Genomic DNA, 112,206 nt, shown 5'->3' with positions numbered 1-112,206 from the left:
CTCCAACAGGGCGTTCGCGGTGGATAGTTCGGCCTCCCGTCCGACGAAGCCCGTGACGTCGGCGGGCAGCCTCCCTCCGGGTGGCCGGGCGGAGCCGAACGCCATGTGCATCACCGTCCAAGCGAGGAGGCCCAAGGTAGCGGCGACGTCGCGGCAGGCGCCGGGGTGCCGCGACGGGGTCGCGAACCGCCGGGTGCTGGCGGAAGGCGATCGCGGCGTATCCGTAATGTGCCCAGGTCCGACCGGTCCGGACCGGTCGGGATGTCGTGTGGTGGGGGGTGTGGTGGCGGGGGTGGTGTGGTGGCGGGGGGTGTGATGGTGCGGTGGTGGGTCAGGTGGCGTGCGAGGCGGACGTGCCGCCCGGCCCTTCCGCTGCCTCTTCCGCTGTCCCTTCCGCTGTCCCTTCCGCCGCCGCCCCCGAGTGACTGGACGCCCGTACCCGCAGGGACCAGTCGTGATGGCGTACGGTCCGCGGCCCGGCGCGGCCGGCCAGGATGTCGCAGAGCAGGGCGGCACAGGCCCGCCCGTACGCGTCCGGGCGCAGATCGATCGCCGTTACGGGCGGTGCGCAGGCGCGCAGGGCCGGGCCGTCCACGCAGGAGGCGACGAGCAGGTCCCGCCCGGGGGTACGGCCGAGTCCGGAGGCGGCGCGCAGGACTCCGGCGGCGGCTCCGTCGGGCGCGCAGACCACCGCGTCGACGGCGGGAGTGGCCGCGAGCAGGTCCACGGTGGCCTGCGCGGCCTCGTCGGGGGTGGCGGCGAACGGCACGGTCCGTGCGGTGACGGGAAGTCCGTGCGTACGGCTCCAGGCGTCCGCCGTGTCGCGCAGCGCGGTGGCCCACGCGGAGGTGCCGGCGGGCGCGAGCAGCGCCGGGCGGCGGGCGCCTGACGCGCGCACATGGTTCAGCAGCGCGGTCAGTGAGGCGGCGTTGTCGCAGACCACGGCACCGGCGGGGGCGGCGCCCGTACCGAGGTACCGCTCACCCGTGACGACGGGTACGCCCGCGTCGAGCAATCCGGGCACGTCGGTGTCGGTGGCCTCCGGGTCGATCACGAGCAGGCCGTCCACCCGGGAGGCGAGCCGCCCTGCCGCCTCGCCGCCCGGGGCCAGCAGCACCACGTCCAGGCCGTCCTCCTGGGCGCGGGTCACCGCCCCGAAGGCGAGGGTCATGTAGTAGTCCAGCCGGGTCGCGGTGCGGGGCAGGTGCAGGCCGATCGCCCCGGTGCTGGCCCGGCGCAGCCGCTGCGCGGCGCTGTTGGGCCGGTAGCCCAGGCGGTCGGCGGTGTCCCTGACCCGGCGGCGGGTCTCCTCGGCCACCCGGCCGGACCCCTGAAGCGCGTCGGAAACGGTGCTCTTGGAGACCCCGGCGGCCCGCGCCACATCGAGCAGGGTCACGGTGCGGCGGCTGGTCACGGGGCGCAAGTCTAGACGTATGGGGACGGGCGGCCGGGGCCCGTAGCGACGGGGTGCGGCCGTCGCGATGAGTCGATGGCGTAGCGACGGATCGATGCCGCAACGACGGGTCGGTGGCGTAGCGACGGATCGATGCCGTAGCGATGGGTCGGTGACGTAGCGACGCGTCGTTGTCGTAGCGACGGGTCGGCCCCGTAGCGGCGTACCGGCCCTGTATCGACGTGCCACTACCGTGACGACGCGACGCGCCCGTATCGACGAACTGCGGACGTATCGACGTGGCGTCCGCGTAGCGACGAGCGAGGGTCGTATCGACGAGCCTAGGCCGTATCGACGAGCCGGGGCCGTAGCGACGCGACGCACCCGTAGCAGCGAGCCGCCACCGTGACGACGCTCCGCCTCCGTATCAACGAACCGCCACCGTGTCGCGCTTCGCCTCCGTATCAACGAACCGCCTCCGTAACGACGCTTCGCCCCCGTATCAACGAACCGCCTCCGTTACGACGCTTCGCTCCCGTATCAACGAACCGCCACCGTTACGACGCGCCTGCCCCGTCCTGTCGCCCCACGGCCCGCCCCGTACGTCGGCCAGCCCCTTGCCGGAACGTTCCGGCACTCGTACATTGCTCTCTGCCGGAACGTTCCGACAGGCGCCAACACCAGCCTCCGCGGCCCGCTACATCCGTCCCACATCCGTCCCACACCCGTCCCCGCATCCGTCCCGCCTCTGACCCCCACCCGCATCCGCATCCGCCTCGCATCCGTCCCCCCACCCACCTACGCCCCCGTGACCTCCCGCGCCCCAGGAGCCCCCATGCGTGTGATCACAGCCCTCACTCCGCCCGCCTCGCCGGCCCGTACCCGGTCGGCCGACCGTGCCCCGCTGCGCGTCGCGCTCGTCCAGGAGCGCTGGCACCGCGACCCCGGCGAGCACCGCGCCGCCCTGGACGAGGGCATCCGGCTGGCCGCGGCGGAAGGCGCGCGCGTCGTCTGCCTCCAGGAACTGACGCTCTCGCCGTACTTCGCGGTGGTCCGCAAGGCCGACCATCCCGAGCCCGCCGAGCCGGAGGACCTGCGCACGGGGCCCACGGTCACCTTCGCCGCCGAGGCCGCCCGTGCGCACGGCGTCTACGTGCACGCCTCGCTGTACGAGCGGGCCGACCCCGAACCGGGCCCGGACGGCACGGTGACGCCCGACGGCCTCGGTTACAACACCGCCGTCCTGGTCGCCCCGGACGGCACCCTTGTGGCCCGTACGCGCAAGACCCACATTCCCGTCACCGAGGGCTACTACGAGCACCACTGGTTCCGCCCGGGCCCGGCGGGTCCCGACGCCTTTCCGACCTACGCCGTGGAGAACGCCGTACTCGGCCTGCCCACCTGCTGGGACCAGTGGTTCCCCGAGCTGGCCCGCGCCTACTCGCTGGCCGGCGCCGACGTGCTGGTCTACCCGACGGCCATCGGCTCCGAGCCGGGCCACCCCGGCTTCGACACCCAGCCGCTGTGGCAGAAGGTGATCACCGGCAACGCCGTCGCCAACGCCACCTTCATGATCGTGCCGAACCGTATCGGCACCGAGGGCCCGCTGACGTTCTACGGCAGTTCTTTCATCGTCGATCCGTACGGCCGCGTCCTGGCCCAGGCGCCCCGCGACGAACCCGCCGTCCTGGTGGCCGACCTCGACCTGGACGCCCGCCGCGACTGGCTGGAGCTGTTCCCGTTCCTCGCCACCCGCCGCCCGGACGCCTACGGGCCGCTGACGGAGATGGGCTGACCGGCGCGCCCCAAAAAGCAGCGGCGGGCGGCCCCCACCCAGGAGCCACCCGCCGCATCACCTCTCGCCTACTCCTGACTCCTGCTCCTGACTCCTGCTCTTGACTGCTACTCCTGCTCCCCGAGCAGCCCCGCCAACGCACCCAGCGTCTGCGGCAGCTGGTCGGCTGCCAGGCCGCCACCCTGGGCGAGTTCGGGGGAGCCGCCGCCCCGCCCGTTCAGCAGCCGCTTGACCAGATCGGAGGCGGAGCTGCCCGCCGCGCGACCGGCCTTGTTCAGGGCGACCACCAGCGCAGCCTTCCCGTCCGTGGCCGAACCGACGGCCACGGCGGCGGGCTGCCCCGCCGGCATCCGGTCCCGTACGGCCATGGCCAGCGCGCGGGCCTCGTCGGCGCCGCCGTCCGCGGTGGCGGTGACCACCAGGAAACCGGCGGCCTGTACGGCGGAGCCGGCCAGCTCGGCCGCGCGCGCCACGGTGGCCTGCTGCCGCAGCCGCTGGTTCTCCCGGTCGCTAGCCTTCAGGCGCTCCAGCAGTCCGGCCACCCGGTCCGACAGTTCGGCGCGCGGCGCCTGGATCTGCTCGGCGATCTGGCCGACCAGGTCGCGTTCGCGGGCGAGGTAGCCGAAGCCCTCGATGCCGACGGACGCCTCCAGGCGGCGCATGCCGGCGCCGACGGACGATTCCGCGGTCAGGGCGACGACCCCGACCTGCGAGGCGTGCGAGACGTGCGTACCGCCGCACAGCTCGCGCGACCAGGCGCCGCCGATCTCGACGACCCGTACCTTCTCGCCGTAGGTCTCGTCGAAGAGCGCGAGCGCGCCCAGCTCCTTGGCCTCCGGCAGGGTCATCCACTTCACGCCCACCGGCAGGTCGCGGCGGAGCGCCCGGTTGGCGGCCTCCTCGACCTCGCTGCGGGTGGTGGCGGAGAGGCCGCCGCGCCACGGGAAGTCCAGGCGCAGGTAGCCGGGGCGGTTGTAGGAGCCGGACTGGAGGGCCGTCGGGCCGAGGATCTCGCGCAGCGCGGCGTGCAGGACGTGCGTACCGGAGTGGGCCTGGCGGGCGCCGAGCCGCCACTCGGGGTCGACGGCCGCGTGCAGCGCGTCGCCCGGGGCGAGTTCGCCGGCGGTGATCCGGACCTGGTGGGCGACCAGGCCGGGCACCGGCCGCTGCACGTCCAGCACCTCGGCCTCGACGGAGGTGCCGGACAGCCGGCCTGCGTCGCTGTCCTGGCCGCCGGACTCGGCGTAGAACGGGGTGCGGTCGAGGACGACCGTGACGATCTCGCCCTCGCGGGCCACCGGCACCGGGCCCTGGGCGCCGAGCAGGGCCAGCACCTTGGAGTCGGTCTCCAGGGTGTCCCAGGCGCGCCAGTCGGTGGGCCCGTGCTCGTCCAGGACCGTGCGCAGCGCGGAGGTGTCGACCGCGCCGCCGGACTTGCGGGCGCGGGCGTCGGCGCGGGCCCGTTCGCGCTGCTCGCGCATGAGGGCGGCGAAGCCCTCGCGGTCCACCTCGACGCCCTGCTCGGCGGCCATCTCCAGGGTGAGGTCGATGGGGAAGCCGTAGGTGTCGTGGAGGAGGAAGGCCTGCTTGCCCGGGAGTGAACGGCCGCCCTCGGCCTTGACCTTGGTGACGGCGGTGTCCAGGACGGCGGTGCCCTGGCGCAGCGTCGCGCGGAAGGCGTCCTCCTCGCCGGCCGCCTGGCCGGCGATCCGCTCGTAGGCCTCGGCGACCTCCGGGTAGCTGGGCGCCATGCAGTCGCGGGCGACCGGCAGGAGTTCGGGCAGGGCCCGGTCCTCGTAGCCGAGCTGGCGCATCGAGCGGACGGCGCGGCGCAGGATGCGGCGCAGCACGTAACCGCGGCCCTCGTTGCCGGGGGTGGTGCCGTCGGCGAGCAGCATCAGGGCCGTCCGGACGTGGTCGGCGACCACGCGCAGCCGTACGTCGTGCTGCTCGTCGTCGCCGTAGCGGACCCCGGCGAGGGCGGCGGCGCGGTCCAGGATGGGGCGGGTCTCGTCGATCTCGTACAGGTTGTCGACGCCCTGGAGGAGGGTGGCCATCCGCTCCAGGCCCATGCCGGTGTCGATGTTCTGGCGGGGGAGTTCGCCGAGGATCGGGTAGCCGGACTTGCCGGTGCCCTCGCCGCGCTCGTACTGCATGAAGACGAGGTTCCAGAACTCCATGTACCGGTCCTCGTCGACCTCCGGGCCGCCCGCCCGGCCGAACTTGGGCCCCCGGTCGTAGTACAGCTCCGAGCAGGGCCCGCACGGTCCCGGCACGCCCATCGACCAGAAGTTGTCCTCGTCGCCACGCGAGACGATGCGCTCCTCCGGAAGCCCGGAGATCTCCCGCCAGAGGGTGCGCGCCTCGTCGTCGGAGTGGTGCACGGTGACCCAGATCTTCTCGGGGTCCAGGCCGTACCCGCCGTCGGCGACGGACTTGGTGGACAGCTCCCAGGCGAACCGGATGGCGTCTTCCTTGAAGTAGTCGCCGAGCGAGAAGTTGCCGTTCATCTGGAAGAACGAGCCGTGCCGGGTGGTCTTGCCGACCTCTTCGATGTCCAGGGTCCGCACGCATTTCTGCACGCTGGTCGCCCGCGGCCAGGGCGCCGCGACCTCACCGGTCAGGTACGGCTTGAAGGGCACCATGCCCGCGTTGACGAACAGCAGGGTCGGGTCCGGCGTCGGCAGCGGCGCGCTGGGGACGACGGTGTGGCCGCGCTCGGCGAAGAAGTCGAGGAAGCGGGCGCGGATCTCGGCGGTACGCAAAGGGGGCTCCGGGGCGGTCGGTGGCGGAAGGGGCGGGGCGGTCGGCCGGCGGGCCGTCAGGCTGCGGTCGCCGCCGCGGCCCGCGCCGCCCTGGCGACGGGGTGCAGGGCCGCGTACTCCAGCGGCGCCGACGGGTCGATCGAGAGGTCCAGCGGAGCCGGTGCGGCGCCCGCCCTTACGAGCAGGTCGCCGACAGCGGCGATCATCGCGCCGTTGTCCGTGCACAGCCGCAGGGGCGGTACGCGCAGCGTGATGCCCGCCTTCTGGCAGCGCTCCTCGGCGAGGGACCGGACGCGCGAGTTGGCGGCGACGCCGCCCACCACCACCAGGGTGCCCACGCCGTGCTCCTTGCAGGCCGCGACGGCCTTGCGGGTCAGGACATCGGCGACCGCCTCCTGGAGGGAGGCCGCGCCGTCCGCGACGGGCAGTTCGCCGTCGGTGTGCCGTTCGGCCCAGCGCGCTGCGGCCGTCTTGAGGCCCGAGAAGGAGAAGCCGTACGGATCGTCCCGCGGCCCGGTCAGCGGCCGCGGGAACGCGACGGCCTTCGGGTCGCCCTCGCGCGCGGCGCGGTCGATCGCGGGGCCGCCCGGGTACGGCAGGCCGAAGACCCGCGCGACCTTGTCGAAGCACTCCCCGGCGGCGTCGTCGAGGGTGTCGCCGAGGTGCACGATCGGGTCGCGCGCCAGGTCCCGTACGAGGAGGAGGGAGGTGTGCCCGCCGGAGACGATCAGCACCATGCAGGGATTCGGCAGCGGGCCGTGCTCCAGGGTGTCGGCGGCGACGTGCCCGGCGAGGTGGTGCACCCCGTACAGCGGCACTCCCAGCCCGTACGCCAGGCCCTTGGCGCCGGCCAGGCCGACCTGGAGGGCGCCCGACAGGCCGGGACCGGTGGTCACGGCCACCGCGCCGATGTCGGCCATGGCCAGGCCCGCCTCGTCGAGAGCGCGGTGCACGACGGGGGTGAGGGAGTGCACGTGCGCGCGGGCCGCGATCTCCGGCACGACACCGCCGTAGCGCGCGTGCTCGTCCATGCTGGACGCCACCGCGTGCCCGAGCAGCTTCCCGTCGCGGACCAGGCCGGCCCCGGTCTCGTCGCAGGAGGACTCGATCCCCAGCACCACTGGAGAGCCTGGAGATGCCACCGCACCGCTCCTTCGTACCCGTTCCGTACCCGGCCTCGTCGCCGCCTTGCCGCACGTGAGGCGCCTTGCCGCACGTGAGCCGCCTTGTTGCAAGCGATGTGCAACAACCCGTCTCCGACCAGGATACGGCGGCCCGCACAGGCCGGGGTGGGGGCCGCGGGCGGTCCGGGCGGGACTGCGGGCGGTCCGGTTGGGGTTGCGGGCGGACCGCGTGGGGTTGCGGGCGGTCCGGTTGGGGTTGCGGGCGGACCGCGTGGGGTTGTGGGCGGTCCGGTTGGGGTTGCGGGCGGACCGCGTGGGGTTGCGGGCGGTCCGGCGGGGGTGCGGGCGGTCCGGCGGGGGTGCGGGCGGTCTGGGCGGGGCTGCGGACGGACCGGACGGGGTTGCGGGCGGACCGAGCGGGGCTGCTGGCGGTCCGGTCGGGGGGCACCGCGCGACCCGGTTGGGGGCCGAGGCCGCTCCGGGCGGGAGCCGAGGCCGCTCCGGACCGCGCCGAGGCCGCTCCGGACCACCCACACCGAGGCGGCTTCAGGCGGGGTCCGAGGCCGCTTCAGGCGGGGGTCCGAGGCCGCTCGGGTGCCGCCCGGGAAGCGCCACAGGACCCCGTCCGCGCAGACGGTCACGGCGTCCCAGGAGCCGCCGGCCCGCCGAGTTCCCCCGCCACCCGGGCGTTCCACCGGCCGTCCCGCCCGCTCAGCGCCGTCACGGTCAGCGGCGGTACGTCCACCCGCCAGAAGGACGAAGGCGGGGCCCCCAGCGCGCACACCACGCACGCACGTACGACGTCCGGTTCCACTACGGCCACGATCCGGCCGCCCTCCGCCGCGAGGCCCGCCAGCCAGTCCGCCACCCGGCCGAGGAACTGCGCCAGCGTCTCGCCGCCGTGCGGCGCGCTGTCCGCGTCGGACAGCCAGGCCGAGACTGCCGCGGGCTCGGTGGCCAGCACATCCTCCAGGGCCAGCCCCCGCCAGCGGCCCATCGCGCGGCCCGCCGCCCCCGGAGCCGGTTCCGCGCTCAGGCCGAGCGCCTCGGCCGTCTCCTGGCAGCGCGCGGAAGGGGAGGCCAGAGCCTGGTCGGCGGGCAGCGCGGCGGCAGCGGGGCGGGCGGCGCGGGCCCGGCGCAGGCCGTCCGGTGTCAGGGATTCGTCGGCCGGGAAGCGCACCGCGCCCAGGGCGTCGTCGAAGGACGGTGAGACCAACATCACCCGGGTTGTCATGTGCACCTCTTGCGACGCGGAAAACTGCGGGCGCACCAGGGGAACAGCCCGGCGTACGCCCGCCGCCGTGCGCCCCCGGCGCCGTCCGCGGGGCCTTGGCCCGGCCGCCGCCACGCGGTACGTTCCCGATGCTATTGACGATGACATGACGGAAGCCGGTGGAATTCCGGCGCGGTCGCGCCACTGTGAACCCGCACCGGTCCCGTACGGGGCCGACGGGCGAGCCAGACCCGTCCTGTCGTCACGACTCCCCGACCGGGACGCGAGTTCCCCAGGAGGTTCCCGACATGGCCCACTCCGTCGCACCGCCGGCCACCGGCCACGCCGCGCCCGCTCCCCTTCCCGTCCGGACGGTCCTGCCGTGGGCGGTCCTCGGCGGCATCCTCATGCTCGTCCTGCTCTACTTCGTCGGCGCCGAACAGGGCGCCACCGCGCTGCTCTCCGGCACCGGCGTGCACGAGTGGGTCCACGACGGACGCCACCTGCTCGGCTTCCCCTGCCACTGACCGGGGAGCCCGCACATGAACTCCGCCACCGTCAGATCCCTCCTGGTGCGCGGCATGCTGGCCGGCCTCGCCGCCGGCCTGCTCGCCCTGCTCGTCGCCTACCTGCTCGGCGAACCGCAGGTCGACGCCGCCATCGCCTTCGAGGACGCGCACGCCCACGAACACGAGGCCGAGGTCGTCAGCCGCGCGGTGCAGTCCACCGCGGGCCTGGCCACCGGCGTCCTGGTCTACGGCGTCGCACTGGGCGGGATCGCCGCCCTGGCCTACTGCTTCGCCCTCGGGCGCGCCGGCCGCTTCGGCCCCCGCGCCACCGCCCTGCTGCTCGCCGGCGCCGCATTCGGCGCGGTCTACCTCGTACCGTTCCTGAAGTACCCGGCCAACCCGCCGTCCGTCGGCGACCCCGACTCCATCGGCACCCGTACCGCGCTGTACTTCCTGATGATCGCCCTCAGTGTGCTGCTGGCCGTCGCCGCCGCCCTCCTCGGCAAGCGGCTCGCACCCCGCCTGGGCACCTGGTACGCGACGGTCGCCGCCTTGGCCGCCTTCACCGCGGCCGTCGGCCTCGCCTACGCGTTCCTCCCGGCCGTCAACGAACTGCCCGCCGACTTCCCGGCCCTGCTGCTCTGGAAGTTCCGCCTCTCCGCACTCGGCGTGCAGCTCACCCTGTGGACCGTCTTCGGCCTGCTCTTCGGAGAACTGGCCGAACGGGCCGTGGGAGTACGGGCAGGTGCTGCTCCGCGAGGGGCGGACGGGGGTGCTGTGCCGTCGGCACGGTGAGCCGGGTGCTGTCGCGGTACAGCTCCGGAGCCCATTGTTTCGCCAGGTGCCAGGTGCCAGGTGCCAGGTGCCAGGTGCCAGGTGCCGGGTAGCGGGTTGCGGGTTGCGGATGTCAGGCAGCGGGTGCCGGGTTGCGGGTTGCGCGCGCCGGGTAGCGGGTGCCGCGTGCCGGGGCCTTCACGCAGGGCGGGCCAGCAGCAGCGTCCACCACGGGCCGCGGTCGTCCGTACCGCTGTTGATCCCCACCCCCGCGTGCCGGAACGCGCAGTCGGCCAGCACCACCCGGTGCTCCGGACTGTGCGCCCACGCCCGCACCACCTCCGCGGCATCACGCTGACCGCGCGCGATGTTCTCGCCCGCACGGCGCCAGTCGTACCCGACGGCCGAGAGCCGGCTGCCGGGCCCCGAGCCACCGCGCTCCCGGTGCGAGAGCGAGTCCTCGCGGGCCATGTGGTCACTGTGCCGCTGAGCGGCCTTGGTGACCGTACGGTGCGCCCGTACGGAACGGCAGCCGGCCTTCGCCCGCTCCCGGTTGACCAGTTGAATGACGGCCGTCCTGGTCACCGAGGCGTTACGGGGGACGTGCGCGGAGCCCGGCGCCCGGAGAGTCTGCGCGGCCGGGGCGGCGTAGGGGGGCCGGGCCGGGTGCGCCAGAAGCGCCCAGTGTGACAACAGCGCCCCGTGCGACTCCAAGGCCACCTGTGGCTCCAGGACCCCCTGTGGCTCCGGTACCCCCTGGTGCTCCAGGGCCCCCTGTGGCTCCAGCATCCCGTGTGACGACAGAGCGGCGTACGCGGCGTCCGGCAGCCCCGGGCGCGGGCCCCCGTCCGGAGGCGTCGCGACGGCGGACCCGCCCACCGTCAGCCCCGCCAGGACCAGCACCGCCACCACCGCCCGTAGCGCGTACCACCCGGTCCGCCGACCCGCTCCGCGTCCCCGGCACCCGCGCGCTCCCGTCACCGCGCCCCGGCCCACGATCACGTCCGTACTCCCGCCCGTACTCCCGCCCGTGCTCATGCCCTGCCGCCCACCGGTGCTCCCACCCGTACTCCTGCCCGTACTCCCGCCCATGCGGCCCCTGTTCCTCGACTGTCATCGGCGGTGGCGACCGGTCGTCCCCCGGTCGTCCCCCGGCCGTCACCCGGTCGGCGCCGTACCTGGCAGCCGGCCCGGTGACAGTCTTGCCGTCCCCGCCCCCGCGTCTGTCGTCCGCGGCCGATACCCGACCCGTTCGGCTGTACGGGCCGGCCGCCCCGCTGACGCACGCCAGATCCACCCCCGCCCGAAAGCGGGTACCCGCCGCCCATGACCACCAGCACGCCCACCCCAGCCTCCGCCCCGGCCCCGACCCCCACTCGCACCCTTCCCTCCGCCGTCCGCGGCCCCCTCGTCCGCTTCCGTGCCGACCCCTTCCGCACCGGCACCGCGGAAGCCCTCGTCCACGACCCCGACGGGCTGCTGATCTGCGAGGCGGGCCGCATCACCGCCGCAGGCCCGTACGCCGCCCTCCGCGACCGGCTGCCGCCCGGCACCGAACCCGTCCACTACCCCGGCCACCTCATCACCGCCGGCTTCGTCGACGCCCACACGCACTACGTGCAGCTGGAGGCCGTCGCCCGCTTCGGCGCCCAGCTGCCCGACTGGCTCGCCCACACCTACGACACCGAGGAACGGTTCGCCGACGGCACCCACGCCCGCCGCATCGCCTCCGCCTTCTGCGACGAACTGCTGCGCAACGGCACCACCACCGCCCTGGCCTTCGCCTCCGTCCACCCCGACTCGGCCGACGCCCTGTTCGAAGAGGCCACCCGGCGCGACCTGCGCATCGCCGCCGGCAAGGTCCTGATGGACCGCAACGCCCCCGACAGCCTGCTCGACACCGCCCAGCGCGCCTACGACGAATCCCTCGACCTGATCCAGCGCTGGCACGGCAAGGGCCGCAACCTCTACGCCGTCACTCCCCGCTTCGCCCCCACCAGCACCCCCGCCCAGCTCGAAGCCGCCCGCGACCTACGCGCGGCCTGTCCCGACACCCTCCTGCACACCCACATCTCCGAACACCGCGACGAAATCCCCTGGGTCCGCTCCCTCTTCCCCGACCGCGACGGCTATCTGGACGTCTACGACCACTACGGCCTGCTCGGCCCCCGCACCGTCCTCGCCCACGGCATCCACCTCACCCCCTCCGAACGCGACCACTGCGCCCGCACCGGCACCGCCGTGGCCCACTGCCCGTCCTCGAACCTCTTCCTCGGCAGCGGTCTCTTCCCCCTCCGCGAAGCCAAGGGAAGCGACCACCCACTCACCGTAGCCCTCGGCACTGACATCGGCGCCGGCACCAGCTTCTCCCTGCTCCAGACCATGCGCGACGCCCACCAGGTCGCCAAGCTGCGCGGCCACGCCCTCGACGCCGTACGGGCGTTCTACCTCGCCACCCGCGGCGGCGCGGAGGCCCTGGGCCTGGCCGACACGATCGGCTCCCTGACACCGGGCCAGGAAGCCGACTTCACCGTGCTCGACCCGCGCGCCACCCCTCTCCTGGCCGACCGCACCGCCCGCGCCGAATCCATCGAGGACCTTCTCTTCACCCTCGCCGTCCTCGGCGACGACCGGGCCGTACGGGCCACCTACACAGGGGGCCGGCCGGCGTACGAGCGGGACGCGGTGGAGTAGGCGAAGCAGGCGGCTGGGCTCGGGCCCTTCACGCTTGCCCCCGGGTCACAGCTGAGGAACCTTCCGCGCGTCGCAGCTCTCGACCGAACCGAAGTACCGGCCCAGCCAGGCACGCCGCCGCTCGTCGGCCATGGACGCGAGGTGCCGCAGGGCCCGGTCGCCGGCCTTGGCGGCGGCGACGGCCTCCTCGTCCCCCCGCCACCTCACCACTCACTCCCTCCCGGCAGCGGCCCACTTCTTGAGCGCGTCACGGTTCTCGAACTTCGCGACGTTCTTGTCCAGCGGCCGGTCGGTGTGCTGATGGAAGAGCCACTTCCCTTTGATCCGCGGCTTGCCGGGGCTGACGTAATCGGCGATCCACAGCCCGTCCGCGGCGTACGAAGAGGTGTCGTGCCCCTTCCAGAAGGACACGTTGGTGTACAGCAGTACGCGATGTCCCGGGGCCAATTTCTTCACTTCGCGCAGGAACTGGTCCTTCTGCGCCCCACTTGCGTGCGAACCGGAGCTTGTCGTCTCCCAGTCCGCAGCGAGCAAGTCGCCGTCCTTTGCTCCGCATTTCTCGACGAAGTACTTGGCCTGGGCGGCGATGTTTCCGGGCCAGAGGAAGTGGTAGAAGCCGACCACACACCCCGCTTTCCGGGCCTTGGTCGCTTGATCAGCCCGATGCGGACTGGCATAGGAACGGCCCTCGGTCGCCTTGATGAACACGAAGTCCAGGCCGGCCGCGTTGTAAGAGGTCTGGTGGGCGGAGATGTCGACGCCGTGCAGCATGAAATGCCTCTCGGTAGTGGGAAGGGCGAGGGGAAGTGATGACGATGATTCCTGCGTGCGAGGGCTCCGGCACTCGAATACTCCAGCACTCGAATACTCCGGCACACGAGTGCTCCGACACACGAGGACTCCGGCACACGTGACAGGGATTCAGGGCCTCATCGGCCTCACCCCGAACCCAAGGCGTCACAGAACGTGAACCGGGAAGCCTCTCGCCCCACCCTCTCTTCACGTCCTCCTCAGCACGCCTCCCTCATACATTCCCCATAATTCCCTCGTGCCACCCCCAACCGCCCCGAGCCACCGTGGCACTCACGTGCGCCCCCACCCTGACTTCACCCCTCAACCTCACCTCCTCCACCCTCCACCTCGACCCTTCACCCTCCGCACCTCACCTCACCTCACCTCACCTCACTTCACTTCACTTCACTTCACCCCCCCCCGCCCGTCACCCGTTACCTCACACCCCGGACGAATCGAGCAACCTCCGCATCGACTCCGCGGCCCGTACGGCCGCGTCCGCACAGCAGTTGTTGAACAGCACGTGCACCACGTCGGCCCGCTCCGCCATCCCGCGAAGACGCGGCACCCACTCCGCCAACTCCGCCTCCGTATACGTGTAACGGAACCGTTCCTCCTTGCTGCCGGTTCCCCAGGCGGCGTTACGCCCGTGAAAGCGCACCACTGCCAGCCGGCCGTCCGTGACCGGAGTGACCGGAGATATCGACACCGGCAACGTCTGCACCATGTCCACCGCGACGGCCGCCATGCCCAGCTCCGTCAACAAGGCTGCCGTGGACGCCTGCCGCTTTCCGTCCCGCCACCATTCGGGATGCCGGAACTCCACCGCGACCGGCCACCCTTCGGCCCGCTCCCGGCAGCGCCGGAGAGACGCCTCCGCCCGCGCGCCCGGCGCGAACCGCGGCGGAAACTGAAACAGCAACGTACCGAGCCGTCCGGCCTCCCGCAGCGGCTCCACCGATCCGCTGAACCGCCGCCACACCTCGTCCAGCAGCCCACCGTCCTCCGAGCCGGCGCTCTCCCCGCGGCGCACGAAAGCGGACCGCAGATCCAGGGGCAACGCGGCCGGCCGCGTCGGATGCCCGGTGAGCAACGAAAACGCCTTCACATCAAACCGGAAACCGTCCGGCGTCCGCTCGGCCCACAGACGGCTGTTGCGCTCACTCGGCAGCGCGTAATACGTCGCGTCGACCTCCACCACCGGAAACCGCCCGGCGTAATGCCGCAACCGCCCCTCCGGATCCCGCCGCCCCGCCGGATACCACCCGCTCGAAACCAACGCCCGATCCGTCCACGAACACGTCCCGACCAAGATCTCACCCATGGCACCCGGCTACCCCGTCCCGCCGCCCCCACCAGAGCGGAAACGAGCCCCGCCCTCCCGCCGACTCCGAACTCCGCCCCGGCTCCCGCCCCGGCTCCCGCACCGACTTCTAAGATCGCGCCATGACCGTCACCTATGAATGGCGGGGCGACTTCGACAACGCGGCCGTCAACGCGCTGCACGCCGAAGGATTCGACCATCCGCCCCTGAAGATCGACTGGCTGTCGCAGCTGCGCCGGCACAGCCTCGGATGGGTCTGCGCCCGGGAGGACGGACGGCTCGTCGGCTTCGTCAACGTGGCGTGGGACGGAGGCGTCCACGCGTTCATCCTGGACACCGTCGTGGACGGGAGGCACCGGAGGAGCGGAATCGGTACGGGGCTCGTGGCCCGGGCCGTACAGGAGGCACGCGCCGCACAGTGCGAGTGGCTGCACGTCGACTTCGACGACGACCTGAAGCGCTTCTACTTCGACGCCTGCGGCTTCACACCGACGGACGCCGGTCTGGTCCAGCTGTGAAGCGCCCACGCTCATGGCGGCCACCCCGAGACGCCCGGCCGCGAACGCCCTGCCCGTGCTCTACGGGGGCATGACGCCGTGAATCCGGGAGAGAGTGAAGACGCGCTCGGCGTTCCGCAAGTGGCACCAGGCTTCGAGAAACGGCGGATCGAGGTCGAGTTGGCTGAGGGTGCGTACGGTACGGATCCCGGAGGCGGCGACGTAGTCAATCGTGATGGCCGTACCGCTGTTCAGGGCATGGGCGAGCTGGCGGACGTCGCTGTACGACAACCGCTTCGCGTATCCGGCCACGATCTCCTCGGTGTCGGTCGCGTAAGGGATGTGACTGCCGAACGGGTCGGGAAGCGGAGCGTCGGCCGGGGCGGCCAGCAGCCGGTCGGCCAAGGCGCGTAGCCCGACAGCGGGCGGATCCTGCGCCGCACCGACGGCCCTGTCACGGAGGCCCGATCCGCCGTCTGAACTGCGCGGAACCGGAACCGGAACCGGAACCGGGGCCGGAACCGGAGCCGCGACCGGAACGGGGACCGCGACCGGAGCCGCGGCCCGCTGAGGCCGAACCTTCTCGATGCGTACCGTTCCATCGACGGTCTCGGCGACGGGGGCGTAGCCCTCGGCGCGGAGCGCGCCGAGCGTCACGTACAGCGGGCTGCGGCTGAGCAGCACCGTCGGGGCGAGCAGCCGCAGGCCGAGCTTGGAGAGCGCGCGGTGGGCGGCGAGTTCGGCCAGGAGAGCGGGCTCCGTGCCGTGGATGACGCAGGCGGCAGGAGCGATGCGTACGCGGCCGTGACCCCGCGCGGTGTCGGCGATGAGATAGGCCAGGGGCTGGGGCAGGCGCCCGGCGGTGACCTCGGTGACCTCGTCGAGGTCGGCTGTGATCGATTCCGGGGTGTGGCCTGCGTCCAAGGCCCGGCGGACGCTGGCGGCGCTGAACCGCCACACCGAGGCCGTGCCGCTGGTCTCCCGGTCGGCGACGGCGTCCAGGAGCGCGGTGAGCCGAGCCGTCGGGGTGCCGGTGACGACGGCGGTGAGGTCGGTGCCGAGCCGGGCCGTCGCGGTGGCTTCGGGCAGCAGCCGCCGGCATGCGACGGCCAGCTCTTCCGTATCGCCGGCCAGCAGCGCGGCACCGACGCGGGACAGCGCCCCACGGGCGAGGACTCCCAGCAGCTCCGCCTCTCGCACCACGGCCGAGAACGGCATCTCGTCCTGCGGCGCCGGGTCGGCGAGCGGGGGCCCGCCCGGCGAACCCGGGTCGGCGAGCGGGCGGTACCAGGCCACGAGCTGTCCCAGATCCGTGGCGGCCCGGGCCCCCTGCCCCGCCGGGAGCCGTGCCGCCGCGGCGAGCAGCCCGTGCCGGGCCTGCAGACAGCCGTCGCAGGGCGGCGCTCCGGCGAGCGCGGGGAGCACCTTGCCGTCCTCGTCGCGTGCGGCGGAAGGGGCGAGCGACAGGCTCCACCACGCGCGGCTCAGCTCGGTGAACTGTTCCGGAGGTTCCTTCTCCGCCCAGACGTCATACGCCTCGGTGGGGGCGACGCGGTCGCCGTCGTACCCGATGAGGCCCGCTGCGTACGCCGCCTCCAAGGTGATCCGCACCACGGCGTCACCGGCCTGCGCAACCTTGCTGAGCCGGGCCAGCTCACGCGCGCCGACCGCGCCGGACTTCAGCCGGGCCGGCGGAGACGCCGAGCACGCCGACAGGACGGTGGCAGCCTGGGCCGCGAACGCCGTGGCCGCTGCCTCCGCCTCCCGGTCGACCTCCGTCTCGGCCACGGGCACCAGCTGCACGGAGGGCGGGACGGCATCGAAAGGGGCGTTCCAGTTGGGCCCGCGCAGCGCGAGCGCCACCTCGACGGGCATGCGAACCGTGCCGTAGCGGTCCCGGTCCTGGATGAGGAGTCCGCGGTCCAGCGCCCACCGCGCGTCGGGTTCAAGTTCGGCTCCGGGGCCCCCGAGCATGATGAAGTCCCGCTCGCGCGGGGCAGGCGAAGCCGTTCGGGCGCGACGCACCAGCAGCTCACGGGCTGCCGCAGGAGCCTTCGCGACCAGCGAGGCGATCAGAACCGGATCGCCGTGGTGTTCCACCAGAGAGGCCAGCCGCTGCTGCTTGCTCCCGGGCGGCCTGATGCCCAGCGCCACCAACATGCCGCGAAGCTCATCGGAGGTGGCACCCGTCAACAGCTCCTCCAGTGGCCCGTCCAGCCCCAGTGGAGAGTCCCACGCCTGCCGAAACGCCTCGGCCATGCGAAGCGTCCCCCGCCCACTCCCGCTGCCGTCCGTGCTCCCGTCCGTCCAGACGAGCGCGTGCTCCGCCAGGACGTCCAGCGTCGCGTCCAGTGCGCGGTCCGCGCCGGGGCCTTCCACACCCAACAGCTTCGCCAGCGCATCCCGCGTCGCGCATCCCCCCAGGGCCGCCAGCGCTTCGGCAGCCTGCAAGCACGGCAACGAGAGCCGCAGCAGGGCGAGCCCCACCGACCCCGGGCGCTGAAGACGGTCCGCCAACTCCCCCGCCGACCGCGGCTCCGGAGGGGCCACCACGTCCTCGCGCACCGCGAGCACACGCGCCAGGCGCGGCCCGTCGAGGCTGTGCAGCCACGCCGTCAGCGTCGCCCCGGTCGTCATGAGAAACACCCCGCCAGATCAGAGAAGTGCGCCGGTGCCGGACCCCGGCGGATTCCACCCGGCTCCAAGGCTGCCGCATCCCGGGGCCCGTAGGGGTGACACGGCAGAACGTTCCTACGTACGAGTCTCCGGAACGCGTCGAAGGCCTCCACCGCGAACTGGCGGAAGCCTTTCGATGCCGTGCTGCCGTGCTGCCGTGCCCGGAGCAGTCCGCTGCCGGCCAGCGATCAGTTGGCGATGCCGACCGGGTGGACCTTGATCTTCTCGTCGTACGGCCCGGCCAGCTTCGGCGCACCGGCGGGCCACTTCAGAGACACGCTGTGGGTCTCGTTCGGCGGCGTCACGATGAGGTGGGTCGGGGTGGCGAGGTTGCCACCACTGGAGTCGACCGAGTACGAGATGCTGAAGGTGGCGGTGTCACCGGGCCGCAGGTCGGTGATGCGGGGCTGCTCCCCGCCACGGTGGACCGGGGCGGAAGTGCCGTCGGCGTCCTTCAGGTCGACACCCGCGAAGCCCGTCACCGAGCAGCTCCGCCCACCCTTGTTCGTCATCTGAACGGTGACATCGCCCGTCTCCTGGTCGGGCGAGCTGTCCGTAGCCCCCATCATCAGCTCACTCGTGCGGCAGAACTTGCCCTTGCCCCCGCCCTTCGCCGCTCCGCCACCTGAGCCGGCACGGGACGGGGCGCCGCCACCGGAACCGGCACGGGGCGCGGTGCCCTCGCCCGAACCCGGCTTGGCACTGTCCGGCTGAGCATCGCTGCCCTGCGCTGCTCCGCCATCCGACCCCGCCCCACCGGACCCGGCGGAACCCGCCCCACCGGCCTCGGCGGCAGCGCCCGAGCCCGACTGGCCCCCGGCCTTGGAGGCGGCGGCGTCCGACCCGGAGCAGGCGGTCAGGGAGAGCGCGGCGGCCGCGGTCAGGGCAGCGGCTGCGACGCGCAGGGTGCGGCGACGAGTGGTGCGGTCGAAGATGCTGGCGCTCATTTCGGGTCCCCCCGGAAGTCGGTGTCGGGCTGTCCTCCGTACGACAACCACTCTGCTCGGGACCACTACCGTCGCACTGGCGCCTCGCTAACTCCCGGCTAATACGGGGCTGAGCAGGGAAAAGACAGCACCTCACCCCGGAAGACAGCGCCTGCGCCCCGACCCGCAGCTACCGGGACCGATCCGCCGACCGACCGAGACGCCAACCGGGCCGGAACGCGACGAAGACCCCCACCGCGGACGGTAGGGGCCTTCGACGTAGTGCCCGGTGAGGCACTGGCGGAGGATACGAGATTCGAACTCGTGAGGGGTTGCCCCCAACACGCTTTCCAACTGTCCGCGCCGCTGTACGGGAGCGTTCGTGAAGGTTCGCGGGACAGGTCAGAGGGGGTGAGCGAGCGACGGCGAATGGTGGCGACCGTCGGCGCACTGGACAAAGACCAGGACAACGCGCGGGCTGGACGGAACGAGGGAGACACAGGGTGAACCCTGGCCGTTACGCTGGTACGCACCACCTCAAGAGGGAGGGTGCGCCCCGGATGGGACCGAAGACGACCAAGGTCTACGAGACGATTCACGAGTGGCTTGCGGCTGGCAAGCTTGCTCCTGGTGACAAGCTGCCGTCCGAGCGTGCTCTCGTGGAGCAGCTTGGCATCGGCCGTACTGCGCTCCGGCAAGTGCTGGCCCGGTTGGTTTCTGAGGGTGCCCTCGAAGTGCGCGGCCGGAGTTCGTACCGCGTGCCCGGTGGAGTGAGCGTAGAGACGCCGGAAGGGTTGGAGCCCTGGCGCGTTCACGGAGAACGGACCATCTATGACAACCGCTGGGTGAAACTCGATCTCTGGGACGTTGAGCCGCCCGGCGTAAAGCGCTTCGAGCACCATGTCGTGAGGCTGCACCACGTGGCCATTGTTGCTGCGCTGGACGACCAGGACCGCGTGCTCATGATGTGGCGGTACCGCTTCGTACCCAAGCGGTTCGGATGGGAACTCCCTGGCGGGATCGTAGACGAGGGGGAGAGCCCGGCCGATACGGCGATTCGGGAAATCGAAGAGGAAACGGGCTGGCGCCCGAAGTCTGTGGAGCACGTCGTCACCTACCAACCCATGGTGGGTATGGTCGACTCACCACACGACATCTTCGTAGCGCGTGGGGCGGAGCATGTCGGCTCGCCCACGGACCTCGAAGAGGCTGGCCACATCGAATGGGTGCCATTGGCAGATATCCCCGCATTGATGGCTCGCGGCGACCTGATGGGCTCCGGCACGCTCGTGGCCCTGCTCCACATTTTGGCGAGCCGTCGAAAGCAAAGCCCTACAGCCTCGAACTGAGGAGATCGATGCGCCGGCGTTGTCGCACGGACCCTGTGCGGCTCGCCAGTAGGCGCGCCTGCCGCAGGTGCGTCTGTGCGTCGTCGTACTCGGCACGGGCCAGGTGCGCTTGCACTAGATCGCAGTGCACTCCTGCTTTTGCGCGCACGAACGTCGGGTCTGCGGTGTCGAGGGCTTGGTACAGGCTGCCGACCGCCCCGTCGTCGCCCAGCATGGCCAGGACGTTCCCGCGCCACCGCGTGAGGTGGGCGCCGTTCAAGAAGATGCTCAGCATGTCCGGGTCACGGTCCTCCTCCCCGGCCGGGATCGTTGCGTCTGCCGCATCAAGCGCGCGGCGGGCATCGTCGGGCATCTCGGCGCGAGCACAAAGCTCGGCTTCTGCGGCATGTAGCCACGCCCGGATTCGCGGTGAACCGACTCCTCCGAGGGTGTTCTGTGCATCGCGAACGAGGGAGACGCCGAGTGCTGACCGCCCGGCCTCACTCAACACGTACGCCTGTTCTGCCATTGCGTGGGCGAGGTACATCGGAGCGTCGGCGTCTCGCGCGGCCCTTTTGGCGAGTTCGTAGTTTCTCCATGCGCGTTCAACGGCCCCTGAGTCGAGCGCCTGCCATGCTGCGAGCGTGGACGCGCCGGCCAGAGCGAGGGCTACGGGTTGGCGAGTGCTCGGCAACACCGCGAAATTCAGGGCCTCTTCGAGGGAGCGCAGGTGTTCCGCCATCTGGTCGATAAGGCGACTGGCTCCCTTCTCGCGATCCATCGTTCGGAATAACTCAGTCTGGTCATAGAACGCCTTGACCATGGACGGGCTGACGCTGGTCGCAGAGTCGATGCGGAGCAAAAGTTCGTCGTACCCGTCGGCCACGGTCGGCGCTGCCGGGGCCGGTGTATCTCTCAACTCCGCGTCCGTGGTTCCGAAAAGTGGCCGGAGGATGGCCGCATAGCGATCGGAGATGGCGCGCTTGCCGTTCTCCCACTCGGAGACGTAGACCCGCAGACTCGCCGTCGACGCGACATCAAGGACGTGCTCTCGGGCGTACAGCTCGATCTCGCGGATTAGGCGTTCCTGAGACCAACCTCGGGCAGATCGCGCGCTTCGAAGTCCTGTGCTCACTGCTCACCGTCCGACGTGGGCGAGTTGCTGACCTTCACAGAATGCCGCATAACTCCGCAGGTCAACAGGGGTTAACAGTGCCCGGGTTAAGTCCTGTTGGCTACCGGATCGCCCCTCTGAGCCGGTCTTCTGGAAGTGCACCACCAAGGGCGGCCACCAATCGATCTGACGGATGCCCTTGACTCTGGTGCGCACCAGATGCGACTCTTCTGGTGCGCACCAGATGGCGGGGTCGCTCCCGCTGGCGGTGCACAAGCGCACGACCAGGAGCCCCGCGGTGGACGGGGGGAGGCGCCCGGGGCCTTGTCATCCGGAGGGCTTAGACCGAAAGGTCACGTCTCCGTACGCCTACAACGGAGGACGGCAGCGCTACCTGATACGGGCGCTGCGCTCCCAAGGAGACACCCTGCAACTGGCTGCCCGACCTGGGAGTTTCCGATGCAACGACCGCTTGGGGCGCCGCCCGTGCTGGACCGGCACGGCGCCGGCTACGCCCACCGCGTCACCACCGCGCACCCCAACTTTCCGCGCGGTTGAGCACCAGTGCTCACGGTCCCCGCTGTCCGGCCGCCACGCAGGCGATGTCGGGCGGCGGGGGCCGTGATCGCTCGTACTCCGCTGACCTGGACTTTGTGAGGGACCTGATGGAATCCACGATCACCAGCGTTATCGCTGTGCTGGGCACCCTGGGCGGTGCCCTGGTCGCTGGCGTGCTGCACAGCCGCAGCGCCGCCCGCAGCGAGCAGGTCGCGCTGCGGGAGCGGTTGCGTCGGGAGCAGCAGGACGCCGCACTCGCGCTGATCAAGGCCGTGAAGGCGCACCGTCGTAACTGCTTCACCCGCTGGAAGCTGCGGACGCTGCGCGCTTCGTGCGAGGCGCAGGAAGCGGCCCGCTTCGAGAGCTGGGATACCCGCTCCGATGTGACCGACGCGCAGGACGCGCTGCACCTGATCACCGACAACGCTGAGCTTCTGCGCCGCGCCGATGCGGTGGTGGGCGCGTCGCTGGCGCTGAGCGAGGTGGACGACACCACCACGCAGGCCGACATGGACACCCGCGGCGATGCCGCCCGCGCCGCGCACGCCGCGTTCGTGGCCGCCGCGGCGCGGTGCATCAACGGCGTCTGACCGGCCCGCCCGCCGTGCTCCGCACCTTCGCCGGGTGCGGGGTGCGGTGGCCGGACCGTCCGGCCGGAGAGGAGCAGGTCATGGCTTGGGACCACTACCGCAACGAGCCGGTCAGCGAAGAGAACACCACCGAAGAGCTGACCGGCCTCACCGCGGCGGCGCGCGCCGCGGAACAGGCTGGTGACACCGGGTGGGCCAATGTCCTGCACAACGAGATCAATGACGAACTCGACGTCCTGGAGGAGCTGCGCGGGAACCGCTGACCGCTGCTGCCCGACCCGCCCGTCTCGCACGGGCGGTGAGGGGAGCCGGGACAGCCCCGCTCCGGAAGGAGACCCGCCATGGCGAAGAACCGCAACGAGGCCGCCGGTGTTGAGGCCGACACGCTGACGCAGGTCGGGACCGTCACCGGTGCGACGCACCTCGGTGACGGCGGCCGGGCCACGAGCACCGAGGTGCACGGCGACGGCACCACCGTCATCAACGGCGACGGCACGCACACCAACGTCAGCCACACCTTCAACCGCTAGACCGGACCTGACGCTGACCGGCTGCCCGATCCGCCCGTCCCGTACGGGCGGTGAGGGGAGCTTTCCGCGCTCCGCCAGATCAGGACTCTCGACAGGAGACAGTAATGGCGATCAACTTCCGCCCCGGCCAGGTGTTCGGCATCTCCGACGGTGAGATCTCGACGCCCGAACCCGACGACGACCAGGTGAAGGTCACCACCACGACCACCACGCAGGACGGCGTGACGGTCACGACCACCACGTACGGGGACCGGGACGACGACAGCCGTCGCTGACCAGTCCCCGCTCTTCACCAGCAACCGCGGCCCCGGGCGTCCCCGGGGCCGTCGGCTGCCCGATCCGCCGGTCGCTGACCGGCGGTGAGGGGAGCCGGGATCCGCCCGGTTTCGGGAGGAGTCGTCATGACCGAGACGATCCATTACACCGCTGACGTGGTGGTCCTGGCGCCGGACAGCCGCGTTCTGCTGATCGAGCGCAGGTGGGCGCCGTTCGAGGGTCGGTGGGCCCTGCCCGGCGGCCACGTCGATGCGGGGGAGTACAGCCGCGAGGCCGCCGCGCGGGAGCTGGTCGAGGAGACCGGCGTCCGCGTGGCCTCCGGGGACTTGAGCCCGGTGGGAACGTGGGCCGGGCGGGACCGGGACCCGCGCGGCTGGTACGCCACCGACGTGTACCTGGCCCGGGTGCCCGCAGGGGTGCCCGTCACGGCCGGGGACGACGCCCGCGACGCGCGGTGGTGGCCGCTCGACGGTCTGCCGCCGCTGGCGTTCGACCACGCCGACATCATCGCGGTCGCCCGCCTGGCCCCTTCCGGCACCGGCCGCCCGGCTGCTGCCGCCGGCTGGCCCGAGGGTGTCTTCGCCCGCTACCTCACCGTCGCCGGGGCCACCGTGGACCTGATCAAGCGGTATGACGCCTGGTCCGTCCCTGACCCGGTCGGTGTTCTCAGCCGTTGCTCGGGCTGCTGGCGGGACGAGATCCACGCCACCGACCCCACGGACGATTTCGAGCGGGAGTCCCGCACGTGGGCCCAGCAGCACGCCGAGCAGTGCCGGGCCCTGCCCCGGCCGGCGCAGTCCTGACCGGCTGCTCTTGTCCCGCACCGGCGCCGGCCGTCCGGCCGCGCCCTTCACGAACGGCTGCGGCTCCGGGGATGCACCCCCGGAGCCGCTTGGGCCGTTCCGCCTGAGAGGACACACGACCCGTGACCACTGTACGAACGCTGGCCGCCGTCGGGGACCCGATGCAGGGACCGACGGCGGCGGACCTGGACGCGACCGAACGCGAGATGCCCGTCATCCTCGCCGAACGGGACCTGCTGGACGCGGAGATCGCCGTCCTGGACCGTGCACCGACCGAGGTGGACGAACAGCGCCTGCGCCGCGCCCGGCGCCGGCTGCTGGCCGCCCGCCGGGACCTGGCCAACCGCACCACCGAGGCCGTGCCGGAGGTGGGGGCATGACCGCCCTGCCTGAGGCACTGAGCGCCGCGCACGCCGACGTAAAGGCGGAGATCGCGCGCACCGACACCAAGGTTGCCTTGCTGATCGCCTTTGAGGGTGCGGTCCTGGCCGGCACGGCTACGGCCGCGACGGCCCTGCGGGTGCCGCTGGCGGCGCGTCTGATCGCCGCACTGGGCATCGCGGCCCTGCTGGCCGCCGTCGCCCTGCTGCTGATGACGGCCCGCCCCAACCTCGGCGGCGCCCGCCCGTGCGGCTTTCCGCGCTGGGCCACGCTCACCGAGGAGCAGATCCGCACCGAGCTGGAAGCCGACGACCGGGCCCGGCACATCCGGGTCCTGTCGCGCATCGCGGTCGCCAAGTACGGCCGCTTGAGGCGGGCCATCGACCTGACCCTGGTGGGCGGTCTGCTGCTGGTCGTGGCCGCCGCCCTCACCGCGGGGGGTGTGTCATGAAGCGCCGTCCGCACGCCCGGCTGCGGCACCGCCTCTACCGCCGTCTGCACCCGCGCGCCTACCGTGCCGGACAGCTTGCCGAGCAGCGGCACCAGTTCGGCGACGGCCCGCTGGACTACACCCGCACCGGCACCGCCGGGGGCGCGTCATGAGCGCCTGCGACGACCTGCGAGAGATGATTGCGGATCTGTGCCCTGCTCACCGGCGGATCGCCATGGACTGGCGCGCCAACGACTACGACGTCCGCAACCCAGGTGAGTGGCCCGCCGGCCGGTCGGTCGGCTCCGGGGCCCGCACGCTGCTGATGGACTCGCGCACCTCCCACGATGAGCGGGAAGCGGAGTTCGCCCGCAAGAACGCCGCGCAGATCGAGCTGACCATCCGTATCTGCCGCTCGGGTCGGTCACCGCAGTGCACCCCGGGACATCACCAGCCCGCCGTCCGTGCGGAGGTGCTGGACGAGGCGGCCAGCACTGACCTGGTCGCCGCGAAGGAGCGTCTGGGTATTCCGCCGGTTGTCGTGCTCTGCGGCAGTACCCGCTTCTGGGAGCGGATGGCCGACGCCGCGTGGTCGGAGACTCTGCGCGGCCGGATCGTCGTGCGCCCGGATGTGGACATGAAGCGTCCGCGTCAGGGCTACGCAGACGCCGTCGCGGTCAAGACCGACCTGGACGCGCTGCACCGCGCGAAGATCCGCCTTGCGGATGAGGTGCTGGTGGTCGGCGACTACATCGGCGACAGCACCCGCGCCGAAATTGCCTATGCCCGTGAGCTGGGCGTCCCGGTCCGTTTCACTCATCCCGAGGTGGACGCCCCGGCGCCCGCCTCAGCCCTGGAAGGGGCCGCATCATGATCCGTATCGTGGGGGCGGCCCGTCTCGCCGCGCTGCATACCGACCTCGACGCCGCTCGCAACCGCGTCCAGGAGTTGCTGGAAGCGCTGGACGTGCAGTGGGCCGACCATATCCAGTGCGTGCTGGAGATGGCCGAACAGCGCGAGGGCGCCGAACGGGCTGCGCTCGCGGCCACCGAGGAGACCGAGCGACTGAGGCGGGCGGCGGTGGCCGCGCTGCTGGTCATCGCCCGTCAGCAGCAGCGCATCGGTGAGCTGGAAGAGGAGGCCGGCCGCCTGGCACAGGACCGGCACCGGTGGATGCACCGGTACCACAAGGAGGCACGCACCTACTGGGACGGGGAGCCTCCCGCCGGGGAGTGCTGCGCCGACTGCGACCGGCCGGCGGACGACGGCCCCTGTCCGGAGCACCATCCGGGCACGGTCGCCGGGCGTCTGCGGGCCTGTGTCGCCGAGCTGGAACAGCGGCTCACCGCCGCCCGCCCGGCGCCGGCGTGGCTGTACCTGCTGCGCCACTTCGGGGAGCCGCACAGCTTGCACCCCACGCAGGAAGCGGCCAAGGAGTACACGGTCGTCTGCGGTGCGGCGCGTACCGGCTGGGGTCCCTCGGGCGGCCTGTCGCCGACTGAGATCGCCTGGCGGGTGGAGGCCGTGGCCGTAGTGCCGGAGCAGGAGCAGGGCGCGGCGCGCCGTGATGCCGCGTGACCGGCGACCTGTTCACGTCCTGGCCGGGCCTGACCGGAGGTTCCCCGTGGCTACTGCTACCGCTGGCCGTGACGGCGCTCGCCGCGGTCGCGCTGGTGGTGTGGCGGCTGCGCCGGTCGGTGTGGCTGGCCGGCATCGGCCCTCAGGCCGTCGTGGCCCTGGGGGGCGTTGCGGTGAGCGTGTATGGCCTGTGGGGGTTCGCCACGGAGACCGTGCACCTGCCGGAGCCGCTGGCGGTGGCGTTCATCTGCGTCTTCGACGCGGCGGAGATGGTGCTGCTGGTGATGCTCTACCGCGCCGCCGACCCGGATGTCGGGTGGACGCGGGAGCTGCGGCTGATGCACCGCACCGCCTGGACCTTGGTGGCCTTCTCCGGCGCCATGAACGCCGTACACGCGCCGAACTGGTGGGCGCGCCCGGTGCTGGCGGCGGTCCCGGCCCTGGCCGCGTGGCTGATCGAACTGCAACTGCGCAGCAAGCTGCACGCGGTGCGGACGGATGAGGACGACGATGCGCGGCCGGGTCCGGCCCGGCTGCTGGCCCTGCTGTGGCAGCACGCCTGGGCAGCTGTCTTCGCCCTGCTCGGACTGGACGCCCGTTCGTCGTCGTCGGCCATCACCCGTGCCGCGCAGGCGCAGCGGGCCGCACAGCGCGTCTACCGTCTGCGCCTGGCCCTGGAGAACCCGGCGCCGGCGGTGACCAGCAGTCCGCGGGCACTGCGGCGGTCCGGCCGGCGTACCGAGCGGCTGCGCCGCCGGGCCCAGACCGCGCTGGATAGGGCGGACGTGGGCACCGACACCCGTCAGAGCCTGGCCCTGGCCCAGCGAATGACCACCTTGACCCGCGCGGCGGAGGTGGCGCTGCTCGACTACACCGACACCCCGAAGGTGGTGGCGACGTTCGAGGGCCTGGCCGTCACACCGGCCGCCGACCGCATCACCGCATCGGCGGCCGCGCGGGAAGCCGAGGACGCGCGGCAGCGCGCGGATGCCGCGCGGGTGCGCGCGGAAAGCGAGCGGCAGGAGGCCGACGCCGCGCGGCAGCGCGCGGAAGAGGAACTGTCCGCCGCGCGCCAGGAGCTGGCGCGCGTGGAAGACGCGCGGCGCACGCTGCTGAAGGAACAGGAGGACATCAGCGAGCAGACCGAGGACGCGCGGCAGCGCGCGGCAGACGCGCGGCAGGACATCGACGCCGCGAGGCAGCGCGCGGCGGCCCTCGTGGACGCCGCGCGCACGGAGGCCGACCGCACCCGCCGCGACGCCGACCAGGCGCTGGCGGAGGTCCGGGCGGCAGCCGGTGAGCAGCAGCGCGCCCTGGACGAACTGACCGGCCGCACCGACAAGGAGCGCGGCCGGCTTCAGCAGTACGAGGGGGCGTTGCAGCAGCTCAAGGCGCAAGTGCAGGAGGCCACGCTGGTGCGTGACCGGCTGCGCGGCGACCTGGCCGCGCTCGCCCCGCAGGCACCTGATGCGGCCCTGTCCGGCGACGGGCCGGTGTTCCGCTCGGAGGCCAAAGAGGCGGGCTGGCACTACTACCTGCATGCCCTGGAGGCCTCCCAGGGCCAGCAGGAGCCAGGCGCGGCTGACTTGGCGGAGCGGTTCGGGGTGGACGCCGGAAACGCGCGGAACTGGCTGCGCGACTTCCGCGCCGCGCGCGCCGCGCAGCTTGCCGCGCGCCCGCCGCGCGCCGCCGCGCACACCGACCACCAGCGACCCGAGGACACAAGGCGGGCAGCAGCATGACGCCGCCGGCTTTGCGTGTCCTGTCCCTGGGGGCCGGGGTGCAGTCCACCACCCTGCTGCTGCTGTCCGTCCAGGGACGCTTGCCGCGCCTGGACGCGGCGGTGTTCGCCGATACTCGCTGGGAGCCGGCTGCGGTCTATGCCCATCTCGATCGGCTGGAGCGCGAGGTGGCCGCCCCGGCGGGCATCCCGATCCTGCGGACCGGCGGTGGCAGCATTCGCGCCGACGCGCTCGATCCGGCGCACCGGTTCGCCTCCATGCCGCTGTTCGTCCGTAACCCGGACGGCACGGTCGGCATGATCCGTCGCCAGTGCACCGACGAGTACAAACTCAAAAGAATCAAGAAGAAGGTCCGGGACCTGCTTGGCTGTCCCGGCCGGCAGCGCGTGCCGGCCGGGGTCTTCGCCGAGCAGTGGATCGGCATCAGTCGTGATGAGTTCACCCGGGCCAAGGATTCGGGTATCCGCTATGCCGTCAACCGGCATCCGCTGCTCGAACTCGACTGGACACGGGCCGACTGCCTGCGCTTTCTGGCCCGCCACGGCTGGACGCACACCCCGAAGTCGGCGTGCATCGGGTGTCCGTTCCACTCCGATGCCCAGTGGCGCCACATGCGCGACCACCAGCCGGAGGAGTGGGCGGACGCGGTCGCCTTCGACCACGCCATCCGCCAGGGCAACCGGCGCGGCACCGCGGCCGGCTCCCCACTGCTCGGTCAGGCGTATCTGCACCGCTCGTGCCTGCCGCTGGACCGCGCGCCGATCGACCGGGTCAGCGCGCACGAGTGGAAGCAGCGCCAGGGCTCGCTGCTGGATCTGCTCGCCGACCAGGCCGACGAAGACGGGCCAACGGGGTGTTCGCCGTGGACCTGCCGCAGCGAAGACCCCGATGCCCTGGCGGGGGTGGCGGTGTGAGTGAGCCGATCGTCTACGCCGCGCTGTGGCGCCCGGCCATGGAAGCGGCGGGTTTTCGCTGCCAGTGCACCGGCCAGTGCGGTAGTCGGCACGTCAAGGCCGGGGGCCGCTGCCCGCGCGAGCACGACCAGTACGCCAGCAAGCACCGCGGGCCCGTCCACCTGCTGGCCGTGCCCGCCGACCTGACCGCCAGCGACACCCTCGCATGCCGGGCCGCGGTCACGGAGCTGCGGGCCTGGTGCCCCGACTGCTACACCGCCGCCCGCGCCGCGGCCCGCAAGGCCGCCCGCACGGCCGCCGCCGCGCAGGACGGGCTGTTCGACCTGTAACCGGCCGGGCGGTGCGCCGCCCGGCCGACGGGTCTTCCCCCTCCCCCTTGTTGTAAGGAGCCTCATGTCTCCGCCTCGCCGTTACCAGTTCGACAATCAGCTGCCCGTGCCCCGGGCCGGGCACGGGGAGGTCGTCTACCGGCCCGAACCCCTGCCGACCGCCGATACGGGCGGGCCCCGGGTCATCGTCCAGCACATCCATCAGGCGCCGCCGGACCGCACTGTTCAGCGCGTCGCGCTCGGTGCGGGGGCCGGGGCCGGGGCGGTGGCCGCGGGGGTGTGCTTCGGGCCGCTGCTGGCCACCGCCGCCGTCTCGGTCGCCACGATCCTCGTCATCGGCGGGCTGATCGTCGCGGTCGGCGTGTGGGGCGTGGTCAGCGTCGTGCGCGCCGTCTCCCCGCCCGCTCCGGGCGGCAAGCCCGCAGCCCGCCGCTGAGGCGGGACGGCTGCCCGCGTCGCCCCGGCACCGGCCGGGGCGGCAAGGGGAGCCGGGACCGCCCCGGCCCGCATGCCGAGAGGAATCACCATGGGCTGGTTCAGCCGCGACACCGACGACAGCCCCGAGGGCCAGGAGCTGGCGGCCGCCCGCGAGGCGCTCGCCAGCGACCCGGGCAGCCGCAGGCGCTTGCGCTGCATCGACATCGACTCACCCGAAGCCCAGGCCAACCTCGCCGCGCAGGTCCGCGAGGCCCGCGCCGAACAGGCGTACCGCAACCGCCGCGGCTGACCGGCTGCCCCCGATCCGTCCGTCTCGCACGGGCGGTGAGGGGGACGCCGGGCAGTCCGTCCGGCGCCGACTCGAAGGAGCGGCCGACCATGCGCGTCAACAAATACGCGGTGACCCTGGACAACGGCGACGTGATCCGCACCTCCGGCACCCGCAACGAGGCACACGCACGCCAGATCATCGAGCAGCACATCAAGGACGGCACCAGCGCGCAGAGCGCCGGGCGGCCGTCCGCGGACAGCACCGACGAGAGGTGCGCCGGCCGGACGATCGACAGCATCCAGCTCGTAGAGCGCGGCCGGTGGGGATGAGCAGCGCCGTGCCGAACACCCACTTCCAAGCCGCAGTGACCCTGGAGACGGCCAACGGAGAGCCCGTCACGTACTACGGCGTCGGCTACGGCCCGGACGACGAGAGCGGCCAGCAGGTGCTGGACGGTGCCGAGCGGGCCGCGCTCGCCCAGGAGCCCAGCGGTACCCGCGTCACCAGTTCCCGGGTCTGGCGCGCGTGAGCGCCACCCCGCCGCTGACCGCCCGTGAGGCGGCCCAGTTGGCCTGGCTGGGCGCCCGAATGTGCAAGCGGGAGCTGGCCGGACCGGATGTGGACCAGGCCGACTTGCAGCGCAAGTTCGACCGCGTCCTCGACGGCGCCCGCAAGCGCGCCGCACAGAACACCCGAACCAAGTAGCTGCGCCCCGGGGCGGCCGACGTGCTTGCCGGCCGGACGGCCGCCCCGGGCCCCGTTCCCTGATGAGAGAAGGGACTCTCAGTGAAGCACCCCGACGACGACTCCGAGCTGTTCCACCGGCTCGAAGCCGAAATGAACGCCGAATCGGGCGCCGACGTGGTCGACCTGGACAAGGCACGATCGGCCCGCACCGCCCCCGAACCGCCCGCCCCCGAACCGGCGCCCGCACCGGACACGGCGGAGGACCCGACCGCGCCCGTGCCGGTGGACCAGCCGGCCCCGGCCGCCGCGGGCCCCGGCTACCTGGGCCGGCTGGCCGGGGCCCGGCGCCGTGACGTGATCCCGCTGTGGCTGCGGTCGGCGGCGGAGTTGAAGACCGCCGTCGGATGGGTGGCCCGGCACTACGCGCACGCCACCGGCTACCACGCCTTGCGCGCCCCCGTCTACGCCGCCCGCCTCGCGTTGCAGGCGCCGACCGGCGCCGCGCGCTTCGTCGGCGGCGTCCTGCGGTGGATGGCCGACCGCGAGGGGGAGCCGGTGCGGCTGGCGGCGGTGCGCCGCGAGGACGCCGCCGAATACCTCAAGCTCTCCCGTCAGCGCGACGGCCGGGTGCGGCTGCGCACCCTGGCCGCCGTCCTGGGGATGTTCACCGGGGTGGGGGCGGCCCTGGCCCTGTACGTGCTCGCCCCGGGCTGGCTGCTGGCCCTGACGGTCGGCGCGGTGACGATGGCGCTGGGGGCGGCCGGCGGCCGGGCCGACGATCCGGTCGTCCATCGGGCGGTGGAGCTGCCGAAAGCCACCAAGCTCACGTCCGACATCGTGCTGCGGGCACTGGGGGCGTTGGGCATTCCCGCCATCAGCCAGGCGCAGGCCAAGGGCCGCGACGGGTTCGAGTTCACTGCCCCGATCACCAGGGACGGGCCCGGCTGGCGCGCAGAGGGCAATCTCCCGTACGGCGTGACCGTGACCGACGTGATCGAGCGTCGTGACCGGCTTGCGTCCGGTCTGCGCCGGCCGCTGGGCTGCGTGTGGCCGGAGGCCGTCTCTGAGGAGCACACCGGGCGGCTGGTGCTATGGGTCGGTGACCAGGATCTGAAGTCGGCCCGCAAACCGGCCTGGCCGCTGGCCAAGTCCGGGGCGGTGGACCTGTTCAGGCCCGTCCCCTACGGCTCCGACCAGCGCGGACGCTGGGTCGATGTCACCCTGATGTTCATCGCCGGGGTCATCGGCGCCATCCCGCGCATGGGCAAGACGTTCCTGCTGCGTCTGCTGCTGCTGATCGCGGCCCTCGACCCGCGGGCGGAGCTGCACACCTACGACATGAAGGGCACCGGCGACCTGGACCCGGTCGGGGAGAAGGTCTCGCACCGGCACGGCGTCGGCGAGGAAGACGAGACGATCCAGTACGCGCTGGCGGACTTCCGCGCGCTGCGCGAGGAGCTGCGCCGGCGCACCAAGGTGATCCGCTCGCTGCCGCGGGACATCTGCCCGGAGTCCAAGGTGACCAGCGAACTTGCCGACAAACGGTCCCTCGGGCTGCACCCGATCGTGATCGGCGTAGACGAGTGCCAGGTTCTGTTCGAGCACTCCGAGCACGGCAAGGAGTTCGAGGAGATCGCCACCGACCTGGTCAAGCGCGGGCCCGCCACCGGCATCGTGCTGCTGCTGGCCACCCAGCGCCCCGACGCCAAGTCCCTGCCCACCGGCATCAGCGCGAACGCCGGAGCCCGCTGGTGCCTGAAGGTCATGGGCCAGACCGAGAACGACATGGTCCTGGGCACCAGCTCCTACAAGCGCGGCGTGCGGGCCACGATGTTCGCCTGGGGTGACAAGGGCCTGCACTACTTCGTCGGCGAGGGGGCTGACGCCCGGATCGTCTCCGCCGCCTTCGTGGACGCCCCCGGCGCCGACGCCATCGCCGCCCGCGCCCGCACCGCGCGCGAAAAGGCCGGACGGCTGTCCGGCTACGCACTGGGCCAGGCCTCCGAGGAGGCCACCGGCCCGGCCTACGACCTGCTGGCCGACATCCTGGCCGTGGTCCCGGCCAAGGAGGCCAAGGTGTGGTCGGAGACGGTCACCGAACGGCTGGCTGAGCTGCGGCCCGAGGTATACGCCGGATGGGAGCCCGACGCTCTGGCAGCCGCTCTCAAGCCGCACGGCATCACCACCGGACAGGTGGGGCGCCGGGTGAACGGCAAGTTCGTCAACCGCCGCGGCATCGAGCGCGCCCATGTCACCGCAGCCGTCGCGCAGCGTGACGGAAAGCGGGACGCAGGCTGAGTCCCGGATACCGCTATCGATAGCGGCGACCCCTGCTATCGATAGCGGCACCGCTAGCACCCCAAACCCGACCTGATCAGGCTGCTAGCGGATAGCGGCCCACCTGCAAAAACCCCGGAATCCTGCCTGGAAGGGCCCGTGATGCCCCCTACCCTGCTCGCTATCGCTCTCTGGCTCGTCATCACGCTCAGTTACGCCGCTCTGTGTGCGGGCAGCCCGTTCGGCCGCTGCCGACGTTGCTCCGGTCTCGGCTTCCAGCTCAAGACCGACCGCAAGGGTCGGCCCCGGCGCGGCAAGCACTGCCGGCACTGTGACGGCAACGGCATACGCATCCGCACCGGGCGCCGCCTGTACAACCTGGCCGCGCGCATCCACCGCGACGGCACCCGCTGACCAACCCCGACCCGCGAAGGAGGTACCGCCGTGGCGGTCACCGTCTCGTTCATCTTCCTGTTCGGCCTGGTCCTGTTCTTCCTGCTGCGCTCCAAGTCCCTGAGCTGGGGCGCCGCCTTCATCGCCGTGATGTTCGGCTTCTACCTCGCCTCCACCGGCGCCTCCAGGCCCGTGACCCAGCTCAGCGAAGCCGTGGTCAACGCCATCGGCAACCTCTAAGGAGCACCGCCGTGTTCGAGATCCGCGTCATCTGCGACGCCGACGACACCGGCCCGGTCACCGCCGCGCTCGAAGCCGCCTTCCGTACCGGCGCCGTACGCCGCTACCCCTCGCGCACCCCGGGCCAGGCCCGGCTGTACGTCACCGCCGACCACCAGCCCGACCCCGCCAGGCCCCCGGCCCGCACGTGGCCGTCGCCGGACGCCGCCTACGTCGGCGCGCCGGTCCTGACCGACGAACTGACCTGGGTCGCCGAAACCGTTGCGGCCGGGGCGGGCCGCGGCGGCCCGGCCGACCGTACGTTCTGCCTGCGCCGGGCCGCCGCCCTGGACCGCATCGCGCTCCTGGACGACACCCTCCATGTCTCCAGCGACACCCCCGAGGTGGCCACCGAAGCCGCCCGGCACCTGCTCGCCCTGGACCGCAACGCCGGCGGCGACAGCCGCAGCGCCGGCACCGTTCCGCCGCATGCCCTGGACGCCGCCCGCGACCCGCGCGGCTACGTCCGCCAGGAGTACGCCGTCTGGCACCGCCGGAACCTCGTCGGCGCCGACCGGTCCGCGCCGGAGGCGCCGTGAACAGGATTCTCCGTGGCCCGGACGGCCGTCACTGGGACGAAGAGGAATACGACCACTTCGACCAGGAGGCCAGACAGTGGGTGGCCAAGCTGACGGCGGCGGTGCAGGACCCGGACACCGGACGCTGGACGGCCGACCCCCACGGTGAGCGCATCCTGGTGACGGGAGTCCCGGACCGCTTCGGGTACACCGAGGTCTCCGCCGACCCGCTCCACGAACCGCGCATCGCGCACCTGCACCGGCTCGTGAACGAGCTGACGGCCGACTTCGAGCGACAGACCGGCACCCCGCACCCGCGCGCCACCGACCTGGCCCACGCCCTGGAAGACGTGGCCATGCGCGCGGAGCAGTTGCGCCACCGTCGCCCGCATCCGCCGCCATCCCGCCGCGGCCGTCGCTGACCACGGCGCCGCGCAAACCCAGACCCTTCGCACACACGAGGGCGGCCCCCATCTCGCCAAAGCCCGGGGCCGCCCTATCAGTTACACCGACGCAGCAGAAAGCGGAAAACCTTCAAAGGTGTCCCCGGCCTGCACGACCAGGTAAATACCCTCCGCAACCAGCAGGTCTTGCACATCATCGCTGGGGTAAGACGGCAACAGGACGACCAACCGCAGGCCAGAGGGTGCGCCGATATGGCGCCGGTAGTCGAGCAACTGGCCGATGGCCATGCGTACGTCTTCCCGCCGGCTCTTACCCTTGGCCTCGTACAGCGCGTTGTCGGTCGCGTCGTACAGGTCCGGTACGAGCGTGCCGCGCTCACCCTTCACCGTGATCTGGAAGCTCTTGACCATGTGCCCCAATGACTTCAGGTGAGCCTCGAAGGCGGTCACGAGCTGTCCCTCGCGCCGGATGACTTCCCGCTTCCCGCCGGTCACGTTCGCCGTGGTCTGCGCGGTCGCGTGCTGCTCGGTCTGCTTGTCCTTCGCCTGCGTCTGCTGCGGCACCTTCGCAGCCTTCACCGGCTCCGACGCCTTGGGCGGCTCCGGCAACTCAATGAGCGTGTCCTGCGTGGCCGGCTCGATCGGGTTCGCCTCGTCCAGCGTCGAACCCGGCGCCGGACGCAGTCGGAAAACCAGAACGCGCCGCAGCACGCCGTCGGCCCCCGGCGCCCACCGCTGCTCGTACGGCTGGATGGGGTCCAGCACCATCTGGCCGACATAGCGCTGCTGCATCGCCCCGCTGCCGGGCACCTTGCCATGCGCAATGAACAGATGCAGCTCACGCTCCTTTTCGGCATGCGTGATCAGTGAACTGTTCCGCCCCGAGGGTTTCTGATCCCCCTTAGCGCCGGCACCGGTGTACAGGTACAGCGGCCCAAACTCATCATCTTCAGCGCGGCCGTCGAAGGTGTAGCCGTACTCCGCGCCCGCGGACGGGTCGGAGTACACGAACACCATGCCGGCCTCATCCGCCGGCTCGATCCCCTGGAACGTCCCGCAGCCGTAGGCCGCTGCAATCGCCTCGCGCGTCGTCACCAGGCCCGGCACCAGTTCAAGCGTCGTCATACGGCGAATCTATCCGTCCCCACTGACAATCCCTCGTGTCCGGCTACGGGCACAGCAAGGGCGGCCCCCTCTCACGCCAATGAAGTCGGGGCCGCCCTCTCCTCCCAGCGCAACTCAACAGAGCGTCAATCGCACCGGAGGTCTCCAGCATGACGCAACCTGCCCCCGCCCCGCGAGTGTTCCTCAAGCCGGCCGCGCTTCGACTGCTGCGCGAGATTGCCCGACGCGACGCCGGCGACGGCGTGGTCTTCGTGTCCACGCCGTGCGGCCGGTGGCGCCTGAACGGCACCCCCTACGTGGTGGCCGACCGCACCTTTCACCTGCTCGACACCGCCGGCTATGTCGACGTAGGCAACGGCCACACCGACCCCGTGCGCGTCACCCGCCCCGGCCGCGCTTACCTGGCCACGATGGACGGGAGGGGCGCGGCATGAGCGAACGCCTTGATGTCCGCCGCATGCTGCTCGCCCGCGGCTGGACGGAGAAGCGCTCCGGCCTGCTGATGAAGGGCGGCGCCTGCTGGGCCGTCACGAACGACTGCGGCGATTCCTCCCTGTCCGGCCCACGACGGGGCCGCTGCGACGGCCAGTTCACGTTCGACTTCCCCGGCGACGTTCCGGCCCGCGTGATCGTGTCCGCCGCCGAAGCCGCAGCGGAGGTGAGGGCCGAATGAGCGCGCCCCTGACCGTTGATCTCCCGCAGGTGGCTCTGCTCGCCGCGGCGTTGGCCGCCGCCGACCGCGGCTGGCACGTCCACCCGCTGCGGCCCGGTGACAAGCGTCCGGCGCTGCACGGCGAAGCGCAGTGCCCCCGCACCGGCGAGTGCGCCGGCGGGCACCGCAAGTGGGAGCAGCGCGCCACCACCGACCCCGAGCGCATCGAACGCGCGTGGGCCCACGCCCCGTACAACGTCGGCGTGGCCACCGGCCCGTCCGGCCTGGTCGTCGTGGATTTCGACATGCCCAAGAACAAGGACAAGGGTATGAGGGACGCGCCTGACGGCGCGACGGTCTTTGCGGCGCTCTGCGAGCGCGCCGGACGGCCCGTCCCCGGCACCTACCGGGTGCGGACTGCGAGCGGCGGCACGCACCTGTACTTCGCCGCGCCGGACGGCGTTCGGCTGGGCAACACAGCGGGCACCCTCGCCCCGCTGGTCGACACCCGCGCGTGGGGCGGCTACGTCGTCGGCGCCGGCAGCACCACGGCGGCGGGCGCCTACGAAGTCCTGGACGATGCGCCGGTGGCGCCGCTGCCCGGCTGGCTCCTGGACGCGCTCACCCCCCGGCAGCAGACCGTACGGCCGCCCGTGCCGGTCGTCGTGCCGCGCGGCGGGGCCCGCCGCGCACAGGTCGCCCTGGAACGTGAGACCGCCGTCGTGGCGGCGGCGCAGGAAGGCGGCCGGGAAGCGGCCCTGTTCACCAGCGCCCGCAAGCTGGGCCGTTTCGTGGCATGGGGCGACATCCCCCGGCACGTGGTCGAAGAGGCATTTCAGACGGCGGCGGAGTCCACCGGCCTGCCGCCGCACCAGTGCCGCTCAACCCTGCGCAGCGCCCTGGACTGGTCCATCCGCACCGCCCGCCCCCGGGAGACGGCATGACCACCGCCCCCCTCCCTCCATCTGAAATGCCCACTCAGGCCACCGCCGGCCCCGGCTTCGCCAGGACGACCCCGGCCCCCACCGGCCGTGGCGCGCCGAAGGGCGCCGCCCGCCAGGGCGTCGACTCAGCTTGTCGCCCTGGCCCGCACCCGACCGACCCGAGCGGCCCGCAGGCTCCCCCGCCCCGCAGGCCGCGCCTCATCAGGAGAGAAGCCGCATGAGCGCTTCCGAAGACCTGTGGGCAGGCTTCGGAGCGGTCGAAGCCGAGGACATCGCCGGACCCATCTGGGACGAACCCGTGCCCCTGGCCGCCCGCCGCGACCTGCCCCCCTTCCCCGTCGACGCCCTGCCCGACTGGCTGGCCGCCATGGTGGCCGCCGTCGCCGAAGAAACCCAGACCCCCCTGGACCTGGCCGGCTGCTTGGCCCTGGCCGTCATCGCCACCGCCGCCGGCGGACGCGTCACCGTATGCGTACGCGGCCACTGGCGCGAACCCCTCAACATCTACACGGCGGTGGCCCTGGACCCCGGCAACCGCAAGTCCGCCGTGTTCGCGCTGATGACCGCCCCGCTGCTCGCCGCGGAACGCGAACTGGTCGAACTCTCCGGCCCCGTACGGGCGGAAGCCGAAACCACCGCCCGACTCGCCAAGGCCGCAGCCGACAAGGCCATGGCCAAAGCCGCGTCCGCCGACCCGGAGCAGCGCGCCAAGCTGACAGCCGAAGCCATCGAACTGGCCCAGGCCGCCGACGAAGTCCACGCATCCGTCAAGCCGCAGCTTGTCGCGGACGACGTGACGCCGGAGAGCGCGGCCACGCTCCTGGCGGAGCAGGGCGGACGCATCTCGGTCCTGTCCCCGGAGGGCGGCATCTTCGACATCATCGCCGGCCGCTACTCCGGCACCCCCAACATGGAAATCTTCCTCAAGGGCCACGCCGGGGACATGGTGCGCGTCAACCGCCAGGGCCGCGACGCGCAGCACATCGAACACCCCGCCGTGACCATGGGCCTGGCCGTCCAGCCCGAAGTACTCGAATCGATCGGCACCATCAAGGGCGCCGACGGCCGCGGCCTGCTGGCCCGCTACCTGTACGCCAAACCCGAATCCCTGGTCGGCCGCCGCAACCTGACCCCCGACCTCATCCCCGAGGAGACCGCTGCCGCATACGCCCGGCACGTGGCCGGCCTGACCCTGGCCCTGGCCGACTGGACCGACCCAGCCGTCCTGACCCTCACCGAGGAGGCGGATGCGGTAATGCTGGCCTACCAGCGCGTCACCGAGTCCCGTCTCGGCAAGGGCGGCAGCCTGGCGCCCATTGTCAAATGGGCGTCCAAGCGCGACGGGGCGGTGGCCCGCATCGCCGGACTGCTGCACTTGGCCACGCATCCCGAAGACGGATGGCGCCGCCCCGTCGGCGCCCCCGCCCTGGCCGCCGCCACCCAGCTCGGGGACTACTTCACCGCGCACGCCCTGGACGTGTTCGACGCCATGGGTGCCAGCCCGGACCGGGACGCCGCCCACACCGTCCTGGCCCACCTGCGTGACGCCCGGCTGACCGGCTTCACCCGGCGTGAGCTGTTCCGCGGCCTGCCCAAAGGCACCTTCCGGGCCATCGCCGACCTTGACCCCGCCCTGGACCTCCTGGAGGAACACGGCTGGGTGCGCCGGCAGGCCCCGCCGCCGCGCTCCGGCCGCGGCGGCCGGCCGCCTTCCCCCCGCTACGACACTCACCCCTGCCTCACCCCGCCCCCGGCCGCCTGACGAGAACCCCCGACCCGGTGACAGAACCCCGAAAACCCCCGCCGCAAGTCGCCGACCTGCATAAACGGCCTTGATCGCGCTGGCGACAAAACCTCCGGAAACTTCGACAGAACCCCCGCGCCCCGCGGCGGGCCCCGTCGGCACCCGGTGACAGAACCCCCGCCCTTGAGGTTCTGTCACAGTTTTTTGAGGTTTTGTCACCGGAGATCAAACCCGCGAACGCGCAGGTCAGCGGGCCGCACGGGAGGTTTCTGGAGTTCTGTCACCGCAACCGGGGTTTCCGGCACCCGAAGGAGACCTCAGTGACCATCTCGAAAGTGCACGAGCTTCCGCGCGCCACGAACCCGGACGCCACGCTGGTCTTGTTGACCGTCGAGGAGGCGGCCCGCCGCCTGAGTATCGGCCGCACCACGTGCTACGGGCTCATCCGTTCCGGCGAACTGGAGTCCGTCGGCATCGGCCGACTCCGCCGCGTCCCCGCCGACGCTCTTGCCGAGTACCTGGCGCGCCGACGGACTGGGCGGCGAGCCGCTTGATTGCCCTCCTGGGAGCGCCGTCTCGCCGCATCGGGGCGGCGCTCCGTGTTCCACCTCAACCCCGAAGGAGTCCGCCTGTGGCGGAGGAGAAGAAGCGCACCCGCCGGGCCAACGGTGAGTCCGCCATCTACCTGGGCAAAGACGGGCGTTGGCACGCCCGTGTGCCCATGGGCTACAAGGACGACGGGACGGCGTACCGCAGGCACCTGACACGCAAGACTCGTAAGGATCTGGTGGACGAGGTGCGGCGTCTGGAGAAGCAGCGTGACGAGGGTTCGGCGCGGCAGCCCGGGAAACCGTGGCTGGTTGGGAAGTGGCTTCAGCACTGGGTCGAGAACATCGCTAAGCCGGTGGTCAGCGAGAACACGTACGCCGGCTACGAGGTGGCGGTTCGAGTTCACCTCGTCCCGGGCGTCGGTAAGCACCGCATCGACCGCCTAGAGCCGGAACACCTGGAAGCCCTCTATCGCCGGATGCAGAGCGGTGGGAGTAAGCCGGGTACCGCCCATCAGGCCCACCGAACAGCCCGTACTGCTCTTGGCGAGGCGGTACGGCGCGGCCACGCAGCGAAGAACGCCGCAGCACTGGCAAAGCCGCCCCGGATGGAAGAAGGCGAGACGGAGATTGAGCCCTACTCCGTGGACGAGGTGCAGCGCCTCCTGCTCGAAGTCAACAAGCGGCGGAACAGTGCCCGCTGGATGCTGGCCCTCGCGCTCGGGCTGCGCCAAGGCGAGACTCTGGGCCTGCGCTGGTCGGATGTCGACCTGGGCAACGAGTACCTGAAGCTGCGCCGGAACCGGCTGCGCCCGAAGTACGAGCACGGATGTTCGGAGGCCGCGCCGTGCGGCCGGAAGGCTGGTTACTGCCCGGAGCGGGTACAGGTGCGGCGCGAGACCAAGAACACCAAGTCGCGCGCCGGGCGCCGCGTGGTCCCCTTGCCGGGCCCGCTGGTCGTGATGCTCCGCTCGCACAAGGACGCTCAGGCCCGGGAGCGCAAGACCGCCGGCAACCTGTGGGCCGATTCGGAGTACGTGTTCACCAAGCCGTTGGGCGGGCCTCTGAGCCCGAATACGGATTACCACGACTGGAAGCGGCTACTGGATGACGCCGGAGTCCGCGACGCCCGCCTACACGACGCCCGCCACACCGCCGGGACCGTGCTGATGCTGCTCGGAGTCCCGGACCGAGTCATTGACCAGATCATGGGCTGGGAGCCGGGCGGTGCGGCGCGGATGCGGGCGCGGTACCTGCACGTGACCGACCCGATGCTCAAGGAGGCGGCCCGGAAGATCGAGAAAGCCATCTGGGGGACGCCGGCCACACCCCTTGTGGACAAAAACCAGGACAACGAGGGGTGAGGATGCGACGAAGGCCCCCACCGCGAACGGTAGGGGCCTTCGACGTAGTGCCCGGTGAGGCACTGGCGGAGGATACGAGATTCGAACTCGTGAGGGGTTGCCCCCAACACGCTTTCCAAGCGTGCGCCCTAGGCCACTAGGCGAATCCTCCGCCGCAAACAATACAAGACGTTGAGGGGTGCTCGCGAACATGATCCGCCGGAGGGGGTCGGGAGTGATCGCGAAGGGGGGTGGGAGTGATCTTGGGGCGGGGTGGGGTCGTGCGTGGGGCGGGGGATCCGCTAGGGTTGGGCGCAGCCCCTCACGTGGCGCTATCTCACCGAACTCCCCCAGGGCCGGAAGGCAGCAAGGGTAAGTGAGCTCTGGCGGGTGCGTGGGGGGCGTTTGCGTTCTCGGGATCGGGGGCGGACCGGTTGTCAGTGCGGGCCGATATCGTCGTATGCGTGTCGTCCCTTGCGCTGTACCGCCGCTACCGTCCCGAGACCTTCGCTCAGGTCATCGGGCAAGAGCACGTGACCGATCCGCTCCAGCAGGCCCTGCGGAACAACAGGGTCAACCACGCGTATCTGTTCAGCGGGCCGCGTGGGTGCGGCAAGACGACCAGTGCGCGCATCCTGGCGCGCTGTCTGAACTGTGAGAAGGGTCCCACTCCCGATCCGTGCGGGGAGTGCCAGTCGTGTGTGGATCTCGCTCGTAACGGGCGGGGGAGCATCGACGTCATCGAGATCGACGCGGCGTCGCACGGTGGCGTGGACGACGCCCGTGAGCTGCGGGAGAAGGCGTTCTTCGGGCCGGCCGGCAGCCGGTACAAGATCTACATCATCGACGAGGCCCACATGGTCACGTCGGCGGGCTTCAACGCGCTGCTCAAGGTGGTGGAGGAGCCGCCGGAGCATCTGAAGTTCATTTTTGCGACCACTGAGCCCGAGAAGGTTATCGGGACGATTCGGTCGCGTACGCATCACTACCCGTTCCGGCTGGTGCCGCCGGGGACCCTGCGCGACTACCTGGGCGAGGTGTGCGGGCAGGAGGACATCCCGGTCGAGGAGGGTGTGCTGCCGCTCGTGGTGCGGGCCGGCGCCGGGTCCGTGCGTGACTCCATGTCGGTGATGGATCAGCTGCTCGCCGGGGCGGGTGATGCCGGTGTGACGTATGCCATGGCCACGTCCCTGCTCGGGTACACCGACGGGTCGCTGCTGGACTCGATCGTGGAAGCGTTCGCCGCGGGTGACGGGGCGGCCGCCTTCGAGGTCGTGGACCGGGTCATCGAGGGCGGCAACGACCCGCGGCGGTTCGTGGCCGACCTGCTGGAGCGGCTGCGTGACCTGGTGATCCTGGCGGCGGTGCCGGACGCGGCGGAGAAGGGACTGATCGACTCGCCCGCTGATGTCGTCGAGCGGATGCAGGCTCAGGCGTCGGTGTTCGGGGGGCGGAGCTGGCGCGCGCGGCCGATCTGGTCAATGCCGGGTTGACGGAGATGCGGGGGGCCACCTCGCCCCGGCTGCAGCTGGAGCTGATCTGTGCGCGGGTGCTGCTGCCCGCGGCGTACGACGACGAGCGCTCGGTGCAGGCGCGCCTCGACCGCCTGGAGCGCGGGGCGAGCACGGCCGGGCTGAGCGTCGGCGGGCCGGTGACGACGGGGGTCGGCGGGCCCGAGGTCGAGTACATGCCGGGGCCGGGCGGCCATGCGGGGATGCCGTCGGCCGGGGCGGCCGGGGCGGTTGGAACGGCTGTCGGGGTGCCTGCTGGGCCGGCGGGTCCGGCTGCCGCGCGTGCTGCGGTGCGGGGGATGAATGGTGGGGGTGCCGGGGTCGGTGCCGGCGCCGGGACTGGTGCTGGTGCTGGGGCGGATGTGTCCGGTGCGCCCGCCGGGGGAGTGTCGTCCGGTGGGGGACAGGTGGAGTCTGCGGGGGCGGAGGCAGCGGCTGCCGCGGCGCCGGGGGCTTGGCCCGGGGCCGGGAGTCCGAATGCCGGGGCCGGGGCCGGAGCTGGAGCCGGAGCAGGTGCTGGCGCGGGTGCCGGTACTGGGGCCGGTACGGGTGGTGAGCCGTCGGCGCAGCCTGGGGCGTGGCCCGGTCAGGGTGGCGGCCAGGGAGCTGGACAGCGGCAGCCCGGTGCGTGGCCGGGGCAGCAGGCGGCCGGGGGCTCGGCCGGACAGCGGCAGCCCGGTGGGTGGCCCACGGCGACGGCACCTGGGCAGGGTGGCGGCCCGGGAGGCGCTGGGGGTGCCGGTGGCTCTGCCGGTGGCCCTGGTGGCGGTGTGCAGGCCGGTGCGGGGCCGTCCGGGCAGCCCGGCCAGTCCGTACCCGTACAGCACGGGCAGCAGCCTCAGCAGCCTCAGCAGGCCGCTCAGGGCGGCGGGAGCATGGCGCAGGGCGCCGCGCAGGTGCGGCAGCTGTGGCCGGAGATCCTGGAGGCGGTGAAGGGCCGACGGCGCTTCACCTGGATCCTGCTCAGCCAGAACGCGCAGGTCGCCGGTTTCGACGGTACGACGCTGCAGATCGGCTTCCCGAACGCCGGAGCCCGGGACAGCTTCGCCAACGGCGGCAGCGAGGACGTGCTGCGCCAGGCGCTGGCCGACAAGTTCAACGTGCAGTGGAAGGTCGAGGCGATCGTCGACCCGTCCGGGGGCACCAATCCGCCCGGCGGGCCCGGTGGGGGCGCGCCGCAGGGCGGCGGCTTCGGCGGCGGCGGTTTCGGCGGTGGCGGCGGCTTCGGCGGCCCCTCCGGCGCTCCGGCGCAGGGAGGCGGCCAGGGTGGTCCGTCCGGTGGCGCGCAGGGCGGCTCCGGGTACGACGCCGGCGGCGGTGCGCAGGGCGGCGGCCAGGGTGCGCAGATGGCGCGGCAGGCGGTGGCTCCGACGGGTGCCGCGCCGGGTGGCGGTGGCGGTGGCTACGGGGCCGGCGGCGACGGCGGCAATAGCGGTTCCAGCGGTTCCTACGGGGGCGCGGCCGGAGCCGGTGCTTCCGGGCCTGCCGGTGGTGGTGGCGCTGCCGAGCCCGCGTACCGCGAGCCGGAGCCCGCGCCGGTATCGATCGAGGACGACATGCCCGCCGAGGACGACCCCGACCTCGTCGACTCCGCGCTGAGCGGACACGATCTGATCGTCCGCGAGCTGGGGGCGACGGTGGTCGAGGAGTTCAACAACGAGTACTGAGCGGCCATGGGTGCTGAGCGGTGCGGAGCTTGGGGCGGTAGGGAGTACGGGGCGGTACGAGGGTGCTGAGCGGCGGGGCGGTACGAGGGTGCTGAGCGGCGTGGCGGTTGTGCGGCGTGGCTGTGCTGAGCGCCCGTACCGGGCTCGCTGATCGGGTACCGGCGGCTGCCGCCCGGCTGTCGGCCAGGCGTACGGCCGTGCTCCTCCGTACGGCGTAGGGCGTCACGCCGTTCGAGCACGTAGGCTCGGGCTACCGCACCAATCGTTGTCGTACGGCAGGAGTCACGTAGTGATCCCCGGTGGTCAGCCCAACATGCAGCAGCTGCTCCAGCAGGCCCAGAAGATGCAGCAGGATCTCGCGGCGGCCCAGCAGGAGCTGGCCGAGACGCCCGTGGAGGGCTCGGCGGGAGGCGGCCTGGTCAAGGCGACCGTGAACGGCTCCGGTGAGCTCCAGGGCCTGGTCATCGACCCCAAGGCGGTGGACCCGGAGGCGGGCACCGCCGAGGAGAACGCCGAGACGCTCGCGGACCTCGTCCTGGCCGCCGTACGGGACGCCAACGCCAGCGCCCAGCAGCTCCAGCAGCAGAAGCTCGGCCCGCTCGCCCAGGGGCTGGGCGGCGGCATCCCTGGCCTCCCCTTCTGAGCCGTCGGCCGACGGCCATGGGCTGTCGGTCACCGGCCGTCGGTCACCGGCCGCCGACCGGGAAGAAGCAGGAGAACGACGCAGACTCCGGCTCCGGCTCCGGAACCGCCGTTCCGGACTCCCGGGGCCGAAGTCGTCGGAAGATGGGTCTCCCTTTCCGGGGAGGAGACAACTAGCGTACGCAGCACGGCAGAAGAGAGAGAAGACATTCCGTGTATGAAGGCGTGGTCCAGGATCTGATCGACGAGCTGGGCAGACTGCCCGGCGTCGGTCCCAAGAGCGCGCAGCGGATCGCCTTCCACATTCTTCAGGCCGAGCCGACCGACGTCCGCCGGCTCGCGAACGCGCTGATGGAGGTCAAGGCGAAGGTCCGGTTCTGCAGCGTGTGCGGCAACGTCGCACAGGACGAGCAGTGCCGGGTCTGCCTGGACCCGCGCCGCGATCCGGCGGTCATCTGTGTCGTGGAGGAGCCCAAGGACGTCGTGGCGATCGAGCGGACGCGGGAGTTCCGCGGCCGCTACCACGTGCTCGGCGGGGCGATCAGCCCGATCGAGGGCGTGGGCCCCGACGATCTGCGGATACGGGAACTCCTGGCCAGGCTCGCGGACGGCACGATCACCGAGCTGATCCTGGCCACCGACCCGAACCTGGAGGGCGAGGCCACGGCCACGTACCTCGCGCGCATGGTCAAGCCGATGGGCCTGCGGGTGACGCGGCTGGCCAGCGGACTGCCCGTCGGGGGCGATCTGGAGTATGCCGACGAGGTCACGCTCGGGCGGGCCTTCGAAGGGAGGAGACTTCTCGATGTCTGATGCCACGCTGCACGACGCCACGCGGAATCCGGACGATTTCGCCGTACAGATCTCCGACTCGATCGAGAGCTTCATCGTCGCGGTCACCGAGGTGGCCAAGGGCGACGAGCCGGACAGCGCCGTGCCGTTCCTGCTGCTGGAGGTCTCCCAGCTGCTGCTGACCGGCGGCCGTCTGGGGGCGCACGAGGACATCGTGCCGGACGAGCGGTACGAGCCCGATGTGGGCCCGGAACCGGACGTCGACGAGCTGCGGGAGCGCTTCGCGCGGCTGCTGGACCCGGTGGACGTGTACTCCGAGGTCTTCGACCCGTACGTACCGCGCAGCGCGCCCGTCGCCTGCCGGATCTCCGACGACCTCGCGGACCTCATCACGGACCTGCGGCACGGCCTGGCGCACTACCGGGCGGGCCGGGTCAGCGAGGCGCTGTGGTGGTGGCAGTTCTCGTACCTGTCGAACTGGGGGCCGACGGCGAGCGCGGCGCTGCGCGCGCTGCAGTCGCTGGTCGCCCACGTACGGCTGGACCAGCCGCTGGACGAGCTGGACGGCCTGGACACCGACAGCGACGCGGCGGACGGCGACGAGGAGCGGCTCGCCGAGGAGGCCGGCAAGGTCATGGCGGCGGAGATCGCCGGGCCGCTGGGGCTGCGCGGGGTGTGAGACGGCCGGGCGGCGGGGTACGCGCCTGAGGGCGGCCCCGGCCGGGTACGGGCCCCAAGGCAGCGTCGGCTGGGTACGCGCCCTAAGGCGGCCCCGGGCGGCACGCGTCCCCCGAGGCGGCCCCGGCCGGTCTCGCGCCCCACGGCGCCCGGAACGGCCACCGAGCCCGGTGTGACCTGGCTTACCTTTCCGTGTGCCCTTGTGAGAAGCGGGCATGTGCTGGCCGAGCGGGCGCAACGGCGCGCCCACGCCGGTCCACGGACGTTCGCGACGTGAGCGCTGTGTCTCACCATGTGGTATTGGCGAGGCGGATTCCGCCTGCTCGTTAGACTGAGCCGACCGCAGTACCCCCATTTCCGGGGGTCCGGGAGGAAACTCCCGAAGAGACAGTTGCGAGGAGCGCACGTGGGCCTTGTCGTGCAGAAGTACGGCGGCTCATCCGTTGCGGATGCCGAGGGCATCAAGCGCGTTGCCAAGCGAATCGTCGAGGCCAAGAAGAACGGCAACCAGGTGGTTGTGGTGGTCTCCGCGATGGGCGACACGACGGACGAGCTGATCGATCTCGCGCAGGAAGTGTCCCCGATCCCGTCGGGGCGCGAGTTCGACATGCTGCTGACCGCCGGAGAGCGGATCTCCATGGCCTTGCTGGCGATGGCGATCAAAAACCTCGGTCACGAGGCGCAGTCCTTCACCGGGAGCCAGGCCGGTGTCATCACCGACTCCGTGCACAACAAGGCGCGGATCATCGATGTCACGCCGGGCCGCATCAAGACGTCCGTGGACGAGGGCAACATCGCCATCGTCGCCGGCTTCCAGGGTGTGTCCCAGGACAAGAAGGACATCACCACGCTGGGGCGGGGCGGCTCGGACACCACCGCCGTCGCGCTGGCCGCGGCGCTGGACGCGGACGTCTGTGAGATCTACACCGACGTGGACGGCGTCTTCACCGCCGACCCCCGGGTCGTGAAGAAGGCCCGGAAGATCGACTGGATCTCGTTCGAGGACATGCTGGAGCTGGCCAGCTCCGGTTCCAAGGTGCTGCTGCACCGCTGCGTCGAGTACGCCCGCCGTTACAACATCCCGATCCACGTCCGCTCGTCCTTCTCCGGACTGCGCGGCACCTGGGTCAGCAACGAACCGCAAGGGGACCAGCCCATGGAGCAGGCGATCATCTCGGGCGTCGCGCACGACACCTCCGAGGCGAAGGTCACGGTCGTCGGCGTCCCGGACAAGCCGGGCGAGGCCGCGACGATCTTCCGCGCCATCGCGGACTCCGAGGTCAACATCGACATGGTCGTGCAGAACGTGTCGGCCGCCTCGACGGGTCTGACCGACATCTCCTTCACGCTGCCGAAGGACGAGGGCCGCAAGGCCGTCACGGCGCTGGAGAAGACCAAGGCGTCGGTCGGCTTCGACTCGCTCCGCTACGACGACCAGATCGCCAAGATCTCGCTGGTCGGCGCCGGTATGAAGACCAACCCCGGGGTGACCGCGACCTTCTTCGAGGCGCTGTCCAACGCGGGTGTGAACATCGAGCTGATCTCGACCTCCGAGATCCGTATCTCGGTCGTCACCCGCGCGGACGACGTCAAGGAGGCCGTGCAGGCCGTGCACAGCGCCTTCGGTCTCGACAGCGAGAGCGACGAGGCCGTGGTGTACGGCGGCACCGGTCGATGACGACCTCCTTCTCGGGTACGGCTACGGGCCGCGTGGGTGACCGCGCGGCCCGTAAGCCGCATCTGGCCGTCGTCGGCGCCACCGGCGCCGTCGGCTCGGTGCTGCTCGGCATCCTCTCCGAGCGGGCCGACATCTGGGGCGAGATCCGGCTGGTGGCCTCCGCCCGCTCGGCCGGCCGCAAGCTGACCGTACGGGGCGAGGAGGTCGAGGTCCTCGCGCTGAGCGAGGAGGTCTTCGACGGCATCGACGTCGCGATGTTCGACGTACCGGACGAGGTCTCCGCGCAGTGGGCGCCGATCGCCGCGGCCAAGGGCGCGGTGGTCGTGGACAACTCCGCGGCGTTCCGGCTGGACCCGGACGTGCCGCTGGTGGTCCCCGAGGTCAACGCGCACGCGGCGCGGGTACGCCCGCGCGGCATCGTCGCCAACCCGAACTGCACCACCCTGTCGATGATCGTCGCGCTGGGCGCCCTGCACGCCGAGTACGGGCTGAGCGAGCTGATCGTCTCCTCCTACCAGGCCGTCTCCGGCGCGGGCAAGGACGGCGTGGACACCCTGCGCTCCCAGCTCGCCGCCGTCTCCGGTACGGAGCTGGGCACCACCCCCGGCGACGTACGGCGGGCCATGGGCGACACGCTCGGCCCGTTCCCGGCGCCGGTCGCGCTCAACGTCGTGCCCTGGGCCGGGTCGCTGCGGGAGGACGGCTGGTCCTCGGAGGAACTCAAGGTCCGTGACGAGTCGCGGAAGATCCTGGGTCTGCCCGGCCTGCGGGTCACCGCGACCTGCGTACGGGTCCCGGTGATCACCACGCACTCGCTGACCGTGCACGCGCGCTTCGAGAACGAGGTCACGGTCGCCGGGGCGCACGAGATCCTGGCGTCCGCACCGGGCGTCGTGGTCTGCGACGACCCGGAGGCCGGCGAGTTCCCCACGCCCGCCGACGTGGTCGGCACGGACCCGACCTGGGTCGGCCGGGTACGGCGGTCGCTGGACGATCCGCGGGCGCTGGAGCTCTTCGTGTGCGGGGACAATCTGCGCAAGGGCGCGGCGCTGAACACCGCGCAGATCGCCGAGGTGGTCGCGGGGGAGATGACGGCGTAGGCCGGAGGGCGGGGAGCGGGGAGCGGGGAGCGGGGAGCGGGGAGCGGGGAGCGGGGAGGCGGGCAGCGGGCAGCGGGGAGCGGGGCCGGTCGCGGTCCCGGCCGGTCCCAGCGGGTTCGTGTGGTGGTCCCGGAGCGCGTGGTCCGATGGCCGGCCGTGCGCCGTCGGGCCCCGGCGCACGGCCGCCGCGCCCGGTGTGCGACGCTCGTTGGCCGGGAAACGTCGACCGTGGCCGAGGAGTGCCTTTTTGGAGCAGCTACTGACCCGATTGGTGCTGTCGCTGATCCGCTCAGGAGATACCTTGTGAGTTGTGTGAAGGTCCCGTGAGCGACTCGTTGGTCCAAACCACTTGAACTGGCCCGACGCCGTGTTCGACTATTCGCTCCCCCTTACTGCAACCGGTAGTTGGGCGGGGAGCGTCTTTGTGGCCGCCCCTCAAGGGTGTCCATGGACCTGTGGGACAAATGGGGTATTGGGGAAGAGCTGGTACGCATGAGGGCATTTGACCCGCCGTCAAAGACGGTGTCGTGCGCGTACAACCCTGATGGGGGGAAACGTGTCCAACAGGCGTGGCAGAGGTATTCGGCATCGCGATCGCCCCAGGGGGCTCCGGCGGCACAGCAGTGCGGCCGTTGCGGCCCCGCATGCCCGGGGGCATGCCGGTGATCGCCCCGTGGCCTGCCGCGCAGCCTGCGCAGATCTCCCCTCAGCGTGGGGACACTGACGACGCGATGGCTGCGGGCACGACTGTCGACCATCTCACCGAGACCTACCGCGCGCACTACCGATCACTGCTGGGCCTGGCCGCGCTGCTGCTGGACGACACCGCCTCCTGCGAGGACGTCGTCCAGGAAGCCTTCATCCGGGTGCACTCCGCCCGGGGCCGGGTGCGCGATCCCGAGAAGACCCTCGCCTACCTGCGCCAGACAGTCGTCAATCTCTCCCGTTCGGCGCTGCGCCGCCGCATCCTCGGGCTGAAGCTGCTCTCCAAGCCGATGCCCGACATGGCGAGCGCCGAGGAAGGCGCGTACGACCTCCTGGAGCGCGACCAATTGATCAAGGCGATGCGGGGGTTGCAGCGCCGCCAGCGCGAGGTCCTGGTCCTGCGGTACTTCGCGGACATGACCGAGGCCCAGGTCGCCGAGACGTTGGGGATATCGCTCGGTTCGGTGAAGGCGTACGGCTCACGGGGTATCGCGGCGCTGCGCGTCGCCATGGAGGCTCCCGCATGAGTGGCAAGCAGTTCGGCCCGTACGACCCGCAGGACCGGCAAGGCCCGTGGAACTCCCGTAACCAGGGGGAGCCGCGGCATCCGCACCACCAGCAGGACCAGCACGGCACACAGGACCAGCACGACGCACGGGACCCACAGGGCTCGCAGGACCCGCGGAGCTCAGAGGCCTCAGAGAACTCCGAGACCTCACAGACGCCGAAGGATTCGCCGGACCCGAAGGACGAGCCGCAGGATCCCCAGGACACCGGCCGAGGCGTCGGTGAGGACGAGCTGCGGCGGTTGCTGCACTCCGCCGTCGGCGACCTGGAGCCCGCCCCCGACTCGCTCGAACAGCTGCGCCGCGCGGTCCCGGCCCGGCGCCGGCGCCGTCGCCACGCCGTGGTCGGCGCCGCCGCGGCCATCCTGCTCGGCGGCACGTCCATCCCCGCGATGGTGCACGTGGCCGACTTCGCCGACGGTCCCGAGGACCGCCCCGCCAACGCCGCCAGTACGCAGCGCACCCCGGGCGGCACCAAAGGCACGCACGGCGAGGGCACCGAGCACAGCGGCAAGCCGCCGGCCGCGCACGGCGGGAAGAAGACCGACCCGGGCAAGCCCGCCGAACCCGGCAAGAGCCCGGACGCGGCGGACGAGCAGCCCAGCGCCGGCACCGGCACGCCGTACCCGTCCGGGACGATGGACGTCACCTCGCCCGCCTGTTCGCGCGCGCAGCTCGGCAACGGTGTCAGCTCGGTCGGCCCCGCCGACGCCAGTGGCCGCGTCTACGGCTCGTTCCGGGTGGTGAACACCTCCGACACCGCGTGCTCGGTCGAGGGCGGCGGCGAGATCGGTGTGCTCCCGCAGGGCGGTACGGACAGCTCGCGCGTCAGCGTCGTCGACCACACCGCGGGCGACGCGGCCCCCGCCCTGCCCGACCCGATCACCACCCCGGACCAGCTGGTGCTCAAGCCGGGCCAGGCGTACGAGGTCAAGTTCGCATGGGTCCCGGCGGAGGGCGGCGGCACGACCGGCTGCTCCGCGCCGCCCCCGTCGCCGACCCCGGTGCCGTCCAAGGCGCCCGGTGAGAAGGCGCCGGACTCCTCCTCGTCGGTGTCCGGCGAGGGCGCCGGAAGCACCACGGGCGGCAGCCAGGCCGGCGGCAGCGAGGGCACCCCGGGCGGCGGCTCCAACCCGCCGGGCGGCATCGTGCTCAACCACACGCCGGAGGCCGGGGAGCCGGCCGCGGCGGACGTCAAGCTCCCGGACGCCTGTGCCGGGACGGTGTACCGCACCGAACCCCTGCCGGCGCAGTAGCGGCCCCGGGCCCGCCTGCCCGCGTACGAGTCCCTGCCCGGGCCGTGCGCGGCGGCGCCGGTACGGCCCCGCCGTCCGGTCCGGGGGGCGCTCCCCGTACCGTTGGCCTTGTGTACCGGTTCCTGCTGACCCCGCGGTGGTGGGGAATCAACGTCTTCGCCGTACTGGCGATCCCTTTCTGCATCTTCATGGGCAGCTGGCAGCTGAGCCGCTTCGAGGACCGCGTCGACACGCACCACCAGCAGGAGGACCGGTCCGCCGAGGCGAAGACCGCGGCCGCCCGGCCGCTGGACGAGCTGCTGCCGGTGGACAAGGTCACCTCGGGCCGCCAGGCCACCGCCACCGGCCGCTACGACACCGGGCACCAGCTGCTCGTCCCGGACCGCCGACTCGACGAGCGGAACGGCTTCTACGTACTGACGCTGCTGCGGACGGACGGCGGCAAGGCGCTCCCGGTCGTACGGGGCTGGCTGCCCGGCGATGTGAACACGCCGGCGGCCAGGGCGAAGGTGCCCGCGCCGCCGAGCGGCGCGGTGACGGTCACCGGGGCCCTGCAGGCGTCCGAGAACCAGGGCACCGACGGGGTGCACGCGGGCGGCGGGCTGCCGGCCGGACAGCTCGGCATGATCAGCGCGGCGTCGCTGGTCAACATCGTCCCGTACGACGTGTACGACGCCTGGATCACCGTGACCGAGGCCGACGCGCCGCTGGTCGCCGTGCCGCCGACGGCGGCGGAGGGCAGCGGGCTGGACCTGAAGGCGTTCCAGAACCTGGGGTACACCGGGGAATGGTTCGTGTTCGCCGGATTCGTGATCTTCATGTGGTTCCGGCTCTTCCGCCGGGAGGCGGAGGCGGCCAGGGACGTGGCGCTGGGACTGGTCCCGGCGGAGGAGGGGGCGGCGGCCGAGGCCTCGGGGAGCGACGGGCCCTCCGGAGGCGACGCGCACGGTACGGCCGGCGCGAACGGTGCTCCCTCCGCGACGCGGTCCTGAGCCGCCCCCTTACCGCCAGTGCGCCGGGCGGCTGAGCGCCTCGGGCAGCTTGGCCGAGGCGTCGCCCTTGGCCGCGTTGAGCTGGGCCTGGGTGAGGAAGATGCTGCCGGTCAGGTCGGCACCGCTCAGATTCGCGTCCCGGAAGTCCACGCCGATCAGGTCGGCGGTCCGCAGGTCCGCGCCCTTGAGGTCGGCGGCGATGAGGTAGGCGCCCCGCAGGTTGGCGCCCCGCAGGTCGGCCCCCCTGAGCCGGGCGCCGATCAGGTCGGCTCCCCGGTGGTTCTTCTTACGGCCGGGGACGGTGGCCCGCACCAGTTCGCTGGTGCGCAGCAGCAGGGCGTTGACGTCCTGCCGTACGGCCGCGACATCCACCTCGGCGAGCGCGTCGGCGCTGCCGCGGGTGAGCCGGTCGGTCTCGTCCAGAGCGCGGCGGAGGTCCTTGTGCACGGGCCGGGCGGCCGGCAGCTCCAGCGCCTCGGCCAGGTACCAGAGCAGCTCGTGGAGCTGGCGCATGACGGGGAACACGTCGAACATCTGCCGCGCGGTGCCCGGCGCGCTGCGCCAGTCCGTACCGCCGAAGGTGACCTGGGAGACCTTCTGGCCCGCGCCGAAGCAGTCGAAGACCGTACAGCCGGAGAAGCCCTTGTCGCGGAGGCGGGCGTGAATGCCGCAGCTGAAGTCTGCCTGAAGGTTCGTGCACGGTTTGCCGGCGGGCTTGTCGACCGCGAAGTCGGCGGAGGCGGCGAAGGGCAGCGCGACGCAGCACAGCCCGAAGCAGCTGCCGCAGTCGGCCTGCAGGTCGAGACGGTCACCGCCGGCCGAGCGGGCTTCATGCTTCTGGGACACCGTCAGTGCTCTCCTGCCACAAGACGAGCGGGAGGGCGCCCCCGCTCCGTTCCACGTACGAACCTCCATTCTCCCGGACGGGGGAGCGGGGTGGGGGACATGGGGCGGGATCGTGGGGAGGCGGGGCGGGGAGCGGGGGTGTGAGCGGGGGCCGGGGCTGGGGCCGGGGGGAAGGAGGTCTGGGGGAAAGGGGGCCTGGGGGCCGGGGCGAGGCCCACACGGCGCTCTGGGGGCCTCCCCCCCCGCCCCCGCCCCTCCCACCCCCCCACCCCGCTCTCGATGGTTACTGCTTCAGCTCACCGCTGCCCTCCACCCCCTGACCCTGACCCTGGCCCTGACCCTGACCCTGGCCTTGGCCCTGCCCCCGGCCCCGGTCCTGGCTCTGGCCCGTCCCCAGGTACCGCCGCGTGAAGTCCAGCTCCAGGCGGACCTGCTTGATGCGCTCCTCCACGACCAGGGAGCCGTGGCCGGCGTCGTAGCGGTACACCTCGTGCGGGTGGCCGCGGTCCTTCAGGCGGTCGACGTAGTTCTCCACCTGGCGGATGGGGCAGCGCGGGTCGTTGACCCCGGCGGAGATGTAGACCGGCGCGCGCACCGCGTCCACGTACGTCAGCGGCGACGACGCCTCGAAGCGCTCCGGCACCTCCTCCGGCGTGCCGCCCAGCAGCGTGCGGTCCATCGCCTTCAGGGCCTCCATCTCGTCGTGGTACGCCGTGACGTAGTCCGCCACCGGGACCGCCGCCAGGCCCAGCGCCCACGCCTCCGGCTGGGTGCCGAGGCCGAGCAGCGTCAGGTAGCCGCCCCACGAGCCGCCGGACAGCACCAGCCGCTCCGGGTCGGCCAGCCCGGAGGAGACGGCCCACTCCCGCACCGCCGCGATGTCCTCCAGCTCGATCAGCCCGACGCGGTGCTTGAGGGCGTCCGTCCACTCCCGGCCGTAACCCGTCGAGCCGCGGTAGTTCACCCGCACCACGGCGAAGCCGTGGTCCACCCACGCCGCGGGCGCGGACGCGAATGCGTCGCTGTCGTGCCACGTCGGGCCGCCGTGGATCTCGAAGACCGTCGGGAACGGGCCATCGCCGGCCGGCTGCTGCACCAGCGCGTGGACCGTGCCGCCCGGGCCCTCCACCCACGCGTCGGTCACCGGCACCGAGCCCGGCGCCTTCGCCCCGGGCGGGTCCAGGACGACCCGTCCGGCCGTCGAGCGCACCTCCGGCGGCTGCGCGGCCGACGACCAGAGGTACTCCACCGAGCCGTCCGGCCGCGCCGTCGCCCCGGCGACCGTCCCGGCGGGCGTCTCGACGCGGGTCAGCTGCCGGGTCAGCGGCTCGTAGCGCCACAGTTCGGCGCGCGCCCGGAACTCGTGCTCCACCAGCAGGGCCGCACCGTCCGGGTACCAGTCGGCGGCCACGTCGCCCGGCAGGTCGATGGCCAGGGCGCTCTCCTCGCCCGACAGCGGGTCCCAGATCATCGGCTCCCAGCGGCCGCGCCGCTGGTGCCCGACGAGCAGCCGGGAGTCGCCGTCCACCGGCGCGAAGCCCATCACCGACAGGCCCAGCTCCTCGGTGCCGCCCTTGGTGTCGTCCAGCTCGGCGACGGTCGAGCCGTCCGGCCGCACCACCCGGATCGCGGAGTGCATCGCGTCACCGTGCTCGGTGTGCTCGATCGCGATCAGCGAACCGTCGTGCGACAGGGCGCCCACGCCCGCCGACTCGCGGTGCCGGTAGATCTCCACGGGCGCTTCTCCGGGCCGTACGACGTGCAGGGTGGTGCCGTCCTCGTCCGTGGAGCGGCCGATCACCGCCGTGCCGTCCCGGCCGAGCGCCAGGCCCGCCGGGTACGAGGGCTCCAGGCCGGGCGCGGCCGGCTCGTCCGCGCCGCCGCCGAACGGCTGCCGCTTCCAGATGCCGAACTCGTCCCCGTCGGTGTCCGAGAACCACCAGATCCACTCGCCGTCGGGCGTCAGCGTGCCGTCCGTCGTGCCGTTCGGCCGGTCGGTGGCCTGCCGCTGCGCGCCGCTCGCCCGGTCCCAGGCGTACAGCTCGAAGGTGCCGGTGGCGTTGGAGACGAACAGCGAGCGGTCCGGGGCGTCCTCGGCCCACTCGGGCAGTCCGACCCGCGGGGCCCGGAAGCGCTTCTCCCAGTCCGGCGCGGCCGCGGGGGAGCCGGCCGTCCCCGGGGCGCCCGCCCCGGAAGTGCCGGTGTTGGCGTTGGTGGTCTCGTCAGTCATGGCCCCATTCTGCGCAGGCCCGGGAAAATTCCGCTGACACGGCCACCGGCCTGTGGATAACTTCGCCGCATGCTGACTCACACGGGACCTGAGGACTGGCGTGCGGCCAACCGAGCCATGTGGGACGAGCGGGTTCCCCTCCACCTCGCGAGCGACTACTACGACCAGGACGGATTCCGCCGGGACCGGGACGTCATCCGTGACTTCGAGGCGGCGGAGGTCGGTGACGTCACCGGCAGGTCGCTGCTGCACCTCCAGTGCCACATCGGCCAGGACACCCTGTCCTGGGCCCACCGCGGCGCCGCCCGCGTCGTCGGCCTGGACTTCTCCGAGCCCGCGATCGAGGCCGCCCGCGAACTGGCCGCCGAGGTCGGCATCGGCCCCGAGCGTGCCACCTTCCTCACTGCCGACGTGTACGACGCCGCCGAGGCCGTCGCCGCGTCCGCGGAGACCTCCGCGACTCCCGTGGCGTACGACATCGTCTACACCGGCCTCGGGGCGCTCTGCTGGCTGCCGGACATCCGCCGCTGGGCCGAGACGGCCGCCTCCCTCGTCGCTCCCGGAGGCTTCCTCTACCTCGCGGAGTTCCACCCGCTCACCGACGTCCTGGACGACGAGAGCGCCTCGCGTGTCGCGTACGACTACTTCAGCCGGGACGCGTGGGTGGACGAGAGCCCGGGGACGTACACGGACTTCTCGGCCCCCACGGTCCACAACCGCCGCGTCGAGTGGCAGCACACCCTCGGCGACGTCGTCTCGGCGCTGGCCGCGGCCGGTCTGCGCCTGGAGTTCCTGCACGAGCACGACATGACGATGTTCCAGCGCTTCGGCTCGCTGGCACGCGGGGACGACGGCTACTTCCGGCTGCCCGCCGACCGCCCCCGCGTCCCGCTCATGTACTCGCTCAAGGCGACGCGCCCGTAAGGCTCAAGCGGACGCGGGACTCGCACTCACACGAAGGGGCCCGGACGGAAGCGGGGCTCACACGAACTTCTGCGGCCGGTGCCACAGCGCCTCGTCGGTGCCGCGGAAGAACAGCTCCAGGCGTCCGTCCCGGTTGGTGCCGACCACCGGGTCGCCGCCGACGTTGCGTACGACCTCGAAGTGGCCGCTCCAGTCCACGCCGTTGATCTTCGATTCCTCGGCCACGTACATGTGGCCGTTGGTGCTGTGGTGGAAGACCACCAGCCGCCCGTCGGCCGCGCGCGCCAGCGCGGGCGTGCCCTGGACGCCGCCCGCCAGGCTGGACGCGGAGGTCCAGGAGTCGTACCCGGCCTTCTGCTGGATGTGCCACAGCTGGGTGTCCGTGCCGCGGAAGAACACCTGGATGCGCTGGTCCGAGTCGAGACCGGCCTCGACGCCGCCGCCGATGTTGCGCACCAGCTCGAAGTGGCCGCTCCAGGAGTCGCTGGAGTCGGGGACCTTCTGCTGGTTGTCGTAGAGGTTGCCGTTGGTGCTGTGGTGGAAGACCTCCAGCTTGCCGTCGCCGGCCCGCGCGACCGCCGGGTTGCCCTGCACGCCGCCGGCCAGGCTGGACGGCGCCACCCAGTTCTCGTAGTCGACGTTCTGCTGGTACACGTGCCACAGCTGGGTGTCGGTGCCGCGGAAGAAGACGTCGAGGCGCCCGTCGGCGTTGACGGCCGGGACCGGGTCGCCGCCGATGTTGCGCACGATGATGTCGTCGGGGCTGAAGCCGACGTTGATCGCGCCCTGCCGCACGTGGTGCAGGTGACCGTCCGAGCCCTTGTAGAAGACCGAGATGCGGCCGTCCCGGCTGCGGATGGCGTTGGGTTCGCTGCCCAGCGAACCGCCCAGGTTCTCCCAGTCGCTCCAGCCGCCGTCGCGCTTTTGCCAGATGGTCCACAGCGCCTGCTCGTTCTTCCCGCGGGCGAACACCTGGAGCCGGCCGTCGGCGTTCGGGGCCACGGAGGGGTTGCCGACGATCTGCCCGTGCAGGGACGCGGCCTCGTCCCAGGCCAGACCGGGTGTGGTGGGGATGTCGACCATGATCGCTCTCCTTCGTGCGTACGAGTGGAGCAGGTCGGCGCACACGCTAGCCACGGGAACGGCGCCCGAGAACACGGCTCAGCCGATTGACCGGAACCGCCCGCCATACCCGGCCATGAGCGACATCGGGGGACCGGCGAGGGCAGCGTTCACTGAGCCACCGGCGGACCACCGGCGCCCCACTGACCAGCCCTGCCCCACTGACCAGCTCTGCCCCCTACTCCAGCCCGCGGGCCTGCTTGAACCGCGCCAGGCCGTCCGCCAGGTCGATCACCGGGTCCGGATAGTCCGCCTTCGCCCGCGCCGCGGCGGGCTTCAGCTTCCACGGCTGGTGGACCGCGCCGCCCTCCAGCCCCGGTACGTCCGCCAGCTCCGGCACCCAGCGCCGTACGTACGCGCCGTCCGCGTCGAAACGCTTCGCCTGCGCCAGGGGGTTGAGGACACGGTTGGGGCGGGTGTCGGTGCCGGTGCCCGCCGCCCACTGCCAGTTCAGCTGGTTGTTGGCCAGGTCGCCGTCGACCAGGAGCGACAGGAAGTGCGCCGCGCCCAGCCGCCAGTCCAGATACAGCGTCTTGGTCAGGAAGCTGGCGGTCAGCAGCCGCGCGCGGTTGTGCATCCAGCCCTCGTGGGCGAGCTGCCGCATCGCCGCGTCCACGATCGGGTAGCCGGTGCGGCCGGCGCGCCACGCCTCGGCCTCCTGCTCGTCGCGGCGCCAGCGGTCGTACCGCGCCCGGTAGTCCGTATGCGCGGCGGCCGGGCGGGCCGCGAGGACCTGATGGTGGAAGTCCCGCCAGGCCAGCTGCCGTACGAACGCCTCGCCGCCGTCCCCGTCGCCGCCCGCCTCACGGGCGCGCCGGACCAGTTCGACGGCGGACAGCGTGCCGAAGTGCAGATGCGGGGAGAGGCGGGAGGTCGCGTCCCCGGCGAGGTCGTCCTGCCCCTGCGCGTAGCGGCGCAGCGGAGCGCCCATCCAGGCCGTCGCCCGGCGGCGGCCTTCCACCTCGCCGCCCGCCGCCAGCCCGGGGGACACCCCGGAGACATCGCGCCGCCGCGGTACGGGCCCGGAGCCGGCCGCCTCGGGCACCTGCACCCGCCGGGGCGCCCGCAGCACGTCCCGGTGGCGTTCGGCCTGCCAGCGCCGGAAGTACGGCGTGAAGACCGCGAAGTGGTCCTTGCCGGCCGGGGTGACCTCGCCCGGCGCGAGGGCGGTGACCACCGCGTCGTGCACGTGCAGCCGCCGCCCGTCGGCCTCCAGGGCCCGCCGCAGTCGCTCCTCACGGCGGTGCGCGTACCCGCTGACCCCGCCCGCCACATGCACGTCGCGCGCGTCCGCCTCGGCAGCGGCCCGCGCGGTCTCCTCGACCACGTCTCCCGTACGGACGACGAGCCGGCCCCCGCGGGCGCGCAGCGCCTCGTCCAGGTCCGCCAGGCAATCGGCCAGGAAGGCGCGCCGGTTGGGGACGTCGAAGCCCGCGGCCCGTACGCCGTCGTCGAGGACGAACAGCGGCACGACACCGCCCGTGCCCTTCGCCGCGGCGTGCAGGACGGGATTGTCGTGGACCCGCAGATCGGAGGTGAACAGGGCGATCGAGGCAGCACTCATGCGGGTCGCTCCGGGCGTTGTGGGGGGAGGTAAAGGGAGAGCCGGGGTGGGGTGCTGGTGCGGAAGGCTCGTACGGGCTACGGCCGCGCGCCCCGGTCACGCCGGCCGGACGCCGGCCACAGCACCCCCGCGACCGACAGCGCACCCCACCCCAAGGAGACGGCCACCGCGGCCCGCCGTCGCGCCCGCCCCGGCAGGGTCACGCCGAGCAGCGCCGCGTCACCGAAGTCCGCAGCGATCCGCAGACCGGCGGCGGTGCGCAGCGCCGGTCCCGCCGGTGCCAGGACCAGCGCCAGGCCGCAGGCCGCGTCGCGCCAGGCCAGCGGGCGCAGGGAGGTACGGGTGGCGGAGGCCGTCCGGCCGTCCGCTTCCGCGAGGCCGGAGGGCTTGGCCAGCAGGCCGGGCCAGGCGGTGACTGCCAGGCCGTACACCGCCGTCGTGGCACCCACCGTGCGCAACAGTCCCACGTGCATCGTCCGCCTCCTCCTGTCGGCCGCCTCGGCAGGCCCGGGGCGTGCGCCTGCGCGTACCCACTCTTCCCCTTCCGCCGTCTCCCGGCGGCACAACGCGCCCGACGCGCCCGACACGCCCGACGACGGCATCGGCGGCGCGGCGGGCGGCACCGGCCCTCACACGTCCAGCTCCGCCTCGACCTTGCGCAGGCTCTCCCGCGCGGCCTCCAGATCGCCGCCGGCCCGGTCCAGCACGAGGTAGACGAAGATGCCCTGGCAACTGCGCCGGGTGAGGGGGCGGATGAGGTGGAACGCGTCGTCGAGGGTGACGACGATGTCCTCGATGCGTTCGGGGCGGTAACCGATGAGCTCCAGAGTGGAGAGCTTGGCGCGCACCACGTCGGTGTCGCCGCGGGCCGCCGCTTCGAGATCGGGCCCGGCCGGATCGCCGACCGCGCCGAGCGTCAGACGGCTGAAGTAGTCGACGATCGAGGCACCGAGGACGCCTTCCAGCCCCACCAGGTCCCGCAGCGTCTCCTCGATGCCTGCCATGGCCACCTGCCCGGGCACCCGGCCCCGTCGCACGTCGAACCGACCGCCGACCAGACTTCCCGGCACACCAGGAGCGCGTCATGGCGACCCCATGTGTCCATGGTGGCACGAGGCGGGCCGGCATGACGCCGTATCAGGCGAGGCGGCCGGGGCGCTCGGGGCGGCAGAGGCGTCGGTCTGCGGCGCGCCCCGGCCGTAAGCGAGCGTGTTCCGTGACGCGGGCGCCGGGCCACGTACCCATACGCCTCACTGGGCGCGTACGCGCCCCGGGCACCCTCGTACCGCGTCCGTCAGGCCGCCTCCGCCGCGATGATCTCGTCGGCCGCGCGCTGCCCGCTCGCCACGCAGTCGGCGACGCCCACGCCGTCGTACGCCGCGCCGCACAGCCGCAGTCCCGGCAGCGCGGACAGCCCGTTGCGTACCCGGGTCACCCGGGCGGGGTGCCCGACCGCGTAGTGCGGCAGTCCGCCGATCCACCGGGTCACATCGGTCGCCACCGGGCGCGCGGTCAGACCGGTGGCCTCGCCCAGGTCGCGCAGCGCGGCGCTGACCAGGTCGGCGTCGTCCAGGTAGAGGATCTCCTCCTGGCCGTACCGGCCGATGGACGTCCGCAGCAGGAACAGGTCCTTGGCCCGCTCCGACAGCCAGTCCCACTTACGGGTCAGGAATGTGGACGCCTTGATGGTGTGCCCGTCGCCCGGCGGCACGAGGAAGCCGCACCGGCCGTCGAACGCCGTCAGCCCTTCCAGGTGCGAGCGCCGGAACGCCATCGTGACCAGGGCCATCGAGGCGTAGGCGACCTCGGACAGCTCGGCCGCCGCGAGCGGCGCCTCGGCGGCGAGCAGGGTGGCCGCCGTCCAGGCCGGAGTGGCGAGGACCAGACCGTCGCACAGCAGGGTGCGGGCGGCGGTGCGTACTTCCCAGCCGTACGGGCCACGGGTCAGCGCCAGCGCCGGGGTGTTGCGCAGGATCTCGCCGCCGGCGGCGCGTACGGCATCGGCCACGGCGCCCGCCAGGGTGCCCGCGCCCCCGTCCAGCCCGAGGTAGTCGGGGCCGCCGCGGGAGAGGTCCGGGACGGTGCGGGCGCCTTGGGGATCGCCGGGGAAGCTGCTCGCGGACTCCGGGCCGGCACAGCCCGCGCCCGCGTCCACGCCCGCTCCCGCACCCACGCCTGGTCCCGGCCGGGTGAACCCGGAACGCGGCCGGGGGATGAGCGGCCCGGAGCGCCCTCGCCCGGAAAGGCCCGGCTGACCGGCGGTGCCCGGCCGGTCGGCGAGACGCCGCTGCTCGGCGATCCGCCGTTCCTCCGTGATCCGCCGCCGCTCGGCCGCCTGCCGTTCCTCGGCGACGCGCCGCTGCTGCTCGGCCGTCCGCCGCCGCACCGCCCGAACGCCGGTCAGCAGCGCGCCGTCCTGCCGGGCCGCCTCGAAGAGCTGCGGTACGGAGGCCCGCAGGGACACCTCGTAGGTGTCGGCCGTACGCGCCCTGCCGAGGACGTCCCGCCCCCGGCAGCTGGGGATCGGCCGCAGCGCGCCCCGCGTCCAGAGCGCGGCGTCCGTCGCGGCCGGGACGCGCAGCCGGTCGCCGAGGCCGACCGCCCGCGCCAGGTCGACCGCTTCCGGCCGGGGCACCCGCAGGGCCTCGGCGCCCAGGTCGACCGGTGTACCGGCGATCTCGCCCGAGCGGAGCTTGCCGCCGACCCGGCCGGTGGACTCCAGCAGCGTCACCCGCAGGCCCGCGCCGGTCAGCCGGTGGGCGGCGGCGAGCCCGGCGATGCCGCCGCCGATGACGACGATGTGCCGCGGGAGTGTCGGGCCGGACGCGTCGGACCGCCCGGAAGCGGCGCCGTCGCCCGTCCGGGGCGTGGGACCTGCCACCTCGTCAGGCCCGGCAGCCGCACCGGTACGTACGGCGGACACGGTCGTCGGCACGCTCATGAGTCGGCTCCTTCGAACGTGGTGCTCGCGGTCGTCCGCCGTCCGGCCGAAGCGCCCCGGGACCGGGACACCACGGCGGGGCCGCCCGCCGCCGGATCGCCGGCGGCCTCCCCGGGACGGGACGGCGGGCGCAGGATGTCGGAGAGCGGGTCGTGGCGGATGTTCTGCGGCGGCACCCCGGCGGCGGTCAGCCGGGCCACGGTCGTGTCGACCACCGCGGTCGGCCCGCTGACGTACGCGAGGTGCCCCGACCAGTCGGCGTGCCGCGTCACGGCGTCGGCCACCGCCTCGGCCAGCGCGTCGTAGCCGTACGCGTCCGGCCCGAACGAGCCGCCGGTCTCCGGCCGCCGCCCGATGACCGGCGTCACCCGCAGCCAGGGCCGTCCCCGCTCCAGCTCAGACGGCGCCCCCGCGTCGTACAGGTCGGCGAAGCTGTGCGCGCCGAGGAACAGCCGTACGCTGCGGTGGCCGCGGCGCGCGGACAGCTCCTCCAGCAGCGCCTTCACGGGCGCCCAGCCGGTGTCCGCCGCGACCAGGACCAGGTCGCTCGCCAGCTCGTCGTCCAGCGTCATCGACCCGCGCGGCGGGCCGACCCGCAGCGTGTCACCGACCGCGGTGTCCGCCACCAGCGCCTCGCTCACACCGCCCGTGCAGGTCTGCCGTACGTGGAACTCCAGCTCGGCGTCGGACCGGGGCGCGCAGGCGATCGAGTACTGCCGCCACGCCTGCGGCAGCCTTGGCGACTCCAGCGCCGCGAACTGTCCGGCCCGGTACGGGTACGGCTCGTGCGGCCGCACCCGCAGGACGGCGAGGTCCGGGCGGCGCCGCTCGTGCGCGGTCACCGTGGCCTGCCAGTACGGCGGTTCGGCGAGCGCGGCCTCGGCGCCGCTGACCATGGCGGCGACGGCGAACCGCAGCATCCGCACCCACGCCTGCTCCACGGCCTCGGCCCAGCGCGGGCCCGCCGTACGGCGCAGCGCCTCGCACAGCGCCGCCTCGAACGCCTCGAAGTGCACCGGACGCACCCCGAGCTTGCGGTGGTCGCGGCCGAGCCGTCCGAAGACCTCCGCGATGTCGTCGGGCCGGTGCAGGTTCTCGATCAAGTACCAGAAGGCGCGCGCCAGATGGGCGCGCTGGAACTCCATCGACTCCGGGAACAGCGACCGCAGGTAGGGCCACCGCCGGAACATCGCCTCGTAGAGGTGGGTGATCAGCTCGCCGAAGGGGGTCACGAGTTCCAGGTACTCGGTGATCACCCGTTGGTCGGCGGCGCCGTCGTAGGCGTCGCCGGAAGCGTCGGCGCGGGTGTCGCCGTACGGGTCCGCGGGGTACCGTCCGGTGGTCCCGGAGACGTTCCCGGAGTGGATCGCGGGCCGGCCGAGCGCGCGGGGGCTGCCGTTCGGGCCGTTCAGGCCGTTCGACGGGCCGCCGTACGCAGGGCGCTCCTGGACCGCGTCCTCGCGCGGCGAAAGGATACGGCGGCGCAGCCGCATGGCCTCGTGCCGGGCGAGCAGGGCGTGGTAATCGTCGTTGACGCCGCTCATGGCTGCACGACCGGGTTCGTGGCGGAGGCCGCGAGAGCCGCAGAGCCCTGGCAGGCCGGGGCGAGGGGGGAGACCGGGAGGGCCGGAACGGCTCGGAGCGCTCTGACCGTGAGGGCGTACGGCGCGAGGGCGTACGACGCGAGGCGTGGCATGAGCGGACCTCCTGAAGGGGATGGGGCGCGTCAGTATGGCACCAGGCAAAGGTGCCCGAACGGCCCTATTCCCACGGGACTTCCGGCCCTCGCCCGGTGCTGGCGCACGGGTGTGTGATGCCCTCGCACCCCTTTGCGCGCGGGCGGAAAACCTCCCCCGGCTACCGTCGGCAGCCGCTCCGGACGCGCGCGTACGGAGCGGGTGTCACGGCGGCGGCGGGCCACCGGCCCGGGCGGCCGCCGACCGGCCCGCCCCGCCGGACCGCCGCACCATGGACCGGTACCCCGCACGCCCGGCCGACAGATCGAGAGCCGCATGAACCAGCACACCGGAACCGTCGGAACCACCGGCCCCGCCGCACCGGACGCGCGACCCCTGCGTGTCTTCATCCTCGACGACCACGAAGTGGTCCGCCGGGGCGTCCGCGACCTCCTCGACGCGGAGGACGGCATCGAGGTCGTGGGGGAGGCGTCCAGCGGCCCCGAGGCGCTGGCCCGGGTGCCCGCCGTGCGCCCGCAGGTGGCCGTGCTCGACGTACGGCTGGGCGAGCGGGGCGAACCGTCGGGCGGCGACCACGAGGGCATCGAGGTGTGCCGCGAACTGCGCGCCCGGATGCCGGACCTGGCCTGCCTGATGCTGACGTCCTTCGACGACGACGAGGCCCTCTTCGACGCCATCATGGCGGGCGCGGCCGGCTACGTCCTCAAGCAGATCAACGGCTCCGACCTGGTGAACGCCGTACGGACGGTGGCGGCGGGCAAGTCGATGCTGGACCCGCGTACCGCCTCGCGCGTCATGGCGCGGCTGCGCGCGCCGCAGCAGGCCGAGACGTCCCCGCAGTCCGAACTGGACCGGCTCGCACCCCGCGAGCGCGAGATCCTGGAGCTGATCGGCGAGGGCCTGACCAACCGGGAGATCGCGGACCGGCTGTTCCTCGCGGAGAAGACGGTGAAGAACCGCATCTCCACGATCCTGTCCAAGCTGGGGGTGGGCCGGCGGGTGCAGGCCGCGGTGATCGCCGGGCGGATACGGGGGCAGCAGGAGCGGCAGGGGGAGCAGCGCGGGGGGTGGTAGCCCGTTCTCGTCGTCCGGCCTCGTCGTCCGGCCTCGTGATCCACCTTCGTCGTCCACCTTCGTCGTCCACCCCCGTCGTACGTCCCCGCCACCCGTCTCCGCACTCGTCCCCGCTGTCCGTTCGCGCCACTCGTCCCCGCCGTCCGTCCCCGCTGTCCGTCCTCGCCACTCGTCCCCGCCGTCCGGTCCCGTCATCCGGCCCGTCATCCGTTCCCGGCGCCGGGGCCTGACGGCCCGCCGGGGCCTGACGGCCCGCCGGGGCCTGACGGCCTCTCACCTCAGGGACCGTCGGCAACCGCCCCGGCCCGCCCGGCCCTATGGCGGCGGACGCGCCACGACGGACCCTGATGGGGCCGGGAAGAGCCGGTCTCTCCCCCGTGCTGAGGCTCTTCCCGGCCAGAGTCGGAGTCAGGCGCCAGCGGTGCGCCAGAGGTGAAGGACACAGCCCGGTGGACGGATCGGATACTCGTACGCAGTCAGACCCCGGAGCGCAGGAAGGTCCTGACGCTACGGCGGGCCCCGCCACCGGGCCGGGCACCCACCGGGACGACCCGGCGTCCGCGACCGCGGACTCGGGCCCGCCGTCCGCTGCCACCGACGACCCGCCGGCCGTCACCTCCGATGCGCCGCGCGCGGCACTCGGCCCCCGCCCGGTCCGCCGCCGTATCCCGGTGGAGTGGCTGACCACCACCGACCACAAGAAGATCGGGACGCTCTACCTCGTCACCGCCTTCGTGTTCTTCCTCGTGGGCGGCCTGATGGCCCTCCTGATGCGGGCCGAACTCGCCCGCCCCGGCACGCAGATCATGTCGAACGAGCAGTTCAACCAGGCGTTCACGATGCACGGCTCGGTGATGCTGCTGCTGTTCGCGATGCCGCTGTTCACCGGCTTCGCGAACTGGCTGATGCCGCTCCAGATCGGCGCGCCCGACGTCGCCTTCCCGCGGCTGAACATGCTCGCCTACTGGTTCTTCCTGTTCGGTTCGTTGATCGCGGCGGCTGGCTTCCTGACCCCGCAGGGCGCCGCAGACTTCGGCTGGTTCGCGTACGCGCCGCTCTCGGACGCGGTGCACTCGCCCGGTGTGGGCGCCGACATGTGGATCATGGGGGTGGCGTTCTCCGGGTTCGGGTCCATCCTGGGCGCGGTCAACTTCATCACCACCATCATCTGCATGCGCGCCCCCGGCATGACGATGTTCCGGATGCCGATCTTCACGTGGAACGTGCTGCTGACCGCGCTGCTGATCCTGATGGTCTTCCCCGTACTGGCCGCCGCCCTCTTCGCCCTCGAAATGGACCGTAAATTCGGTTCGCACATCTTCGACGCGGCCAACGGCGGCGCGCTGCTGTGGCAGCACCTGTTCTGGTTCTTCGGCCACCCCGAGGTCTATGTCCTCGCCCTGCCGTTCTTCGGCATCATCTCCGAGGTCATCCCGGTCTTCTCCCGCAAGCCGATGTTCGGCTACATCGGGCTGATCGCCGCGACGATTTCCATCGCGGGTCTGTCCATCACCGTATGGGCCCACCACATGTACGTCACCGGCGGCGTACTGCTGCCATTCTTCGCCTTCATGACCTTCCTGATCGCCGTGCCGACCGGAGTGAAGTTCTTCAACTGGATCGGCACCATGTGGAAGGGCTCACTGTCCTTCGAGGCGCCGATGCTCTGGGCCACCGGCTTCCTCATCACCTTCGTATTCGGTGGCCTGACCGGCGTCATCCTGGCCTCGCCGCCCATGGACTTCCACGTCTCCGACACCTACTTCGTCGTCGCGCACTTCCACTACACGCTCTTCGGCACGGTGGTGTACGCGATGTTCGCCGGGTTCCACTTCTGGTGGCCCAAGTTCACCGGCAAGATGCTGGACGAACGGCTCGGAAAAATCACCTTCTGGACCCTCACCGTCGGCTTCAACCTCACCTTCCTCGTCCAGCACTGGCTCGGCGCGGCGGGAATGCCCAGGCGGTACGCGGACTATCTCGCCGCCGACGGATTCACCACCCTGAACACCTTGTCCACCGTCGGCTCCTTCCTGCTCGGCCTGTCCTTCCTGCCCTTCTTCTACAACGTCTGGAAGACCGCCAAATACGGCAAGAAGGTCACCGTCGACGACCCCTGGGGCTACAGCCGCTCCCTGGAATGGGCCACCTCCTGCCCGCCGCCCCGCCACAACTTCACCTCGCTGCCGCGCATCCGCAGCGAATCCCCGGCCTTCGATCTGCACCACCCGGAGATCGCCGCCCTGGAATCGAGCCGCACCTGAATCCCCGGCCCACGGCTGCGGGAGTACGCCGACGCTTCCGCAGCCGTGGGCCCTGCCCGTGAGGCCCTGCCGCCCACCAAGACGCCGGCCGCCCAGTCCCCGCCCACCTGACCCACACCCGTCCCCCTCCCCCCCCCGCTCCACCCACCCCTCCCCGAGGGAGGAACCCACCATGTCCCACGCCACCCTCGCCCTCGGCGCCACCGCGCTCTTCGCCGCCGGCTGCGTCTGGTACCTCCCCGCGGCCGCGGCCCTGCGCGCCGGCGCCGACCGGCCGTACTCGCACCGCATCGCCGCCGCGTCCTGCGTCACCTTCTGGTGCACGCCCGCGCTGGTCGCCGTCCTCCTGCTGACCCCGGCCCCCTGGCCCGCGCTCGGCGCCGTAGCGGCCGCCGGGCTGCTCACGGCCGCGGCGCTGCTGGCCGTGTCCTGCCTGCAACGCGCACGCGAGCAACACGAGGAGTCGGAGCGCTGGTCCACCCTGCAACAGGGCAGCACCGGCGCCCCCGCCCCCGCACCGCCCCGTAATCCGGCCCGCGCCCAACTGACGTTCGTGCTCTACCTTTTACCCGGCACCATCGTCGCCTCGGTGATCGCGGCCACCGTCCTCCTGACGGCGGACAGCCTGACCCGCCAGAGCGCTGTCACCGCGACCATGACCGCCGTAGGCATCTCCGCCGCCTCCCTGGCCATCGCCGGCACCCGCGCCCAGGCAACCCGCCGCCACTGAGGCCCGTACCACGCACCGCCGATGCCCCCGTACCGCCCCTCTTGACCCCTACTCGATCTCCACCCGCCCGCCACCCTGCTCCGGCACCCGCCCGTCAGCCGTGCTCTCCTCCGGTGCGTCCGGCGCGCCCAGGTTGCGGCGCACGGAGTCCAGGATCGTCAGCCCCTGCCCGACCAGCCCGGCCGCGATCTCTCCCAGCCCGTCAGCGCCGTTGAGCACGTTGACGTTGGCGCCGGAGAGGCCGGCCGCGGCCTCCTTGACGATCTGCGGGAGCTGGTCGATCAGCATCCGGTCCAGTGCCACCCGGTCGTACGACGCGGCGGCCTCCGCCTGGATCTTCATCCGCTCGGCCTCGGCCATGGCCAGCACCCGGATGCGCTCGGCGTCCGCCTCGGCAGGCTTGACGACCTCGGCCACCAGCTGCTGCTGGCGCAGCTGGGCGGCCCGCTCCGCCAGCTCGGTCTGCGCGTCCAGCACCTCCTGCTGCGCATGGGCCTCCGCCAGTGGCCCGGCCTGCGCGGCCTGGGCCTGGGCACGGTCGACCTCGGCCGAGTACTCGGCCTGGACGACGGCGGTCTGCCGCGCGTACTCCGCCTGCTTGCGCGCCGCCTCCTGCTCCGCCTCCGCCGCGGCCTGCGTCGCCTGCGCCTGCGCGATCTGCGCCTGCCGCTGGATCGCCGCCTTGTGCGGGGCGGACATCGCGTCGATGTAGCCGGTGTCACCGTCGTCGATCGACTGGATCTGCAACGAGTCCACGTGCAGACCGATCTTCGCCATCTCCGACTTCGAGGTGTCCAGCACCTCGGTGGCCAGCTTCTGCCGCTCGGTGACGATCTCCTCGACCGTCATCGAGCCGATGATGGAACGCAGGTGACCGGCGAAGATCCGGCCGGTCAGCACCGACATCTGGTCCTGGTCGGAGAGGAACCGCTGGCCCGCGTTGACGATGCTCTCGGTGTCGTTGCCGACCTTGAAGGCGATCACGGCCCGTACCGTCAGCGCGATGCCCTGCCGGGTCACACAGGTCTCGACGACCTCCGACTCGCACATGGCCAGGGTCAGGAAGCGGGTCTTGCGGAAGACGGGCAGGACGAACTTGCCGTGGCCGGTCACCACCCGGAACGGCGCGCCTCCGAGGCCACGCCTGCCACCCGAGATCAGCATCGCCTCGTCGGGGGCGGGCACCCGGTAACCGAACATCTCTCGTCGTCTCCTCAACCGGCGTCGCCGGCGTCACCGGCCAACGCGTCCAATGGATCGGCCCATCTGATCACGTCGACCTGGCGGCCGCCCCGGGACGCGACCACGAGCACGGCCGTCCCACGCGGCAGGGGATCGTCGGACCAGGCGAGGAAAGTCTCCGTCCCGCCCCTGACCCGCACCAGGACCTCACCGGGCCCGGCAGCACCACGGGTTCCCAGCACCAGCTCTCCGGCACAGCCGAGCACCGCCTCGTCCGGCATCATCGGCGGCCGCCCCCTCGTCGCTCTGGCCTGCGTGACGACCCTAGCGTCCCACGCCCCTGACCCACCGGCCCCTGACCCCTGGCCTGACGTACGTCCGTCCGTCCGTCAGCACTTCGGCAGGTTGCGGGCGAAGAAGGACCGCACCTGGCGGCGTACGGCGGGCACCGACCACGCCGGGTCGGCCGCACCCACCAGCCTGGCCCGGCCCTCGGCCGTCATCAACCCCGCCGCCTGCAACTGCGGTGCGATGGCCGCATGATCCGTGAACACCCAGTGCGATGTGGCGTCGAGCCGGTCCCGTCGCGTATGCCCTCCCGGATGGGCGAGCACGGCCGCCCAGGAACGTTCCATCTCCGCCCGCCCCGCAAAGCCGTCCGTCCCCACCAGGAGAAGCGGCCGGTCCACCCCGTCCCGGGCCACCGGAAGCAGTTCCCCGGGGTGCCCGGAGGCGTCCGGCGCCTGGTCGAGGAAACCTTCCCAACCGACCGCCGCGCCGATACGGAAGTCCTCGTACAGCGCCTGGGCGGCCGCGGTGCCGCCCGCCGAGTGCCCGTACACACCCACCCGCCGCAGGTCCAGCGCCTGCCCCAGCCCTTCGGGCACCGGCCGCCCTGCCGCGTCCGCATCCCGCCCGGCCACCAGGCCCGCCAACCGGCACAGAACGAACCGCAGGTCGGCGACCCGCGCATCGATCATCGTCCGGAACTGCTCCGCATCCGCCCGGGGATCACCCAGGAACACGGTCGTACGCACCCGCTCCCGCCCTTCCCGCGCCACCGGGAACTCGACGGCGAGCGCGTCCCCCGGGTGGTCGACGGTCACCACCACCCACCCGTGACTCGCCAAGTCCACGGCCACCGAGGTCCCGAGAGCGCGCGGGTCGCCGCCACCGGGGCTGTAGAGCAGTACGGGCCACCGTCGCCCGCACTGCGCGGGAGCGTCCAAGTACGCGCCGGTCGTGGTGGCCGCCCAGTCGACACCCGTACGCGGCAGCTCCGGGTGCACCCCCGGCGCCCACTCAGAGAACACCTCCGCTATGCCCGGCGTCATGTGCCGTAGTTCTGCCGCTCCTTGAACCGTACGCGCCGGATAGAACACCGTGACCATCACCTCGCGTACGGCGATCGCCGCGGCCCACGGGTCCTTCCGCACCCGGTCGACGAAATACAGCGTGGCAGCCCCGACCGGGCACCTCCCGCCGGGCACCGGCAGCCGCAGCCGAAGGGCCCCTTGCCTGGTGCGCGTGTCCGTATCCGCCATCGCCTGGCCTCCTGTCGGTAGATGGCGTGAATACTGACGGGGGCGGGAGACACCGACGATGGTTGAGGTCCTGCCCGAAAAGATGGCGCGACAGCACCAGGGGGAGTACGAGACCACGACCACCGGGGGACTCAGTGATCCGTATCCATTTCACCGCCGCAGACTTCGCACGGGTCAAGTTCGCGCCCCGGCCGGCGCCCTTGCAGGAGATGAACACGGCCTTCCTGAAGGTGGCATGCGGCGACGACCCGCTGCTCTTCGGCCACTGGAGACAACGCCTGCTCCGTTCCCTGCCGCGCACCGTCCTGCCCCTGCGCGACCTGGTTCCCGCAGGCCGAGCACCCAGCTTCCTCGACGTATTCAGCGACTCCCTGGCGGAGGGCCTGGACTCCGTACGCGCCACCCGCCCGGACCTGTTCCGCTCGGAGATACGACGGATCTACGAGGGGAGCGGCAGCCCGCCGCCCCCGTGGCTCCGCGACCTGTACCGGGGCGACAGCGACGCCTGGGCCCTCCTGCGCCGGGCCCAGCGCACCGCCTTCGAAACGTCCCTGCGCCCCGTATGGCCCCTGGTGCAGGACCTCCACCGGGAAGAATTCACCCGCCACGCCCTGACCGTCGCCGAACACGGCATCGCCACGGCCCTGACCCGGCTCGTCAGCGAGTCCCGCCTGCACGGCACCGTCTGGCAGCTACCCGCCCCCGCCACCCGGAACATCACCCTCAACGGCCGAGGCGTCCTCCTCCTGCCCACCTTCCACTGGACCGGTCATCCCCTCGTCGGCGACCACCCTGGCCAGCCGGTGACCGTCACCTACCCGGCGGGTCCCGGCCTCCCTCTCACGCCCACCGGCGCGGCGGACCCGGCTGACGCGCTGTCCGCCGTCCTCGGCCGAACGCGCGCCGCCATCCTCGCCCTCCTGGCCGAGCCCCACAGCACCACATCCCTGGCCCGCCGCCTGGGGCTCAGCAATGCCACCGCCTCCGCCCATACCGCCGCCCTGCGTGGAGCGGGACTGCTGACCACGGCGCGCGTGGGGCGGGCGGTGCTGCATCGGCGGACGGACTTGGGGGCGCTGCTGGCCCGGCGTACGAGGTGACTGTACGGACGGGTGGTCACGCCGGTCATTCGGTCGGTACTCGTGCCAGGGCCGCCCGCACGGTCTCCGCCAGGTCACCGACGTGCACGCCCATGTCACGCAGGTGTCGGGCGGTGATCGCCACCGGCAGCTCCGCGTGCCGGGCGGTCCAGACGAGTTGGGCGAGCGACATCGGCGGGTCGCTCGGCAGTGACTTCCGCTGGTCGTCGGCCGTGAGCAGGCGCAGCGCGTCGCGGTGGGTGAGGCCCCGGGGGAGGTCGTCGTGGGACACCCGAAGTCCGTAGGAGCGCAGCCTGGCGGCCAGTTCTTTCGGGTGTCGGCCCATGCTGCGGGCAGTCACGACCAAGCGGAAGAACGGGATCTCGTCGTCCGGGGTGAGCCGGTACCACCAGGGTGTGCCCCCTCCCGTTCCGGTAGGAGCGACCCGACGCGCGCCAGATCACCTCGGCTGAACAGGTCACGGTCGAGCTCGGTCGCACGCTGCGGCAAGGTCATAACCGTCCTCACCCGGTAGGCGCCCAGTCGGCTGAGCAGCGCACGAAGACCGATGCCCGCGCGCTCGGAGACTTCCATGAGTTGGAGGAACCCAGGTGCGCGGTCCGTCCGGAAGGGCTCCCAGTCGTTTTCGCCGTGGCCCGCGAGGAGTTCCAAGCCGCCGGGTGATTCCCGGCAGGCCGGCGGAGGCGGCAGCCCGAAGCCCAGGCGTGCGTACTCCGCCCGCACATCTTTCGCCGACCGGCCCAGCTTTGTCTGCGTGGCGAGAATGAGCCAGGGAGAGGCCGACCGAACGGCACTGATCTATGGCCACTGCCCGTCGTGGCCCTGGCTGAGCCAGTTGACGTACGTCTGGTCCGGCCGTTCTGGATGGTCGAACGGCTGCACTCGCACGCCGTAGCGTTCAAGCCGACGCTGCACACCTCCCTCGGGCCCAGACCCGTCCGCAGGGCGGCCTGAGCCACGTGGCCTGGGCGCAAGGCGAGGCCGCATGGGCCCAGCCCCCCGACTCCAGTACGGCCCTGACCCACGGCTCCTTCGGCGGCGTGGGCTCAACGGGAGCCTGCACGGTCACCGAGTCGGTCTGGATGACCGTCGACTCGAAGTTCCCCCCGCTGATCGCGTTCCTGACCCAGTCCTGAACCACCCGCCGCCCTCCCCGGTCGCTGAGCTGAGCCAGCTTAGGAGACCGGTACGGACCAGTACGCGGGATACGGATACGCGAGGAACGATGAGGGGACGCCGGGCCGGCCGCGGAGATGAACGCCCGACTGGTGCTGTGTCATACATCACCAGCTACTGCGCCCGCTGAACTCTGCCGGTTTTCCCCATCACTCCCGGAAACGAGTCAGGGCCACCGACTCTTGCGAATCGGTGGCCCTTGACCTGCTACTTCTCAGTCGGGGTGGCGGGATTTGAACCCACGACCTCTTCGTCCCGAATGAGGTCCGGGCCAGATCGAAACCAGCCCGTTTGGTCTTTCCGCAGGTCAGCCCGTTGGGCTCGCCGGGTCTCGCGTGGTCTCGGGAGGGTCCGGGGAGCGGGTCGGCTCCCATATGGCTCCCATGCGATGCGCCAAAGCAGCCCCTCTTTTCCGGCCGTGAACTCCAGCCGGCCGGACGGACGGCGGGGTGGCAGCGGAGCAAGGCTGGTCGTGGAGGGACCTCGCGCTGTTTGCAGGTCGGCACTCAGCTCAGCTTGCGTCACAGGGCCGCGGCGTTAGCCTCAGTCCCGTACGCGCCCTCGCTCAGATGATCGGTGACCGCCGCCTTGGCCCGCTTCCACAGGAAGATCTGGTCGGCCCGCCTTGCCGGACCTGCCAGTCTTGCGGCGACGTTCCGTCACCTGCCAACGCTTACGACGGTGTGCGAGGACGGCCTTCCATAGCTCCAGGCGATGGCGGGAATCCTTCGGCAACATGAAGCGGAGGGCTCCGAGGAGAACGGCAGCTACTAACACTGGTGCGGACACCGGGTAGTCGGTGAGGAACGGCATGATTCAGCCCTTCCCATTGCATAGATCGAGTGAGGTGGTACCCAGCACCACCCGGTAGGCGTCACCGCGGCGAGTAAATGTCGCGCCCTTGATACCGACCTCCCGGTGGGTTAGGGCCAGAGCCAGGTCGCGGGCTTCGGGATAGCCGGTCCAGCGGAAGTCCCATGAGTCCCCGGCACCCCAGAGCCGACGTACGGCACCGTGCTGAACCACTTCCGGCTCCTTCCGGCGTTCGACTCCGGGGCGCTCCAGAGGGTCCCAGTCCAGACTGGTCGCCCAGCGGCGACGCCGGTCAACCAGGTTGTAACGGGAAACGAGGCCCGCCAGCAGAGTGGTCGCTTCCCCTGAGATCGGGGGGACCGCTGCCAGAGCGCGGCGCTCTTGCGCGGTGAGGTCGTTGTCCAGCGTGAGGTAGGGGTGCCGAGGCACGTGGCTGCGCCCGTTGCCACGCCGGCATCCGGCCGGGTCACCGGTGATGGTTAGCACTGCGCCGGTGGGCAGGTGGCGCAGACAGACGGAGCGATGCCCATGGCATGTGTAGGTGACCTCGTGCCGTAGTCCGGGGATACCGCGTGAGTCGGCCCCTTTGGTGGCCAGTAGCCGGGTAGCTACGTTCTCCGGAGCGCGTTCCGCCACCATCACCAACTGGTCCCTGCGGGGCGACATCACCGGGTCGTACGAGGCGACAACCGAGTAGTTCCACTTCGCCGTGGGACCGGTGTACACGTTGCCGTTGAAAAGCGCGAGCGCTAGTAGGGACCGGAAAGCACACTGGTCGTCCGAGCAGTGGTCCAGGCCCAATCCGCGGGTGTCGCTGGTGATCGCAGATCGGGCAGCGGCTTCGATCTCCCCGGTGTACTGGACGCGGAGCGGAACCCGCTCTTCGGGCGCCATGGTGTGGACGGGCAGCCCGCCCAACTCGCGCGAGGCAGCCAACCGTGCCTGCTGGTAGGGGATAGCGTTCCCGGATTCGCGCCGGATACGGCGAGCGAGTGTGGTGATGTCCCTGTCGAGTGTCATGTCCGGCTCCCAGCGGGCGTGCCTCAGTGCTCCCGCCCACTGCGCCCATAGGAGGAACGACAGTCTTCAATCACGCGCGCCCGACGGCACTTTGCGCCCTCAACCCTGGGTAGCTGCGGGAGAACCCAGGTCCGACGTAACGGCGAGCGTGGTCGCCTAGCCGAAGCATAGCGTCTTGAGGGCTCGACTTCGGCCCGCCGGTACGGGCCAACCACCTCGGAACCTCTGAGGCAAGGTAATGGCCAAGCGAGTGCTTTCAAGGCCAGGGCTAGCTCATAGAGCGGGCGGCGGAAAACGGCGTCGCCACTGCTCAGTGGGCATAGAATGGCAGCATCCTACAAGGAGGCTCCACCGCGGCGATCGCGCGAACCTTGCAGGTGGCCGTCGCGGGACGAATTAAGCTGGTTAATTCCACGCTTGCGAAAGAGTCGCCGGCCCCTTTCCCTCAGCGGAAACCTGGAAGGAAGGGGCCTGCAATTGCCTGCTTGCCTCAGAGGGGTGTAGATTACTCTAGCCGGGAAGTCCAAGGTCCTTCAAATATGTGAGGCGCGCATTTATTGCTGCAGAAAAGTGCCGCCAGTCGAGGCTTTCCACCAACTCGATGGGCTTGGGGCTCTCGGCCGAAGACGTGACGTAGCACGCGGCATCGTAGAGCTGCTCGGCCATGAGGCGCTCGCAGAAGATCCCGAAGCGGTCCTGGTACGAAGTGCCGTGCCAGATATCGTCGGCAGGTAGGGCACCCTGCGCAGTCTTAACTGGCCTCCGAGACCCTTCCCCGTCCTGCATGATGAAGAAGTAGCCGAGCCAGGGCTTCTCCTTCGGATACAGATCGGCGAGGGCTGCGCGACGGAGGTCCACCGCGCTGCCCAGCGCCTCCTCGACCCGGTTGTTGTAGTTGTTGCCATACGAGGGTCCACCGAGTGCCTTCATTTCGAAGGCTGCGACGAGTACGCCTTTGTGTACGACTACGAGGTCCCATTGCTTTTGCGGCCGGTAGTAGCCGGGCAGTTCCAGTCCCTGGGATTTTTTGACGCGGATGCTTTCGGCCGGGTAGTCAGCTTCCAGGAAGAACTTCGCCAAGAGAGCTGCGATTACGTCGAAGTGCTTGCCGCCACGGACTGACCCGGCCGTGCCGGCCCCAACTGCGGCTTTGATCGCTGACTGCTCGCTTTGCAACTGCTTGGCGCCCCAGTACGCAGCTATGGCGTCCTCGAAGTCTTGGCGGGTGACCGACAAGATCCGTTCCTCCTAGTCAGGCAGCTCGGCCAGTCCGTAGACGCGCAGGGCGGCCTCTGTGGCAGCCTTCACGTCGCGCTTGTCGAAGGCATCTGCGAGGGCGGCTCGGTCACTCTCGCGGATCGCTGCCGGGTCGGGCACGCGAATCTTGCGGAGGTACTGTGCCTGGAAGCGGAGCGTCCCCCCTCGCATCTTGACCGCGTACGCCTCCACGAACGCTTCCGCGACCTTGGAGAGCAACAGACCACCGAGTACACGCATGTCCCAGACATCCGAGACGATGAAGTACAGGTTGTGGTGAGGGTACAGCCTGCCCTCGTCGAGGACCGGGTGGATGGTCAGTTTCATGTCTGGAAATAGCAGCTTGGGGCGCCGTGTCAGCCGGTGGTCGACCTTGTCGATCGTCTTGTACCAGCGATGGGGCTGCTTGACTGCGACGTAACGTTTGCGGAGCGCAGCGCCGTGCTTTTCGAAGTACGCGGCGAGCTGTGGGTAGGCGGTGAGGTCAACCAGGTCACCGTCCGCTGTCCACGGGTTGACCAGGTAGGTGCCGTTCCAGTTCAAGGTGCCGTTGGTGGTGTCACGAACCATGGCCATGGGCAGCAGCCGGTCGCTCTCGACCAGGGTGTCGTCGTCAGTCAGGAAGACCTTGTCGGCGCCGGTGGCGATGCCGATGCCTACGCGAGTCCCGGTCTGAGTGTCCTCCAGGAGCCGGAAGCGTTCGGTGAGCTCTTCGAGGACAGCCAGCCTGGCTGGCGAAGCGGCCGGCCAGGAGTCCTCATCGGGGAACCAGTGCGGCATGCGGGCAGCCTGGAACGCGGCGGTAGTGATCGACTCCGTCGCGTCCTCCGCGTACCAGGACGCGAAGTCGCCAGCTTGGGCGCTGTCGAATGCCCGAGTGGTGTCCGCAGCCACTGCTCTGCCCTGGTACCGATTCGAGATGATCGTGATCGCTGGATAGGCCGAGACCTGATCCTCAAAGGCATCCACGTCATGCATGATCAGGGCCAAGTCCATGCTGAAGCGCCTGGTCACCAGCTGTCGGAGACGACGGCCGTACTGATTCCGCATCCAGCGGTCGGCACAGATGAAGCCGAGCCGCCCGTCTGGTTTGAGGCTTCGCAGCGCGACCTCATAGAAGCCGATGTAGATGTCTGCCCTGCCGCCCATCGTGGGGCAGACGCTGCGGTAGGCCGCCATTCGGTCGTCGGGCACGTCTTCGAGGCGGATGTACGGAGGATTGCCGACCACGTAGTCGGCTCTGTGGTCTGCATCGGGCTGGAGCAGGTAGTCACCTCGTTTGACCCAGGCGGCTGCCACCTGCCGGGCTTCCTTGGGCTGCCACCCTTCGTCTATCAGCTGCTTTTCGACGACCGCGCGGCTCTGCTGCACGTTGTGCTCCAGCAGGTCCAGGGCACGCACGGATGCAGCCGCGTCCCCGAGGGGACGGTTGTGCGTACGGCAGGAGGCACTGATCCGTGACGCGACGGCGATCAGGAAGGCCCCTGAGCCGCAGGCCGGCTCGACGAGCTTCACTTCACAGAGGTCCTTGTCGGACGTATACCCGAGGAGGTCGAGAATCAGGTCGACCACCCAGCGCCGCGTGAAGACCTCGCCGTGCTCCACAGCCTCCGCGGGGAGGGCGGGAAGGTTGTGCCGGTCGATGTCAGAGAGCAGAGGAGTGGTCACGCCCACGACCCTACTAGGGACAATTCCGGACACGGGTCCCTTCGCCGAACGGGTGCCGTTGTCGTCGTACCACGGCCATCCGAAGGTTGGACGCGGACGCGCTCAGAGGAGGTAGGGCTCGAACGCCTCGTCCAGGCGCTTGGCAGCATCCTCATGGGCCCGGAGGTGTGGCTTCATCACCCACACATCCTCCCGGAACGGCTCGAATCCGAGGGACTGCCATGTGCGCTGCACCACTGCCTTCTGTCGTGCCACCCGAGCCTCGTCGTCTCGCTCGTCCAGTGGGATATCGATGGGGTACGGATGAGTTGCCACAAGCGCAGCGGATCCTATGGCCCATCGCAGCAGCCTGGCGATCAGAAGTCGGCCGACTCCGCCAAGCCCCCGCCATGCTGGCGCGATCGCGGCCCTGTCGATGAGGACAACGTGTGTACCGGTGACTAGGCAGTCGCCCAGGTCCGGGTGCAGGCCCAGGTCGCCCGACCTGTCGAACAGCCGGGCAAAGTGCTCATAGTCGGCTGACCGCGAGTCCAGGGAGTCGTAGATTCGGCTGATGCGCCACAGGTCCAGAGTGAGGCCGGACATGGCGAATACGGTTAACTCCGTCTGGTCGGCGTCGGTGCTTCTCTGTGATAGCGAGATGCCGGGGGCGAGCAGCTGCTCGTTGTCGGCCACAGCCTCCTCGTCATCGGGCTCCCACAGCGGGAGCACCGCACTCCATTCCCATTCGAGCGTGGCAGGGTCATCTTCGGCCCCTATTGCGACCAGAGAGGCGTCCGAATCGAAACGTAACCGCAGGCGCGGCAGACAGGCCAGGAGGTCTGCGCCGGCAGGTGCAGCAGCAGTCATGATGCTCACGCTAGCCACGCTGGAGTCCACGCATGCGGGAATCAGCAGACTCCGGTGCAATGCCTTGCTGGCCAGCAAGGTCGCCAACCCTCGGGATCGCTCTCAGGGCGAGGTCGGTCTTCCTGTTGACCGTTGTCCACCATCCTGTCTGGCACCGAACTGGGACAGGGATCGGACAGCCCCCCGAAGGGGCCGAAGCTTGTAGTGCACCGGATCGTTGTGCGGAACTTTGCTGTCGTCGCAGTTGGACGGATTGCTCTTACGGAGAGGGTGACCATGTGCGGTGCACTGGCACACCGACGCTCGGTTCGGGCAAGGGCTCCGGGGCGAGAAGACCCAGCAGGCGGCGGCTGTGGGCCGCCGCAAGTTCGTCGGCCATGTTCAGGAAACTGCTGCACGTCGGGCGGGGCCGCCCTCATTGGTCGGGGTTGGGTGAGATGGCTGCTGGAACCTCCACTCGTTGCCAGTTCCGCCCGAGGACATCACGGTGGTCGCCGCTGTGCCCAGGCTGCTGGGTGCAGGGTAGGCGATCGGACCAGGTGTCGTGGCTGTCCGGCCGGCTGCCCACCCGATCGCCGGACAATGGGTCGCGGCCGGAGCGTCGCTCCAGGCACTCATGCCCGACAAGGCTGGTGAGCGCGGTGCGCAAGGGGCTGGGCTCGACCTTAGGCCGCTGGCTGACGATCTCCGCCACATACTTGGGGATGGCCTCCAAGACCATTTGGAGTGCAGCCTCCGGGTCGTCAGCACGTTTACAGACGTCGGCCAACTCCTTGGCCACCTCCGCGATGACCAGGTTTCCGACCGGCGTGACCTGGCCACCCGCGACGACAAGGGTTTCCGGAGGAAGCAAGTCGAGGTTGATGTCGGCGGCGGTCATGCGACGGCCACGCCCTCGGCCGCATCCGATGCGTGTTCGACCACGGGATGAGGCGTGAACTCGTGGAGAAACCAGTGGGCGGGCATGGGATCGGAGTCGCTTCCGGCGGCAAGGGGGGCGGGTGTGGCGGGGGTGTACCGCCCCCTTGGGAACGGCGTTGTCATTGACACTTCCGGAACTGCAGCAGTCATGATCGTTCCATTTCTTGGGGAGCTCGGCCGAATGCCTACGCTGGAAAGCCTCGGCTGCTAGCTAGCAGGTCTGTCTTGCCTTCCTAGTCGACCCGTCGGCAGGCGTGCCAGATGTGTCGCTTCCTTCGAGAGACATGCACGCCAAAGCCGCTACGCAGACGTACGATTCGTGTCTTTGATGGCAGCCGGGCGATGGCGGGCGGCCCTAGGCGACCTGAGAGCCAATGAGGTCGACGACCGAGATGAGAATGAGCCCGCAGACCATGTTGCTGTGGCAAGCCATGGAAGGGTGCCGTGTCGGTGCTCAGCACGGGAACGCGCCGGCGGCGACAGCAGTCACAACTCGTTGGCTTCGGCTCGACTGAGTCGGAGAATGAAAGAAGAACCAGTAGGGCCCCGCGGCCAAGGCGGCGGGGCCCTCCGTTTAGCTCATTGGACGGCCTGGAGCCCCAGATGGGAACAGCTGGGCGGGCCAGCTATGCAGTGCTCTCCGGCTCGGTGCGGGATCGAAGGAGCTCGTTGAGGCTCAAGGCGTGCTCCCTGAGCGGATCCGGCAGGTTGTCGAAGGCTTCCTCGTCGTCCGGGTAGTTGGCGTATAGGGCGGCGAGTACGGTTTCGAGTGCGTCCTCACGCTCTGGACACGACCAGCCGGTGCGGTTGGCGATGGATGAGCCGACGTCATGCCAGACACCGGACCGGTCCTCGGCGGTCTTCCCCGTGAGCCCGGCGAGATGGGCTAGTGCACTGGGTGTGACGAAGGCTCGCACCGCTTTGTCGTGCCTAACTTGCAGATTGGACCGCATCCGTTCTGGGGAGACACGTTGTTCCTGCAGGTAAGCCACGATCGTGCCGATGAGGAGGTTCAGGTGTTCCAGGGCATCGGTCAGGTGGTACAGCGTCATGCGCTGCCAGTCGTAGAAGGGCAGGCCCGTGTAGCGGTCGCGGTGGATCGCGTCGTTGAGGTAGCGGCAGATCTGGTTCGCGTGAAAACGGACGAGTCCTGACAGCTCGCTCGGTACCGGCCCGTCGTCGGCTGGTGACCACGAAGGCTGGTTGAGTACGTCTTCGCGGTGGGTGAGCCGCTCCTTGCGGAGGTCTTTCAGCGCGGCTTGGTAGGGCTTCCCTGCCGCCTCCTGGCGCTCACGTGCGGCGTTCTTCTCGGCTTGATGGCGAGACACGCGATTCCCATCTGGCGGCGGTCCCGTGACCCGTCGCCCGCGGGGGTGTGTTCAGGCGAGTCGACAGGAGTGATGCCGCAGGGCGTCTTCGGGCCGTGAGCGCTCGACGTGATCACGGGCCACGTCGGCTGGACCAAGGCCGTCACTAGGCGACCGCCTTGGCCAACGAGCCACCCTCCGCCAGGTCACGCCTGCTGACGGCTGAGCTGACGGGAGAGCGCTGCCTTACGGGAGCCAGCGAGATCGAGTAAGAGAGCAACCGCTTGTCGGTCTTTCGGTCCTGGCACTCGCGTAGTCAGTCTCCGAGGACCGCTTGGCGTGCTGCTCGTGCCCAAATGGACTGCTGCAGCGCAGAGAAGCCCATGCGGTTCCAGTGGAAGATGACGTGTCGGGCCAGGATTCCTCGCGTGCCAAGGCTGAGCTGTCCTTCGCTCCCGGCATCGAGGAGAGCCCGGCCAGCGTGCTCCATTCCGGCTACCCACTCAGCGAGGGGTGCGAGCGGTCCGCCAGGCCCGAGGGCGGGCCGGGCGTCGATAGAGAGAAGCCTTCTCAGAGGGTTGGTCATGGCGGTCACATGCTCGACTGGGACGTCCACAGGCAGCGGGCGTTTCGCTTCGACGCGTGCCCACACGTCACCTTGTTCGCTCCATTCGAGCCCGGCGGCGCGGAAGAAGAGCGTGACGATGAGGAGCGAGGTCGTCTTGGCGTCGAGGAGGCCGTTGGTGTCCGCCGCCGAGCGGTGCAGGTAGTTGAGGACGCCTACGCTGTCGGCGTGGAACAGGCTGTGGGCGGCCTTCATACCGTCTGGGCCACCGAACGCCGTGGTCTCCGGCTCGTAGGGCGATGACCACCAGTGCTTCACGACGCCCTGCGAGAGTGCACTGTCCAGGGCCTCGGCTAGCCGCTTCGATACGTCCTCAGCCGCTGTCTCCGGACCAGGGGCGGCTCGTAGGCGCCAGCAAGGGTGTTTGCGGACGAACCACCAGTTGCGGACTGTCCCCGAGTCCGTTGCCTGCCGGAGCGTTGGCAGGAGGTAGACGTGAAAGGCGCGTTCAGCCGTCGGGTAGTCGGTGAACTCGATGTTCACCTGGTGCCATTCGAAGGGCTTCTCCTGTGCGTCCAAGGTGGCACGTCCCGCGGTGCGGTACTGCTTGACCGCTTTGGCGAGGCGCTCGGGGGACATGCGCGCCAAGGCGGCGGCCTCCGCGATCGGCGTACCGGTGAGAGCAGCCAGGATGGCTTGTTCGGCCGTGCCGCTGTCATGCAGGTCCATGGGGGGCCTTTTCGCGAGGGCGAGAGAGACGGTCAGGCGAGGAGAAGGCAGGAGTCCCAGTTGGTGGCGGGCGCTGTGTCTGTCCCGGTGACTTCGAAGGCGAGAGCTGCACCGGTCGAGCCTTCGAGGAATCCGATCTCGGCCGGGGACTCGGCTGTGCGGAAGCGCCCGCTGAGCTGCGGCGCGTAGGTGGCGAAGACACCTGGCTCCTCGGCGTCCTCCGCTACGCGTTGGACGACGCGCAGCAGGCCGCCGATGCCGTGGCACAGGCCCCGACCGGCGAGCTGGTCGAGCTGCAGCGGGTCGGCCAGGCAAGAGAGGAGCGCCTGCTCGGCCATGCGCTGACGGCAGGCATCCCCCAGAGCCATGGCGGCGAGCTGTTGGGCGCGAGCGAGGCCAGGGGTGCCGTAACACCAGGATGGCGCTGCCGGGTGGGTTGGGACCGCGGCGGTCTCGGTGATCCACCGTGGCCAACGGGCCCCTCGGTAATCACTTTGGCGTATCTGGTCCAGCCAGCGACAGATCCGCGTCATCGCTTCATGGTGACCGGTGACACTGATGCCGCGTAGCTTGGCGAGAGCGAGGAGAGCCAGAGGGCCGGCGATGCCGTGGGCCAGGCCGACGTTCGCGTGGCCGCCGGGGGTGGGAACGCCGGGGGTCGCTGGGCCGTGCCACACCCACCAGCCCGGGAGAGTTCGCCCGCCGGGGCTATGAAGCGGCTCGGTCAGGCGCACCAGGTACTCCAGGACCGCCTTCGCCGTGTTGCTTCCGGGGTCGCGGCGGAGGAGGAGCGCGCCGAGCCCTGTGAGGCCGCGCAGCAGATCGTACTCGGCGAAGCTGGTCTGCTTGCCTTGGTCGATGCGGGCGTGGGCGGCACCCAGGCGGCGGCGTGTGTGCGCGGCGATGATGCCGTCGAGAGTGTGCAGGGCGTTGCCGTAGCGGTTGGTGCCGGCGGAGGCCAGGTGCAGGACGTACGCCATAGCGGGGGCACCGAGGAACAGGTTCGCCTTGTTGCCGTCGATCAGGGGGCCGATGGCACCGAGCCGACAGTGCACAGCCTGCCACGATCCGGCGCCTCGGTGGGCGCGTTCGATGTGGAGCAGGGCGACTCCGAGAGGGCCGTGGGCAAGGGACTGCTGGGTCGCGGTGCTTCTGTTGAGGATGGGCGCTGCGGTCGTCACTGCGGTGCTCCATAGTCTCGTACGGTCCAGGACAGGGCGGCGGTACGCGCCAGGCGACGGCAGATGGCTTCTCCGTCGGGGTCGATGCCGGCGGCCCGGTTGTGGTGCATGTGCAGCAGGGACGGGAGGACGGAAGCCGGGTGGGTGCCGTGGTCGACGAGCGCGGCCCGATACGCCTCCAGGGCACTTCGACGGTGGGCCCAGGCGGCGACGACACCCTCCCCGCCAGGCTGAGAGCGCAGAGCGGCGAAGCCTGTGTCCGGGGCAGAGAGACGGACGGCCTCCGCTTGCACCTCGCGTGGGGGCGCTGCACCTTCCGCCTTCAGCAGGTGCTTGCTCAGCCAGCGATGCCCAACCGCTGGACTGCCGACGACGGTTGCGGCGATATCCATAAAGCTGGCTGCGGTGAGTGCGGGCCGCAGGAGGGGCGGGGTGCCGAGAGCTATCTGAGCGATGGTGGCGGCGGTGTCGGCGGTGAAGAAGTGTTCGGCGGTGTCCAGGAGGCGACCGGTGCCGTAGCGGCCGATCTCAGGTTCGTCGGTGTCCCACTGGATGCGGCTGACCAGGCCGTCGTCGCGCAATGCCGCTGCCCAGGCCCCGACGTGTTGCGCCGCGTCGCCGAAGACATGCAGGCCCGGTAGGCGGAGCCGTATGCGTAGGTGGGATTCCGGGTCGCTGTATCGGGTGAACCACCACAACGGTGTGCCGCCCTCCCATTCCTGGAACAGGGCGGGCAGGTGTGTGGTCAAGATTTCCGGGGCGCGATCGGGGTGGCTGTAGACCTTGAGGTATACCCACGGAGAGGTGCCGGGGAGGCGCCCGGTGTTGCGGCGCACGACGACGGACGTTCTGGTGTTGAGGTCCGCCGGCGGCAGCTCGGAGGCGAACGGAATAGTGATCTCGTGTGCGCGCCCCAGCCAGCCGAGTGAGTCTTCCCCGGGTGCCTCGTGCAGGGTCACCGTGCTGGTGCGCTCCAGCTCGATGCGCAGCATCTCCAGATGGGCGGGGTTGTCGAGGTCGAGCCGAAGACGCTGGTCATCGGTGCCGGCGAAGACCGCGCGGACGACTCCGTAGCGGCAACGCCAGTCGGCGAACCGGCGCAGCCAGCCATCCCCGTCTTCGTCACCAACGTCGCGCCGCCTGAGACGCCAGCTGGCCGGAGAGAGAAGGGTGCGGCCGACGCGGACCTCGGGCAGGAACGGCAGTCGGGCGGCGGCACCCCATGTGAAAGGGGCCAGCACGGCGGCGTGAGAGCGGTGCACCTCGGTCACGAAGCGTACGAGTGGGTGGGTGGCGTTGGTGAGTTCGACGGCATTCATGACCGACGGCTCGATGAGCCTCCCGGTGGACAGCGACGCCAGGTAGAGGCGTTGGGAGTCCGCGCCGACGGCGAGGTAGTCCAGGTCGAGTGTGGCCTCTGCATTGTGCTCGCCCAGGGAGATCAGGTGTGGTGTGAGGGCCGGGGCCCGGCTGACGTTCTGGGTGCGCAGTCGGAGTGGCGGGCTGGAGACCTGTGCGCGGGCCGCTCCGGTGATGAGGGTGGGCATGGTCGCGTACGCGGCTGTCATGCGGTCGCGGTCTGTCTGCTCCAGCATCGCCAGAAACCGTCCGGCCGTGGTACCGGCGGCCAGCGACAGGCCCGCGATACTCAGCGTGAACCTGCCTTGCTGCATAGCGCCCAGGGAATGCGCGAGCACCGAGAAACACAACTCGACGTGGGCAGGCACCTGCGCGACATCGCCTACGGTGAGGGCCGCGAGATTTGCTTCCGAAAGGACAATCTCGCGGGCTTGGTTCACTGCGGCGTCCTGGGCGAGGGAGAGGAGTTCCTCGTCCCGGCGAGTGGTGGCCGACGCGGGACGTCTCAGGACGGAGCCCCGGTAGCCGGCCGGGAAGCCCAGACCGACGTCGGGATCTGTGAGATCACGGACGGGGACGAGAGCGCCCATGCTGTACCGCTCCAGGAACCGTGCGCGATAGTCCTGCCAGACCGGTGGGCCGGACGGGTACGGCGAGATTCGGGCTATGACCTTGAGGGCCCGTTCTGCTTCCTCGGCGACCGCGGTGGGGAGGATGATGTCGCAGTCAGGACTCAGATTCACCGTGAGCGGGCGGTCCACCGTGCTCGTGGCGGCTGTCATCTGCCGGGTTGCCTCAGTGCGCATGGCCCGCTGCTTGCTTGCCGGAGCGGCACCGTGCCGGATCAGGAGCTGGTGAATCTGCCGAAGACGCTCAGCAGTGTCAGCGACGCCGGGCACGGTGTCAGCTTCGACGGCGTCGAGCTGGGTCAGAAGGTGACCAAGAGCGTCGCCTGTGGTCATGGGGGCTCGAAGGCTGGTGAGGAGAATCCGGTGCGCGACGAGGCGATGCACCATGCCCTCGATGGCAGAGCGGGAGGTGCTGGGGTAGTCGGCACGCAGTTTGGCCACGATGTTCTCGACCGTGATGGGGCAGCGAGTGAGGTCGAGTACTGCCTCAACGGCAGGGGTGCGCCGCATGGTGACCTCGGCGGGCCCGCTCTTGCTTGGCTGATGCGGTACGACGACCTTGGTGCCTCGGATGACGCAGGTGGGATCGGCCACGACGGGCAGCCGCAGTAACAGGTCGGCGTCCTCCTCTAGGCCAGTGATCACCTTGCAGAGCCACACGGCGTCCGCTTCTGCGACAACGCGATGCTCGGTGCCCCAGCGGACCTGCGCCGTATGCCCCAGGCGTACTGGAGTGGGGCCGGCGAACAGGCCGAAAGGGGTGGCGCGGTACTGCATCCGCAGCAGGTAGCGCACCAGGGACACGACGACGCGTCGGACCGTACGAAGCTGGTGGACATGCCCACCCAGCACGTTGTGCACGGCCCCGGCCAGGTGCGGACTGGCGAGCTCGATCGCTGCCGCCGTGACATCGTCAGCCCAAATCTGACCGATCCACTGTCTGTGGTGCTCCACGTCGTCGGCGGTACGGCCGTCCAGGTACGGCCAGGGAGGCAGCTTGGCGGCCAACGGCCGAGCCGATGCCCTGATCAGAGCGGCGTCAACGGCGCGATACATCGAGGTGCCTCCTTAGTCGTCGCAGACGGTGCGGCTACGGGGCAGAAGAGCAGGCCCCGTAGCCGCACCGGGGTCAGCCGCTGATACAGGTGCTGTTGGAGCAGGCGGACTGGCAGGTGGCGGTGCAGCCGTCGCTGGTGTCATTGAGCAGCCCGGCGACGACCGGGGCGCTTGCGATGGTCTCGATGTCGAGGTCGAAGTCCGACCCTGGTCCGGCCGAGAAGTCCGTGGCGGCCTTGAAAGTCGTGCTGCCCTGGGGTGCCATCTCGTTTCCTCCTGTGCGGATGGTTGCGGTGAGCCTTGCTGTCCTGGTCGCGACACTCTTCGGCGCTACGGCCAAGTGATCACGACCCGCGACTGCGGCCGGTCGATGACCCGGCCTGCGGGAAGCTGCGCGTCCGGGGTCCCCGCTGGGTGGACCTCAACCTGAGCGCGGTCACCGCGGTGGTCCCGATCCCAAACCTGGATCTCCGCCGCCAGACGGTCCGCCACCTTCTGCCCCAGCGGTCCGTGGCCGACGGCGCCGAGCTCGAACCGGTCGGGGGCGTCGGTGCGGCGCACCGTGCGGTAAGCGAAGCTGGCACCGTCCACGAGCGTGGGCACGCCGAGCGGCGACACTGACGCGATCAAGCCGCGTTGGCGCGCGCCGGGCTTACCGGCGAGGAGCGGCAGATTGTCGAGCGCGGTCGACAGCCACAGATCCAGGTGCTCGTTCGGCTCGTCCCCGGCCAGCGTCACCCCGGCCCAGGCTTCGACGCGGGGGCTTCGCAGGGCTGCTCGCAGTCCGTCGATGTCCGGTTCCGGGTGCCCATCCAGGCGCAGACCGACCTCTTCACCCTCGCCCTCGTGCAACAGGACCAAGCGGACGCGGTTCTCCCCTGCGCCCTGCATCGGTACGAAGCCACACAGCTCGACACCGTCGCTGACCAGCCGGCCACCATGGCGTACCAGGGGCATGGTGCGGGTCATGCCGCGCATCCGCAGCGGTACGACGAGCCGACCACCGTCCACGAGCTGTTCGGTCCAGGCCGGTGGAATGTCGGCGGCTTGCACGGTGACGATGACACGGTCGTACGGAGCGTGCTCGGCTGCCCCGAACGCGCCGTCGCCGGTTACGACCCGCACCTGCCGGTCGTAACCGGTCTCCGCCAGAAACTTTTCAGCCCGCGCGGTGACCTCGCCGTCGATGTCCAGGCTGACGACCAGGCCATTCGGACCGACGATCTCGGCGAGGTACGCGGCGTTGACGCCTCCGGAGCCGATCTCCAACACACGCATCCCGGGGCGGAGGTCCGCCTGCTCGATCTGCATGGCCTGAACGCGGGCGGCGGACACCGAGCTGATGTCCACGCCCGTGGCGTCCCTCTTCGTGATCGTGGCGTTCTCCGCCTGGTACGTCTTGCCCAGGTCCTCGTCGGGGGCGGCCAGGTGCCGGGGGACCTTACGAAACGCGGCCAGGACGTGTGGGCTTCGGACGGCGCCCATGTCGATCAGTTCTCTGACCATCCCGTCGCGCATCTGCTGTTCGGTCGCGGGGGGGTCCGTACTGTCAGTGGTCGTATGAGGGGCGTTATCCACGGGCTTTTCCCTTCACGGCGGTGCACGCCGAGGAGCTGGGACTTGAGTTGTAGGCGCGGAGTCGGGGCCTTACGAGACGTTCTTCAGGGGACTCATCTGGCCGGCAGGCGCGGCATGGGTGGCACGCTGGCTGACACCGTGCGTCTATCGCCTCCACCGTCTGTTGGCCACTGCGACCTTGGCGCTCAGGGCTTCTGCGGCGGTCGGTTCGCGCAAAGAGTCCGGTGGTACGTCCCACTCCTTGCCGCCCCGAGGCGGCCGGAGCTGCACGTAAGGTCCCTCATGTCCCATGACCTGGCCGACGCGGCCGGTCCGGGCGTCGACCATCAAGGCTCCTGTGTCCGGTTGCCTCGTGTGGGGCACACCGGTCACCTCCTCGCCATCCGGGGTGGTGGGGCGGCTGAGGGGAGCGGAGCGAACCCCTCGGGGAGACAGAAGCGGGGCTCACCGAGCGCGCGGAGAAGCTCTCGTCCTCCGGAAAAACGTGTGCGGGCGTGAAGCCATCGGTGGTTGTCGAGCAGGTAGCCCTGCCCGGCCTGGAGGGAGATGCGGCGCTGGCTACCGGCGATGGCTTCGCGCAGGCAGGAAAGGTGCGGCTTGATGACCGGGCTCCACCGGGCGAGGCCGTCCTGGCGCAGCCGTATGGTGATCCGTCCATCAGAATGAGGGGTGATGACCTGGGTGGCGTGGCCGGCACCGGCCCCGAAGTACGCGGTCCGGGGCTGGGCGAATGCGGCGGCTGCCCCTTGACGGTCGACGGTGAGCTGGGCGTGGACGTCGCGTCCGTCGGCGAGGAGGACATCCCCGCCGGAGAGTGCTGGCCGCTGGCACACCAGGAGCAACAGGCGCGGCGGCTCGGGAGTACTGGACCGCTCGGTGTGCGCTTGCAGTTCGCCGCTGCCGAGTCCGGCGAAGCCCGCTCGACGGGCGTGGCCGCCCGTGTCACGGATCAGCGTCAAGCCGTCCGGTGCGCCGTGCGGGTGCGGGGCGATGGACATCAGCTGTGTGGCGAACGCCAGGACGTCATGCCGGCTCTGCAGACCGTCGACGGTGACGAGGCCGGTCTCACGGAGCTGTGCGGCGATGACGTCGCTTGCGTGCGGTGCGCGAATGTTGACGTAGTGATCCGTGAAGAGGGCCACGGTGCCTGTTGCGGCATCGCCCATCGCCGTGCTCCTTCGATCGAGGTCGGTGTGCTCAGGGTGGGAAGTCGGGCAGGCAGCGGTAAAGCGACGGATTGTCGACTCGGGCAAAACGCTCGTCCCAGCTATGGGTTGAGGCGGGCGTGCTACGTTCCGAGAGCCCGGGTCGCATACCGCAGGACGAGGATCGTCATGACGTACACGCCGCCGCTCTGGCCCGTCTCCGTGAAGGGCGTCGCCCTTGACGCGCAAGGCCGCGTGCTGCTGCTGAAGAACGAGCGCGACGAGTGGGAGCTGCCCGGAGGCCGTCTGGAGATCGGCAGCCCGGATGGTGCTGTACCGATGGACGCCAGCCCCGAGTCCGCGCTGGTACGAGAGATCCAGGAGGAGACCGGTTGGGAGGTCAAGGCCGGTCCGCTCGTCGAGGGCGGTGTGTGGATCTACCAGCCCATTCCTGGGCGGAGAGTGCTGATCGTGACCTACGGCTGCATCGTGCTGAGCCCCGACCGGCCGCCGGTCGTCAGCCACGAGCACAAGCAGCTCGGCATGTTCACCGCCGAGGAAGTACCCGGGCTGAACATGCCCGACGGCTACAAGCAGGCCATCGCCGCCTGGTACGGCCGCAGGTACCCGAGCCCGGACGACTACGAGCGGATGTAGCCGACAGTGACCGGGGGCGACATCGCACAGCGAGTGGAATCGAGCAGGTTCCCGGTTCACCGGCCTGCGGCCAGGCACGCCCAGTGGCACTGGGCGACCCCACAGGCCCAGCTCCTCCTCGCTACTGGCGACCTGCCCAGCATCCTGCGCTTCTACCGGCGGGTGCACGGCATGAACCAGACCGAGCTCGGCGCGCTCCTCGGCTACGACAAGACGTACATCTCCGCCCTCGAACTGGGGAAGCGCGCCCTCGACGACATCGGCTCCCGTCGCCGGGTCTGCGACTCTTTGGCGCTGCCGCCGCACGTTCTCGGGGTCACCGATCCCGCCGACACGGACCACCGGGCGATGCTGCAGTTCGGGGAGTCCGCTGTCCGGCTCGCTGAGATCGCCCGGCAGTCCGGCCACGCCTCTGAAGCCGTCTCCGAGCTGTGGCCGCTCGTCGCCCGTCTCGAAGCCCGCATCGAGGAAGGCCACACCGAGCGCGACGTGCTGCACCTGCTTGCCCGGGCCCGGGTGGGTCTCGGCGTCGCCCTGGGCAACGTGCTTCCCGAGGAGCGACTGGCCACAGCGGCCCACTGGACTGCGAAAAGTTTGGAGATTGCCCAGTACTTCGAGGACTTGGACATGACCTCCTACGTCCTGCGCATGCACGGCAACGAACTGCGCAAGGCCAACCTGCGGGGCGCGGCTGTCCAGCGGCTGTGCCGCGCCGCTGCCGCAGCGCCGGACGACAACGCCCGAGCCGCAGCCTTGCCACTCCTCGCCCGGGCAGCCGGCACGCTGGGTAACGGCGAACTCTTCGACCGGGTGATGCGGGAGACCGACGATCTGCTGTCCCGTGTCGACCACACCAGCTTGTTCAATCCCTTCTCGCTCCATGAGATCCGCCTCCGCGGCCTCGTCTCCACCGGGCGGACGGGGGCGGCCATGCGACTGGTGGAGCACAGCCCGGCGCCCACGACGGTCGTCGCCCCGCAATGGCGCGTCATTGAACTGATCACCGTGGCGCACGTCCAGCTGCTCGCTGACGACCGCAACGGCGCAGCCCAGTCCCTGGACGTCGCGATCCAGGAGGCGGTGATGCAGCGCCTTCCCCACCAGCTCCAACGGATCATGCGCACTGCGGGGACCCGGTTACCTGCCTTGCGCGTCGACGCCTCACAGTGCCTTGATCAGATACGCGGCGAGATGGCCGCATAGCCTGCTACCGCCCACTCCCTCGGCCCAGTCTGGCTCCAGGGAGGTCACGCAGTATGGACGAGGGAACGGTGCCCGAGGTTTGCCGCGTGTGGTCAGGCAGAGGTCGGGCGTCGGCAGGCAGGTCGGCCAGGTGCCGCAGGCGCCAGACGAGGACATCGCTGATGGAGTCGGCGCTGCCCACCTCCCGGTGGGCCACGGCTTCGGCCAGTAGGTGTCGTGGGTCACGACCGGCTTGGTGGGCGTGGGTGAGGGTGACGGCCAGCGCAGGCCAGCCCGGCTCGGCGAGTACAGCATCGGCGAGTTCTGGCATCACGACGTGGAGGAGAGAGGCCGACCAGTCGCGTACGGGCTGGGCGAGGTGTTTCCCCTGGTGCCGGAGGCGGGCGATCGGTTCCGCGGCGGCGGCAGCGTAGGCGGCGCGGAGGCGAACGGCGGCGCGGTAGGCGGCCTCGGCCTGCTGGGCGTGCTGACGCTTGGTGTGCCAGTGAGCGGCGGCGGTGGTGAGAAAGAACAGGGTGTCGATCAGCATCGCGGTGGTCGCGCCGTCTTCACCCTGACCGCGTGCCGGGCCGCTGTAGCGAATCTCGCGTGCGGCTCGGCGTAGGGCCTGGGCGTGGCGGTACTCCTCTCGCGTATGTGAGCGGCCGGCTCGCTCGAACGTCCAGGCCGCATCACGGATCTGCTGGCGGGTGTGGGCGGCGCTGGTCTGGGCGAGGTTGTCGAGGATCTCGCCGGTGGCCGCGATGCGGGCGGCTGCGGCGCCGTCACCCTCCTGGTCGAACTTGAGAAGGACGGCCCAAGCCGCGTGAGCGGCTGAGAGCCGGGCGGCGGCCGGGGCCGAGACCGGCCTGCGTGACCGTGCAGTGTCCCACTGCGCGAGCTGCTCGCGCTCCGTGATCCTGGAGGGGGCGAAGCGCTTGCGGAGCCTCGGCAGGGACAGGTCGGGAGCGAGCGTGGAGCCCGCGTAGAAGATCGGCTCGCGGTCTTGGCTGAGGTCGCCGGGCAGGGCAACCTTGTAACCGAGCAGGTCCCCGGACGGCGCGACGCGCTGTCGTACGAGGAGCCCGGCAGCTTGGAGCCGGGCGAAGAATTCTGCCTCGTGCTCCACGCCGGCCACGGCCTCTCGGACCGTCGCGCGCAGTTCCTCCCGCGCGGTGCGCTCACAGCCCTGTCGTTCTGCCTTGTGGCGTTCCGCGCTGGTGGGCTGCTTGGCCGCTGTGCCGTCCCCGGGCGCGACGCGACGCAGGCCGTAGTCGGATTCGATACGTCGGGCCTCGGCCTGGGCGCGGCGAGCTTCGTTGTGAAGGCGGGGCCGGCGGCCGTCGTCGCGAACCAGGGTGGCGACGATGTGGAGGTGGTCGGTGGCATGACGTACGGCGGCCCATCGGCAGGCTTGTTCGTCACCGTCGGGGGCGATGCCGGTGGCGGTGACCATACGGCGGGCGATGGCCGCCCAGTCGTCGTCGGTCAGGACCGGGTCCTCCGGGCTGGCTCGCACGGACAGGTGCCACACATGCTTCTTGGGGCGCCGGTTCGTGGGCAGGGCGTCTACTGGCTGGTCGAGCAGTCTCTCAAGCTGCTTGTAGGTGGCATTGGCGGCGCGGCCGGGGTCGGGGGCGAGTGGGTCGAAGGCGGCGACCAGGTGTGGGTCGATGTGCTCTTCGCGGGTGCCGGGGCCGTAGAGATAGCGCAGAAGGCCAACTGTCTTGCTGCCGCGCTTGTGGATGCTCGGGATCACGCCGGAGCGCTGCTGTCGCGGTGGGCGAGCAGGGCATCGGCGGCACCCTCCATACGCCCGGCGGCTTGCAGGACGGCATTGGCCGCAGCGGTGAGGTGCGGTGCGTCGGCGCCGGAGTTGAGGGCTTTGGCGACCTGATTGAAGAGGCCATGGATGCGACCCAGGTGCCGGCGGGCGGCGAAGAGCTCGTCGATGACCGCTCGCTCGGTGGCGATCTCGGCGGCAGTGCGCGTCAGGTCACGGGCCGCCTTGTCGACGGCGAAGGCGAGGAAGGCGGCGTTGGTCATCTGACACTGGGCGGCTGCGTCGGCGAAGCGTCTGTACTCGGCGTCGTTCATGCGGCAACTGGGTTGGTGCAGGCGCTTGTGCGGCTTCGGCTGGCGGTCGCGTTGACGTCTCTTCGCGAGAGACTCGCTCTGCCCTTCCCCTCCCGGCTGAGGTCCGCCCTCGGACGCAGCTCGCCGGACCGGTGCCCCCTGGCGCAGGTCTGTTCCCGCCACCCCTGGGGCGGGGACTCCGGGAGCATTGCTCCCGGGACAACTTGCTCCGCCTGGGGCAGGGGTGGGGGCCTGCGTACGGTCCAGGTGGGTGAGGTTATCGGGGTTCGGGGTGTGCATGCGGGGTGTTCTCCGTCGGGCGGGGATGAGGCGGGGGGAGGGTTCGGTCCGCCGGTCTGTTGGTGGGCGGACCAGGGGGAGGACCGCGGCCGGATTGACGCGTATCGGCGCGAGGCGGTCCCGGCCCCCGGATGCCGCGCGGTTGGTTCGCAGGGCGGGTCAGCGGGGGTGACCGGATATCCGGTCAGGTGGCGTGGCCGTGGTCCGCGGGCTGGCCGGCCTCGGACCGGAGGCGCTTCATGAGTTCGGTGAGCCGGTCTTCGGCGACGGTCAGTCCGGTTTCGCGGATGGCGTCGCGGACCACCGCGCGGGAGGACTTTCCGTGGGTGTCGATCGCCTTGCGTGCGATGTCGAGCAGCACGTTGATATCGGCACCCGGGGGACGTCCGTAGCGACGGCCGACCGTGTCGCTCGGCTGCGGCACTGGACGTGGCTCGTCGCTCTTGCTCTGTGGTTCCGGGTGGGGGCGGCCGGTTTCCGTGCAGTCGTGCGGGTGCGGGGTCACTACTTCCGTGCGGTCAGGGTTTGGGGCGTCCGGAGGCGGGGTGTGGCGGGCGATGAGGATGTGCAGGTGGACCGCACCGGCCAGGGCGAGTGGGGCGAGGGTGGAGAGCACTCCGACGGTGAGGTCACCCAGGCGTAGTCCTGCGTCCGGTGCTTGTTGGTTGAGGCGTACGGCGTGGAGGGCGTTGGCCCAGATGCTGGCGGTGGTGGCGGTGCCGAAGAGGGCCCAGACATACAGCCGTGAGCGGAAGGGGGCGGTGCGCAGGATGATCAGGGCACGGACGCCGTAGGCGATGAACCCGTCGATGACGAGCGGGAAGAGGTAGGTCAGCAGACCGCGGACGTGGATGGCGGTGGCCATCTGCTGCAGGGCGTCGTAGGACAGGGCGCACCCTGCAGTGCCGAGGGCGGTGATCGCGGCGCGGTCCCAGGAGGTGGCGGGGTGTCCACCGGGGGCCTGGGGCGTGGGTTTTGTGGCAGGGGCAGCCGGGGCGGGGTGTGTCATACGGGGCTCCGGGGAGTCCGCCGCACCGGTGGGCGGCCCGGTGCCGGCGGAGTAGGGAATGCGGATCGGGGACGCGGGCGCCTGGGCCTGTTAACAGGCGGGGTGCCTTCTGCGGTCGGCGCCGCCGAGGATGACGCGGGTGGTCATCTCGGCGAGGCGGGAGGCGACGCGGTCACCGACGGTGCCGCGCAGCTCGGCGATCGGCATGTTGGTGGTGACCAGGGTCGGGAGCATCTCGTTGTAGCGGCGGTTGATCAGCCGATACGTCAGCTCCTCGGTCCACTCGGAGGTCTTGGCCGCGCCGAGGTCGTCGAGGATCAGCAGCGGGCAGCGGCCGAGGGACCACAGGGCGCGTTCGGGGTCGTGGCCTTGCCGTGGGCGCAGGCTGGCGTACAGGTCGGCTGTGGTGGTCGCCTCCCAGCGCAGCCGTACGTTTGCGGCCAGCAGCGAGCGCACGGCGCCGTACGCCTGGTGGGTCTTGCCGGTGCCGGTGGGGCCGGCGATCAGCAGCGACGGGCCCTCGGAGATCCCTGGTGCCTCGCCAGGCCCCTTGCGGCCGGTGCGGGCGATCTCCTCGACCCAGGCGGTGACCTTTGGGTGGTCGGCCAGGGCGCGCCGGTAGCGGGCTGGGATGCGGGCATCGGCCAGCTCCAGCGCGGTCACCGGTTCGGCAGGCGGTTCCGTGAGGGGTGCGGTGGGGTCGATGCCTCGGTCGGTGAGGATGGTGCCGAGCCGGTCGGCCAGGGCACCGGCGCGTTGCGGTTCACGGGTGGAGGTGGCGGCTGTGGTCACAGGTCACCTCCGTAAGCGGACTCGACGTCGGCGGGGTTGGTCCAGGGCCGGTGCGCCGCACGAGCGGCGGGCGGACCGGCGTTCATGGCCTCGTTGACGAGGCTGGGCAGCACGCTGGGGCTCAGGCCCTTGGTGCGCAGACGCGCCAGTCCGGCACGGATATGGTCAGGGGCGATGCCCTCGCCGAGGAGCTGGTTGACCTCGCGTCCGAGGTGGCCGAGGAGCTTCTCGGGCGGGCGGTGGGCGCACGCGGCGACGAATTCCCCGGTCAGCTGCTGTGCCGAGTCGGTATTCGGCGCGGGGCCGCTTGCGGCCCCCACGGGTACTGATCCTAGGTCCATGATCCTAGGTCCTAGATCCGGACTGTGAGGGCTCACGCCGGGTTCGCCGAGTTCTCCCCGAGCCCTCGCGGAGGGCTCACTGAATCCGCCCTGAGCTGCGGCTTCGTCGTACTTCACGGGCGGCTCGCGCATTACGCGTGAGCCGTCGGTGAGCCCTACGTGAGGGGGCACGGAGGAAGCCGTGACGGCTCCCTGCGACGCCGGTGAGGGCTCACTGCGGCGCGGCGCCCCGTCGTGGTGCGGGCAGGTAGGGTGGCGGACTCCGCTGGGCCGGTTGATCTTCTGGTGGCGGCTCCAGGTCACGATGTGCAGGTACCGCTTGCCGTCCTCGCCCTCGTACCGGCAGATCAGTTCGGCGCCGGTGAGCTGGGCCAGGTCGTCCTCGACGCCCATGGGGCCGTGCCCGGGGCGCAGCGACCACAGCAGCCCGGCGATGACGGCGGCCTGGTCGCGGAAGCGGCCGTGGTCGTCGGCCTGGGTGAGCAGCCCGAAGAAGGTCCGCTCGGCGCTGACGGACACCTGGGCGAGGGACTCGGAGGCGAAGGCTTCCGGCTTGATGGTGCGTATGCGCGCCATGACTATCGCCCCGCCTTCGCGGACGACGAGAGACGCAACAGGGATGCGGGGGCGGTACGCGGGCACGTACTGTGGGGCATAGAGCTCCTCGCACGGCAGGCCATCGAGGCGGCAACCTCGGCCTGGCCGGTAGATCGTTCAGGGATGGGCGGTTGGTGGGGCTTCGCTTCGACCCCGGTGTTCGCGCACCGGGGTTTCTTGCGTTTCGGGGGTCGGGGTGGGTGGGAGATCAATTGTACCAGGCTCGCTGCCTATCGCAGAAGGGCTTTGCGTCACGCAGAACGGATGCTACTGTTCTGGGGTGCTGCAAATCGCAGTGCGGCGATGCCTGATGAAGGAGGGTTGGTCGTGGAAGACGACGAGGCGTCCGGTGAAGCCCTGGTGCTCCGGGGCGAGGAGAACGTCGCTGTACGGATCAAGGTGGAGCGCGAGACCCGGGGCTGGAGCACCAACGCCGTCTCGGACCGGCTGAACGAAGCGGGCTACGAGATCAACCCGTCGGCCGTGTGGCGGATCGAGAACCGCAAGCGCCGGGTCAACCTCGACGAGGCCATCGGCTTCGCCGAGATTTTCGGCGTCTCCCTCGAAAACCTCGTCGGACCGCCGAGACTGGCCGCCCACGCCCGTGCGATGGAGCTCATCGAGGACATCCGCCGCCGCTACCGCGAGATGAACCTGGCCAACCGCGCCGCCACTGAGGCCCGTGACGCACTCGACGCCTACCTGGCGGAGCACCCTGATCTTCGGGAAGAGGCCGACGTCCTCGTCTCGAACGCCATCGCCGAGGACCTCATGGCCGCCATGCAGCCCCCTGGCCTGCTGCAGCAGGGGCCACCGGCTGAGCCGGAGCCGGAACCGGACGCCCCCGAGACCGGCTCCGACCGCTGACCTTCTCCCGGCCACCGGCGCCGCGAACGTCCACGGCCGAAGAGCACACCCCAACCGCCCATCCCTGAACGACGGCCGGGAGAGCCGGGGTTGCCGCCCCGCGCCGGCCAGATGAGGACCACCCTTGCACCAACCAGTAATACCTCCTGCCTCCATACCGACTACGCACGCCGACGTCGCCGTGCCCCGCCTCTACCTCCCCGAGGAGGCCGCGGCCGTTCTCGGGTGCTCTGCCTGGTGGGTCAAGGACCGCGCTCGCCGCCGACTCATTCCGTTCACCCGCGTCGGCCGCGCCTACCGCTTCACCGGCGAGCACCTCGCGGAAATCATCCGCATGAACGAGGCTCGCCCTGCCGCCCCGCAGCAGCGAGCGGCGGCTGCTCCTTCCCCCAAGCCTCCTGTTTTCCGGCCTTCCTCGTCATCTGCGCCCACAACTCATCTGCGCGCGCGGCCACCACGCCGAGCCCGCCAGAGCCAGTTCGGGACCGCTGCCTAACGCGGCGACGAGGAAGGGAGGGACACTTGGGTTTCGCGGAGAAACGCGGAAACTACTGGCGCGGCCGATACAAGATCGCGCCCGGCAAGCACCTCACGGTCGCTGACGAGAACGGCAAGGCGCTCAAGTTCGCCACCAAGGGCGAGGCCCAACGCGCCGCCAGCGAAGCCGAGAACAAGTACCGGCGCGGCGACTGGCGCGACCCCGCCCTTGGCCAGGAGACGTTCGGCGAGTACGCCAGCCGCTGGTACGCGGCCCAGGACTTGGCCGCGTCGACGATGCAGAACTACAAGCGCCACATCGAGGAGCACCTGCTCCCCGAGTTCGAGGGCAAGGCGCTCGCGGGCATCCTGCGCACCGACGTCGACCTGTGGGAGAAGAAGGAGAAAGCCGTGTACGCGGCCTCCAGCGTCAAGACCTGGCGCTCGACGCTCCACCTGGTCTTCGAAGACGCGATCGATGAGGGCCTGATCACGTCCAACCCGGCGGCCAGGCGACGCGGGCGCGGAAAGCGTGCCGGCCGGTCCCGTGGCCGTGGTCCGGAGAAGGCCGTCACCGACGCGCTCGGCACCCTGCTGACCGCTGAGCGGGCCGCCCTGCTCTCAGGCCGCGACGACGAGTTCGTCGCCGTGGTCCTGAAGGGGTACACCGGCATGCGCTGGGGCGAGATCGTCGGCCTGGAGACGGAGTTCGTACGCTCCGGCGCGTTCCGCGTCGAGTGGCAGCTGTACGAGCTGGATACCGGTGAGCTGGTGCGCTGTCCGCCCAAGGACGACAGCTATCGCACTATCGACTCGATGGACTGGCTGTCGGCGCTGGTCGCCACCCACATCGCCCGAACGAAGCCCGTGCCGTGCCGCTGCCATGGCAAGACCTATGTCTTCCGAGGACAGGGCGCGGCTCGTACCGGTGGCCACCAGGGCGCGAAGCTCGTCGACGTCGCCCGTCGTGCTGACGTCTCGACGGGCACGGTGTCCAACGTCCTCAACCACCCCGAACGCGTCACCGAGACCATGCGAGTGAAGGTCGAGCAGGCCATCGCGGACCTTGGGTTCGTGCGGGGCGGCGTCGTGCCGGAACATGCCGCCCACTGGCGCAGGAACGGTTTCGCTACCTGGCTGTTCACGCCTGCGGTCTCAGGCTGGTACCCGAAGAAGGCACCACAGGAACCCCGGCCGGTGCCTTTGCTCGGCGAACCTTGGCCCGGCGTCCCGGCACGAGGGCGGGGCGCCGGCGAACGGGCCGACTCCTGCTGGCTCCCGATAGCCGAGGGACTCACGCCCCACGGCCTTCGCCACACCCACCGGACGATGATGGAGGACCTGGGAACCGAGAAGGTACTCATGGACGAACGCATGGGCCACATTGATGGCTCGATCTCGGCGCGCTACGCCCACGTCACCCCAGGCATGCGCAAGCGCCTCATGCTGGGGCTGACCGAGCGGTGGGAGGCAGCGCTCCACGCACGTTTGACCATGAGTGCCACGTCACCAGTGCGGGTGTTGAGTGATCTCCTGCGAGCACGCGAGGTGTCGCGTGTGACCGCCAAGCCGTAGCAAGCAGAGTGCTGTGCCCTCCGGTGACCGCCGTCGGAGGGCACAGCCATATCCGCGATGCCTGCGCGAGGCTGCGTCAACTCGGGGCGGTCGGTCGTGGGGTAAGTAGATTGCTTGCTCATTTGGAGCCGGCCCGCGAGGCATCTGCATGACGGAGATCGTCACCTAGCCATCATGCGACACCGCGTCCGCTGCACGACCTAGCCGGGGCGGCGTCATTCCCGAAGCCCAAAAGTCACGACCTGTCCTGCTGCCGCACCGTAGGGCGGGGGAGGGGTTACACGGAACGGCGCGACGGGTGTAGATGCCGCTCCGGATCACGGATGCCGGCGATCTCCCCCAGCCCGATCACGTATGGCCTCAGCCGTTCCTGCAGTTGGCCGAGCTCCGCGCGGAACGCGGCGTTCTGAGGCCATTCGGACTCGTCCTGGCCGGGGTAGCGGTCTTCGAAGTCCTTCAGGCTGGGGTGCCACTTGGCCAGGAACGGAGCGAGCTCGAAGGTGAGGATATCCAGGGCCAGTTCGTACACCGAGTCCCCCTTGGCGGGGGGAGGCGGGGTCGTGTAGCTCTCCAGCAGTTCGCGATAGAGAGTGAACAGCGTATTGAGCGACGTCAGGGCCTCGCGCAGGTTCCCGCTGCAGTCTTCCAGTGGGCGAGTGGCCACCCGGGTGGCGGCTTGGAAGAACATCCGTTGAGCGGCCTGACGCATGTCCGCCTTGGTGGCGAACGACATCTCGTTGCCGAAGAGGACGAGGCGGACCTCTGTCAGCTGAGCGAACCTGCGGTACAGCTCCAAACCGAGGGCCGCAGCGACGCCGATGAGGCAACCCACGATGGTCGACAGCCGCTGACCGTCGGTCTGGCTGATCGAGTACACGGCAGTACCGATTACGCTGCCCGTGACGCCAGCTAACACTGTGCGCAACGCCATGCGAACCGCGCCGTTGCCTTCACGTCCACTCCGCCTGGCCACCGGACCCCCCGCTGCGCTGACGCTCCATCTTGTCTGGCGGCCCTGGAAACTGACACGGCGGCCGCCCCCTGCTCTCCGGGGCTTGTTGGGCTCTCCTCCGATGAACGTGGTCATGCCACTCTAGAGGGGCGCTTCGGTGGCTGACTCGGCGACAATGCTCCCAGGTTCAAGCAGGCGCTTCTTCGCGAACCACGTCAGCGATCTGCTGTGCGATCTCCTCGATGGAGTATTCGCTGGTGCTCATCGCCACTTTGTCCGCGAGGGAAGGGCTGTAGCGCCGAACGTCGTCGGCACTCAGGTTGTGCCAGATCGGCAGAAGCGACTGCTCTCCAGCCACGTTGCGAGTGACGAGCCCGTCAAGCTCGTGGTTGGGCCACCCCTTGGTGATGAAAGACGTCGAGAGCACGACGACACCAAAACGGCTTGCCCTAATCCCTTCGTCGATCTTGCGGCGGAGGCTGTGGCCGATCCGCATCTGGACTTCGTCGAGCCAGACCGCCACACCCAACTTGGTCAGTGCGTCCCGGAGGGGGCGGGCGACGGCTGCTTTGTCCTCCGAGGCGTGTGAGATGAAGACGTCCCAGGTTTGGCCGCCCAGCACGTCTCCAGGAGGTTCCTCCGGCTCATGGACAGCGACGGCCCGGGCCGGGGTGCGCTGCGGTTCCCGGGCCGGAGGGAGGTGACCAGGTGGGGGCGCCTGTACCTGGACAGACGCGTCGATGCGGCCACCGTACCCACCGAGGTCGATGGCCACGACCCAGTGCCCGTTTTTGGGGATGGCAACTTGAAAGGGGGAGCGAGTGACGCGACCACCCAGGTACCGGTACCGCCTCCCCGACTTGTAGTTGCTGTACTCGCTGCGCGTCATCACCTGGACGTTGGCTTGATTGCGCAGAGTGACAACGACGGTCGAGTCCTTCTTGAGGCTGCCGAGGTCTTTATAGAGGTGTTGCACGAGCTCTCCTAGGGGACGCGCGATACAGCACGTCTCAGCCTAAGGACTGGTACTGACAGCGAGGCTTCGCGGAACCGGAGCCAGCTTGGTCGGCTCTTCCGCTGTGGCTTCCGCTGACCGCTCTCGGTGGCTGCGTCCTTGTCGGCTTCACTTTGGTAGCTGCCCTGGGAGGCCGGATCTGGAACTCGGCTCCCAACTGGCTCCCAACAAGCTCCAGAAAAGAGTCAGGGGCCCGACCTGCTTTCGCGGATCAGGCCCCTGACCTGGTGTTCCTTCAGTCGGGGTGGCGGGATTTGAACCCACGACCTCTTCGTCCCGAACGAAGCGCGCTGCCAAGCTGCGCCACACCCCGAAGCAACGAGCTCTACTTTAGCGGACCGATCCCCGAAGGTGAAATCCGGTTCTCCGGGCGACGGGGGTGGGGCCTGACCTGGTCGATCGCGATGAGGATCAGGGCGAGGGCGTAGAAGGCGGAACCGAAGATGAGGGTGTTCAGGGCGATGCCCGCGTAGCCGTGGAGGTCGACGTCGAGGAAGGGGTACGGGTAGCGGCCTTCGGTGCCGGGGTCGAGGAGGGCGCCGCGGACGAGGGCGAAGGGGAGGTAGAGGAAGGGGTAGGCCAGCCACTGTGCGGCGTAGCGCCAGCGGAAGCTGCGGGGGGCGGTGAGCAGGAGCCAGTCGAGGGCGGCGCCGATGGGGGTGACGGTGTGCAGGAGGTGGGTGGAGACCGTGCGGACGGTGTCGTGTTCCGGGGTGCCGGTCATCGAGAAGCCACTGGAGTCGTTGGTGAGGATGACGTGGTAGACGAGGCCGGTGATGGCTATGTAGAGGAGGACGCCGCCGCTGATGCGTGCGGAGATCGGGGGGCGGGCGGTCCAGGCACGGTAGGCGGACCAGGCGAAGAAGACGGCCACCGCGATGTTCGTCTGGACCGTGAAGTAGCTGAAGAGGCGGCCCAGGTCCGGGGTGATCGCGATGTCCAGGACGATGCCGGTCAGCGCGGCCAGGGCGATCAGCAGGCGGAAGGCGGCGGCCAGCGGGCGCCGGACCGGGGGGACGACCGCGGAGGCCGGGGTGTGGGCCGAGGCGGCCGCCGCTCCCCGGGCGTACCGGGTGGAGGTGTGCGAGGTGGCCTGGGGCGGACGGGAGCTCGGGACGCGTGCGCTGGTCGGGTCGATCATCCCCCCACGCTAGACGGGAGTGGGGGGAGATGCGGAGGGTGTGTGCGAATTCGGGGGAGAGGGAGGGGAGGCCCTGGGGGTTCTCCCCCGGCCTCAGTCGAGGGCCCCGGGGCCCTCCCTACGCCTCAGTCCCGAGCCGTCAGCGTCAGCAGTGTCGCCTCCGGGGGGCAGGCGAAGCGGACCGGGGTGTAGCGGTTGGTGCCGCAGCCTGCGGAGACGTGGAGGAAGGAAGTGTGGCCGGCCGTGGTGTGGGTGGACAGGCCCTTCACCCGCTCGGTGTCGATGTCGCAGTTGGTGACCAGGGCCCCGTAGAAGGGGATGCAGAGCTGGCCGCCGTGAGTGTGGCCGGCCAGGATCAGCGGGTAGCCGTCGGCGGTGAAGGCGTCCAGGGTGCGCAGGTAGGGGGCGTGGACGACGGCCAGGGAGAGGTCGGCGTCCGGCTCCGGGCCGCCGGCGACCTGGGCGTAGCGGTCCCGCTTGATGTGCGGGTCGTCGAGGCCGGTCAGGGCGATCTCGAAGCCGCCGGCCGAGCCGTCGAGCTTCAGGCGGCCGCGGGTGTTGGTGAGATTGACCCAGCCGGCCGTGTCGAAGGCGTCGCGGAGGTCTTCCCAGGGGTTGTGGATGGCGCCGACGACGGGCGGGTTGCCGTTCAGGCCGTGCCGCTTCTGAACTTTTTCGACCAGGTAGCGGGCAGGGTTGCGCGGCTTGGGGCCGTAGTAGTCGTTGGAGCCGAAGACGTACGCGCCCGGGAACTCCATGAGCGGGCCGAGCGCGTCCAGCACCTCCGGGACGCCTTCGGGGTCGGAGAGGTTGTCGCCGGTGTTGATCACGAAGTCGGGACGCAGCCCGGCCAGCGACTGGAGCCAGCGCTGCTTCTTGCGCTGGCCGCCGACCATGTGGATGTCGGAGACCTGGAGGACGCGCAACGGCCGCATCCCGGGCGGCAGTACGGGCACGGTGACCCGGCGCAGTCTGAAGGAGCGGACTTCGATTCCGGCGGCGTAGACCAGGCCCGCGGCACCGGCCGCGGCGATGGACAGGGGGACTCCGTAACGGGCGCGCATGATTCCCATCGTGGCAGAGCGAGCGGGGAAATCGCCCATCGGTACGTCCTGCCCCGTTCGCCGGTGCGGCACACCCGATCTCCGGCACGTGTCGCCCGGTGCGGGGTGCCCGTACTCCGGCACGTGTCGCCCGTACTCCGGTGCGTGACACCTGTCCTCCGGTACGGCACGTCACGGCCGTACGCCCGCCCACCGGTACGTAACGCCCGCACACCGGAACGTAATGGTGGAGCACAGGGCGCCGCCTACGGGCATACTCGACGTCATGACCACGCTCAAGTCGAAGCTGCAGGACGACCTCACCACGGCCATCAAGGCCCGTGACGAGCTGCGCTCTTCCACCCTCCGTCTCACCCTGACCGCCGTCCAGAAGGAGGAGGTCGCGGGCACCGAGGCGCGCGAGCTGTCGGACGCCGAGGTCGAGAAGATCGTCGCGCGGGAGGCGAAGAAGCGCCGGGAGGCCGCCGAGGCGTTCGACAAGGGCGGCCGCGCCGAGTCGGCGGAGCGGGAGCGCGCGGAGGGCGAGGTGCTCGCCGAGTACCTGCCGAAGCCGCTCTCGGACGAGGAGCTGGAGAACATCGTCGCCGAGGCCGTGGCGGAGGCGAAGGGCGGCGGCGCCGAGGGGCCGCGAGCCATGGGCGCCGTCATGAAGATCGTGAATCCGAAGATCGCGGGCCGGGCCGAGGGCGGCCGGGTGGCCGCGGTGGTCAAGAAGCTGCTCGCGGGCTGAGGCGAGGCAAGGCGGCCGGCGCAGTCGGTCCGGGAGGGCCGGACGCCGAGGGCCCGGAAGGCCAGGGCCCGGAGGTCCACGGCCGGGAGGTCCAGAGCCCGGAGGTCCACGGCCGGGAGATCCAGGCCGGCCAGGCAGATGCAGGCCGCAAGCTCACTGCTTCGCCGCCCGTTGTACAGCAAGGGGGCGCCCCCACCACCCGGTGGGAGCGCCCCCTTCGCACGTCCTGCCCGTACGTCGCGTTCGTACGTCCTGCCCGTACGACGCGTTCGTACGTCCTGCATCCTGCCTGACCGCGGCCTCAGCCCCCGGTGCCCCCGAACAGTTCCGGGAATCCGGGAATGTGCCAGCCGCCGCCCGGCTTGCCGTCACCGCGTCCGCCGCCGTTTCCGCCTCCGCCGCCGGGCCTGTCGTGGCGGCCGCCGCCACCGCCGCCCTTGCCGTCGGCCTTGTCGGAGTCGCCGAGCGGGACGGTGGGCAGGGACGGCGCGGGCCTGCCGGACAGGGCGCCCGACATCGCCTCGCGCCAGATCGGGCCCGGGGTGTCCGCGCCGTACACCTTGTCGTGGAAGGTGCCGCCGATGGTGATGTCGAACATCCGCCGCTTGTGAGCCGGGTCACCCACCCACACCGCGCCGGCCATGTTCGGGGTGTAGCCGGTGAACCAGGCCGCGTACCGGCTGTCGGTGGTGCCGGTCTTGCCCGCGCTGTCCCGGCCCTGGAGACCGGCCTGCCGGCCGGTGCCGTCCTCGACGACGCCCTTGAGCAGCGCGTTGATGGTCTTGGCGGTCTGCTGGGACATCGCACGGTGGCAGCTGGTCTTCGGTACGGTCAGCGCCTTGCCGGTCGTGTCGGTGATCGACTCGATGGCCACCGGGGTGCAGTGGACGCCCTCGTTGGCGAAGGTCGCGTAGGCGCTGGCCATGGTCAGCGGGGACACCTCGGGGGAGCCCAGCGCGATGGCGGGGCTCTGCTCCACCGGCTTGCCGTTGGAGCGTTTGATGCCCATCTTGTCGGCCATCTTGGTCACCGGGCAGATCCCGATGTCGCTGATCAGCTGCACGAAGTAGGTGTTGACCGACTTCGCGGTCGCCTCCTTCATGCTGTACGGGCCGACCTCGGAGGTGTTCTCGTTCTGGACCGGGTCGTTGCCCGTCCACTGTCCGGTGCAGGTCGAGACCGGGCTCGGGTACTGCATCTTGTACGGCGACGAGTACGACTGGTCCGGGCCCTTGCCGGCCTCCAGGGCCGCCGCCGCGATCACCGGCTTGAACGTCGAGCCGGGCTGGTAGCCCGCGCCGCCGCCCATCTTCTGGTCGACGGACAGATTCATCTGGGTCTGGTTCTGACCGAAGCCGTACGGACGTGACTGGCCCATGCCCAGGATCTTCCCGGTTCCGGGCTGGACGATCGTCGCCGCGGTGGCGACCGGGTCGTTGGCGTAGACCTGGCCGGTGACGGCCGACTGGATCGACTTCTGGGTCTGCGGGTCGAGCGTCGTACGGATCGTCAGGCCGCCCTGGTTCCAGCGCTTGCTGCGTTCCTTGCGGGTCTTGCCGAACGCCTGGTCGTTCAGCAGCACCTCGCGTACGTAGTCGCAGAAGAACCCGGCGCCCGAACCGGCCGTGATGCAGCCGTTCTTGGGGCGGCTGACGTCCAGCTTGATCGGCTTCTTGGCGGCGGCGTCGGCCTCGGCCTGGGTGACGGCCTTCGTGTCGGCCATCCGCTGCAGCACGGTGTCACGGCGGCGCTGCGCCTCCTTCGGGTCGTTGACCGGGTCGTACCGGCTCGGCGACTGCACGATGCCGGCCAGCAGCGCGGCCTCGTCCAGGGTCAGGTCCTTGGCGTGCTTGCTGAAGTACCGCTGGGACGCGGCCTCGACGCCGTACGCCTGCTGCCCGAAGAAGGTGATGTTCAGGTAGTTCTGCAGGATCTTCTGCTTGCCCAGCTCCTCCTCGACCTGGATCGCGTACTTCAGCTCCTTGACCTTGCGGCCGATGGTCTGCTGGGTGGCCTGGGCGACCTTGTCGGGGTCGTCGCCGGCCTCCTCGATGAAGACGTTCTTCACGTACTGCTGCGTCAGCGTCGAGGCGCCCTCGGAGACGCCGCCGGACCGCGCGTTCTTGTTGACCGCGCGCAGGATGCCCTTCAGGTCGATCGCGCCGTGCTGGTAGAAACGCGCGTCCTCGATGGCGACGATCGCCTTCTGGACGTACGGCGACATCTCCTTGAGGTCGACCACGGTGCGGTCGCGCGAGTAGACCTTGGCGATCTCGCCGCCGTTCGCGTCGAGGATGGTGGTCCGCTGGCTCAGCGGTGGAGTCTTCAGATTGGCGGGGATCTCGTCGAAACCTTCGACCGATCCCTTCGCCGCGAGGCCCAGCGCGCCGGCGGCCGGAAGGGCCAGGCCCGCCAGCACCGCTCCGGCCAGGACGCTGACACCCAGGAATTTCGCGGCCTGCTGGGTCTTGGTCAGACCCCCGCCGTCGCGCTTCTTACCCATGAGGGCAGCCTAAGCCCTCGTGTGCGAAGGCCAGAGGGAGCGGGGCTGGGTCGGGGCGACCGCGTACCGGGACGGCGCCGGGGCCCGGCCGGTCCGGCGTACGGGCCGGACGCGGCGGCAGCGGTGTGACGGCAGTGACGCGGGTGGCGACCGGCCGGTGCGACTTCACGAGGTGGCTCCGTTCTCAATCGCCGGACAGGGGCGCATCTGTTCGTTTAACCTGATCCCGACCGGCGTCGCAGAGGGATCACGCCGGTCCGTCAACCCCGCCTTCGCGTGTGCGAGGCGCCCCGTACGTCCGCATGTGGTGCCGTACGCCCGTTGTGGCAGTGGCGAACTGTCCCGTGCCGCCGGGAACGTGGCGTATGCCACCGGCTCACTCCGTTGGGTGATCTGCCGCGTACGCATAGTCCGTTCGGGCCATTCAAGATTGGGCCCGAAGGGGGTGTTGCGCCCTGCTCGCCTTCCGTAACGTCCTCAACTGGCAACGGTGAATATGCCGCTTGCCGCCGTGGGGGAGCCTCGATTCGGGAGAGGACGGCGCCAGCATGAGCTGGGTAACCGACTGGAGTACACAGGCAGCCTGCCGCACCACCGATCCGGACGAGCTGTTCGTTCAGGGCGCGGCCCAGAACCGGGCCAAGGCGGTCTGCACCGGATGCCCGGTGCGGACGGAGTGCCTGGCCGACGCCCTGGACAACCGCGTGGAGTTCGGAGTCTGGGGCGGCATGACCGAGCGCGAGCGGAGGGCGCTGCTGCGCCGCCGCCCGACCGTCACCTCGTGGCGCCGGCTGCTGGAGACGGCGCGTACGGAATACGAGCGCAGCACCGGCATCCTGCCCGTGGACTGTGAGGACGACGAGACGTACGAGAACACCTACGACAACGCGTACGGCAACCGCTACGACGGTACGTACGACGACTACGCCGCAGTCGGCTAGACGTCAGCGGACGTCTGCCGTGGGCCGGATGGTCCATGGGCTTGTTCGGCGCGGGCCGGAACGGTCGGCGTACGGTCGTGACCGCCGCTGTGCGGTCGTGGTCCGCGCAGGATCGTGACCGGTGTTGGACGTTCCTGGTGCACGCCGGCGCGCCTGGTGTGCGGGCCTGCTCGGCGCGGCGTACGGACGTGAACACGAGCATGGCCGGTGTGCGGGTTCGATGCCGGCGCGGAGGTACGGGTCCTGCCCGGTCGGGATGAGGACGTACGAGTCGAGGACGTACGAGTCGAAGTCCCACGAGTCCAGGTCGTACGGATGTGCTGGCGTGTGCGGCGTGAGCGTGCGTGAAGGCCGTTGGACCGGTGGCCCTGTGGTGCCCTCGCTGCTCGGCCCAGCTCTCTGTCTCTGGTTGCCGTGGACCGCTGTTTCCGCCGCTTTCGCTGCTCCCGGGGTGTTGCACCCTTGGTCCCGCCCCTCTGAGGCCTCCTGGGCCCGTACAGGGCCGTTTCGCGGCTGTGCCGGTGCCGTGTCAGGGGCGTACCGTGATGTGGGTCTTGCCCGGACGGCCCCGGGGCAGTTCCTTGCCGCTCCCAGGGAAGTCCTCGGTCAGTGGTCAGTCCTGGGCGGGCCGGGTGTCGTCGTCCGTCCGTTCCTGGGTGGCGAGGCGGTCGCCGATCGCGCGCAGCCCCGCCAGGTCGTGCACGTCACCGGGCAGCGCGGCGATCTCCGCGACCGGGACCTCGGGATGCAGCGCGGTGAAGCGGTCGCGCGTCCGCCGCTCGCGGGCGAGTACGTGCATCCGCTCGGCGTGCAGCCGCAGCAGTCCGGCGGCGAGCCGTGCTGCCGACGGGGTGTCGTCCGTTGTCCGTGGGTCCGCCGCGGCGGGGGAGTGGCCGTCGGCGGTACGAGAGTCAGCCTTCCCGTCCGCTAGATCCACAATGCCGTCGCCGTCAAGATTTTCGGACCGGTCGCCGGACCGCTCCCCGCCGCCCGGCCCCTCGGCGGCGGCCCGGTCCCGGTCCGTGAGGGCCTCGGCGGCGGCCAGCGCCCGTTCCGCGCCGAGCTGGGCGGCGCCGCTGCCGTGCACCCGGTTCAGCACCAGCCCGGCCAGCGGCATCTGCTCGGCGGCCAGCCGCTCGACGAAGTACGCGGCCTCGCGCAGCGCGTCCCGCTCCGGCGCCGCCACGACGAGGAACGCGGTGCCGGGCGCCTGGAGCAGCCGGTACGTCGCGTCCGCACGGGTACGGAAGCCGCCGAACATGGTGTCCATGGCGGCGGCGAACGTCTGCACGTCGCGCAGCAGTTGACCACCCATGATCTTGCTGAGGGTGCCGGTCATCATCGACATGCCGACATTGAGGAACTTCATCCCGGCCCGCCCGCCGGCCTTCGCGGGCGCCATCAGCACCCGGATGAACTTGCCGTCCAGGAAGGACCCGAGCCGCTTCGGCGCGTCCAGGAAGTCGAGCGCGGACCGGCTGGGCGGGGTGTCGACGATGATCAGGTCCCAGGCGTCACGGGAGCGCAGCTGGCCCAGCTTCTCCATGGCCATGTACTCCTGCGTGCCCGCGAAACCGGCCGACAGGGACTGGTAGAAGGGGTTCTCCAGGATGGCGCGGGCCCGCTCGGCGTCCGCGTGCGCCTCGACGATCTCGTCGAAGGTGCGCTTCATGTCCAGCATCATGGCGTGCAGCTCGCCGCCCGCGCTCTCGTCGATGCCCTTGACCCGGCGGGGGACGTTGTCCAGTTCCGAGATGCCCATCGACTGCGCGAGCCGGCGGGCCGGGTCGATGGTCAGTACGACGGCCTTGCGGCCGCGCTCGGCGGCGCGTACGCCGAGGGCCGCGGCGGTCGTGGTCTTGCCGACGCCGCCGGAGCCGCAGCACACGACGATGCGGGTGCCCGGGTCGTCGAGCAGCGGGTCGACCTCCAGGAGGGCGGCGGGGGAGTTCAGCGAGCCGTGCCCGGAGGCGGGCGGCGCGGTATTCCGGGACGGCGCGGCGTCGGCGCTGTCGACGGGGGTGCCGTCGTCCGGGAGGCTTGCGTCCGCGCTCATATGGGCCCCTGTTTCCGGAGGTCTCGCGCGAGCCGGTACAGCCCGGCGAGGTCCACTCCCTCGGGGAGCAGCTCCAACTCGTAGGTCGGCAGGTCGAGACCGGCCAGCTCGGCGTGTTCGGCCCGCTCCAGGTCGACGCGTTGCGCGTGCTCGCGGGCTTCCTCCAGGAGGGGGTCGATGAGCCCGTCGGCCCACTGCACACCGGCCGCGCCGCGGCGCCCGCCGCGCAGGCCCGCCTCGGCGAGCGCCTCGGCGATGCCCCTGCGCGCCCCGTTGGCGGCGATGTCCACCTCGCCGGTGTCCAGCACCTCGGGCCGGGTCATGTTGATCACGACGCCGCCCACCGGCAGCCCGGCGGCGCGCAGCTCCGCGATGCCGTCCACGGTCTCCTGGACGGGCATCTCCTCCAGCAGGGTCACCAGGTGGACCGCCGTCTCGGGGGACTTCAGGACCCGCATCACGGCCTGTGCCTGGTTGTGGATCGGTCCTATCTTGGCCAGGCCCGCGACCTCGTCGTTGACGTTCAGGAAGCGGGTGATGCGGCCGGTGGGCGGGGCGTCCATCACGACGGCGTCGTAGACGAAGCGGCCGCGCTTGTCCTTGCGGCGCACCGCCTCGCACGCCTTGCCGGTCAACAGGACGTCCCGCAGTCCGGGCGCGATGGTGGTGGCGAAGTCGATGGCGCCGAGCTTCTTCAGGGCGCGGCCCGCGCCGCCGAGCTTGTAGAACATCTGGAGGTAGTCCAGGAGCGCCCGCTCGGCGTCGATGGCGAGGGCGTACACACCTCCTCCGTCGGGCCCGGGGGCCACCGCGATCTTGCGCTCCTCGTACGGGAGCGCCTCGGTCTCGAACACCTGGGCAATGCCCTGCCGGCCCTCGACCTCGACCAGGAGGGTACGGCGTCCCTCGGTGGCCAGGGCGAGGGCGAGGGCAGCGGCGACCGTGGTCTTGCCGGTACCGCCCTTGCCGCTGACGACATGGAGCCTGCTCACGCCAAGGAGCCTAACCAGTCCGGTGGCGGGCTACGCACGGGACCGGCGTCGGGTTGTGCGCCGGGGGCGCGGGAGGGGCGCGTACCGGCCGCGTGCCCGGGGCGCCCCGCCGCGTCCGCGCGCCGCCGGGACAGGCATTACGCTCGGCCCCATGACCAAGTGGGAATACGTGACCGTGCCGCTGCTCGTGCACGCGACCAAGCAGATTCTGGACACCTGGGGCGAGGACGGCTGGGAGCTGGTCCAGGTCGTGCCGGGGCCGAACAACCCCGAGCAGCTGGTGGCCTACCTGAAGCGGGAGAAGCAGGCATGAGCGCGGTGGAGGACAGGCTCGCCGAGCTCGGCCTGAAGCTGCCGCAGGTCGTGCCGCCGCTGGCGGCGTACCAGCCCGCGGTGCGCTCGGGCGCGTACGTCCACACCTCCGGCCAGCTGCCGATGGTGGACGGTGCGCTGCCGGCCACCGGCAAGGTGGGCGCCGAGGTCAGCCCCGAGCAGGCCAAGGAACTGGCCGCGACCTGCGCGCTCAACGCGCTGGCCGCCGTGAAGTCCGTCGTCGGCGACCTCGACAAGATCGTGCGGGTCGTCAAGGTCGTCGGCTTCGTCGCCTCGGCCCCCGACTTCACCGGCCAGCCCGGCGTCATCAACGGCGCCAGCGAGCTGCTGGGCGAGGTGCTGGGCGACAAGGGCGTGCACGCCCGTTCCGCGGTCGGCGTGGCCGTGCTGCCGATCGACGCGCCGGTCGAGGTCGAGATGCAGGTCGAGGTCGCGGACTGACGTTCCGCGCATGACTGCGTATGACCGTGTATGGCCGCCATGGCTGTGTATGACGGCGTATGACGGCGTATGACGGCGTACGGCCGGGTGTGACCGAGTGCGAACGGGGCGGGACCGGGGGGACCGGTCCCGCCCCGTTCGCGTACCCGCGACCCCGCGTCCGTACCGCGTACCCGGCCCCCGCGCCCGGCCCCCGCGCGCAGCGTTCGAAGAGGCGCCCCCTCGAACATCCGCGCGCCAGCGCATAGCATCCGGCCATGTCGTCGACCCCCAATGGCCAGTGGTACCCGCCGGAATGGCCGGCCCGCATCCGGGCCCTCGCGCACGGCGAGCTGACCCCGGCGGCGCCCCGCCGGGCCGCGACCGTTCTGCTGCTGCGGGACACCGGCACGGGCGGCCCCGCCGTCCACATGCTGCGCAGACGTACCTCCATGGCCTTCGCCGGCGGCGCGTACGCCTACCCGGGCGGGTCCGTCGACCCGCGCGACGAGCGGCCGGTGGCCTGGGCCGGGCCCTCGCTCACCGAGTGGGCCGGGCGGCTGGGTTTCGGGGCGGGCGAGGAGGCCGCGGCGCAGGCCGTGGTCTGCGCGGCCGTCCGGGAGACCTTCGAGGAGGCCGGTGTACTCCTCGCCGGCACCACCGCCGGGACCGTGGTCGCCGACACCACCGGTGACGACTGGGACGCGGACCGCGCGGCGCTGGTCGCCCACGAACTGTCCTTCGCGGACTTCCTGGACCGCCGCGGACTGGTCCTGCGCAGCGACCTCCTGGGGGCGTGGGCCCGCTGGATCACCCCGGAGTTCGAGCCCCGCCGCTACGACACCTGGTTCTTCGCGGCGGTGCTGCCCGAGGGCCAGCGCACCCGGAACGTCTCCACGGAGGCCGACCGTACGGTGTGGATCCGCCCCGCCGAGGCCGCCGCCGGCTACGACCGCGGCGAGCTGCTGATGATGCCGCCGACGATCTCGACACTGCGCGGCCTGGAGGCGTACGGGACGGCCGCCGAAGCCCTCGCGGCGGCCGCCGGCCGGGACCTGACGCCGGTGCTCGCGCAGGCGGAGCTGAAGGACGGTGAGATCGTCCTGAGCTGGCCGGGGCACGAGGAGTTCACCAAGCACCTCACCCCGGTCGCCGCGCCCGCCTCCGGAAGCCCCGCCTCCGGAAGCCCCGCCACCGGAAGCCCCGCCACCGGGCCGTCCGCGACCGGGAGCCCGGCCGCCATGCCGCCCCCGAGCCCGCCCACGACCACGGGAGAGTCCACCGCATGACGTACGCAGCCGCCCTGCCCGGCCGGCCCCGCGCAGGGGACATCGCCGGACCCGCCACCGACCGCGCCCGGTGCGTGCTCGCCCCGAACCCGTCCCCGATGACCCTGGACGGCACCAACACCTGGATCGTCGCCGAGCCGGACGCCGACGTGGCCGTCGTC

At 71.1% G+C, this 112,206-nt stretch carries 110 protein-coding genes, 2 tRNA genes, 1 other RNA gene, 1 pseudogene and 1 riboswitch (2 of these 115 cut by a window edge); of the genes and pseudogenes, 62 read left to right on the top strand and 52 right to left on the bottom strand.

Annotated features, from left to right (window positions below; all coding sequences use genetic code 11):
- Both OEIGOIKO_RS19295 and OEIGOIKO_RS19290 read right to left on the bottom strand, forming a co-directional pair.
- Positions 1-105, bottom strand: the beginning of a protein-coding gene (locus OEIGOIKO_RS19295) for a LuxR C-terminal-related transcriptional regulator (protein WP_125055110.1). 2,412 nt of this gene lie to the left of the window's left edge; the window shows 105 of its 2,517 coding nt (coding positions 1-105); it begins with the start codon at positions 103-105; its stop codon lies off the left edge, out of view.
- Between the two features lie 226 nt (positions 106-331).
- The gene (locus OEIGOIKO_RS19290; protein ID WP_125055109.1) at positions 332-1,414 is read right to left on the bottom strand and encodes a LacI family DNA-binding transcriptional regulator; all 1,083 of its coding nucleotides are present in this window, start codon (positions 1,412-1,414) and stop codon (positions 332-334) included.
- A gap of 814 nt (positions 1,415-2,228) precedes the next feature.
- Between OEIGOIKO_RS19290 and OEIGOIKO_RS19285 the strand changes: the two genes are divergently transcribed.
- Positions 2,229-3,188: a carbon-nitrogen hydrolase gene (locus OEIGOIKO_RS19285; protein WP_125055108.1), complete on the top strand. Its 960-nt coding sequence runs from the start codon at positions 2,229-2,231 to the stop codon at positions 3,186-3,188.
- A 107-nt stretch (positions 3,189-3,295) separates the two neighbouring features.
- Here the strand turns inward: OEIGOIKO_RS19285 and alaS are convergent, their stop codons facing one another.
- The 3 genes from alaS to OEIGOIKO_RS19270 all read right to left on the bottom strand — a co-directional run bounded on the left by alaS (position 3,296) and on the right by OEIGOIKO_RS19270 (position 8,296).
- Positions 3,296-5,953 (bottom strand): alanine--tRNA ligase, encoded by a 2,658-nt coding sequence (gene alaS, locus OEIGOIKO_RS19280; protein ID WP_125055107.1) that lies wholly within the window; start codon positions 5,951-5,953, stop codon positions 3,296-3,298.
- 56 nt (positions 5,954-6,009) lie between these two features.
- Positions 6,010-7,074, bottom strand: a complete 1,065-nt coding sequence (gene tsaD / locus OEIGOIKO_RS19275; RefSeq protein WP_125058790.1) for a tRNA (adenosine(37)-N6)-threonylcarbamoyltransferase complex transferase subunit TsaD — start codon at positions 7,072-7,074, stop codon at positions 6,010-6,012.
- 640 nt (positions 7,075-7,714) lie between these two features.
- Complete coding sequence (locus tag OEIGOIKO_RS19270) at positions 7,715-8,296, bottom strand: histidine phosphatase family protein (RefSeq protein ID WP_246177420.1); 582 nt, start codon at positions 8,294-8,296, stop codon at positions 7,715-7,717.
- Between the two features lie 163 nt (positions 8,297-8,459).
- Positions 8,460-8,545, top strand: a riboswitch (cobalamin riboswitch).
- A gap of 53 nt (positions 8,546-8,598) precedes the next feature.
- On the opposite strand from OEIGOIKO_RS19270, the gene OEIGOIKO_RS19265 reads away from it, so the two are divergent.
- Both OEIGOIKO_RS19265 and OEIGOIKO_RS19260 read left to right on the top strand, forming a co-directional pair.
- Entirely contained in the window at positions 8,599-8,817 is a 219-nt protein-coding gene (locus OEIGOIKO_RS19265; RefSeq protein ID WP_125055105.1) for a CbtB domain-containing protein, read from the top strand.
- A 15-nt stretch (positions 8,818-8,832) separates the two neighbouring features.
- Complete coding sequence (locus OEIGOIKO_RS19260) at positions 8,833-9,594, top strand: CbtA family protein (RefSeq protein WP_125055104.1); 762 nt, start codon at positions 8,833-8,835, stop codon at positions 9,592-9,594.
- Positions 9,595-9,771: 177 nt separating this feature from the next.
- Here the strand turns inward: OEIGOIKO_RS19260 and OEIGOIKO_RS19255 are convergent, their stop codons facing one another.
- The gene (locus OEIGOIKO_RS19255; protein WP_125055103.1) at positions 9,772-10,485 is read right to left on the bottom strand and encodes a CAP domain-containing protein; all 714 of its coding nucleotides are present in this window, start codon (positions 10,483-10,485) and stop codon (positions 9,772-9,774) included.
- 414 nt (positions 10,486-10,899) lie between these two features.
- Between OEIGOIKO_RS19255 and guaD the strand changes: the two genes are divergently transcribed.
- Entirely contained in the window at positions 10,900-12,267 is a 1,368-nt protein-coding gene (guaD, locus tag OEIGOIKO_RS19250) for a guanine deaminase (protein ID WP_125055102.1), read from the top strand.
- A 45-nt stretch (positions 12,268-12,312) separates the two neighbouring features.
- On the opposite strand, the gene OEIGOIKO_RS41660 is transcribed toward guaD, so the two are convergent.
- From OEIGOIKO_RS41660 to OEIGOIKO_RS19240, 3 genes are all read right to left on the bottom strand, one after another.
- Positions 12,313-12,474, bottom strand: coding sequence for a hypothetical protein (locus tag OEIGOIKO_RS41660; protein ID WP_170251759.1), 162 nt, complete (start codon positions 12,472-12,474; stop codon positions 12,313-12,315).
- 3 nt (positions 12,475-12,477) lie between these two features.
- Positions 12,478-13,038, bottom strand: a complete 561-nt coding sequence (locus OEIGOIKO_RS19245; protein WP_125055101.1) for a glycoside hydrolase family 25 protein — start codon at positions 13,036-13,038, stop codon at positions 12,478-12,480.
- A gap of 460 nt (positions 13,039-13,498) precedes the next feature.
- The gene (locus OEIGOIKO_RS19240; RefSeq protein ID WP_125055100.1) at positions 13,499-14,383 is read right to left on the bottom strand and encodes a DUF72 domain-containing protein; all 885 of its coding nucleotides are present in this window, start codon (positions 14,381-14,383) and stop codon (positions 13,499-13,501) included.
- Positions 14,384-14,505: 122 nt separating this feature from the next.
- On the opposite strand from OEIGOIKO_RS19240, the gene OEIGOIKO_RS19235 reads away from it, so the two are divergent.
- Complete coding sequence (locus OEIGOIKO_RS19235; protein WP_125055099.1) at positions 14,506-14,901, top strand: GNAT family N-acetyltransferase; 396 nt, start codon at positions 14,506-14,508, stop codon at positions 14,899-14,901.
- A gap of 60 nt (positions 14,902-14,961) precedes the next feature.
- On the opposite strand, the gene OEIGOIKO_RS19230 is transcribed toward OEIGOIKO_RS19235, so the two are convergent.
- Positions 14,962-17,517: a helicase-associated domain-containing protein gene (locus OEIGOIKO_RS19230; protein ID WP_125055098.1), complete on the bottom strand. Its 2,556-nt coding sequence runs from the start codon at positions 17,515-17,517 to the stop codon at positions 14,962-14,964.
- Between the two features lie 227 nt (positions 17,518-17,744).
- On the bottom strand, positions 17,745-18,503 hold the full coding sequence (locus OEIGOIKO_RS19225; protein WP_125055097.1) for a DUF4232 domain-containing protein: 759 nt from the start codon (positions 18,501-18,503) through the stop codon (positions 17,745-17,747).
- A 539-nt stretch (positions 18,504-19,042) separates the two neighbouring features.
- On the opposite strand from OEIGOIKO_RS19225, the gene OEIGOIKO_RS19220 reads away from it, so the two are divergent.
- Positions 19,043-19,831 carry an NUDIX domain-containing protein gene (locus OEIGOIKO_RS19220; protein WP_125055096.1) on the top strand — a complete coding sequence of 263 codons (789 nt, stop codon included), beginning with the start codon at positions 19,043-19,045 and terminating at the stop codon, positions 19,829-19,831.
- On the opposite strand, the gene OEIGOIKO_RS19215 is transcribed toward OEIGOIKO_RS19220, so the two are convergent.
- The gene (locus tag OEIGOIKO_RS19215; protein WP_174857182.1) at positions 19,815-20,945 is read right to left on the bottom strand and encodes a helix-turn-helix domain-containing protein; all 1,131 of its coding nucleotides are present in this window, start codon (positions 20,943-20,945) and stop codon (positions 19,815-19,817) included. The two genes, OEIGOIKO_RS19220 and OEIGOIKO_RS19215, sit on opposite strands and share 17 nt — an antisense overlap.
- 644 nt (positions 20,946-21,589) lie before the next feature.
- Between OEIGOIKO_RS19215 and OEIGOIKO_RS19210 the strand changes: the two genes are divergently transcribed.
- From OEIGOIKO_RS19210 to OEIGOIKO_RS19110, 23 genes are all read left to right on the top strand, one after another.
- Entirely contained in the window at positions 21,590-22,072 is a 483-nt protein-coding gene (locus tag OEIGOIKO_RS19210) for a hypothetical protein (RefSeq protein ID WP_125055095.1), read from the top strand.
- An 80-nt stretch (positions 22,073-22,152) separates the two neighbouring features.
- Complete coding sequence (locus tag OEIGOIKO_RS19205) at positions 22,153-22,335, top strand: hypothetical protein (protein WP_125055094.1); 183 nt, start codon at positions 22,153-22,155, stop codon at positions 22,333-22,335.
- 78 nt (positions 22,336-22,413) lie between these two features.
- A complete protein-coding gene (locus OEIGOIKO_RS19200) occupies positions 22,414-22,602 on the top strand; it encodes a hypothetical protein (RefSeq protein WP_125055093.1) in 189 nt (62 codons plus the stop codon).
- Positions 22,603-22,706: 104 nt separating this feature from the next.
- Positions 22,707-22,877 carry a hypothetical protein gene (locus OEIGOIKO_RS41655; RefSeq protein ID WP_170251758.1) on the top strand — a complete coding sequence of 57 codons (171 nt, stop codon included), beginning with the start codon at positions 22,707-22,709 and terminating at the stop codon, positions 22,875-22,877.
- A 126-nt stretch (positions 22,878-23,003) separates the two neighbouring features.
- On the top strand, positions 23,004-23,681 hold the full coding sequence (locus OEIGOIKO_RS43775; RefSeq protein ID WP_125055092.1) for an NUDIX domain-containing protein: 678 nt from the start codon (positions 23,004-23,006) through the stop codon (positions 23,679-23,681).
- Between the two features lie 122 nt (positions 23,682-23,803).
- Positions 23,804-24,061: a DUF6284 family protein gene (locus OEIGOIKO_RS19190; RefSeq protein ID WP_281288364.1), complete on the top strand. Its 258-nt coding sequence runs from the start codon at positions 23,804-23,806 to the stop codon at positions 24,059-24,061.
- Complete coding sequence (locus tag OEIGOIKO_RS19185; protein WP_125055091.1) at positions 24,058-24,513, top strand: Pycsar system effector family protein; 456 nt, start codon at positions 24,058-24,060, stop codon at positions 24,511-24,513. The genes OEIGOIKO_RS19190 and OEIGOIKO_RS19185 overlap by 4 nt, the downstream gene beginning before the upstream one ends.
- Complete coding sequence (locus tag OEIGOIKO_RS41640) at positions 24,510-24,665, top strand: hypothetical protein (protein ID WP_170251756.1); 156 nt, start codon at positions 24,510-24,512, stop codon at positions 24,663-24,665. Before OEIGOIKO_RS19185 ends, OEIGOIKO_RS41640 begins: the two co-directional genes overlap by 4 nt.
- Positions 24,666-24,964: 299 nt before the next feature.
- Positions 24,965-25,366: an RNA-binding protein gene (locus tag OEIGOIKO_RS19180; RefSeq protein ID WP_371859026.1), complete on the top strand. Its 402-nt coding sequence runs from the start codon at positions 24,965-24,967 to the stop codon at positions 25,364-25,366.
- Entirely contained in the window at positions 25,363-26,070 is a 708-nt protein-coding gene (locus OEIGOIKO_RS19175) for a hypothetical protein (protein WP_125055090.1), read from the top strand. Before OEIGOIKO_RS19180 ends, OEIGOIKO_RS19175 begins: the two co-directional genes overlap by 4 nt.
- Complete coding sequence (locus OEIGOIKO_RS19170) at positions 26,067-27,812, top strand: DUF2637 domain-containing protein (protein ID WP_125055089.1); 1,746 nt, start codon at positions 26,067-26,069, stop codon at positions 27,810-27,812. The genes OEIGOIKO_RS19175 and OEIGOIKO_RS19170 overlap by 4 nt, the downstream gene beginning before the upstream one ends.
- The gene (locus tag OEIGOIKO_RS19165) at positions 27,809-28,726 is read left to right on the top strand and encodes an adenine nucleotide alpha hydrolase family protein (RefSeq protein ID WP_125055088.1); all 918 of its coding nucleotides are present in this window, start codon (positions 27,809-27,811) and stop codon (positions 28,724-28,726) included. Before OEIGOIKO_RS19170 ends, OEIGOIKO_RS19165 begins: the two co-directional genes overlap by 4 nt.
- Positions 28,723-29,055, top strand: a complete 333-nt coding sequence (locus OEIGOIKO_RS19160) for a hypothetical protein (protein WP_125055087.1) — start codon at positions 28,723-28,725, stop codon at positions 29,053-29,055. The genes OEIGOIKO_RS19165 and OEIGOIKO_RS19160 overlap by 4 nt, the downstream gene beginning before the upstream one ends.
- 64 nt (positions 29,056-29,119) lie before the next feature.
- Positions 29,120-29,491, top strand: a complete 372-nt coding sequence (locus tag OEIGOIKO_RS19155; protein ID WP_125055086.1) for a DUF6251 family protein — start codon at positions 29,120-29,122, stop codon at positions 29,489-29,491.
- A gap of 90 nt (positions 29,492-29,581) precedes the next feature.
- Positions 29,582-29,782, top strand: coding sequence for a hypothetical protein (locus OEIGOIKO_RS19150; protein WP_125055085.1), 201 nt, complete (start codon positions 29,582-29,584; stop codon positions 29,780-29,782).
- Between the two features lie 89 nt (positions 29,783-29,871).
- The gene (locus OEIGOIKO_RS19145; protein WP_125055084.1) at positions 29,872-30,093 is read left to right on the top strand and encodes a hypothetical protein; all 222 of its coding nucleotides are present in this window, start codon (positions 29,872-29,874) and stop codon (positions 30,091-30,093) included.
- On the top strand, positions 30,090-30,293 hold the full coding sequence (locus OEIGOIKO_RS19140) for a hypothetical protein (RefSeq protein ID WP_246178056.1): 204 nt from the start codon (positions 30,090-30,092) through the stop codon (positions 30,291-30,293). Before OEIGOIKO_RS19145 ends, OEIGOIKO_RS19140 begins: the two co-directional genes overlap by 4 nt.
- Positions 30,290-30,469: a DUF6257 family protein gene (locus OEIGOIKO_RS19135; protein WP_246177419.1), complete on the top strand. Its 180-nt coding sequence runs from the start codon at positions 30,290-30,292 to the stop codon at positions 30,467-30,469. The genes OEIGOIKO_RS19140 and OEIGOIKO_RS19135 overlap by 4 nt, the downstream gene beginning before the upstream one ends.
- Positions 30,470-30,550: 81 nt before the next feature.
- Positions 30,551-32,749, top strand: a complete 2,199-nt coding sequence (locus tag OEIGOIKO_RS19130) for a cell division protein FtsK (RefSeq protein WP_174857181.1) — start codon at positions 30,551-30,553, stop codon at positions 32,747-32,749.
- 141 nt (positions 32,750-32,890) lie between these two features.
- Entirely contained in the window at positions 32,891-33,142 is a 252-nt protein-coding gene (locus OEIGOIKO_RS19125) for a hypothetical protein (protein WP_125055082.1), read from the top strand.
- Between the two features lie 30 nt (positions 33,143-33,172).
- Positions 33,173-33,361 carry a hypothetical protein gene (locus OEIGOIKO_RS19120; protein WP_125055081.1) on the top strand — a complete coding sequence of 63 codons (189 nt, stop codon included), beginning with the start codon at positions 33,173-33,175 and terminating at the stop codon, positions 33,359-33,361.
- A gap of 11 nt (positions 33,362-33,372) precedes the next feature.
- A complete protein-coding gene (locus OEIGOIKO_RS19115; RefSeq protein WP_125055080.1) occupies positions 33,373-33,939 on the top strand; it encodes a hypothetical protein in 567 nt (188 codons plus the stop codon).
- The gene (locus tag OEIGOIKO_RS19110; RefSeq protein WP_125055079.1) at positions 33,936-34,340 is read left to right on the top strand and encodes a hypothetical protein; all 405 of its coding nucleotides are present in this window, start codon (positions 33,936-33,938) and stop codon (positions 34,338-34,340) included. The genes OEIGOIKO_RS19115 and OEIGOIKO_RS19110 overlap by 4 nt, the downstream gene beginning before the upstream one ends.
- 81 nt (positions 34,341-34,421) lie before the next feature.
- Here OEIGOIKO_RS19110 and OEIGOIKO_RS19105 read toward each other — a convergent pair whose 3' ends face one another.
- A complete protein-coding gene (locus OEIGOIKO_RS19105; RefSeq protein ID WP_246177418.1) occupies positions 34,422-35,447 on the bottom strand; it encodes a hypothetical protein in 1,026 nt (341 codons plus the stop codon).
- Positions 35,448-35,596: 149 nt separating this feature from the next.
- Here OEIGOIKO_RS19105 and OEIGOIKO_RS19100 point away from each other — a divergent pair, with 149 nt between their 5' ends.
- From OEIGOIKO_RS19100 to OEIGOIKO_RS19075, 6 genes are all read left to right on the top strand, one after another.
- Positions 35,597-35,881 carry a hypothetical protein gene (locus OEIGOIKO_RS19100; RefSeq protein ID WP_125055078.1) on the top strand — a complete coding sequence of 95 codons (285 nt, stop codon included), beginning with the start codon at positions 35,597-35,599 and terminating at the stop codon, positions 35,879-35,881.
- Positions 35,878-36,120: a hypothetical protein gene (locus tag OEIGOIKO_RS19095; RefSeq protein WP_125055077.1), complete on the top strand. Its 243-nt coding sequence runs from the start codon at positions 35,878-35,880 to the stop codon at positions 36,118-36,120. Before OEIGOIKO_RS19100 ends, OEIGOIKO_RS19095 begins: the two co-directional genes overlap by 4 nt.
- A complete protein-coding gene (locus tag OEIGOIKO_RS19090; RefSeq protein WP_125055076.1) occupies positions 36,117-37,043 on the top strand; it encodes a bifunctional DNA primase/polymerase in 927 nt (308 codons plus the stop codon). The genes OEIGOIKO_RS19095 and OEIGOIKO_RS19090 overlap by 4 nt, the downstream gene beginning before the upstream one ends.
- A 217-nt stretch (positions 37,044-37,260) precedes the next feature.
- Positions 37,261-38,805: a YfjI family protein gene (locus OEIGOIKO_RS19085; protein WP_125055075.1), complete on the top strand. Its 1,545-nt coding sequence runs from the start codon at positions 37,261-37,263 to the stop codon at positions 38,803-38,805.
- A gap of 302 nt (positions 38,806-39,107) precedes the next feature.
- Positions 39,108-39,341 (top strand): helix-turn-helix domain-containing protein, encoded by a 234-nt coding sequence (locus tag OEIGOIKO_RS19080; protein ID WP_371858940.1) that lies wholly within the window; start codon positions 39,108-39,110, stop codon positions 39,339-39,341.
- A 77-nt stretch (positions 39,342-39,418) separates the two neighbouring features.
- Entirely contained in the window at positions 39,419-40,699 is a 1,281-nt protein-coding gene (locus OEIGOIKO_RS19075; protein ID WP_125055074.1) for a tyrosine-type recombinase/integrase, read from the top strand.
- Between the two features lie 63 nt (positions 40,700-40,762).
- Here OEIGOIKO_RS19075 and OEIGOIKO_RS19070 read toward each other — a convergent pair.
- Positions 40,763-40,850: transfer RNA gene (locus OEIGOIKO_RS19070), tRNA-Ser, on the bottom strand.
- Positions 40,851-40,991: 141 nt separating this feature from the next.
- Here OEIGOIKO_RS19070 and ffs point away from each other — a divergent pair.
- The 10 genes and pseudogenes from ffs (at position 40,992) to OEIGOIKO_RS19020 (ending at position 52,265) form a co-directional block, all read left to right on the top strand.
- Positions 40,992-41,090, top strand: an RNA gene (gene ffs / locus OEIGOIKO_RS19065) — signal recognition particle sRNA small type.
- 52 nt (positions 41,091-41,142) lie between these two features.
- Positions 41,143-43,856: pseudogene (locus tag OEIGOIKO_RS19060) on the top strand (DNA polymerase III subunit gamma and tau).
- A 313-nt stretch (positions 43,857-44,169) separates the two neighbouring features.
- Complete coding sequence (locus tag OEIGOIKO_RS19055) at positions 44,170-44,499, top strand: YbaB/EbfC family nucleoid-associated protein (RefSeq protein ID WP_206504511.1); 330 nt, start codon at positions 44,170-44,172, stop codon at positions 44,497-44,499.
- 212 nt (positions 44,500-44,711) lie between these two features.
- Positions 44,712-45,311, top strand: a complete 600-nt coding sequence (gene recR, locus OEIGOIKO_RS19050; RefSeq protein ID WP_003984655.1) for a recombination mediator RecR — start codon at positions 44,712-44,714, stop codon at positions 45,309-45,311.
- Positions 45,304-45,969, top strand: a complete 666-nt coding sequence (locus OEIGOIKO_RS19045; RefSeq protein ID WP_030019637.1) for a DUF5063 domain-containing protein — start codon at positions 45,304-45,306, stop codon at positions 45,967-45,969. Before recR ends, OEIGOIKO_RS19045 begins: the two co-directional genes overlap by 8 nt.
- A gap of 405 nt (positions 45,970-46,374) precedes the next feature.
- Entirely contained in the window at positions 46,375-47,646 is a 1,272-nt protein-coding gene (locus OEIGOIKO_RS19040) for an aspartate kinase (protein WP_031012973.1), read from the top strand.
- Positions 47,643-48,746 carry an aspartate-semialdehyde dehydrogenase gene (locus OEIGOIKO_RS19035; protein ID WP_125055072.1) on the top strand — a complete coding sequence of 368 codons (1,104 nt, stop codon included), beginning with the start codon at positions 47,643-47,645 and terminating at the stop codon, positions 48,744-48,746. Before OEIGOIKO_RS19040 ends, OEIGOIKO_RS19035 begins: the two co-directional genes overlap by 4 nt.
- 644 nt (positions 48,747-49,390) lie before the next feature.
- A complete protein-coding gene (locus OEIGOIKO_RS19030; protein WP_174857309.1) occupies positions 49,391-49,978 on the top strand; it encodes a SigE family RNA polymerase sigma factor in 588 nt (195 codons plus the stop codon).
- On the top strand, positions 49,975-51,273 hold the full coding sequence (locus tag OEIGOIKO_RS19025; RefSeq protein ID WP_125055071.1) for a DUF4232 domain-containing protein: 1,299 nt from the start codon (positions 49,975-49,977) through the stop codon (positions 51,271-51,273). Before OEIGOIKO_RS19030 ends, OEIGOIKO_RS19025 begins: the two co-directional genes overlap by 4 nt.
- 110 nt (positions 51,274-51,383) lie before the next feature.
- Positions 51,384-52,265 carry an SURF1 family protein gene (locus OEIGOIKO_RS19020; RefSeq protein WP_125055070.1) on the top strand — a complete coding sequence of 294 codons (882 nt, stop codon included), beginning with the start codon at positions 51,384-51,386 and terminating at the stop codon, positions 52,263-52,265.
- A gap of 9 nt (positions 52,266-52,274) precedes the next feature.
- Here OEIGOIKO_RS19020 and OEIGOIKO_RS19015 read toward each other — a convergent pair whose 3' ends face one another.
- On the bottom strand, positions 52,275-53,111 hold the full coding sequence (locus tag OEIGOIKO_RS19015) for a pentapeptide repeat-containing protein (protein WP_246177417.1): 837 nt from the start codon (positions 53,109-53,111) through the stop codon (positions 52,275-52,277).
- 283 nt (positions 53,112-53,394) lie between these two features.
- The gene (locus OEIGOIKO_RS19005; RefSeq protein WP_246177416.1) at positions 53,395-55,341 is read right to left on the bottom strand and encodes a S9 family peptidase; all 1,947 of its coding nucleotides are present in this window, start codon (positions 55,339-55,341) and stop codon (positions 53,395-53,397) included.
- A 69-nt stretch (positions 55,342-55,410) separates the two neighbouring features.
- Here OEIGOIKO_RS19005 and OEIGOIKO_RS19000 point away from each other — a divergent pair, with 69 nt between their 5' ends.
- Positions 55,411-56,265: a class I SAM-dependent methyltransferase gene (locus tag OEIGOIKO_RS19000; protein ID WP_125055067.1), complete on the top strand. Its 855-nt coding sequence runs from the start codon at positions 55,411-55,413 to the stop codon at positions 56,263-56,265.
- Between the two features lie 57 nt (positions 56,266-56,322).
- Here OEIGOIKO_RS19000 and OEIGOIKO_RS18995 read toward each other — a convergent pair whose 3' ends face one another.
- From OEIGOIKO_RS18995 to OEIGOIKO_RS18970, 6 genes are all read right to left on the bottom strand, one after another.
- Positions 56,323-57,348 carry a PLL family lectin gene (locus OEIGOIKO_RS18995; protein ID WP_125055066.1) on the bottom strand — a complete coding sequence of 342 codons (1,026 nt, stop codon included), beginning with the start codon at positions 57,346-57,348 and terminating at the stop codon, positions 56,323-56,325.
- Positions 57,349-57,565: 217 nt separating this feature from the next.
- Positions 57,566-58,951 carry a cryptochrome/photolyase family protein gene (locus OEIGOIKO_RS18990; RefSeq protein ID WP_125055065.1) on the bottom strand — a complete coding sequence of 462 codons (1,386 nt, stop codon included), beginning with the start codon at positions 58,949-58,951 and terminating at the stop codon, positions 57,566-57,568.
- Positions 58,952-59,028: 77 nt separating this feature from the next.
- Positions 59,029-59,424, bottom strand: a complete 396-nt coding sequence (locus tag OEIGOIKO_RS18985; protein WP_125055064.1) for a hypothetical protein — start codon at positions 59,422-59,424, stop codon at positions 59,029-59,031.
- 156 nt (positions 59,425-59,580) lie between these two features.
- Complete coding sequence (locus OEIGOIKO_RS18980) at positions 59,581-59,955, bottom strand: hypothetical protein (protein WP_125055063.1); 375 nt, start codon at positions 59,953-59,955, stop codon at positions 59,581-59,583.
- Between the two features lie 290 nt (positions 59,956-60,245).
- Positions 60,246-61,892, bottom strand: a complete 1,647-nt coding sequence (locus tag OEIGOIKO_RS18975; protein WP_246177415.1) for a protoporphyrinogen/coproporphyrinogen oxidase — start codon at positions 61,890-61,892, stop codon at positions 60,246-60,248.
- Entirely contained in the window at positions 61,889-63,436 is a 1,548-nt protein-coding gene (locus OEIGOIKO_RS18970; RefSeq protein ID WP_125055062.1) for a globin domain-containing protein, read from the bottom strand. The genes OEIGOIKO_RS18975 and OEIGOIKO_RS18970 overlap by 4 nt, the downstream gene beginning before the upstream one ends.
- A 468-nt stretch (positions 63,437-63,904) precedes the next feature.
- Between OEIGOIKO_RS18970 and OEIGOIKO_RS18965 the strand changes: the two genes are divergently transcribed.
- The 3 genes from OEIGOIKO_RS18965 (at position 63,905) to OEIGOIKO_RS42125 (ending at position 67,657) form a co-directional block, all read left to right on the top strand.
- Complete coding sequence (locus OEIGOIKO_RS18965; protein ID WP_125055061.1) at positions 63,905-64,663, top strand: response regulator; 759 nt, start codon at positions 63,905-63,907, stop codon at positions 64,661-64,663.
- A 449-nt stretch (positions 64,664-65,112) separates the two neighbouring features.
- Positions 65,113-66,927, top strand: a complete 1,815-nt coding sequence (gene ctaD, locus OEIGOIKO_RS18960; RefSeq protein WP_246177414.1) for an aa3-type cytochrome oxidase subunit I — start codon at positions 65,113-65,115, stop codon at positions 66,925-66,927.
- A gap of 172 nt (positions 66,928-67,099) precedes the next feature.
- Entirely contained in the window at positions 67,100-67,657 is a 558-nt protein-coding gene (locus OEIGOIKO_RS42125; RefSeq protein WP_174857180.1) for a hypothetical protein, read from the top strand.
- Between the two features lie 48 nt (positions 67,658-67,705).
- On the opposite strand, the gene OEIGOIKO_RS18950 is transcribed toward OEIGOIKO_RS42125, so the two are convergent.
- From OEIGOIKO_RS18950 to OEIGOIKO_RS18940, 3 genes are all read right to left on the bottom strand, one after another.
- Complete coding sequence (locus tag OEIGOIKO_RS18950) at positions 67,706-68,857, bottom strand: SPFH domain-containing protein (RefSeq protein WP_125055060.1); 1,152 nt, start codon at positions 68,855-68,857, stop codon at positions 67,706-67,708.
- Between the two features lie 14 nt (positions 68,858-68,871).
- Entirely contained in the window at positions 68,872-69,123 is a 252-nt protein-coding gene (locus OEIGOIKO_RS18945) for a hypothetical protein (protein WP_125055059.1), read from the bottom strand.
- 105 nt (positions 69,124-69,228) lie between these two features.
- Positions 69,229-70,383 carry an alpha/beta hydrolase gene (locus tag OEIGOIKO_RS18940; protein ID WP_125055058.1) on the bottom strand — a complete coding sequence of 385 codons (1,155 nt, stop codon included), beginning with the start codon at positions 70,381-70,383 and terminating at the stop codon, positions 69,229-69,231.
- 134 nt (positions 70,384-70,517) lie between these two features.
- Between OEIGOIKO_RS18940 and OEIGOIKO_RS18935 the strand changes: the two genes are divergently transcribed.
- On the top strand, positions 70,518-71,483 hold the full coding sequence (locus OEIGOIKO_RS18935) for an ArsR/SmtB family transcription factor (RefSeq protein WP_125055057.1): 966 nt from the start codon (positions 70,518-70,520) through the stop codon (positions 71,481-71,483).
- A 25-nt stretch (positions 71,484-71,508) separates the two neighbouring features.
- On the opposite strand, the gene OEIGOIKO_RS18930 is transcribed toward OEIGOIKO_RS18935, so the two are convergent.
- Positions 71,509-71,808: a hypothetical protein gene (locus tag OEIGOIKO_RS18930; protein WP_125055056.1), complete on the bottom strand. Its 300-nt coding sequence runs from the start codon at positions 71,806-71,808 to the stop codon at positions 71,509-71,511.
- A 634-nt stretch (positions 71,809-72,442) separates the two neighbouring features.
- Here OEIGOIKO_RS18930 and OEIGOIKO_RS41635 point away from each other — a divergent pair.
- On the top strand, positions 72,443-72,619 hold the full coding sequence (locus OEIGOIKO_RS41635) for a hypothetical protein (protein WP_170251754.1): 177 nt from the start codon (positions 72,443-72,445) through the stop codon (positions 72,617-72,619).
- 856 nt (positions 72,620-73,475) lie between these two features.
- Here the strand turns inward: OEIGOIKO_RS41635 and OEIGOIKO_RS18925 are convergent.
- From OEIGOIKO_RS18925 to OEIGOIKO_RS18865, 13 genes are all read right to left on the bottom strand, one after another.
- A complete protein-coding gene (locus tag OEIGOIKO_RS18925; protein WP_125055055.1) occupies positions 73,476-74,492 on the bottom strand; it encodes a hypothetical protein in 1,017 nt (338 codons plus the stop codon).
- A gap of 510 nt (positions 74,493-75,002) precedes the next feature.
- Positions 75,003-75,728, bottom strand: coding sequence for a PaeR7I family type II restriction endonuclease (locus tag OEIGOIKO_RS18920; RefSeq protein WP_125055054.1), 726 nt, complete (start codon positions 75,726-75,728; stop codon positions 75,003-75,005).
- A 12-nt stretch (positions 75,729-75,740) separates the two neighbouring features.
- Complete coding sequence (locus OEIGOIKO_RS18915) at positions 75,741-77,417, bottom strand: Eco57I restriction-modification methylase domain-containing protein (protein WP_246177413.1); 1,677 nt, start codon at positions 77,415-77,417, stop codon at positions 75,741-75,743.
- A 102-nt stretch (positions 77,418-77,519) separates the two neighbouring features.
- Entirely contained in the window at positions 77,520-78,275 is a 756-nt protein-coding gene (locus OEIGOIKO_RS18910; protein WP_125055053.1) for a hypothetical protein, read from the bottom strand.
- 406 nt (positions 78,276-78,681) lie between these two features.
- A complete protein-coding gene (locus OEIGOIKO_RS18905) occupies positions 78,682-79,146 on the bottom strand; it encodes a hypothetical protein (protein ID WP_125055052.1) in 465 nt (154 codons plus the stop codon).
- A gap of 667 nt (positions 79,147-79,813) precedes the next feature.
- Entirely contained in the window at positions 79,814-80,515 is a 702-nt protein-coding gene (locus tag OEIGOIKO_RS18900; RefSeq protein ID WP_125055051.1) for a hypothetical protein, read from the bottom strand.
- Between the two features lie 295 nt (positions 80,516-80,810).
- A complete protein-coding gene (locus tag OEIGOIKO_RS18895) occupies positions 80,811-81,788 on the bottom strand; it encodes a thiopeptide-type bacteriocin biosynthesis protein (protein WP_125055050.1) in 978 nt (325 codons plus the stop codon).
- Positions 81,789-81,820: 32 nt separating this feature from the next.
- Positions 81,821-82,969, bottom strand: a complete 1,149-nt coding sequence (locus tag OEIGOIKO_RS18890) for a lanthionine synthetase C family protein (protein ID WP_125055049.1) — start codon at positions 82,967-82,969, stop codon at positions 81,821-81,823.
- Positions 82,966-86,013, bottom strand: coding sequence for a lantibiotic dehydratase (locus tag OEIGOIKO_RS18885; RefSeq protein ID WP_125055048.1), 3,048 nt, complete (start codon positions 86,011-86,013; stop codon positions 82,966-82,968). The genes OEIGOIKO_RS18890 and OEIGOIKO_RS18885 overlap by 4 nt, the downstream gene beginning before the upstream one ends.
- A gap of 73 nt (positions 86,014-86,086) precedes the next feature.
- The gene (locus OEIGOIKO_RS43545; protein ID WP_125055047.1) at positions 86,087-86,278 is read right to left on the bottom strand and encodes an FxLD family lanthipeptide; all 192 of its coding nucleotides are present in this window, start codon (positions 86,276-86,278) and stop codon (positions 86,087-86,089) included.
- A 65-nt stretch (positions 86,279-86,343) separates the two neighbouring features.
- Complete coding sequence (gene fxlM / locus OEIGOIKO_RS18875; protein WP_125055046.1) at positions 86,344-87,591, bottom strand: methyltransferase, FxLD system; 1,248 nt, start codon at positions 87,589-87,591, stop codon at positions 86,344-86,346.
- Positions 87,592-87,735: 144 nt separating this feature from the next.
- A complete protein-coding gene (locus tag OEIGOIKO_RS42865) occupies positions 87,736-87,918 on the bottom strand; it encodes a hypothetical protein (RefSeq protein ID WP_170251752.1) in 183 nt (60 codons plus the stop codon).
- A gap of 41 nt (positions 87,919-87,959) precedes the next feature.
- On the bottom strand, positions 87,960-88,757 hold the full coding sequence (locus OEIGOIKO_RS18865; RefSeq protein ID WP_125055044.1) for a TauD/TfdA family dioxygenase: 798 nt from the start codon (positions 88,755-88,757) through the stop codon (positions 87,960-87,962).
- Positions 88,758-88,925: 168 nt separating this feature from the next.
- On the opposite strand from OEIGOIKO_RS18865, the gene OEIGOIKO_RS18860 reads away from it, so the two are divergent.
- Positions 88,926-89,393 (top strand): NUDIX hydrolase, encoded by a 468-nt coding sequence (locus OEIGOIKO_RS18860; protein ID WP_125055043.1) that lies wholly within the window; start codon positions 88,926-88,928, stop codon positions 89,391-89,393.
- A gap of 33 nt (positions 89,394-89,426) precedes the next feature.
- Positions 89,427-90,596, top strand: a complete 1,170-nt coding sequence (locus OEIGOIKO_RS42120; protein WP_218039998.1) for a helix-turn-helix domain-containing protein — start codon at positions 89,427-89,429, stop codon at positions 90,594-90,596.
- Between the two features lie 4 nt (positions 90,597-90,600).
- On the opposite strand, the gene OEIGOIKO_RS18850 is transcribed toward OEIGOIKO_RS42120, so the two are convergent.
- The 5 genes from OEIGOIKO_RS18850 to OEIGOIKO_RS18830 all read right to left on the bottom strand — a co-directional run bounded on the left by OEIGOIKO_RS18850 (position 90,601) and on the right by OEIGOIKO_RS18830 (position 95,669).
- On the bottom strand, positions 90,601-92,334 hold the full coding sequence (locus OEIGOIKO_RS18850) for a relaxase/mobilization nuclease domain-containing protein (RefSeq protein WP_174857178.1): 1,734 nt from the start codon (positions 92,332-92,334) through the stop codon (positions 90,601-90,603).
- On the bottom strand, positions 92,331-92,672 hold the full coding sequence (locus tag OEIGOIKO_RS18845) for a plasmid mobilization relaxosome protein MobC (RefSeq protein ID WP_125055042.1): 342 nt from the start codon (positions 92,670-92,672) through the stop codon (positions 92,331-92,333). The genes OEIGOIKO_RS18850 and OEIGOIKO_RS18845 overlap by 4 nt, the downstream gene beginning before the upstream one ends.
- A gap of 463 nt (positions 92,673-93,135) precedes the next feature.
- A complete protein-coding gene (locus OEIGOIKO_RS18840; RefSeq protein ID WP_125055041.1) occupies positions 93,136-93,960 on the bottom strand; it encodes a DUF2637 domain-containing protein in 825 nt (274 codons plus the stop codon).
- Positions 93,961-94,050: 90 nt separating this feature from the next.
- Positions 94,051-94,752 (bottom strand): ATP-binding protein, encoded by a 702-nt coding sequence (locus OEIGOIKO_RS18835; RefSeq protein ID WP_125055040.1) that lies wholly within the window; start codon positions 94,750-94,752, stop codon positions 94,051-94,053.
- Positions 94,749-95,669, bottom strand: a complete 921-nt coding sequence (locus OEIGOIKO_RS18830; RefSeq protein WP_125055039.1) for a hypothetical protein — start codon at positions 95,667-95,669, stop codon at positions 94,749-94,751. Before OEIGOIKO_RS18830 ends, OEIGOIKO_RS18835 begins: the two co-directional genes overlap by 4 nt.
- A gap of 348 nt (positions 95,670-96,017) precedes the next feature.
- On the opposite strand from OEIGOIKO_RS18830, the gene OEIGOIKO_RS18825 reads away from it, so the two are divergent.
- The 3 genes from OEIGOIKO_RS18825 to OEIGOIKO_RS18815 all read left to right on the top strand — a co-directional run bounded on the left by OEIGOIKO_RS18825 (position 96,018) and on the right by OEIGOIKO_RS18815 (position 98,609).
- Complete coding sequence (locus OEIGOIKO_RS18825) at positions 96,018-96,557, top strand: helix-turn-helix transcriptional regulator (protein ID WP_246177412.1); 540 nt, start codon at positions 96,018-96,020, stop codon at positions 96,555-96,557.
- Positions 96,558-96,681: 124 nt separating this feature from the next.
- Complete coding sequence (locus OEIGOIKO_RS42860) at positions 96,682-97,053, top strand: helix-turn-helix domain-containing protein (RefSeq protein ID WP_246177411.1); 372 nt, start codon at positions 96,682-96,684, stop codon at positions 97,051-97,053.
- Between the two features lie 26 nt (positions 97,054-97,079).
- Positions 97,080-98,609 (top strand): LacI family DNA-binding transcriptional regulator, encoded by a 1,530-nt coding sequence (locus tag OEIGOIKO_RS18815; protein WP_125055038.1) that lies wholly within the window; start codon positions 97,080-97,082, stop codon positions 98,607-98,609.
- Between the two features lie 277 nt (positions 98,610-98,886).
- On the opposite strand, the gene OEIGOIKO_RS18810 is transcribed toward OEIGOIKO_RS18815, so the two are convergent.
- The 5 genes from OEIGOIKO_RS18810 to OEIGOIKO_RS18790 all read right to left on the bottom strand — a co-directional run bounded on the left by OEIGOIKO_RS18810 (position 98,887) and on the right by OEIGOIKO_RS18790 (position 102,781).
- Positions 98,887-99,486, bottom strand: a complete 600-nt coding sequence (locus OEIGOIKO_RS18810) for a hypothetical protein (protein ID WP_125055037.1) — start codon at positions 99,484-99,486, stop codon at positions 98,887-98,889.
- Between the two features lie 262 nt (positions 99,487-99,748).
- Positions 99,749-100,537 (bottom strand): DUF1883 domain-containing protein, encoded by a 789-nt coding sequence (locus OEIGOIKO_RS18805; protein ID WP_125055036.1) that lies wholly within the window; start codon positions 100,535-100,537, stop codon positions 99,749-99,751.
- 278 nt (positions 100,538-100,815) lie between these two features.
- A tRNA-Pro gene (locus tag OEIGOIKO_RS18800) sits at positions 100,816-100,889 on the bottom strand.
- 12 nt (positions 100,890-100,901) lie between these two features.
- Positions 100,902-101,717 (bottom strand): Pr6Pr family membrane protein, encoded by an 816-nt coding sequence (locus OEIGOIKO_RS41630; RefSeq protein ID WP_170251750.1) that lies wholly within the window; start codon positions 101,715-101,717, stop codon positions 100,902-100,904.
- A gap of 125 nt (positions 101,718-101,842) precedes the next feature.
- Entirely contained in the window at positions 101,843-102,781 is a 939-nt protein-coding gene (locus OEIGOIKO_RS18790; RefSeq protein ID WP_125055035.1) for a metallophosphoesterase, read from the bottom strand.
- Positions 102,782-103,046: 265 nt separating this feature from the next.
- Here OEIGOIKO_RS18790 and OEIGOIKO_RS18785 point away from each other — a divergent pair, with 265 nt between their 5' ends.
- A complete protein-coding gene (locus tag OEIGOIKO_RS18785; RefSeq protein WP_031010044.1) occupies positions 103,047-103,511 on the top strand; it encodes a GatB/YqeY domain-containing protein in 465 nt (154 codons plus the stop codon).
- Between the two features lie 301 nt (positions 103,512-103,812).
- Here the strand turns inward: OEIGOIKO_RS18785 and OEIGOIKO_RS18780 are convergent, their stop codons facing one another.
- Positions 103,813-106,014, bottom strand: coding sequence for a transglycosylase domain-containing protein (locus OEIGOIKO_RS18780; protein WP_125055034.1), 2,202 nt, complete (start codon positions 106,012-106,014; stop codon positions 103,813-103,815).
- A gap of 548 nt (positions 106,015-106,562) precedes the next feature.
- On the opposite strand from OEIGOIKO_RS18780, the gene OEIGOIKO_RS18770 reads away from it, so the two are divergent.
- A complete protein-coding gene (locus OEIGOIKO_RS18770; protein WP_030022571.1) occupies positions 106,563-106,955 on the top strand; it encodes a WhiB family transcriptional regulator in 393 nt (130 codons plus the stop codon).
- Positions 106,956-107,568: 613 nt separating this feature from the next.
- On the opposite strand, the gene OEIGOIKO_RS18765 is transcribed toward OEIGOIKO_RS18770, so the two are convergent.
- Together OEIGOIKO_RS18765 and OEIGOIKO_RS18760 are read right to left on the bottom strand one after the other, a co-directional pair.
- On the bottom strand, positions 107,569-109,011 hold the full coding sequence (locus OEIGOIKO_RS18765) for an ArsA family ATPase (RefSeq protein WP_246177410.1): 1,443 nt from the start codon (positions 109,009-109,011) through the stop codon (positions 107,569-107,571).
- A complete protein-coding gene (locus OEIGOIKO_RS18760) occupies positions 109,008-110,003 on the bottom strand; it encodes an ArsA family ATPase (protein ID WP_125055033.1) in 996 nt (331 codons plus the stop codon). Before OEIGOIKO_RS18760 ends, OEIGOIKO_RS18765 begins: the two co-directional genes overlap by 4 nt.
- A gap of 151 nt (positions 110,004-110,154) precedes the next feature.
- On the opposite strand from OEIGOIKO_RS18760, the gene OEIGOIKO_RS18755 reads away from it, so the two are divergent.
- The 4 genes from OEIGOIKO_RS18755 to OEIGOIKO_RS18740 form a co-directional block, all read left to right on the top strand.
- Positions 110,155-110,316, top strand: a complete 162-nt coding sequence (locus OEIGOIKO_RS18755) for a DUF4177 domain-containing protein (RefSeq protein ID WP_003981536.1) — start codon at positions 110,155-110,157, stop codon at positions 110,314-110,316.
- Entirely contained in the window at positions 110,313-110,777 is a 465-nt protein-coding gene (locus OEIGOIKO_RS18750; RefSeq protein WP_125055032.1) for a RidA family protein, read from the top strand. Before OEIGOIKO_RS18755 ends, OEIGOIKO_RS18750 begins: the two co-directional genes overlap by 4 nt.
- Before the next feature lie 257 nt (positions 110,778-111,034).
- On the top strand, positions 111,035-112,045 hold the full coding sequence (locus OEIGOIKO_RS18745) for an NUDIX hydrolase (RefSeq protein WP_125055031.1): 1,011 nt from the start codon (positions 111,035-111,037) through the stop codon (positions 112,043-112,045).
- A protein-coding gene (locus OEIGOIKO_RS18740; RefSeq protein WP_125055030.1) for an MBL fold metallo-hydrolase crosses the window boundary here: on the top strand, positions 112,042-112,206 show its beginning. Its footprint extends 672 nt past the window's final position; only the first 165 of its 837 coding nucleotides appear in the window; its start codon is at positions 112,042-112,044; the stop codon falls past the right edge of the window. The genes OEIGOIKO_RS18745 and OEIGOIKO_RS18740 overlap by 4 nt, the downstream gene beginning before the upstream one ends.

Source organism: Streptomyces paromomycinus (assembly GCF_003865155.1).
GTDB lineage: Bacteria > Actinomycetota > Actinomycetes > Streptomycetales > Streptomycetaceae > Streptomyces > Streptomyces chrestomyceticus.
The sequence above is the reverse complement of the archived record's forward strand: the minus strand, read 5'-3'. Positions and strand labels throughout refer to the sequence as shown.

Coding starts and splice junctions, on each gene's coding strand:
- OEIGOIKO_RS19285 (WP_125055108.1), top strand. CDS start 2,229: ATGCGTGTGATCACAGCCCTCACTCCGCCCGCCTCGCCGGCCCGTACC.
- OEIGOIKO_RS19270 (WP_246177420.1), bottom strand. CDS start 8,296: ATGTTGGTCTCACCGTCCTTCGACGACGCCCTGGGCGCGGTGCGCTTC.
- OEIGOIKO_RS19265 (WP_125055105.1), top strand. CDS start 8,599: ATGGCCCACTCCGTCGCACCGCCGGCCACCGGCCACGCCGCGCCCGCT.
- OEIGOIKO_RS19260 (WP_125055104.1), top strand. CDS start 8,833: ATGAACTCCGCCACCGTCAGATCCCTCCTGGTGCGCGGCATGCTGGCC.
- guaD (WP_125055102.1), top strand. CDS start 10,900: ATGACCACCAGCACGCCCACCCCAGCCTCCGCCCCGGCCCCGACCCCC.
- OEIGOIKO_RS19245 (WP_125055101.1), bottom strand. CDS start 13,038: ATGCTGCACGGCGTCGACATCTCCGCCCACCAGACCTCTTACAACGCG.
- OEIGOIKO_RS19240 (WP_125055100.1), bottom strand. CDS start 14,383: ATGGGTGAGATCTTGGTCGGGACGTGTTCGTGGACGGATCGGGCGTTG.
- OEIGOIKO_RS19235 (WP_125055099.1), top strand. CDS start 14,506: ATGACCGTCACCTATGAATGGCGGGGCGACTTCGACAACGCGGCCGTC.
- OEIGOIKO_RS19230 (WP_125055098.1), bottom strand. CDS start 17,517: ATGACGACCGGGGCGACGCTGACGGCGTGGCTGCACAGCCTCGACGGG.
- OEIGOIKO_RS19225 (WP_125055097.1), bottom strand. CDS start 18,503: ATGAGCGCCAGCATCTTCGACCGCACCACTCGTCGCCGCACCCTGCGC.
- OEIGOIKO_RS19220 (WP_125055096.1), top strand. CDS start 19,043: ATGGGACCGAAGACGACCAAGGTCTACGAGACGATTCACGAGTGGCTT.
- OEIGOIKO_RS19210 (WP_125055095.1), top strand. CDS start 21,590: ATGGAATCCACGATCACCAGCGTTATCGCTGTGCTGGGCACCCTGGGC.
- OEIGOIKO_RS19205 (WP_125055094.1), top strand. CDS start 22,153: ATGGCTTGGGACCACTACCGCAACGAGCCGGTCAGCGAAGAGAACACC.
- OEIGOIKO_RS19200 (WP_125055093.1), top strand. CDS start 22,414: ATGGCGAAGAACCGCAACGAGGCCGCCGGTGTTGAGGCCGACACGCTG.
- OEIGOIKO_RS41655 (WP_170251758.1), top strand. CDS start 22,707: ATGGCGATCAACTTCCGCCCCGGCCAGGTGTTCGGCATCTCCGACGGT.
- OEIGOIKO_RS43775 (WP_125055092.1), top strand. CDS start 23,004: ATGACCGAGACGATCCATTACACCGCTGACGTGGTGGTCCTGGCGCCG.
- OEIGOIKO_RS19185 (WP_125055091.1), top strand. CDS start 24,058: ATGACCGCCCTGCCTGAGGCACTGAGCGCCGCGCACGCCGACGTAAAG.
- OEIGOIKO_RS41640 (WP_170251756.1), top strand. CDS start 24,510: ATGAAGCGCCGTCCGCACGCCCGGCTGCGGCACCGCCTCTACCGCCGT.
- OEIGOIKO_RS19175 (WP_125055090.1), top strand. CDS start 25,363: ATGATCCGTATCGTGGGGGCGGCCCGTCTCGCCGCGCTGCATACCGAC.
- OEIGOIKO_RS19165 (WP_125055088.1), top strand. CDS start 27,809: ATGACGCCGCCGGCTTTGCGTGTCCTGTCCCTGGGGGCCGGGGTGCAG.
- OEIGOIKO_RS19155 (WP_125055086.1), top strand. CDS start 29,120: ATGTCTCCGCCTCGCCGTTACCAGTTCGACAATCAGCTGCCCGTGCCC.
- OEIGOIKO_RS19150 (WP_125055085.1), top strand. CDS start 29,582: ATGGGCTGGTTCAGCCGCGACACCGACGACAGCCCCGAGGGCCAGGAG.
- OEIGOIKO_RS19145 (WP_125055084.1), top strand. CDS start 29,872: ATGCGCGTCAACAAATACGCGGTGACCCTGGACAACGGCGACGTGATC.
- OEIGOIKO_RS19140 (WP_246178056.1), top strand. CDS start 30,090: ATGAGCAGCGCCGTGCCGAACACCCACTTCCAAGCCGCAGTGACCCTG.
- OEIGOIKO_RS19125 (WP_125055082.1), top strand. CDS start 32,891: ATGCCCCCTACCCTGCTCGCTATCGCTCTCTGGCTCGTCATCACGCTC.
- OEIGOIKO_RS19105 (WP_246177418.1), bottom strand. CDS start 35,447: ATGACGACGCTTGAACTGGTGCCGGGCCTGGTGACGACGCGCGAGGCG.
- OEIGOIKO_RS19100 (WP_125055078.1), top strand. CDS start 35,597: ATGACGCAACCTGCCCCCGCCCCGCGAGTGTTCCTCAAGCCGGCCGCG.
- OEIGOIKO_RS19095 (WP_125055077.1), top strand. CDS start 35,878: ATGAGCGAACGCCTTGATGTCCGCCGCATGCTGCTCGCCCGCGGCTGG.
- OEIGOIKO_RS19090 (WP_125055076.1), top strand. CDS start 36,117: ATGAGCGCGCCCCTGACCGTTGATCTCCCGCAGGTGGCTCTGCTCGCC.
- OEIGOIKO_RS19085 (WP_125055075.1), top strand. CDS start 37,261: ATGAGCGCTTCCGAAGACCTGTGGGCAGGCTTCGGAGCGGTCGAAGCC.
- OEIGOIKO_RS19055 (WP_206504511.1), top strand. CDS start 44,170: ATGCAGCAGCTGCTCCAGCAGGCCCAGAAGATGCAGCAGGATCTCGCG.
- OEIGOIKO_RS19045 (WP_030019637.1), top strand. CDS start 45,304: ATGTCTGATGCCACGCTGCACGACGCCACGCGGAATCCGGACGATTTC.
- OEIGOIKO_RS19035 (WP_125055072.1), top strand. CDS start 47,643: ATGACGACCTCCTTCTCGGGTACGGCTACGGGCCGCGTGGGTGACCGC.
- OEIGOIKO_RS19030 (WP_174857309.1), top strand. CDS start 49,391: ATGCCCGGGGGCATGCCGGTGATCGCCCCGTGGCCTGCCGCGCAGCCT.
- OEIGOIKO_RS19025 (WP_125055071.1), top strand. CDS start 49,975: ATGAGTGGCAAGCAGTTCGGCCCGTACGACCCGCAGGACCGGCAAGGC.
- OEIGOIKO_RS19005 (WP_246177416.1), bottom strand. CDS start 55,341: ATGACTGACGAGACCACCAACGCCAACACCGGCACTTCCGGGGCGGGC.
- OEIGOIKO_RS19000 (WP_125055067.1), top strand. CDS start 55,411: ATGCTGACTCACACGGGACCTGAGGACTGGCGTGCGGCCAACCGAGCC.
- OEIGOIKO_RS18995 (WP_125055066.1), bottom strand. CDS start 57,348: ATGGTCGACATCCCCACCACACCCGGTCTGGCCTGGGACGAGGCCGCG.
- OEIGOIKO_RS18990 (WP_125055065.1), bottom strand. CDS start 58,951: ATGAGTGCTGCCTCGATCGCCCTGTTCACCTCCGATCTGCGGGTCCAC.
- OEIGOIKO_RS18985 (WP_125055064.1), bottom strand. CDS start 59,424: ATGCACGTGGGACTGTTGCGCACGGTGGGTGCCACGACGGCGGTGTAC.
- OEIGOIKO_RS18980 (WP_125055063.1), bottom strand. CDS start 59,955: ATGGCAGGCATCGAGGAGACGCTGCGGGACCTGGTGGGGCTGGAAGGC.
- OEIGOIKO_RS18975 (WP_246177415.1), bottom strand. CDS start 61,892: ATGAGCGTGCCGACGACCGTGTCCGCCGTACGTACCGGTGCGGCTGCC.
- OEIGOIKO_RS18970 (WP_125055062.1), bottom strand. CDS start 63,436: ATGAGCGGCGTCAACGACGATTACCACGCCCTGCTCGCCCGGCACGAG.
- OEIGOIKO_RS18965 (WP_125055061.1), top strand. CDS start 63,905: ATGAACCAGCACACCGGAACCGTCGGAACCACCGGCCCCGCCGCACCG.
- OEIGOIKO_RS42125 (WP_174857180.1), top strand. CDS start 67,100: ATGTCCCACGCCACCCTCGCCCTCGGCGCCACCGCGCTCTTCGCCGCC.
- OEIGOIKO_RS18950 (WP_125055060.1), bottom strand. CDS start 68,857: ATGTTCGGTTACCGGGTGCCCGCCCCCGACGAGGCGATGCTGATCTCG.
- OEIGOIKO_RS18945 (WP_125055059.1), bottom strand. CDS start 69,123: ATGATGCCGGACGAGGCGGTGCTCGGCTGTGCCGGAGAGCTGGTGCTG.
- OEIGOIKO_RS18940 (WP_125055058.1), bottom strand. CDS start 70,383: ATGGCGGATACGGACACGCGCACCAGGCAAGGGGCCCTTCGGCTGCGG.
- OEIGOIKO_RS18930 (WP_125055056.1), bottom strand. CDS start 71,808: ATGGGCCGACACCCGAAAGAACTGGCCGCCAGGCTGCGCTCCTACGGA.
- OEIGOIKO_RS18925 (WP_125055055.1), bottom strand. CDS start 74,492: ATGACACTCGACAGGGACATCACCACACTCGCTCGCCGTATCCGGCGC.
- OEIGOIKO_RS18905 (WP_125055052.1), bottom strand. CDS start 79,146: ATGACCGCCGCCGACATCAACCTCGACTTGCTTCCTCCGGAAACCCTT.
- OEIGOIKO_RS18895 (WP_125055050.1), bottom strand. CDS start 81,788: ATGGACCTGCATGACAGCGGCACGGCCGAACAAGCCATCCTGGCTGCT.
- OEIGOIKO_RS18885 (WP_125055048.1), bottom strand. CDS start 86,013: ATGTATCGCGCCGTTGACGCCGCTCTGATCAGGGCATCGGCTCGGCCG.
- OEIGOIKO_RS43545 (WP_125055047.1), bottom strand. CDS start 86,278: ATGGCACCCCAGGGCAGCACGACTTTCAAGGCCGCCACGGACTTCTCG.
- OEIGOIKO_RS42865 (WP_170251752.1), bottom strand. CDS start 87,918: ATGGTCGACGCCCGGACCGGCCGCGTCGGCCAGGTCATGGGACATGAG.
- OEIGOIKO_RS18865 (WP_125055044.1), bottom strand. CDS start 88,757: ATGGGCGATGCCGCAACAGGCACCGTGGCCCTCTTCACGGATCACTAC.
- OEIGOIKO_RS18860 (WP_125055043.1), top strand. CDS start 88,926: ATGACGTACACGCCGCCGCTCTGGCCCGTCTCCGTGAAGGGCGTCGCC.
- OEIGOIKO_RS18845 (WP_125055042.1), bottom strand. CDS start 92,672: ATGAACGACGCCGAGTACAGACGCTTCGCCGACGCAGCCGCCCAGTGT.
- OEIGOIKO_RS18840 (WP_125055041.1), bottom strand. CDS start 93,960: ATGACACACCCCGCCCCGGCTGCCCCTGCCACAAAACCCACGCCCCAG.
- OEIGOIKO_RS18830 (WP_125055039.1), bottom strand. CDS start 95,669: ATGGCGCGCATACGCACCATCAAGCCGGAAGCCTTCGCCTCCGAGTCC.
- OEIGOIKO_RS41630 (WP_170251750.1), bottom strand. CDS start 101,717: ATGATCGACCCGACCAGCGCACGCGTCCCGAGCTCCCGTCCGCCCCAG.
- OEIGOIKO_RS18790 (WP_125055035.1), bottom strand. CDS start 102,781: ATGCGCGCCCGTTACGGAGTCCCCCTGTCCATCGCCGCGGCCGGTGCC.
- OEIGOIKO_RS18785 (WP_031010044.1), top strand. CDS start 103,047: ATGACCACGCTCAAGTCGAAGCTGCAGGACGACCTCACCACGGCCATC.
- OEIGOIKO_RS18780 (WP_125055034.1), bottom strand. CDS start 106,014: ATGGGTAAGAAGCGCGACGGCGGGGGTCTGACCAAGACCCAGCAGGCC.
- OEIGOIKO_RS18770 (WP_030022571.1), top strand. CDS start 106,563: ATGAGCTGGGTAACCGACTGGAGTACACAGGCAGCCTGCCGCACCACC.
- OEIGOIKO_RS18765 (WP_246177410.1), bottom strand. CDS start 109,011: ATGAGCGCGGACGCAAGCCTCCCGGACGACGGCACCCCCGTCGACAGC.
- OEIGOIKO_RS18755 (WP_003981536.1), top strand. CDS start 110,155: ATGACCAAGTGGGAATACGTGACCGTGCCGCTGCTCGTGCACGCGACC.
- OEIGOIKO_RS18750 (WP_125055032.1), top strand. CDS start 110,313: ATGAGCGCGGTGGAGGACAGGCTCGCCGAGCTCGGCCTGAAGCTGCCG.
- OEIGOIKO_RS18745 (WP_125055031.1), top strand. CDS start 111,035: ATGTCGTCGACCCCCAATGGCCAGTGGTACCCGCCGGAATGGCCGGCC.